This is a genomic window from Pseudomonas kuykendallii (genome assembly GCF_900106975.1).
GTDB lineage: Bacteria > Pseudomonadota > Gammaproteobacteria > Pseudomonadales > Pseudomonadaceae > Pseudomonas_O > Pseudomonas_O kuykendallii.
In genome coordinates, this window is sequence record NZ_FNNU01000005.1 from 55,186 (window position 1) to 170,528 (window position 115,343).

Annotated in this window: 82 protein-coding genes, 4 tRNA genes and 2 pseudogenes (2 of these 88 only partly in view); 44 read left to right on the forward strand and 44 right to left on the reverse strand. The window is 64.3% G+C overall.

Annotated features, from left to right (window positions below; genetic code table 11):
* Positions 1–345: the 5' portion of a helix-turn-helix transcriptional regulator gene (locus BLV15_RS16265; RefSeq protein ID WP_090230552.1), read on the reverse strand. 522 nt of this gene lie to the left of the window's left edge; the window shows 345 of its 867 coding nt (coding positions 1–345); its start codon is at positions 343–345; its stop codon lies beyond the left edge, outside the window.
* A 123-nt stretch (positions 346–468) separates the two neighbouring features.
* Between BLV15_RS16265 and BLV15_RS16270 the strand changes: the two genes are divergently transcribed.
* Positions 469–2,037: a DNA recombination protein RmuC gene (locus BLV15_RS16270; RefSeq protein WP_090230555.1), complete on the forward strand. Its 1,569-nt coding sequence runs from the start codon at positions 469–471 to the stop codon at positions 2,035–2,037.
* Between the two features lie 88 nt (positions 2,038–2,125).
* Here BLV15_RS16270 and BLV15_RS22570 read toward each other — a convergent pair whose 3' ends face one another.
* From BLV15_RS22570 to BLV15_RS16280, 3 genes and pseudogenes are all read right to left on the reverse strand, one after another.
* A complete protein-coding gene (locus BLV15_RS22570; protein WP_407072468.1) occupies positions 2,126–2,989 on the reverse strand; it encodes a methyl-accepting chemotaxis protein in 864 nt (287 codons plus the stop codon).
* Positions 2,984–3,847: pseudogene (locus BLV15_RS22575) on the reverse strand (MCP four helix bundle domain-containing protein); the annotation flags it as partial. The pseudogene BLV15_RS22575 and the gene BLV15_RS22570, both read right to left, overlap by 6 nt.
* A 119-nt stretch (positions 3,848–3,966) precedes the next feature.
* Entirely contained in the window at positions 3,967–4,245 is a 279-nt protein-coding gene (locus BLV15_RS16280; RefSeq protein ID WP_090230560.1) for a peptidylprolyl isomerase, read from the reverse strand.
* 82 nt (positions 4,246–4,327) lie between these two features.
* On the opposite strand from BLV15_RS16280, the gene BLV15_RS16285 reads away from it, so the two are divergent.
* The 7 genes from BLV15_RS16285 (at position 4,328) to cyoE (ending at position 13,625) form a co-directional block, all read left to right on the forward strand.
* Positions 4,328–5,527 carry a PilT/PilU family type 4a pilus ATPase gene (locus tag BLV15_RS16285; RefSeq protein ID WP_175534386.1) on the forward strand — a complete coding sequence of 400 codons (1,200 nt, stop codon included), beginning with the start codon at positions 4,328–4,330 and terminating at the stop codon, positions 5,525–5,527.
* Positions 5,528–5,607: 80 nt separating this feature from the next.
* Positions 5,608–8,217 carry a DNA ligase D gene (ligD, locus tag BLV15_RS16290; RefSeq protein ID WP_090230563.1) on the forward strand — a complete coding sequence of 870 codons (2,610 nt, stop codon included), beginning with the start codon at positions 5,608–5,610 and terminating at the stop codon, positions 8,215–8,217.
* 598 nt (positions 8,218–8,815) lie between these two features.
* Positions 8,816–9,772: a ubiquinol oxidase subunit II gene (gene cyoA, locus BLV15_RS16295; RefSeq protein WP_090230565.1), complete on the forward strand. Its 957-nt coding sequence runs from the start codon at positions 8,816–8,818 to the stop codon at positions 9,770–9,772.
* 7 nt (positions 9,773–9,779) lie between these two features.
* Complete coding sequence (cyoB, locus tag BLV15_RS16300; RefSeq protein ID WP_090230568.1) at positions 9,780–11,753, forward strand: cytochrome o ubiquinol oxidase subunit I; 1,974 nt, start codon at positions 9,780–9,782, stop codon at positions 11,751–11,753.
* Positions 11,754–11,757: 4 nt separating this feature from the next.
* The gene (gene cyoC / locus BLV15_RS16305) at positions 11,758–12,399 is read left to right on the forward strand and encodes a cytochrome o ubiquinol oxidase subunit III (protein ID WP_090230571.1); all 642 of its coding nucleotides are present in this window, start codon (positions 11,758–11,760) and stop codon (positions 12,397–12,399) included.
* Complete coding sequence (cyoD, locus tag BLV15_RS16310) at positions 12,399–12,725, forward strand: cytochrome o ubiquinol oxidase subunit IV (protein WP_090230574.1); 327 nt, start codon at positions 12,399–12,401, stop codon at positions 12,723–12,725. The genes cyoC and cyoD overlap by 1 nt, the downstream gene beginning before the upstream one ends.
* 12 nt (positions 12,726–12,737) lie before the next feature.
* Positions 12,738–13,625, forward strand: a complete 888-nt coding sequence (gene cyoE / locus BLV15_RS16315; RefSeq protein ID WP_090230576.1) for a heme o synthase — start codon at positions 12,738–12,740, stop codon at positions 13,623–13,625.
* 218 nt (positions 13,626–13,843) lie between these two features.
* Here cyoE and BLV15_RS16320 read toward each other — a convergent pair whose 3' ends face one another.
* The 4 genes from BLV15_RS16320 to BLV15_RS16335 form a co-directional block, all read right to left on the reverse strand.
* Entirely contained in the window at positions 13,844–15,796 is a 1,953-nt protein-coding gene (locus BLV15_RS16320; protein ID WP_090230579.1) for an acetoacetate--CoA ligase, read from the reverse strand.
* Positions 15,797–15,873: 77 nt separating this feature from the next.
* Positions 15,874–16,644 (reverse strand): 3-hydroxybutyrate dehydrogenase, encoded by a 771-nt coding sequence (locus BLV15_RS16325; RefSeq protein ID WP_090230582.1) that lies wholly within the window; start codon positions 16,642–16,644, stop codon positions 15,874–15,876.
* Between the two features lie 30 nt (positions 16,645–16,674).
* Positions 16,675–18,066 carry a GntP family permease gene (locus BLV15_RS16330; RefSeq protein ID WP_090230584.1) on the reverse strand — a complete coding sequence of 464 codons (1,392 nt, stop codon included), beginning with the start codon at positions 18,064–18,066 and terminating at the stop codon, positions 16,675–16,677.
* 246 nt (positions 18,067–18,312) lie between these two features.
* A complete protein-coding gene (locus BLV15_RS16335; protein ID WP_090230587.1) occupies positions 18,313–19,773 on the reverse strand; it encodes a sigma-54 interaction domain-containing protein in 1,461 nt (486 codons plus the stop codon).
* Between the two features lie 104 nt (positions 19,774–19,877).
* Between BLV15_RS16335 and BLV15_RS16340 the strand changes: the two genes are divergently transcribed.
* Complete coding sequence (locus tag BLV15_RS16340) at positions 19,878–20,303, forward strand: DUF192 domain-containing protein (RefSeq protein WP_090230590.1); 426 nt, start codon at positions 19,878–19,880, stop codon at positions 20,301–20,303.
* Between the two features lies 1 nt (position 20,304).
* Here BLV15_RS16340 and BLV15_RS16345 read toward each other — a convergent pair whose 3' ends face one another.
* The 7 genes from BLV15_RS16345 to BLV15_RS16375 form a co-directional block, all read right to left on the reverse strand.
* A complete protein-coding gene (locus BLV15_RS16345; RefSeq protein ID WP_090230592.1) occupies positions 20,305–21,201 on the reverse strand; it encodes a hydroxymethylglutaryl-CoA lyase in 897 nt (298 codons plus the stop codon).
* Between the two features lie 156 nt (positions 21,202–21,357).
* Positions 21,358–23,298 carry an acetyl/propionyl/methylcrotonyl-CoA carboxylase subunit alpha gene (locus BLV15_RS16350; protein ID WP_090230595.1) on the reverse strand — a complete coding sequence of 647 codons (1,941 nt, stop codon included), beginning with the start codon at positions 23,296–23,298 and terminating at the stop codon, positions 21,358–21,360.
* Positions 23,295–24,095, reverse strand: a complete 801-nt coding sequence (locus BLV15_RS16355; protein WP_090230597.1) for a gamma-carboxygeranoyl-CoA hydratase — start codon at positions 24,093–24,095, stop codon at positions 23,295–23,297. The genes BLV15_RS16350 and BLV15_RS16355 overlap by 4 nt, the downstream gene beginning before the upstream one ends.
* A gap of 126 nt (positions 24,096–24,221) precedes the next feature.
* Complete coding sequence (locus BLV15_RS16360) at positions 24,222–25,829, reverse strand: carboxyl transferase domain-containing protein (protein ID WP_090230602.1); 1,608 nt, start codon at positions 25,827–25,829, stop codon at positions 24,222–24,224.
* A gap of 70 nt (positions 25,830–25,899) precedes the next feature.
* The gene (locus tag BLV15_RS16365) at positions 25,900–27,063 is read right to left on the reverse strand and encodes an isovaleryl-CoA dehydrogenase (protein ID WP_090231070.1); all 1,164 of its coding nucleotides are present in this window, start codon (positions 27,061–27,063) and stop codon (positions 25,900–25,902) included.
* A 49-nt stretch (positions 27,064–27,112) separates the two neighbouring features.
* The gene (locus tag BLV15_RS16370) at positions 27,113–27,490 is read right to left on the reverse strand and encodes a MerR family transcriptional regulator (protein WP_090230605.1); all 378 of its coding nucleotides are present in this window, start codon (positions 27,488–27,490) and stop codon (positions 27,113–27,115) included.
* 248 nt (positions 27,491–27,738) lie between these two features.
* Positions 27,739–28,674, reverse strand: a complete 936-nt coding sequence (locus BLV15_RS16375; protein WP_090230607.1) for a LysR family transcriptional regulator — start codon at positions 28,672–28,674, stop codon at positions 27,739–27,741.
* Positions 28,675–28,823: 149 nt separating this feature from the next.
* On the opposite strand from BLV15_RS16375, the gene BLV15_RS16380 reads away from it, so the two are divergent.
* The gene (locus BLV15_RS16380) at positions 28,824–30,053 is read left to right on the forward strand and encodes an acyl-CoA dehydrogenase (RefSeq protein WP_090230610.1); all 1,230 of its coding nucleotides are present in this window, start codon (positions 28,824–28,826) and stop codon (positions 30,051–30,053) included.
* Between the two features lie 47 nt (positions 30,054–30,100).
* Here the strand turns inward: BLV15_RS16380 and BLV15_RS16385 are convergent, their stop codons facing one another.
* Together BLV15_RS16385 and alaC are read right to left on the reverse strand one after the other, a co-directional pair.
* Positions 30,101–30,544, reverse strand: a complete 444-nt coding sequence (locus BLV15_RS16385) for a thioesterase family protein (protein ID WP_090230612.1) — start codon at positions 30,542–30,544, stop codon at positions 30,101–30,103.
* Between the two features lie 67 nt (positions 30,545–30,611).
* Positions 30,612–31,844: an alanine transaminase gene (alaC, locus tag BLV15_RS16390; protein WP_090230614.1), complete on the reverse strand. Its 1,233-nt coding sequence runs from the start codon at positions 31,842–31,844 to the stop codon at positions 30,612–30,614.
* 224 nt (positions 31,845–32,068) lie between these two features.
* Between alaC and ampC the strand changes: the two genes are divergently transcribed.
* A complete protein-coding gene (gene ampC, locus BLV15_RS16395) occupies positions 32,069–33,232 on the forward strand; it encodes a class C beta-lactamase (protein WP_090230617.1) in 1,164 nt (387 codons plus the stop codon).
* A gap of 231 nt (positions 33,233–33,463) precedes the next feature.
* Here ampC and BLV15_RS16400 read toward each other — a convergent pair whose 3' ends face one another.
* Positions 33,464–33,673: a YgdI/YgdR family lipoprotein gene (locus tag BLV15_RS16400; protein ID WP_090230619.1), complete on the reverse strand. Its 210-nt coding sequence runs from the start codon at positions 33,671–33,673 to the stop codon at positions 33,464–33,466.
* 133 nt (positions 33,674–33,806) lie between these two features.
* Positions 33,807–36,407, reverse strand: a complete 2,601-nt coding sequence (gene acnB / locus BLV15_RS16405; RefSeq protein WP_090230621.1) for a bifunctional aconitate hydratase 2/2-methylisocitrate dehydratase — start codon at positions 36,405–36,407, stop codon at positions 33,807–33,809.
* 401 nt (positions 36,408–36,808) lie between these two features.
* Between acnB and BLV15_RS16410 the strand changes: the two genes are divergently transcribed.
* Positions 36,809–37,288, forward strand: a complete 480-nt coding sequence (locus tag BLV15_RS16410; RefSeq protein WP_090231071.1) for a DUF1289 domain-containing protein — start codon at positions 36,809–36,811, stop codon at positions 37,286–37,288.
* Positions 37,289–37,343: 55 nt separating this feature from the next.
* Here the strand turns inward: BLV15_RS16410 and BLV15_RS16415 are convergent, their stop codons facing one another.
* Positions 37,344–38,207, reverse strand: a complete 864-nt coding sequence (locus tag BLV15_RS16415; protein ID WP_090230624.1) for a universal stress protein — start codon at positions 38,205–38,207, stop codon at positions 37,344–37,346.
* A gap of 210 nt (positions 38,208–38,417) precedes the next feature.
* Between BLV15_RS16415 and BLV15_RS16420 the strand changes: the two genes are divergently transcribed.
* Positions 38,418–39,017 carry a MiaE family protein gene (locus tag BLV15_RS16420; RefSeq protein WP_090230628.1) on the forward strand — a complete coding sequence of 200 codons (600 nt, stop codon included), beginning with the start codon at positions 38,418–38,420 and terminating at the stop codon, positions 39,015–39,017.
* A gap of 24 nt (positions 39,018–39,041) precedes the next feature.
* On the opposite strand, the gene BLV15_RS16425 is transcribed toward BLV15_RS16420, so the two are convergent.
* From BLV15_RS16425 to nirB, 6 genes are all read right to left on the reverse strand, one after another.
* Complete coding sequence (locus BLV15_RS16425; RefSeq protein ID WP_245728213.1) at positions 39,042–40,322, reverse strand: nitrate regulatory protein; 1,281 nt, start codon at positions 40,320–40,322, stop codon at positions 39,042–39,044.
* A gap of 12 nt (positions 40,323–40,334) precedes the next feature.
* A complete protein-coding gene (gene cobA, locus BLV15_RS16430) occupies positions 40,335–41,099 on the reverse strand; it encodes a uroporphyrinogen-III C-methyltransferase (RefSeq protein ID WP_090230629.1) in 765 nt (254 codons plus the stop codon).
* 34 nt (positions 41,100–41,133) lie between these two features.
* Positions 41,134–42,798 (reverse strand): bifunctional protein-serine/threonine kinase/phosphatase, encoded by a 1,665-nt coding sequence (locus BLV15_RS16435; protein WP_090230632.1) that lies wholly within the window; start codon positions 42,796–42,798, stop codon positions 41,134–41,136.
* Positions 42,799–42,806: 8 nt separating this feature from the next.
* Complete coding sequence (locus BLV15_RS16440; RefSeq protein WP_090230635.1) at positions 42,807–44,018, reverse strand: NarK family nitrate/nitrite MFS transporter; 1,212 nt, start codon at positions 44,016–44,018, stop codon at positions 42,807–42,809.
* A gap of 313 nt (positions 44,019–44,331) precedes the next feature.
* The gene (gene nirD / locus BLV15_RS16445) at positions 44,332–44,706 is read right to left on the reverse strand and encodes a nitrite reductase small subunit NirD (RefSeq protein WP_090230639.1); all 375 of its coding nucleotides are present in this window, start codon (positions 44,704–44,706) and stop codon (positions 44,332–44,334) included.
* The gene (gene nirB / locus BLV15_RS16450; protein ID WP_090230641.1) at positions 44,706–47,264 is read right to left on the reverse strand and encodes a nitrite reductase large subunit NirB; all 2,559 of its coding nucleotides are present in this window, start codon (positions 47,262–47,264) and stop codon (positions 44,706–44,708) included. The genes nirD and nirB overlap by 1 nt, the downstream gene beginning before the upstream one ends.
* 594 nt (positions 47,265–47,858) lie before the next feature.
* Between nirB and BLV15_RS16455 the strand changes: the two genes are divergently transcribed.
* On the forward strand, positions 47,859–51,908 hold the full coding sequence (locus BLV15_RS16455; protein ID WP_090230644.1) for a bifunctional nitrate reductase/sulfite reductase flavoprotein subunit alpha: 4,050 nt from the start codon (positions 47,859–47,861) through the stop codon (positions 51,906–51,908).
* Here the strand turns inward: BLV15_RS16455 and lpxH are convergent, their stop codons facing one another.
* Together lpxH and BLV15_RS16465 are read right to left on the reverse strand one after the other, a co-directional pair.
* Positions 51,909–52,631: a UDP-2,3-diacylglucosamine diphosphatase gene (gene lpxH, locus BLV15_RS16460; RefSeq protein WP_090230647.1), complete on the reverse strand. Its 723-nt coding sequence runs from the start codon at positions 52,629–52,631 to the stop codon at positions 51,909–51,911. It lies immediately after the preceding gene.
* A 4-nt stretch (positions 52,632–52,635) separates the two neighbouring features.
* On the reverse strand, positions 52,636–53,130 hold the full coding sequence (locus BLV15_RS16465) for a peptidylprolyl isomerase (RefSeq protein ID WP_090230649.1): 495 nt from the start codon (positions 53,128–53,130) through the stop codon (positions 52,636–52,638).
* Between the two features lie 246 nt (positions 53,131–53,376).
* Between BLV15_RS16465 and BLV15_RS16470 the strand changes: the two genes are divergently transcribed.
* The 3 genes from BLV15_RS16470 to BLV15_RS16480 all read left to right on the forward strand — a co-directional run bounded on the left by BLV15_RS16470 (position 53,377) and on the right by BLV15_RS16480 (position 58,674).
* Positions 53,377–55,047, forward strand: coding sequence for a glutamine--tRNA ligase/YqeY domain fusion protein (locus tag BLV15_RS16470; protein WP_090230654.1), 1,671 nt, complete (start codon positions 53,377–53,379; stop codon positions 55,045–55,047).
* Between the two features lie 204 nt (positions 55,048–55,251).
* Positions 55,252–56,634 carry a cysteine--tRNA ligase gene (gene cysS, locus BLV15_RS16475; RefSeq protein WP_090230656.1) on the forward strand — a complete coding sequence of 461 codons (1,383 nt, stop codon included), beginning with the start codon at positions 55,252–55,254 and terminating at the stop codon, positions 56,632–56,634.
* Positions 56,635–56,769: 135 nt separating this feature from the next.
* Positions 56,770–58,674 carry a DEAD/DEAH box helicase gene (locus BLV15_RS16480; protein WP_090230659.1) on the forward strand — a complete coding sequence of 635 codons (1,905 nt, stop codon included), beginning with the start codon at positions 56,770–56,772 and terminating at the stop codon, positions 58,672–58,674.
* 48 nt (positions 58,675–58,722) lie between these two features.
* On the opposite strand, the gene folD is transcribed toward BLV15_RS16480, so the two are convergent.
* Positions 58,723–59,577 (reverse strand): bifunctional methylenetetrahydrofolate dehydrogenase/methenyltetrahydrofolate cyclohydrolase FolD, encoded by an 855-nt coding sequence (folD, locus tag BLV15_RS16485; RefSeq protein WP_090230662.1) that lies wholly within the window; start codon positions 59,575–59,577, stop codon positions 58,723–58,725.
* A gap of 278 nt (positions 59,578–59,855) precedes the next feature.
* On the opposite strand from folD, the gene BLV15_RS16490 reads away from it, so the two are divergent.
* From BLV15_RS16490 to BLV15_RS16500, 3 genes are all read left to right on the forward strand, one after another.
* Positions 59,856–59,932 (forward strand) — tRNA-Arg (locus tag BLV15_RS16490).
* 33 nt (positions 59,933–59,965) lie between these two features.
* A tRNA-His gene (locus BLV15_RS16495) sits at positions 59,966–60,041 on the forward strand.
* Between the two features lie 51 nt (positions 60,042–60,092).
* Positions 60,093–60,177: transfer RNA gene (locus tag BLV15_RS16500), tRNA-Leu, on the forward strand.
* 278 nt (positions 60,178–60,455) lie between these two features.
* Here BLV15_RS16500 and BLV15_RS16505 read toward each other — a convergent pair.
* From BLV15_RS16505 to BLV15_RS16525, 5 genes and pseudogenes are all read right to left on the reverse strand, one after another.
* Complete coding sequence (locus tag BLV15_RS16505) at positions 60,456–61,247, reverse strand: CatB-related O-acetyltransferase (protein WP_090230664.1); 792 nt, start codon at positions 61,245–61,247, stop codon at positions 60,456–60,458.
* Between the two features lie 241 nt (positions 61,248–61,488).
* Positions 61,489–61,800, reverse strand: a complete 312-nt coding sequence (locus BLV15_RS16510) for a hypothetical protein (RefSeq protein WP_090230666.1) — start codon at positions 61,798–61,800, stop codon at positions 61,489–61,491.
* A 319-nt stretch (positions 61,801–62,119) separates the two neighbouring features.
* A pseudogene (locus tag BLV15_RS22580) lies at positions 62,120–62,303 on the reverse strand (DapH/DapD/GlmU-related protein); the annotation flags it as partial.
* A 365-nt stretch (positions 62,304–62,668) separates the two neighbouring features.
* The gene (gene nhaA, locus BLV15_RS16520; protein WP_090230670.1) at positions 62,669–63,967 is read right to left on the reverse strand and encodes a Na+/H+ antiporter NhaA; all 1,299 of its coding nucleotides are present in this window, start codon (positions 63,965–63,967) and stop codon (positions 62,669–62,671) included.
* Between the two features lie 234 nt (positions 63,968–64,201).
* On the reverse strand, positions 64,202–66,256 hold the full coding sequence (locus BLV15_RS16525; RefSeq protein ID WP_090230673.1) for an ATP-binding protein: 2,055 nt from the start codon (positions 66,254–66,256) through the stop codon (positions 64,202–64,204).
* A gap of 238 nt (positions 66,257–66,494) precedes the next feature.
* On the opposite strand from BLV15_RS16525, the gene tig reads away from it, so the two are divergent.
* The 11 genes from tig to BLV15_RS16580 all read left to right on the forward strand — a co-directional run bounded on the left by tig (position 66,495) and on the right by BLV15_RS16580 (position 78,726).
* Positions 66,495–67,805 carry a trigger factor gene (gene tig, locus BLV15_RS16530; RefSeq protein ID WP_090230676.1) on the forward strand — a complete coding sequence of 437 codons (1,311 nt, stop codon included), beginning with the start codon at positions 66,495–66,497 and terminating at the stop codon, positions 67,803–67,805.
* An 89-nt stretch (positions 67,806–67,894) separates the two neighbouring features.
* Complete coding sequence (gene clpP / locus BLV15_RS16535; protein ID WP_090230678.1) at positions 67,895–68,533, forward strand: ATP-dependent Clp endopeptidase proteolytic subunit ClpP; 639 nt, start codon at positions 67,895–67,897, stop codon at positions 68,531–68,533.
* 108 nt (positions 68,534–68,641) lie between these two features.
* Complete coding sequence (clpX, locus tag BLV15_RS16540) at positions 68,642–69,922, forward strand: ATP-dependent Clp protease ATP-binding subunit ClpX (RefSeq protein ID WP_090230681.1); 1,281 nt, start codon at positions 68,642–68,644, stop codon at positions 69,920–69,922.
* Positions 69,923–70,047: 125 nt separating this feature from the next.
* Complete coding sequence (lon, locus tag BLV15_RS16545; RefSeq protein WP_090230683.1) at positions 70,048–72,444, forward strand: endopeptidase La; 2,397 nt, start codon at positions 70,048–70,050, stop codon at positions 72,442–72,444.
* Between the two features lie 130 nt (positions 72,445–72,574).
* A complete protein-coding gene (locus BLV15_RS16550) occupies positions 72,575–72,847 on the forward strand; it encodes an HU family DNA-binding protein (protein ID WP_090230685.1) in 273 nt (90 codons plus the stop codon).
* A 49-nt stretch (positions 72,848–72,896) separates the two neighbouring features.
* Positions 72,897–72,973: transfer RNA gene (locus tag BLV15_RS16555), tRNA-Asp, on the forward strand.
* A gap of 94 nt (positions 72,974–73,067) precedes the next feature.
* Positions 73,068–74,945, forward strand: coding sequence for a SurA N-terminal domain-containing protein (locus BLV15_RS16560; RefSeq protein ID WP_090230688.1), 1,878 nt, complete (start codon positions 73,068–73,070; stop codon positions 74,943–74,945).
* Between the two features lie 322 nt (positions 74,946–75,267).
* Positions 75,268–75,546 (forward strand): DUF3509 domain-containing protein, encoded by a 279-nt coding sequence (locus tag BLV15_RS16565; RefSeq protein WP_090230690.1) that lies wholly within the window; start codon positions 75,268–75,270, stop codon positions 75,544–75,546.
* 177 nt (positions 75,547–75,723) lie between these two features.
* Positions 75,724–76,563 (forward strand): UTP--glucose-1-phosphate uridylyltransferase GalU, encoded by an 840-nt coding sequence (gene galU / locus BLV15_RS16570; RefSeq protein WP_090230693.1) that lies wholly within the window; start codon positions 75,724–75,726, stop codon positions 76,561–76,563.
* A gap of 168 nt (positions 76,564–76,731) precedes the next feature.
* Entirely contained in the window at positions 76,732–78,087 is a 1,356-nt protein-coding gene (gorA, locus tag BLV15_RS16575) for a glutathione-disulfide reductase (protein ID WP_090230696.1), read from the forward strand.
* Between the two features lie 9 nt (positions 78,088–78,096).
* On the forward strand, positions 78,097–78,726 hold the full coding sequence (locus tag BLV15_RS16580) for a trimeric intracellular cation channel family protein (protein WP_090230698.1): 630 nt from the start codon (positions 78,097–78,099) through the stop codon (positions 78,724–78,726).
* Positions 78,727–78,914: 188 nt separating this feature from the next.
* Here the strand turns inward: BLV15_RS16580 and BLV15_RS16585 are convergent, their stop codons facing one another.
* Both BLV15_RS16585 and BLV15_RS16590 read right to left on the reverse strand, forming a co-directional pair.
* Positions 78,915–79,556 carry a response regulator transcription factor gene (locus tag BLV15_RS16585; RefSeq protein WP_090230700.1) on the reverse strand — a complete coding sequence of 214 codons (642 nt, stop codon included), beginning with the start codon at positions 79,554–79,556 and terminating at the stop codon, positions 78,915–78,917.
* A 39-nt stretch (positions 79,557–79,595) separates the two neighbouring features.
* Complete coding sequence (locus tag BLV15_RS16590) at positions 79,596–81,848, reverse strand: PAS domain-containing sensor histidine kinase (RefSeq protein ID WP_090230703.1); 2,253 nt, start codon at positions 81,846–81,848, stop codon at positions 79,596–79,598.
* Positions 81,849–82,070: 222 nt separating this feature from the next.
* Here BLV15_RS16590 and BLV15_RS16595 point away from each other — a divergent pair, with 222 nt between their 5' ends.
* The 5 genes from BLV15_RS16595 (at position 82,071) to BLV15_RS16615 (ending at position 88,969) form a co-directional block, all read left to right on the forward strand.
* Positions 82,071–83,693, forward strand: a complete 1,623-nt coding sequence (locus BLV15_RS16595; RefSeq protein WP_090230706.1) for an acyl-CoA synthetase — start codon at positions 82,071–82,073, stop codon at positions 83,691–83,693.
* Positions 83,694–83,810: 117 nt separating this feature from the next.
* Complete coding sequence (locus tag BLV15_RS16600; protein ID WP_090230708.1) at positions 83,811–84,137, forward strand: DUF485 domain-containing protein; 327 nt, start codon at positions 83,811–83,813, stop codon at positions 84,135–84,137.
* On the forward strand, positions 84,134–85,795 hold the full coding sequence (locus tag BLV15_RS16605; protein ID WP_407072435.1) for a cation acetate symporter: 1,662 nt from the start codon (positions 84,134–84,136) through the stop codon (positions 85,793–85,795). The genes BLV15_RS16600 and BLV15_RS16605 overlap by 4 nt, the downstream gene beginning before the upstream one ends.
* A 120-nt stretch (positions 85,796–85,915) precedes the next feature.
* Complete coding sequence (locus BLV15_RS16610) at positions 85,916–87,685, forward strand: acyl-CoA dehydrogenase C-terminal domain-containing protein (protein WP_090230711.1); 1,770 nt, start codon at positions 85,916–85,918, stop codon at positions 87,683–87,685.
* A 102-nt stretch (positions 87,686–87,787) separates the two neighbouring features.
* A complete protein-coding gene (locus BLV15_RS16615; protein ID WP_090230714.1) occupies positions 87,788–88,969 on the forward strand; it encodes an acetyl-CoA C-acetyltransferase in 1,182 nt (393 codons plus the stop codon).
* Between the two features lie 95 nt (positions 88,970–89,064).
* Here BLV15_RS16615 and BLV15_RS16620 read toward each other — a convergent pair whose 3' ends face one another.
* The gene (locus tag BLV15_RS16620) at positions 89,065–90,198 is read right to left on the reverse strand and encodes a mechanosensitive ion channel family protein (RefSeq protein WP_090230715.1); all 1,134 of its coding nucleotides are present in this window, start codon (positions 90,196–90,198) and stop codon (positions 89,065–89,067) included.
* 1,033 nt (positions 90,199–91,231) lie between these two features.
* On the opposite strand from BLV15_RS16620, the gene BLV15_RS16625 reads away from it, so the two are divergent.
* Positions 91,232–92,920, forward strand: a complete 1,689-nt coding sequence (locus BLV15_RS16625) for a putative bifunctional diguanylate cyclase/phosphodiesterase (RefSeq protein ID WP_090230718.1) — start codon at positions 91,232–91,234, stop codon at positions 92,918–92,920.
* A 40-nt stretch (positions 92,921–92,960) separates the two neighbouring features.
* Positions 92,961–97,823 (forward strand): PAS domain S-box protein, encoded by a 4,863-nt coding sequence (locus BLV15_RS16630; RefSeq protein ID WP_090230720.1) that lies wholly within the window; start codon positions 92,961–92,963, stop codon positions 97,821–97,823.
* A gap of 17 nt (positions 97,824–97,840) precedes the next feature.
* On the opposite strand, the gene cysW is transcribed toward BLV15_RS16630, so the two are convergent.
* From cysW to BLV15_RS16660, 7 genes are all read right to left on the reverse strand, one after another.
* Positions 97,841–98,671 (reverse strand): sulfate ABC transporter permease subunit CysW, encoded by an 831-nt coding sequence (gene cysW, locus BLV15_RS16635; protein WP_090230723.1) that lies wholly within the window; start codon positions 98,669–98,671, stop codon positions 97,841–97,843.
* The gene (gene cysT, locus BLV15_RS16640) at positions 98,668–99,477 is read right to left on the reverse strand and encodes a sulfate ABC transporter permease subunit CysT (RefSeq protein WP_090230725.1); all 810 of its coding nucleotides are present in this window, start codon (positions 99,475–99,477) and stop codon (positions 98,668–98,670) included. The genes cysW and cysT overlap by 4 nt, the downstream gene beginning before the upstream one ends.
* 161 nt (positions 99,478–99,638) lie before the next feature.
* Positions 99,639–100,643: a thiosulfate ABC transporter substrate-binding protein CysP gene (gene cysP / locus BLV15_RS16645; RefSeq protein ID WP_090230728.1), complete on the reverse strand. Its 1,005-nt coding sequence runs from the start codon at positions 100,641–100,643 to the stop codon at positions 99,639–99,641.
* Positions 100,644–100,791: 148 nt separating this feature from the next.
* Complete coding sequence (gene epsC / locus BLV15_RS16650; protein WP_090230731.1) at positions 100,792–101,733, reverse strand: serine O-acetyltransferase EpsC; 942 nt, start codon at positions 101,731–101,733, stop codon at positions 100,792–100,794.
* 60 nt (positions 101,734–101,793) lie between these two features.
* Positions 101,794–101,904 carry a DUF2474 family protein gene (locus BLV15_RS21895; protein WP_139210731.1) on the reverse strand — a complete coding sequence of 37 codons (111 nt, stop codon included), beginning with the start codon at positions 101,902–101,904 and terminating at the stop codon, positions 101,794–101,796.
* A complete protein-coding gene (gene cydB / locus BLV15_RS16655; RefSeq protein ID WP_090230734.1) occupies positions 101,904–102,908 on the reverse strand; it encodes a cytochrome d ubiquinol oxidase subunit II in 1,005 nt (334 codons plus the stop codon). The genes BLV15_RS21895 and cydB overlap by 1 nt, the downstream gene beginning before the upstream one ends.
* Positions 102,898–104,343 (reverse strand): cytochrome ubiquinol oxidase subunit I, encoded by a 1,446-nt coding sequence (locus tag BLV15_RS16660; protein ID WP_090230736.1) that lies wholly within the window; start codon positions 104,341–104,343, stop codon positions 102,898–102,900. Before BLV15_RS16660 ends, cydB begins: the two co-directional genes overlap by 11 nt.
* A 743-nt stretch (positions 104,344–105,086) precedes the next feature.
* Between BLV15_RS16660 and glgA the strand changes: the two genes are divergently transcribed.
* The 6 genes from glgA to glgX all read left to right on the forward strand — a co-directional run.
* Complete coding sequence (glgA, locus tag BLV15_RS16665) at positions 105,087–106,574, forward strand: glycogen synthase GlgA (RefSeq protein ID WP_245728216.1); 1,488 nt, start codon at positions 105,087–105,089, stop codon at positions 106,572–106,574.
* Between the two features lie 93 nt (positions 106,575–106,667).
* Entirely contained in the window at positions 106,668–108,446 is a 1,779-nt protein-coding gene (gene treZ, locus BLV15_RS16670; protein ID WP_090230741.1) for a malto-oligosyltrehalose trehalohydrolase, read from the forward strand.
* Entirely contained in the window at positions 108,443–110,515 is a 2,073-nt protein-coding gene (malQ, locus tag BLV15_RS16675; protein ID WP_090230744.1) for a 4-alpha-glucanotransferase, read from the forward strand. Before treZ ends, malQ begins: the two co-directional genes overlap by 4 nt.
* On the forward strand, positions 110,516–113,320 hold the full coding sequence (locus BLV15_RS16680; protein ID WP_090230747.1) for a malto-oligosyltrehalose synthase: 2,805 nt from the start codon (positions 110,516–110,518) through the stop codon (positions 113,318–113,320).
* A gap of 17 nt (positions 113,321–113,337) precedes the next feature.
* Entirely contained in the window at positions 113,338–113,712 is a 375-nt protein-coding gene (locus BLV15_RS16685; RefSeq protein WP_090230750.1) for a DUF2934 domain-containing protein, read from the forward strand.
* 42 nt (positions 113,713–113,754) lie between these two features.
* Positions 113,755–115,343, forward strand: partial view of a glycogen debranching protein GlgX gene (glgX, locus tag BLV15_RS16690; protein ID WP_090230751.1) — the 5' portion only. Its footprint extends 568 nt past the window's final position; 1,589 of the gene's 2,157 nt are visible here — the first part of the coding sequence; its start codon is at positions 113,755–113,757; its stop codon lies off the right edge, out of view.

Below are 115,343 nucleotides of genomic sequence, written 5' to 3' on the forward strand. Positions count from 1 at the left end.
CAGCACTTCAGTATGGGCGTAGGCGAGGGCCAGGCCCTCGATGTGGGGTGCCCGTTCGCGGTTGCGATCGAGCAGGTGCAGGTAGGCGCTGGCGCTGCCGTCGATGAACAGCGGGGCGAAGCCGGGCGCCGGTTTGTAGCCCTTCAGGCGCTTGTCGTAGACGAGGTTTTCCGGGGCGTGCTCGCCGAGGTAGGCGTTGATGTCCTTCGACGCCTGCTGGCGGCTGATGCCGAAGCTCTGCATCAGATGCCCGGTGGTGAGTCGGCCTTCCCACCAGGCGACGGTTTCGATCAGCCGGTAGCGCTGCGCCAGGTCCCAGCGGACGTGCTCGATGGATCGCTTCATACACCTCCCATCCGTGCGAAAACTTTACACGCTCCCGACCAGCCGATAGACGTGTCGCCTGAAGCTACATATCTTGTCCCGGTCGATCAAGCGGCGTGACCGCCGCAGCGAGGAGAAACAACGATGCAAGCGAACCTGATCTGGGCCTTCGCCGGCGCGGCCGTCCTGTTGATAGCCGGGCTGGCGGTGGCGTTGGCGATCGTCGGCGGACGTCTGCGCGGGCTGACCGCGCAGCTGGCGGAGGGGCGCCGGCAGCTGGATGCGCAACAGAGCATGGATACCCAGCGCATGCTGGAAAGCATGGAGCTGCAATCGGCGGTGCGCGCGGAAAAGGCCCATGTCGAGCAGTTGCAGCGCCAGTTGGCGTTCTCCCGCGAGGAAACCGAGGGACTGCGCAGCCGCCAGTTGCTGGAACAGCGCCGCCAGGAAGAACTCGCCGGCCAGGCGGAAGCGGCCAAGGCGCAGAGCCAGCAGCTCGGCCTGCAGCTCGATGAACTGCGCCAGACCCACGCGCGCCTGGAACTGGCCAACCAGAACCTGCAGGAGCGTTTCGCCACGCTCAGCCGCGAGCACGCCACGCTGGCCTCGACGCTGGAGCAGAAACAGCAGCATTTCAGCGAGCAGCAGCAGTTGCTCAAGGACAGCCGCGAGCAGCTCAAGCTGGAGTTCGAGCAGCTCGCCGGGCAGATCTTCGAGGCCAAGGGCCAGGCCTTCGCCCAGACCAGCCAGCAATCGCTGGATGCGCTGCTCAAGCCGTTCCGCGAGCAGATCGAAGGCTTCCGCGCCAAGGTCGAGGACATCCACCACAAGGACACCCAGCAGCAGGCGACCCTGGCGCAGCAGATCGTTCAGCTCAACGAGCTGAACCGGCAGATCACCCAGGAAGCCCAGGACCTGACGACCGCGTTGAAAGGGCAGAAGAAGACCCAGGGCAACTGGGGCGAGCTGATTCTGGAAAACGTGCTGGAGCGTTCCGGGCTGATCGAGGGGCGCGACTTCAAACGCGAGGCCAGCTTCGCCACCGAGGAGGGCCGCAAGCGCCCGGACGTGCTGGTCTACCTGCCGCAGAACAAGCACCTGATCATCGACGCCAAGGTCTCGCTGAATGCCTACACGCGCTACATCAACGCCGAGGACGAAGCCGAACGGCGCCTCGCGCTGGTCGAGCACGTCGGCGCCATCGGGGCGCGCATCAAGGAACTCGCCGACCGCCACTACTTCAGCCTGCCGGGGCTTAACGCGCCGGAGATGGTGTTCATGTTCATCCCCATCGAATCGGCCTTCGTCGAAGCCTTGAAGGCGGACGAGACGCTGTTCCAGCGCGCCATCGAACGCAACGTGCTGGTGGCCACGCCGACCACGCTGCTGACCAGCCTGAACATCGTCCGTCAGCTGTGGCGTTTCGAGGAACAGAACAAGCACACCGCCGAGCTGGCCGACCGCGCGGGCAAGGTCTACGACAAGCTGCGCACCTTCCTCGGCAGCATGGACACGGTGGGCAGCAGCCTGGAAAAGGCCCAGGACGCCTATCGGCGCGCCTGCGATCAGTTGATCAGCGGCAAGGGCAACCTGGTCAAGCAGGTCAACGACTTCCGACAGCTGGGTGTGGCGGTGAAGGGCGAGATGGCCGAAGCCTGGGTGGATCGAGCGGAACTCGAGCTGGGGCTGATCGATGGGGAACGCATCGAGTAAGGCGAGCGTCTGGCAGGGCCGGTGCGCGCGGCGCACCCTACGGGCATCGTGCTTTTTGTAGGGTGCGCCGCGCGCACGGGGGCGCAGCTTAGACGCGGAAGCGCGTCACCAGGCCGTTCAGGTCGATGGCCAGGCGCGAGAGCTCCTGGCTGGCGGCATTGGTCTGGTTGGCGCCGGCAGAGGTCTGCACGGCCAGGTCGCGGATGTTCACCAGGTTGCGGTCGACTTCACGGGCCACCTGGGCCTGTTCCTCCGAGGCGCTGGCGATCACCAGGTTGCGCTCGGTGATGTGGCTGATGGCTTCGGTGATCTGCTGCAGCGCAGCACCGGCGGCGCGGGCCAGCTCCAGGGTGGAGTGGGCGCGTTCGTTGCTGGTCTGCATCGAGCTCATGGCCTGATCGGTACCCTGCTGGATACCGTTGATCATCTGCTCGATTTCCTGGGTCGACTGCTGGGTGCGATGCGCCAGGGCACGTACCTCGTCGGCGACCACCGCGAAGCCGCGTCCTGCATCGCCGGCGCGGGCCGCTTCGATGGCGGCGTTGAGGGCCAGCAGGTTGGTCTGCTCGGCGATCGAGCGGATCACGTCGAGCACAGTGCTGATGTGGCGGACCTTATCCGCCAGTTGCTCGACCTGCTGCGCGGTGCCGGTGACGTCCTCGGCCAGATGGCTGATCGAGTCGACGGTCTTGTTCACCTGCTCCTGGCCCATGCGGGCGGTGCGGTCGGAGTCGCGCGAGGCTTCCGAGGTGGCCACGGCGTTGCGCGCCACCTCGTCCACGGCGGTGGTCATCTCGTTGACCGCGGTTGCGGCCTGCTCGATCTCCTGGTTCTGCTGATGCAGGCCCTTGCTCGAATCCTCCGTGACCGCGTTCAGCTCCTCGGCGGCCGAGGCCAGCTGGGTGGAGGAGTCGGCGATGCCCTGGATGGTGCGCTTGAGGCTTTCCTGCATGCTGTTCAGCGAGCCGAGCAACTGGGCAGGCTCGTCGCCGCCACCGACCGCGATGGTGTGGGTCAGGTCGCCCGATGCCACAGTCTCGGCGACTTTCACCGCCTGATTGAGCGGCGTGACGATGCTGCGCGTCAGCAGCATGGCGAGTAGGCCGGTCAGCCCCGCGGCGACCAGCATGAACACGATCACGCCGGTGATCGCATTGTTGAATTCCTGCTCGGCCCGGGCTGCGGCTGCATTGCCATCGGCCTGGTTTATCTCGATCAGCTTCTCGAACTCGGCGCCGAGATTGTCGGAGAGGGTTTTGTAGTCCGCCATCAGCAGGGCGCGCATGTCGTCGATGCGATCCTGGCCGGAAAGCTGGACGAGTTGCTGGTTGATTCGCGCGTACTCTGCCAGGGCGGTTTTCACGGATTGGTACTGGGCGCGCTCGGTATCACTGGAAATCAACGCCTCGTACTGATTTTGGGCATCCTTGAGCTGGCCCAGGAGCACGTTGAGACGTTCGATCGTGTTGCTCAGTGCCGCGGCTTCGCGATCGACCACGATCCGGTAGGAGGTGATGCGGACGCGCAACATCTTCTCGTTGAGAACGCCTAGCGCGCGGAAGCTGGGCAGGCTGTTCTCCACCACGTTCACGGTCGCCGCGCGGATGATGCGCATCTCGTACAGGGAGAAGAGGCCAAGGAGCACGACCAGCAGTGCGACCATGGAAAAACTGAGTATTGCCCTCGGTGCGATCTTGAGACGCCGAAGAAACATGGGGAGAACCTCAAAGTACTGAGCCGTTTGTTTTTTTGATGCACCGTTTGGCGCAGGCATCGACAAATCGTTTATCGGCATGCGGCGCAGGAGCATGAGCCCATTTTTGGCGGGTTTTGTTTTTTTCGAGGGCGCGAGCGGGGCGTTTTTCAGCGCTTTTCGGCGGGCGCCAAGCGAAGCGCTCTAGGACGCTGGTTGGCGGTGAAACGCGTGTTTCACTCGCGGTAGAAGACCTGCACCAGGTGATAGCCGAATTGCGACTTCACCGGGCCGTGAACGGTGCGCAGCGGCTTCTTGAAGATCACCTGGTCGATGCTGCGCACCATTTGCCCCGGGCGTACTTCGCCGAGGTCTCCGCCGCGCTTGCCGGACGGGCAGATCGAGTGCTTGCGCGCCAGCACGTCGAAGGCTTCGCCGCCGTCCAGGCGCTTCTTCAGTTGCGCGGCTTCGGCCTCGGTCTTGACCAGGATATGGCGGGCCATGGCTTTTGGCATGAAGGACTCCTGCGATAGATTGACGGCAATTGTGCCCGAGCGTCCGGGCTTCATACAGCCGAACAGCCGCGGAGCGAGCCCAATGGATATCCAATCGATGCTGAGAATCCTCGCCGTACAGGATGGCTCGGACCTCTACCTCTCCACCGGCGCGCCGCCCTGCGCCAAGTTCAACGGCGCGCTCAAGCCGCTGTCGGCCGAGCCGTTGCGCGCGGGCGAGGTGGCGGCCATCGCTGCGTCGGTGATGGATGCCGAACAGCGTGCCGAGTTCGAGCGCGAGCTGGAGATGAACCTGGCGATCTCGCTGCCGCAGATCGGCCGGTTCCGCATCAACATCTTCCGCCAGCGCAACGAGGTGTCCATCGTCGCGCGCAACATCAAGCTGGACATCCCCAAGTTCGAGGACCTCAAGCTGCCTGAAGTGCTGCTCAAGGTGGTGATGGAAAAGCGCGGCCTGGTGCTCTTCGTCGGCGGCACCGGCTCGGGCAAGTCGACCTCGCTGGCGGCGCTGATCGATTACCGCAACCGCAACAGCGGCGGGCACATCATCACCATCGAGGACCCGGTGGAGTACGTGCACCGGCACAAGAAATCGATCATCAACCAGCGCGAGGTCGGCGTGGACACGCGCAGCTTCCATGCCGCGCTGAAGAACACCCTGCGCCAGGCGCCGGACGTGATCCTGATCGGCGAGATCCGCGACCGCGAGACCATGGAGCACGCGCTGGCCTTCGCCGACACCGGGCACCTGGCGATCTCCACGCTGCACGCCAACAACGCCAACCAGGCGCTGGATCGGATCATCAATTTCTTCCCGGAAGAGCGCCGCCCGCAGTTGCTCAACGACCTGGGCAACAACCTCAAGGCCTTCGTTTCCCAGCGCCTGGTCAAGACCCGCGAAGGCAAGCGCCGCGCCGCGGTGGAAGTGCTGCTGGGCACGGCGACCGTGAGCGACATGATCAAGCGCAGCGATTTCAGCTCGATCAAGGAAATCATGGAGAAATCCAGAACCCTCGGCATGCAGACCTTCGACCAGGCGCTGTTCGATCTGGTGGTGGAGGGCGCGATCGACGAGGACGAGGCGGTGAAGAACGCCGACTCGGCGAACAACCTGCGGCTGAAACTGAAGCTGCAAGTGGAGGGCGGCGCGCCGGCGCCCGCTCCGGTCGCCGCGCCGCCCCGACCCGCGCCCGTGCAGAATCCGGGGGACGCCGCGGCCTGGGGCCTGGAACTGAAACTGGAAGACATCGAGCCGGACGAACCGGACGACGCCAAACCCTGAGTGCTCCGTCCAGCGGCCTGGGCGAACCCGCGCCGTGCGGGTGCTTCTAACCTGAAGCACCCGACGACGAGGCTCCGACCATGGCGAAGGCACTGGACGAGTACAACAGCAAGCGCAATTTCTCCGCTACCCCCGAGCCTGCCGGCACTCCGACGCGCAAACGCAAGAAGGCCGCCGACGCGCATGCGCTGCAGTTCTGCATCCAGAAGCACGACGCCAGCCACCTGCATTACGACTTCCGCCTGGAACTCGACGGCACCCTGAAAAGCTGGGCGGTGCCGAAGGGGCCGAGCCTGGACCCCAAGGTCAAGCGCCTTGCTGTGCACGTCGAGGACCACCCCATCAGTTACGCGTCCTTCGAGGGGCAGATTCCCGAGGGGCATTACGGCGCGGGCGAGGTGATCGTCTGGGATCGCGGCGTGTGGAGCCCGATCGGCGATCCGCAGGCGAGCCTCGAAAAAGGCCGGCTGAAATTCGAGCTGCAGGGCGAGAAGCTCGCCGGCGTCTGGAACCTGGTGCGCACGCACATGCCCGGTAAGCGCGAGCAGTGGTTCCTGATCAAATCCAGCGACGAGGCCGCGCGCGCCGAAAAGGACTACGACATCCTCGTCGAGCAGCCGGACAGCGTGCTCAGCGAGCGCACCCTGATTCCCCGGCAGCGCGGCGCGAAGGCGAAGGCCAAGGGCGAGGAGCCGGCACGCGCCGCCAAGACGCCGCCCCGGCGGCGGACCCGGAAAGCCGCCGGTGCCACGCTCCACGGCGCCAAGGCCGCGGCGATTCCCGAGCGCATCGCGCCGCAGCTGGCGACGCTGGTGGAGGCGGCGCCGGAGGGGGACTGGCACTACGAGATCAAGTTCGATGGTTACCGGATCATGGCGCGCATCGAGGGGGACGACGTGCGCCTGTTCACCCGCAATGGCCACGACTGGACGGCGAAGATGCCGCATCAGGCGAAGGCGCTGGCCAAGCTCGGGGTGGAGTCGGCCTGGCTGGATGGCGAAGTAGTAGTGCCGGACGAGGAGGGCATCCCGGACTTCCAGGCGCTGCAAAACGCCTTCGACGCCGGCGCCAGCAAGCAGATCGTCTACTACCTGTTCGACGTGCCCTACCTGAACGGCATGGACCTGCGCGAGGTGCCGCTGGAGGAGCGCCGCGCCGCGCTGGCCACCCTGCTGGAGAAACAGGACGGCGCGCTGCGTTTTTCCGCGGACCTGCAGGAAGACCCGGACCACATGCTGGCCAGCGCCTGCCAGATGAAGCTCGAGGGACTCATCGGCAAGCGCGCCGGCAGCCCCTACGTGTCACGCCGCAGCAGCAGCTGGATCAAGATCAAGTGCAAGAATCGCCAGGAGTTCGTGATCGTCGGCTACAGCGACCCCAAGGGCTCGCGCAGTGCGTTCGGCGCGCTGTTGCTGGGGCTGCACGACGCCGACAGTGGCGAGCTGCGCTACGCCGGCAAGGTTGGAACCGGCTTCAACGAAGCCAGCCTGCGCGCCATCCATGCGCGACTCGAACCGCTGGAGATCGCCGAACCGGCCGTCGTCAATCCGCCCACCGGCGCCGACGCGCGGGGCGCGCACTGGCTGAAACCCGAGCTGATGTGCGAAGTGGCATTCGCCGAGATGACCCGCGACGGGGTGATCCGCCATTCGGTGTTCCATGGCCTGCGCGACGACAAACCGGCCGAGGCGATCGTCCACGAGAAGGCCAAACCGGTGAAAAAGGCGGCGGCCGACAAGACTGGCAAGAGCGCCGGCAAGACTGAGGCGAAGACCCGCACGAAGCCCGACGCGAAGGCCAAGGGCAAGGACGATCCGGGGCAGATCAAGATCACCCACCCGGAGCGGATCATCGACAAGAGCATCGGTGCCACCAAGATGGAGCTGGCGCAGTACTACGGGCGTGTCGCGCCCTGGATGCTGCGCGACCTGGCGGAGCGGCCGGTGGCGCTGGTGCGTGCGCCGGAAGGCATCGATGGCGAACTGTTCTTCCAGAAACATTCCACCAAGCTGAGCCTGCCCCACGTCACCCAGTTCGACGACCCCGCCGACACACAGCCGCTGTTGCTGCTGGACAGCGCCCTCGGGCTGGTCAGCGCCGCGCAGATGGGCATGCTCGAAGTGCACACGTGGAATGCCCGCGCGCCGCACCTGGAAACCCCGGATCGGCTGGTCCTCGACCTAGACCCCGACCCGGCGCTGCCGTGGAAGCGGATGATCGAAGCCACCCAGCTGGTGCAGACGCTGCTCGACGAGCTGGGCCTGGTGTCGTTCCTCAAGACCAGCGGCGGCAAGGGCATGCACGTGGTGGTGCCGCTGAAACGGGGCGAGGGCTGGGACGAGGTGAAGGGGTTCAGTCAGGCGATCGCCAGACACATGGCGAAACTTCTGCCGAAACATTTCTCCGCTGTCAGCGGTCCGAAGAACCGCGTCGGCAAGATCTTCATCGACTACCTGCGCAACGGCCGTGGCGCCACCTCGGTGTCGGCGTACTCGGTTCGCGCGCGTGAAGGGCTTCCCGTTTCGGTTCCCGTCCATCGGCACGAACTGGCCGGGCTCGAGGGGGCGAACCGCTGGAACATCCGCAACCTGTTCGAGCGCCTGGAGGAGTTGGGCGACGACGACCCCTGGGCGGGGATGGACGACGCTGAGCAGGTGATCACCGCAGAAATGCGCGCTCGGCTGAGCTGAGGAGACCGGGTCGCAGCCTATGCGGCCTGGAGTCACAAGGGATTGCATTATCGGGTCGCCGCTGGATAAGACCCTTTATTTGTTGTGGTTATTGCTTTTTTCGCACCATGGAAGTCCTGATTGTTCCACTGGCGCAAAAGAATTTTGCCTTCGATGGGTTGTCTAGGGTCATGGAAATGTTTTGTAATACCGGCCGCTCACTGTACTCCCAGACAAACGAAGCCTTCGAAATCCTCGGAATCTTCAGCAGGCAGGCCCCCGCGTGGTGGCTGGCTATAACAAGGGAAACCCGTGCATTGAGCGCCTGGCGGTGGCGATGTAGGCAACCTTCTCGTCGATCGGGCAGTGAACGTGGTAGCGCTCCGTCGCTTCACGTCGTTGTTTGTACATTCGCGCTGAAATACACGGAACGGATCAGCACCTGGATCGAATTCGATCGGCGATGTTCAGGATGGCTGTCTTCCTGCCCCTGGCTCGCTACGAAACCTTCCATATCCATCCCGTTGCCATGCCCGCCTACTGGTGCACGGTGACAGCGAATCACGGCTGCCTTTCCGGGCGGCGCCGAAAGCTCCTTTTCATCCTTCAAGGCTGCGAGATGATCAAAGAGAAGTACGTTGGATATCTGAAACGGCTGTGGTGGTTGGCCGTTCTGCCACTGAGCGGCTGCAAATGGGCGCTGCTCGATCCCAAGGGCCAGGTCGGTATCGACGCGAAGTCGCTGATCATCACCGCCACGGTGCTGATGCTGATCGTCGTGATCCCGGTGATCGTGCTGACGCTGTACTTCGCCTGGAAGTACCGTGCCACGAACACCGAAGCGGTGTTCATGCCGAAGTGGGCGCACTCCACCTCGATCGAGGTCGTGGTCTGGCTGATCCCCTGCGTGATCATCGTCTTCCTCGGCATCCTGACCTGGAAGACCACGCACCACCTGGACCCCTACCGCCCGCTCGATCACGAGAAGACGCCGATTACCGTCGAGGTCGTCTCGCTGGACTGGAAGTGGCTGTTCATCTACCCGGAACAGAAGATCGCCACGGTCAACGAGCTGGCGTTCCCGGCCAACACCCCGGTCAACTTCAAGATCACTTCCGACACCGTGATGAACTCCTTCTTCATCCCGCAGCTCGGTAGCCAGATCTATTCCATGGCCGGCATGGAAACCAAGCTTCATTTGATCGCCAACGAGCCAGGCAGCTTCGCCGGTATCTCGGCGAACTACAGCGGCGCGGGCTTCACCGGGATGGCCTTCACCGCCATCGCGACGCCCACCGATGCCGACTTCGACGCCTGGGTCGCCAAGGTTCGCGCGTCCTCGAAGATCCTCGATGCCGATAGCTACAAGGCACTGGCCGAACCGAGCCAGAAGCACCCGGTGGAGTATTTTTCCGCTGTACGCCCGAACCTGTTCGCCGCGATCGTGCATCAGTACATGGGGTCGAAGAAGATCCCCGTCTCCGATGAGCCGGCACCGAATGAAGGCATGAAAATGGGCGAGAAGATGGACATGAACCACATGGACATGTCCAGCCACTCGGCCGCTGAGGAGTAATCAACAAATGTTCGGAAAGCTGACCCTCGACGCCATACCCTTCCACGAACCCATCCTGCTGTTCACCTTCGCCGCCGTGGCGCTGGGTGGCCTGGTGGTGGTCGCCGGACTGACCTACTTCCGCAAGTGGGGCTACCTGTGGACCGAGTGGCTGACTTCGGTCGACCACAAGAAGATCGGCGTGATGTACATCACCGTGGCGATCGTCATGCTGCTGCGCGGTTTCGCCGACGCCATCATGATGCGCTCGCAGCAGGCGCTCGCCACCGGCGGCGCCGCCGGCTACCTGCCACCGGAACACTACGACCAGATCTTCACCGCGCACGGCACCATCATGATCATCTTCATGGCCATGCCGTTCATGATCGGTCTGATGAACATCGCCGTGCCGCTGCAGATCGGCGCACGCGACGTGGCGTTCCCGTTCCTGAACTCGCTGAGCTTCTGGCTGTTCGTCAGCGGCGTGATCCTGATCAACCTGTCGCTGTTCGTCGGTGAGTTCGGCCGTACCGGCTGGGTGGCGTATCCGCCGTTGTCCGGGATTGCCTACAGTCCCGGGGTAGGGGTGGACTACTACATCTGGGCGCTGCAGTTATCCGGGATCGGGACAACGCTCACGGGGATCAACTTCCTGGTCACCGTTTTCAAGATGCGCGCCCCCGGCATGAAGCTGATGCAGATGCCGATCTTCACCTGGACCTGCACCTTCGCCAACATCCTGATCGCCGCTTCCTTCCCGATCCTGACTGCCGCGCTGGGCCTGCTGACCCTCGACCGTTACCTCGACTTCCACTTCTTCACCAATGAAGCGGGCGGTAACGCGATGATGTACATCAACCTGTTCTGGGCCTGGGGTCACCCCGAGGTGTACATCCTGGTGCTGCCGGCGTTCGGTGTGTTCTCCGAAGTGATCTCCACCTTCACCGGCAAGCGCCTGTTCGGCTATGCCGCGATGGTCTGGGCCAGCGCCGCGATCACCGTGCTCGGCTTCGTGGTCTGGCTGCACCACTTCTTCACCATGGGTTCGGGGGCCAACGTCAACGCCTTCTTCGGCATCGCGACGATGATCATCTCGATCCCCACGGGCGTGAAGCTGTTCAACTGGCTGTTCACCATGTATCGCGGGCGTCTGCGCTTCACCACGCCGGTCCTCTGGACCATCGGCTTCATGGTGACTTTCAGCATCGGCGGCATGACCGGCGTTCTGCTGGCGGTTCCGGGTGCCGACTTCGTGCTGCACAACAGCCTGTTCCTGATCGCCCACTTCCATAACACCATCATCGGCGGTGCGGTGTTCGGCTACCTGGCCGGCTTCGTCTTCTGGTTCCCGAAAGCCTTCGGCTTCACCCTCAACGAGAAGTGGGGCAAGGCGGCGTTCTGGTTCTGGTGCAGCGGTTTCTACGTGGCCTTCATGCCGCTCTACGTGCTCGGCTTCATGGGCATGACGCGCCGCCTGAACCACACCGACAACCCGGAGTGGACGCCCTGGCTGTACGTGGCTTTCGTCGGCGCGGTGCTGATCCTGTGCGGCATCCTCTGCCAGCTGATCCAGCTCTACGTGAGTATCCGCGACCGCAAGCAGAACCTCGACCTGACTGGCGACCCGTGGAATGGCCACACCCTGGAATGGTCGACCTCGTCGCCGCCGCCGTTCTACAACTTCGCCCAGTTGCCGACGGTGCACGACATCGATTCCTTCACCGACATGAAGGAGAAGGGCATCGCCTACCAGCGCCCCGAGAAGTACACGGCAATCCACATGCCGAAGAACACCTCCGCCGGCGTGTTCATGGGCGGCTTCGCCACCGTCATGGGCTTCGCTCTGATCTGGCACATCTGGTGGCTCGCCGCCGTGGGTCTGCTGGGGCTGTTCGCCAGCCTGCTGTCCCGTGCCTTCGACAACGATGTCGATTACTACGTCCAGCCCGATGAGATCGAGCGCATCGAAACCGCCCATCTCGCCCATATCAAGCAGGCCTGAGCCCATGTCGACCGATGTAATGAACGACCCCCACGATAGCGTCCACAAGCACGAGCATGAGGACGGGCACGACGACCACGGTCACAACGACAGTGGTCCGACCACCGTATTCGGTTTCTGGCTGTACCTGATGACCGACTGCATCCTGTTCGCCAGCGTCTTCGCCACCTATGCGGTGCTGATGACCGCGACGGCAGGATCGGTCAGCGGCAAGGACATCTTCGAACTCGATTACGTGCTGGTCGAAACCTTCGCCCTGCTGTTCTCCAGCATCACCTACGGCTTCGCGATGATCGCGGGGCAGAAGGGCAGCAAGGGCGGTGTGATCAACTGGCTGATCGTCACCTTCATCTTCGGTGCGATCTTTATCGGGATGGAGATCAACGAGTTCCATCACCTGATCGTCGAAGGCTACGGCCCGAGCACCAGCGCCTTCCTCTCCGCGTTCTTCGCGCTGGTCGGGATGCACGGCCTGCACGTCACCGCCGGCCTGATCTGGATGATCATCATGATCCTGCAGGTCTCCAGGCAGGGCCTCACCCCGCAGGTCAACACCCGCCTGACCTGCCTGAGCCTGTTCTGGCACTTCCTGGACATCGTCTGGATCTGCGTGTTTACCGTCGTCTACCTGCTGGGGACCCTGTGATGAGCGAATCTCTGCACACCGAGCACGCCGCCAGCCACGGCAGCGTCAAGTCGTACATGATCGGCTTCCTGCTGTCGGTGGTCCTCACCGTGATTCCGTTCTGGCTGGTGATGGCCCACGTGCTGCCGAAAGGACTGACCCTGGTGACGATCTTCCTCTTCGCCATCGTCCAGGTCCTGGTGCACCTGAAGTACTTCCTGCACCTGGACTTCAGCACCGACGGGCGCTGGAACACGCTGTCGTTCATCTTCACCATGCTGGTCATCGTGATGCTCGTGGGTCTGTCCATCTGGATCATCTTCAGCGCCAACGCGCTGATGATGTAACGAGGGCTACCCGTGAAGTTCAAGCGATACCTGCTGATCACCAAGCCAGGCATCATCTTCGGCAATCTGATCTCGGTGGCCGGGGGATTCTTCCTGGCCTCCAAGGGCAGCATCGACCCGTGGCTGCTGCTGGCCACGGCGCTCGGGCTGTCGCTGGTGATCGCGTCCGGCTGCGTGCTGAACAACTGCATCGATCGCGATATCGACCAGCGCATGGAGCGCACCCGCAACCGCGTCCTGGTCACCGGGGCGATCTCGCTGAAGGCTGCGCTGGCGCATGGCGTGCTGCTCGGCGTGCTGGGGTTCGGCACGCTGTTCCTGTGGACCAACACCCTGGCGCTGGCTTTCGCCGCCATCGGCTTCTTCATCTACGTGGTGCTCTACAGCCTCTGGCTCAAGCGCGCGTCGGTGTATGGCACGCTGGTCGGCAGCCTTTCGGGGGCGGTGCCGCCGGTGGTGGGCTATTGCGCGGTGAGCAACAGCTTCGACGCCGGTGCGGCGATCCTGCTGCTGATCTTCAGCCTCTGGCAGATGCCGCACTCGTATGCCATCGCGATCTTCCGCCTCAACGACTACCGCGCCGCCAACATTCCGGTTCTTCCGGTGGCGCGCGGCATCGAGGCGACCAAGCGGCACATCGTGCTGTATATCCTGGCCTTCGCCGCGGCGGCGCTGATGCTCACCGTCGCCGGTTTCGCCGGCTACGGCTACCTGGTGATGGCGCTGTTGGTGAGTGCCTACTGGCTGTTCATCGCGGTGTCCGGTTACGGCGCAGTGGATGATCGGCTGTGGGCGCGCAAGCTGTTCGCCTTCTCTATCGTGGCGATCAGCACCCTGAGCGTGATGATGTCGATCGACTTCAGGGGACTGCCGGAGCATCTGCTCGCAGCGGCCTTCTGACGCTGATCGTAACGATGCGACCTAGGGTGCGCTGCGCGCACCGGCCGGGCGCTCTGGTTCCCCAGGTGCGCATGGCGCACCCTGGCGAAACGTCCTCGTCATCCGTGGCTGAAACGAAAAAGGCGACCCTCGGGTCGCCTTTTTCATGCCCTACGCGAGCAAGTAGGGTGCGCCGCGCGCACCGGAGCGCGACACGTCCAGCCAATTGATTGAGTCGTTCACTGCAACTCGGCCAGTTCGCGGAACTGCTCCAGCGCCTCGGGGTTGGCCAGGGCATCGGTGTTCTTCACCGGGCGGCCGTGCACGACGTTGCGCACCGCCAGCTCGACGATCTTGCCGCTGATGGTGCGTGGAATGTCGCCGACCGCAATGATCTTCGCCGGCACGTGGCGCGGCGTGGTGTTGGCGCGGATGGTGGTGCAGATGCGCTCGCGCAGGGCGTCGTCCAGGGCAACGCCCTCGCGCAGGCGGACGAACAGCACCACGCGCACGTCGCCCTGCCATTCCTGGCCGATGGCGATGGACTCCAGGACCTCGTCGATCTTCTCCACCTGGCGATAGATTTCCGCGGTGCCGATGCGCACGCCGCCGGGGTTGAGCACGGCGTCGGAGCGGCCATGGATGACCATCCCACCGTGCGCGGTTTCCTCGGCGTAATCGCCATGCGCCCAGATGCCGGGAAAGGTTTCGAAGTAGGCGGTGCGGAATTTCTCGCCGTCGGCGTCGTTCCAGAAGCCCACGGGCATCGCCGGGAAGTGCCGGGTGCAGACCAGTTCGCCTTTCTCGCCCTGCGCGGCGGCGCCGTCGTCGTTCCACACTTCCACGGCCATGCCCAGACCCTTGCATTGCAGTTCGCCGCGCCAGACCGGCATCACCGGGCAACCGAGGGCGAAGCAGGAAACGATGTCGGTGCCGCCGGAGATCGATGACAGGCACAGGTCGGCTTTGATCTCGCGGTAGACGTAGTCGAAGCTCTCATGGGCCAGCGGCGAGCCCGTGGAGAGGATCGCCTTCAGGCGCTCCAGGCGATGCGTCTCGCGCGGTTTGACGCCTGCCTTCTCCAGCGCGGCGATGTACTTGGCGCTGGTGCCGAAGAGGCTGATGTTCTCGGCGTCGATCAGGTCCATCAGGCGCTCGGCGCCGGGGTGGAAGGGCGAGCCGTCGTACAGCACCAGGGTTGCGCCCAGCGCCAGCCCGGAAGCCAGCCAGTTCCACATCATCCAGCCGCAGGTGGTGTAGTAGAACAAGGTGTCGTCGGCACCCAGGTCGGTGTGCAGGCCATGTTCCTTCAGATGCTGCAGGAGCACACCGCCGGTGCCGTGGACGATGCACTTCGGCACGCCGGTGGTGCCGCTGGAATAGAGGATGTAGAGCGGCGCATCGAACGCCACCGGGGTGAACTCCGGCTCGCCGCCCGGCTGGTAGAAGTCCGCCCAGAAGCTGATCCGCGCCGGCGATGCGTAGTCCTCCCGGCGTGCCTCGGCGCGGGCGTAGGGCACCACCAGCAGGTGCTGCAGCGTCGGCAGGCTGGCGAGTATCTCGTTCAGCTTGGCGGTCAGGTCGAGATTCTTGCCGGCGTAGCGGTAGCCGGCGCAGGCGATCAGCACCTTGGGTTCGATCTGGCCGAAACGGTCGATCACGCCCTGGGTGCCGAAGTCCGGCGAGCAGGACGACCAGGTGGCGCCGAGGCTGGCGGTGGCGAGCATGCCGACCACCGTCTGCCAGGTGTTCGGCATGAAGGCGGCGACGCGGTCGCCGATGCCGACGCCGGCCTCGCGCAGGCTGCGTTGCAGGCCGGCGACGTGCGCCGCCAGTTGGGCATGGCTGAGCACCTCGCGCGAGCCGTCCTCGCCGATGGCCACCAGCGCCGCGCGATCGTCGCGACGGCGCAGCAGGTGTTCGGCGAAGTTCAGTGTGGCGCCGGGGAACCAGCGCGCATCCGGCATCGCCGGGCCTTCCTCCAGCACGCCACTGGGCTGGGCATGGAAGCGCACCTCGAAGAAATCCACGATCGCCTGCCAGAAGGCCGCGCGCTCGGCGATGCTCCAGGCGTGCAGGGCGGGATAGTCCGCCAGTCGCACGGCGTGGCGCGCTTCCACGTAGCGGCGGAACGCGTCCAGCCGGGTGGCGGCGATGCGCTCGGGGGAAGGTGTCCAAAGCGGATGTTGCATGTGCTGTCCTCGATTCTCTCGTTCTGTTGAGACCCCTCGCGCCGCCCGATGTGCAGCCGAGGGGCTTCGCCTCGGCGCTATTGCGCCAGCCAGCCGCCATCCATGTTCCAGGCGGCGCCGCGTACCTGGGCGGCGGCCTCGCTGCAGAGGAACAGCGCCAGCTCGCCCAGTTGCTCGGGCGTGACGAAGTCCAGCGATGGCTGCTTCTCGGCCAGCAGGGCGTGGCGCGCCCGCGCGACGTCGCCGTCCACCTTGGCGCGCTCGTCGATCTGCGCCTGAACCAGCGGCGTCAGCACCCAGCCGGGGCAGATCGCGTTGCAGGTCACGCCGGTGGTGGCGGTTTCCAGCGCCACCGATTTGCTCAGGCCGACGAGCCCGTGCTTCGCCGCGACGTAGGCGCTCTTGCCGGCCGATGCGGCCAGGCCGTGGGCCGAGGCGATGTTGATGATGCGTCCCCAGTTGCGCTCGCGCATGCCCGGCAGCGCCAGGCGCGTGGTGTGGAAGGCCGAGGACAGGTTGATCGCGATGATCGCGTCCCAGCGCTCCACCGGGAACGCCTCCACCGGCGCCACGTGCTGGATGCCGGCGTTGTTGACCAGGATGTCGACGCCGCCGAACTCCGCTTCGGCGTAGGCGATCATCGCCTCGATCTGTTCGGGACGGGTCATGTCCGCCGGATGATGGCGGACCTCGCCACCCAGCGCGCGTACCTCGGCCAGCGCCGCCTCGCTGTCGCCGAAGCCGTTGAGGACCAGGTTGGCGCCGGCCTTCGCCAGGCACAGGGCGATGCCCAGGCCGATGCCGCTGGTGGAGCCGGTGACCAGTGCGGTCTTGCCGTGCAGAGTCATGTCGAGTCTCCTCATTTCAAGCGGTGCGGGTCAGACGATGCCGGTCGCGTAGAACACGCCGATGACGAAGAACACCGCGAGGGTCTTGATGATGGTGATGCCGAAGATATCCTTGTAGGCCTCGCGGTGGGTCAGGCCGGTGACGGCGAGCAGGGTGATCACCGCGCCGTTGTGCGGCAGCGTGTCCATCCCGCCGCTGGCCATCGAGGCCACGCGGTGCAGCACTTCCAGGGGAATGTTGGCCGCGTTGGCAGCGGCGATGAAGCTGTCGGACATCGCCGCCAGGGCGATGCTCATGCCGCCGGATGCGGAGCCGGTGATGCCGGCCAGCAGGGTCACGGTGACCGCTTCGTTGACCAGTGGGTTGGGGATGCTCTTCAGCGCATCGGCCAGTACCAGGAAACCGGGCAGCGAGGCGATCACCGCGCCGAAACCGTATTCCGAGGCGGTGTTCATCGCCGCCAGCAAGGCGCCGCTGACCGCGGTCTTGCTGCCTTCGGCGAGCTGCTTGCGGATCACCCCGAAGGCGCTCACCAGCACCAGCAGGATGCCCAGCAGCAGGGCCGCTTCCACCGCCCAGATGGCGGTCAGCTTGGCGACTTCGGTCTGCACCGGCGCGGCCATGCCGGCCAGCTTCAGGCTGTGGGTGGTGCCGTACCATTGCGGAATCCAGCGCGTCAGCAGCAGGTTCGCCACGCCCACCAGCAGCAGCGGCGAAAGCGCCAGCAGCGGATGCGGCAGGGCGATGTCTTCCGGCGTTTCCGGCTCGTTGCGCAGTTCGCTGCCGTAGCCTTCGCCGGCGCGCTGCGCCTTGCGCCGCTGGCGCTCGAGATAGAGCATGCCGAGGCCGAAGACGAACAGTGTGCCGATCACCCCAAGCCACGGCGCCGCCCACGAGGTGGTGCCGAAGAAAGTGGTGGGGATGATGTTCTGGATCTGCGGGGTGCCGGGCAGGGCGTCCATGGTGAAGGCGAAGGCACCGAGGGCCACAGTCGCCGGGATCAGCCGCTTGGGAATGTTGCTCTGGCGGAACATCTCGGCGGCGAACGGGTAGACCGCGAACACCACGACGAACAGCGAAACCCCGCCGTAGGTCAGCAGCGCACAGACCAGCACGATCACCAGCATCGCCTGGCGGGTGCCGAACAGGCGGATCGCCGCGGCGACGATGGAGCGCGAGAAGCCGGATATCTCGATCAGCTTGCCGAACACCGCACCGAGCAGGAAAACCGGGAAGTAGAGCTTCACGAAGCCGACCATTTTTTCCATGAACACGCCGGTGAAGGCCGGGGCGACAGCGGAAGGGTCGGTGAGCAGAACGGCGCCGAGGGCGGCGATGGGGGCGAAGAGGATGACGCTGTAGCCGCGATAGGCGGCGAGCATCAGCAGCGCGAGGGCTGCGAGCGCGATGATCACACTCATGGAGTGTCTCCTGGGCACCGCAGCGACGGCCCGGAAGGGACGAACGACTGCAGGGTTAATTGTTTTTGTTTTCGCCACGGTGCGAGCCGCGACGTGCACACGAGTTATAGCGAAAACCGTGCCTACTAGCGTAAGTCACTGAAATATAAGAAATTGTCAACGACAGAGCGAGCTGGATAGGCTTTATCCGTCTCCATACGGAGACAAGTGGCAGCGGAAAAGGTGCGGGTGCGACCGTTTGACGCGCTAAGACGCGCTGTCCACGTTTGTGGATTCGTCCACGAATGGAGACGAAATGCCCAGAGCGATGATCTTCTTGTACAGCGTCGAGCGTCCGAGACCGAGACTGCGCGCGGCCTCCACGACGTTGCCGGCGTGCGTGGCGAGGCTGTTCTCGATCAGCTGCTTCTCGAAGGCGTCGCGGGCGGCGTAGAAGTCCTGGCTGACCGGGGTGGGAGCCGGCGCGGCCTGGCCGGCGGGCAGTGGCGCGAGCACGCCGATGGCCTGTTGCAGCGTCGCCGCGTCCAGGGTTGCGGATTCACAGTGCAGCACCGCACGCTCCAGTACGTTGCGCAGTTCGCGGATGTTGCCCGGCCAGCCGTGGCGGGCGAGCAGGGCGAGGGCGTCGCTGCCGAGTTCGCGGGGCGCGCTGTCGCCGCTCTGCAGTTCTTCGAGAATCGCCTCGCACAACGCCGGCAGGTCCTCCAGACGCTCGCGCAGCGGCGGCACCAGGATCGGCAGCACGTTGAGGCGGTAATACAGGTCGGCGCGGAAATCACCCCGGCTTACGGCGTCCTGCAGGTCGGTGGAGGTCGCCGCGATCACCCGGACGTCGCTGCGCAGCATCTCGTTGGAGCCGACCGGCTCGAATTCCTTTTCCTGCAGCACGCGCAGCAGCTTGCTCTGCAACGACAGCGGCATGTCGCCGATCTCGTCGAGAAACAGCGTGCCGCCCTCGGCCACCTGCAGCTTGCCCAGGCGGCCCTTGCGCTCGGCGCCGGTGAAGGCGCCGGGCGCGGTGCCGAAGAACTCCGCTTCGAGAAGACTTTCCGGAATCGCCGCGCTGTTCACGCTGACGAAGGGTTTGTGCGCGCGCACCGAGGTGGCATGAATGGCATGGGCGAGCAGTTCCTTGCCGGTGCCGGTTTCGCCGAGCAGCAATACCGGCGAATCGGTACTGGCGCTGCGCCGGGCGGTGCGCTTGACCGCGAGGCTCGCCGGGCTGGTGCCGATGAAGTGCGAGAAGCTGTACTTGGCGCGGCGCGTCTGCAGCAGCGAGCGGGTCGAGGCGAGCTCCTTCTGCAGGCTCTGGTAACGGGTCAGCAGCGGCGACAGGTTGCGCAGCTCGTCGAACAGCGCGAAGCCGATGGCTCCGATGATCAGGCCGCCCTGGTCATGGATCGGCAGGCGCATCACCACGAGCTGATCCTTCGGCGTATCCAGCAGGTCGAGCAGGATCGGCTGGCCGGTCTGCACCACGTCGCGCATCAGGCTGGCGGGAATCACGCTCTCGCAGGGCTTGCCGATGGCGGCCTCGGCGTTCGGCAGGCCGAAACGTCGCGCGTAGCGCTCGTTCATCCAGACGATGCGGGCCTCGCGGTCCACGATCACCGTGCCCTCGCTGGATTCCTCGACGATCTCGAACAGCGAGCGGATCGCCATCTGGCGTACCCGCTGGTAATCCTTGAGGGCTTCGTCGTCGATCATTGCTGCTCGGTTCTCTGGTCGGTGGAGGCCCGCGTCCGCACGGCTCAGGCGGAGACGGGCTGTCGCGCTATCATACCCAGCGCCCGGTGCGGACAGGAGGAAGCATGTACCGAAAAACCATCACGCTGGCGACGCTGCTGCTGTCCGCCGGGTTGGCCGCGGAGCCGTTGCCGCGCACGCTCATGCAGCTGAACGGGCATGCGCTGAGCGTCGAGGTGGCGAGCTCCCGCGAGCAGCGCCAGGCTGGCCTGATGGGCCGCGAGCGCCTGGCGAAGGATGAGGGCATGCTGTTCGTCTTCGACGAGCTCACCCGGCACTGTTTCTGGATGCGCGATACGCCGCTGGCGCTGTCGGCGGCCTTCCTCGACGAACAGGGGCGGGTGCTGAACATCGTCGACATGCAGCCATTCGACGACACCGAGCATTGCTCCGCGCAGGACGCGCTCTACGGCCTGGAAATGCGCCAGGGCTGGTTCGCCGAGCACGGTGTCGTTCCCGGACAGCAGCTCCGGCAACTGCCGCAGGAATGACTCAGGCGCGCCGCGCCCGGGCCACGCGGGAACCGTTTTCGCGGCCGAGCACCGCGCAGATGCGCTCGCCGGCGGCGATCAGCCGGTCGGCATCGACGCCGGTGACGATGCCCAGGCCATCGAGCAGGTAGAGCAGGTCTTCGGTGGCCACGTTGCCGGTGGCACCTTTCGCATAGGGACAGCCGCCCAGCCCGGCCACCGAGGCATCGAACACCGCGATACCTTCCAGCAGGCTGGCGTAGACGTTCGCCAGCGCCTGTCCGTAGGTGTCGTGGAAATGCCCGGCCAGGCGCTCGCGCGGCACGGCGCGGCCGACCACCTCAAACAGATGACGCGTCGCGCCGGGCGTGCCGGTGCCGATGGTGTCGCCGAGCGAGACCTCATAACAGCCCATCGCATCGAGTTCGCGCGCCACGACGGCGACGCGCTCCGCCGCGACCGCGCCTTCGTATGGACAGCCCAGCACGCAGGACACATAGCCGCGCACGCGAACCCCGGCCGTCGTCGCGGCTTCCAGCAACGGTATGAAGCGCTGCAGGCTTTCGTCGATGGAGCAGTTGATGTTGCGCTGCGAGAAGCTCTCCGACGCCGCGGCGAATACCGCGACTTCCTCGACCCTGGACTCCAGCGCGGCTTCGAGGCCCTTCAGGTTCGGCGTCAGCGCCGCGTAGGTGACGCCGGCCTTGCGCTGGATGCCGGCGAACACCTCGGTGGAGCCCGCCATCTGCGGCACCCACTTGGGCGAAACGAAGCTGCCCACCTCGACATGGCTGAGCCCGGCGGCAGTCAGATCGTCGACCAGGCGAACCTTGTCGGCCACGCTGATTGGCTTTTTCTCGTTCTGCAGTCCGTCGCGCGGGCCGACTTCGACCAGCCGTACGTGGGTGGGCAAGTTCATGGCAATCTCCAGATAACGATCGTTTGCTCGGGAACCCCGCAAACGCAATTCTGCGGTCCGTGGTCGTAGGGTGCGCTGTGCGCACCACCTGTGGCGAGGTTTTCCCTGGTGCGCACAGCGCACCCCACGACGCGAGGCGCCCTCGACAAGCCTGGCCTACGAAAGCTCCACCAGCACTGCACCCTCTCCGACCATGTCTCCCTCGCCGCAATACAGCGCCTTCACCGTACCGGCCTGCGGCGCGCGGATGCTGTGTTCCATCTTCATCGCTTCGAGCACCACCAGCGCCGTGCCGGCTGCCACCGACTGACCGGGCTCCACCAGCACGCGGACGATGCTGCCGTTCATGGGCGCGCTCAGCCCGCCGTGGTGCGCGTGCTCGCGCTCGACGGCGGCGATGGGATCGACCCGCTCGATGGCGTGCAGCTCGCCCTCCCATTTCACATACAGCCTGTCGTCGCGCCGGAAGCTATGCGGGCGCGGGTGCGCATTCGTCGAGGCCTGCCTTACCCGACGTCGCTCGGCGCCGCAAGCCAGGTGCACGGTGGTGTGCGCGGGCAGGACACTGCGCCATCCGGTCCGGGCACTCCAGGGCGAGTGAGGGTCGTCGCTGCGCAGGTACGGGCTTTCGCTTTCCATGAAGGCGTCGGCGGCCGCTTGCCAGAAGGCGTCGGACAGCTCGCCGGGTGCCGGCAGCAGGTCGGCCTGATGACGTTCGATGAAGCCGGTATCCAGCTCCGCAGCGGCGAAGGACGGGTGCGCGAGAATGCGCCGAAGGAACGCCAGGTTGGTCTTCACCCCGGCTACGGCGGTTTCGTCGAGCATCGCCAGCAGGCGCTGGCGAGCCTCTTCGCGACTCTCGCCCCAGGCGATCAGCTTGCCCAGCATCGGGTCGTAGAACGGCGACACCTCGTCGCCTTCGCGGACGCCGCTGTCGACCCGGCGTCCCGGTCCGGCGGCAGGCTCGTGGTACAGCGTGAGCGCGCCGCTGGCCGGGAGGAATTCATTCTGCGGGTCTTCGGCGTAAAGGCGCACCTCGATGGCGTGACCGCGCAACGGCACCTGGGCTTGAGTGATCGGCAACGGCTCGCCGCGCGCCACGCGGATCTGCCAGGCAACCAGATCGAGGCCGGTGATGGCCTCGGTGACCGGGTGCTCGACCTGCAGGCGGGTGTTCATTTCCATGAAGAAGAACTGTCCGCGGGCATCCAGCAGAAACTCCACGGTGCCGGCGCCCACGTAGCCGATGGCCTGCGCGGCCTTCACCGCGGCTTCGCCCATGGCCCGGCGCAGTTCCAGCGACAGCCCCGGCGCCGGCGCTTCCTCCACGACCTTCTGGTGGCGGCGCTGGATCGAACAGTCGCGCTCGTTGAGGTACAGGCAGTTGCCGTGCGCATCGGCGAACACCTGGATTTCCACGTGGCGTGGCTGGAGCAGGTATTTCTCGACCAGCATGCGCGAATCGCCGAACGCCGATTGCGCCTCGCGCTGGGCGGACTGTAGGGCTTCGGCAAGGTCCGCCTCGCGTTCGACCACCTTCATGCCCTTGCCACCACCACCGGCGGCGGCCTTGAGCAACACTGGGTAGCCGATGCGCGCGGCGGCATCGCGGAACGTCTGCGCGTCCTGCGCCTCGCCGTGGTAGCCGGGCACCAGTGGCACGCCGGCAGCCTCCATCAGCGCCTTGGCGGCCGACTTGCTGCCCATGGCGTCGATGGCGCTGGCCGGCGGGCCGAGAAACACCAGGCCGGCAGCCTCGACGGCGCGGGCGAAGCCGGCGTTCTCGGAAAGAAAGCCGTAGCCCGGATGGATCGCCTGGGCGCCGCTGGCCTGGGCGGCGGCAATGATCCTGTCGATCAGCAGGTAGCTGTCCGCCGGCTTGGCGCCGCCGAGATCGACGGCTACGTCCGCCTCGCGCGCATGCCGCGCGTTTCGATCGATGGCACTGTGCACGGCCACGGTGGTCAGGCCGAGGGCTTTCGCGGTGCGCATCACCCGGCAGGCGATCTCGCCGCGATTGGCGACGAGGAGGGTGGTGATGGGCGTCGTGCCTTGCGTCCCGGAGAGGGCCGGGCTCAGCTCGTCGTGTGCGTTCATTCCGGCTGCTCCTGCCAGGCGGGCGTGCGTTTTTCCAGGAAGGCATTGAGGCCTTCCTGGCCCTCGGCGCTGACGCGAATCCGCGCGATGGCGCTTTCGGTGAACTGGCGCAGCGCCGGGCCGAGCACGCCGCTGCCGGCTTCGCGCAGCAGCGCCTTGCTGGCGCGCATCGCCTGCGGGCCGTTGAGCAGCAGCGTGGCGATCCATTCCTCGATGCGCGACTCCAGTTTCTCCGCCGGGTAGCACTCGGCCAGCAGGCCCAGCTCGCGGGCACGCGGGCCGTCGAAGCGCTCGGCGGTCAGCGCGTAGCGGCGCGCGGCGCGCTCGCCGATGGCCTGCACGACGAAGGGGCTGATCACCGCGGGCGCCAGGCCGATGCGCACCTCGGACAGGCTGAACTGCGCATCGAGCGCGCCGATGGCCATGTCGCAGCAACTGACCAGGCCCACGGCGCCGCCGAATGCCGCGCCCTGGACCACGGCCAGGGTCGGGACGGGCAGGTCATGCAGGCGGTACATCAGCTCCGCCAGCTCCTGTGAATCGGCCAGGTTGGCGGCGTAGTCGAGCGTCGCCGCGTGCTGCATCCAGGCCAGATCGGCGCCGGCGGAGAAGTGGTGACCATGGCCGCGCAGCAGGAGAAAGCGCAGACGCTCGTCGGCGCGCACGGCCGCGAGGGCCAGGGTCAGCTCTCGGATCATCTCGGCATTGAAGGCGTTGTGCTTATGCGGACGGTTCAGCCACAGGGTGGCGAAGCCGCGCGGGTCGGTTTGGAGCTGGACGGTGGTGAAGTCGGTCATGGTCAGTTCCGGAATCTGCTTTTGCTCCCTCTCCCATTCATGGGAGAGGGCTGGGGAGAGGGCGCTTCGAGCGTTTAACCCTCTCCCCCGGCCCCTCTCCCGCAAGCGGGAGAGGGGAGTGGGTCATCACATGCGAAACACGCCAAAGCGGCTCGGCTCGATGGGCGCATTGAGGCTGGCGGAGATGGCCAGGGCCAATACCTCGCGGGTTTGTGCCGGGTCGATGACGCCGTCGTCCCACAGCCGCGCGCTGGAGTAGTAGGCGTGGGCCTGGCGTTCGTACTGCTCGACGATGGGCTGTTTGAGACGCTGCTCGTCGTCGGCGGAAAACGCCTGGCCGCTGCGTTCGCTCTGTTCGCGCTTGACCTGTACCAGCACCCCGGCGGCCTGCTCGGCGCCCATCACGCCGATCCGCGCGTTGGGCCACATCCACAGGAAGCGCGGGTCGTAGGCGCGGCCGCACATGCCGTAGTTACCGGCGCCGAAGCTGCCGCCGATGATCACGGTGAACTTGGGCACCTTGGCGCAGGCCACGGCGGTGACCAGCTTGGCGCCGTGCTTGGCGATGCCGCCGGCCTCGTATTTCTGCCCGACCATGAAGCCGGTGATGTTCTGCAGGAACAGCAGCGGAATGCCGCGCTGGCAGGCCAGTTCGATGAAGTGCGCACCTTTCTGCGCCGATTCGGCGAAGAGGATGCCGTTGTTCGCCAGGATCGCCACGGGGTAGCCGTGCAGGTGGGCGAACCCGCAGACCAGCGTGGCGCCGAACAGCGCCTTGAACTCGTCGAAGGCCGAGTCGTCCACCAGGCGCGCGATCACCTCGCGCACGTCGAACGGCTGCTTGGCGTCGGCCGGAATCACCCCGTATAGCTCCTCGGCGGCATAGCGCGGGGCGAGCGGTGCACGGCTGTTTATCTCTCCCTGCTTGCGCCAGTTGAGGTTGGCGACGCAGCGCCGGGCCAGGGCCAGCGCGTGCTCGTCGTTCTCGGCGTAATGGTCGGCGACCCCGGAGGTCTTGCAGTGCACGTCGGCGCCGCCGAGTTCCTCGGCGCTGACCACCTCGCCGGTGGCGGCCTTCACCAGCGGCGGCCCGGCGAGGAATATCGTCGCCTGGTTGCGCACCATGATGGCTTCGTCGGCCATGGCCGGCACGTAGGCGCCGCCGGCGGTGCAGGAGCCCATGACCACGGCGATCTGCGGGATGCCCTGGGCGCTCATGTTGGCCTGGTTGAAGAAGATCCGGCCGAAGTGCTCGCGGTCGGGAAACACCTCGTCCTGGCGCGGCAGGTTGGCGCCGCCGGAGTCCACCAGGTAGATGCACGGCAGGCGGTTCTGCTGGGCGATGGCTTGCGCGCGCAGGTGCTTCTTCACGGTCAACGGGTAGTAGCTACCGCCTTTCACCGTCGCGTCGTTGGCGATGATCATGCATTCCACGCCCTCGACACGGCCGATGCCTGCGACCACGCCGGCGGCCGGAACGTCCTCGCCGTAGACCTCGTGGGCAGCCAGTTGGCCGATCTCGAGGAACGGCGAACCGAGATCGAGCAACTGGTCGATGCGTTCGCGCGGGAGCAGCTTGCCACGCGCGGTGTGGCGTTCCTGGGCGTTGGCGCCGCCGCCTTCATGGACCCGGGCGAGCAGGGCGCGCAGCGCGTTGACCTGCTCCAGCAGCGCGGCGCTGTTGGCGGCGAACTCGGGCGAACGCGGATTGGTGCGGGTGTGCAGGATGGTCATCTGTGCTTCCTGTAGGGTGCGCCGTGCGCACCATGGCAGTGTGTGCGGTGCGCGCGGCGCACCCTACGGGTCACTTGGTCTCGTTGAACAGCTCGCGGCCGATCAGCATGCGGCGGATCTCGCTGGTGCCGGCGCCGATCTCGTAGAGCTTGGCGTCGCGCAGCAGCCGGCCGGTGGGGAATTCGTTGATGTAGCCGTTGCCGCCGAGGATCTGGATCGCATCCAGGGCCATCTGCGTGGCGCGCTCGGCGGTGTAGAGGATCACCCCGGCGGCGTCCTTGCGCGTGGTCTCGCCGCGGTCGCAGGCCTGGGCCACGGCGTAGAGGTAGGCGCGGCTGGCGTTTAGCTGGGTGTACATGTCGGCGACCTTGCCCTGGATCAGCTGGAACTCGCCGATGCTCTGGCCGAACTGCTTGCGGTCGTGGATGTACGGCACGATCACGTCCATGCATGCCTGCATGATCCCGGTCGGCCCGCCGGAGAGCACCACGCGCTCGTAGTCGAGGCCGCTCATCAGCACGCGCACGCCGCCGTTGAGCTGGCCGAGCACGTTCTCTTCCGGCACTTCGACGTCGTCGAAGAACAGCTCGCAGGTGTTGGAGCCGCGCATGCCGAGCTTGTCGAACTTCGCGCCGCGGGAAAAACCCTTCCAGTCGCGCTCGACGATGAAGGCGCTGATGCCGTGCGGGCCTTTCTCCAGGTCGGTCTTGGCGTAGATCACGTAGGTGTTGGCATCCGGGCCGTTGGTGATCCAGGTCTTGCTGCCGTTGAGCACGTAGCGGTCGCCGCGCTTGTCGGCGCGCAGTTTCATGCTGACCACGTCGGAACCGGCGTTCGGTTCGCTCATCGCCAGGGCGCCGACGTGCTCACCGCTGACCAGTTTCGGCAGGTAGCGGGCCTTTTGCTCGGCCGTGCCGTTGCGCTTGATCTGGTTGACGCACAGGTTGGAGTGGGCGCCGTAGGAGAGGGCGACCGAGGCCGAGCCGCGGCTGATCTCTTCCATGGCGATCACGTGGGCCAGGTAACCCAGATCCGAGCCGCCGTATTCCTCGTCCACGGTGATGCCGAGCAGGCCCATGTCGCCGAGCTTGCGCCACATATCCAGGGGGAACTGGTTGCTGATGTCGACCTCGGCGGCGCGCGGTGCCAGTTCGCTGGCGACGAATGCCCGAGTCTGCTCGCGGAGCATGTCGAGGGTTTCGCCCAGGGCGAAGTTGAGGCTGGGGTAGCTCATGGTGATCACCTGTTTCTTGTTGTTGTGGTGAGTCGTGCAGCGATCGGCGTCAGGCGCTGGTGGCGGCTATCGCCGCCCGGCAGCGCTCCTCGGCGGTGTCCAGTTCCAGTTTCATCTGTTCGATGTCGAGCAACTGCTGGTCGAGTTGAGCCCGGCGCTCCTCGATCTTGCGCATGAAGGTCTCCAACTGAACGCGATTGCCCTCGGCCGGATCGTAGAGCTCGATCAGTTCCTTGCATTCGGCCAGGGAAAAGCCGATGCGCTTGCCGCGCAGGATCAGCTTGAGAGTCACCTTGTCGCGGCTGCCGTAGACACGCTCCTGGCCGCGGCGCTCGGGCGAGAGCATGCCCTGCTCCTCATAGAAGCGGATCGCGCGGGGAGTGATGTCCAGCTCACGGGCGAGATCGGAGATGGAATAGCGGCTCATCGAGGTGACCTTCACATTTGCTTGACGTTAACGTAAAGCAAGGTTGACGTTAACGTCAACACGGATTGGCGTCTATCGATTGACCGGGGATGCGGGGAGTGAAGGCGGAGAGATTTGTGTCGAGGGCCTGGGTTCGGCAAGTGAGCTTTTCGCTCAACGAGCTCGAAGGCGAAGCGCAGGCCGCCGAAAGCTAGAATCTACTTTAGCTTTTAAGCGGCCATATAAATCAGTGAGTTAAAGAGAAAACCTCATGTGGTAACTCCGGAGACGGCCTTCTGCTCGCTTGCCGAGACCTTCTGCGCGATCTCGATCAGTTGCTCGCGCATCCAGCGGTTGGCCGGGTCCTGGTCGGTGCTCTCGTGCCAGTAGAGATGGCTTTCGACGTTGGGCACGTCGTTCACCGGGAGATCGACGTAATGCAGGTCGTGCCGCTTAGCGAAGCGCTCGGGGACGGTCATCGCCATATCGGTCTGTTGCAAAACGGTGGATGCCATCAGGTAATGCTGCGAGCGCAACACCACTCGGCGCTGGATGCCCATCTTGCCCAGCGACAGGTCGACGTAGCCGAGACCGCTGCGCCGACTGGAGATGTGGATGTGGCTGAGCGACAGATAGTCTTCGAGGCTGATCTTCTCCTTCGCGAGCGGATGGCCGCGGCGCAGGGCGCAGACGTAGCGGTCGTCGAGCAGCTTGACGTGGCGTACCTGAGGGTCGGTGTTAAGTGGCGCATCGACGGCGAAATCCAGGCGCCCGGCAGCCAGCTCCTTGGTCATTTCGCGTCGCCGCGACAGCATGCTCTCGATGCACACCTGCGGTGCCAGGCGGCGCAGGCGCTGGAACAGCGGCGGCAGCAGCACGGCCTCGGTGAGGTCGGTCATGCTGACGCGGTAGGTCTTGTTCGCCTGCTGCGGGTTGAAGATGCGGCTTTCCTGCACCGATACCCGCAGCAACTGCAACGCATTGCGCACCGGCCCAATGATGTTCTGCGCCATCGGCGTCGGCACCATGCCCTGCGCAGTGCGGACGAACAGCGGGTCATTGAAGGTTTCGCGCAGGCGGGCGAGGGCGTTGGACACAGCAGGCTGGGTGATGCCGACGATCTGTCCGGCGCGGGTCAGGTTGGCCTCGCTGTAGATGGCGTCGAACACGATGAAGAGGTTGAGGTCGACCTTGCTGAGGTTCATTGTCACGCGTCCTTTTGTCTTTGTTATGGGTCGATCATATATAAGTTATGAATGTTAATACACGACAAAAATAGCTTAGATTAATCCAAATTGCTGCTCTAGCATCTTCTCCATCACTTAACGAAAACCGCCCTAGAAGGTTTGCCGCGATGGATTTCTCCTACTCTCCCAAGGTTCAGGAACTGCGCGAACGCGTCACCGCGTTCATGGAAGCCCATGTGTACCCCGCCGAGTCGGTCTTCGATCGGCAGGTTGCGGAAGGTGACCGCTGGCTGCCCACCGCGATCATGGAGGAACTCAAGGCGAAGGCGCGCGCCGAAGGGCTGTGGAACCTGTTCCTGCCGGAATCCGAGTACGGCGCCGGACTGACCAACACGGAATACGCGCCGCTGGCGGAAATCATGGGCCGCTCGCTGATAGGCCCCGAGCCGTTCAACTGCTCGGCGCCGGACACCGGCAACATGGAAACCCTGGTGCGCTACGCCAACGAAGCGCAGAAGCAGCAATGGCTGGAGCCGCTGCTGAAGGGCGAAATCCGCTCCGCCTTCGCCATGACCGAGCCGGGCGTAGCGTCCTCCGATGCCACCAACATGCAGGCGAACGCCGCGCGCGACGGTGACGAATGGGTGATCAACGGACGCAAGTGGTGGACCTCCGGTGCCTGCGATCCGCGCTGCAAGATCCTGATCTTCATGGGCCTGACCAATCCGGATGCGCCGCGTCACCAGCAGCACTCGATGATCCTGGTGCCACGCGACACGCCTGGCGTGACCGTCCTTCGCCCGCTCACGGTGTACGGCTACGACGACGCCCCGCATGGCCATGCCGAAGTGCTGTTCGAGAACGTCCGGGTTCCCTACGAGAACGTGCTGCTGGGCGAGGGGCGCGGTTTCGAGATCGCCCAGGGACGCCTCGGGCCTGGCCGTATCCATCACTGCATGCGCTCGATCGGCATGGCCGAACGGGCACTGGAGCTGATGTGCAAGCGCGCCGCCAGCCGCACCGCGTTCGGCAAGCCGCTGGCCCGTCTGGGCGGCAACATCGACCACATCGCCAATTCCCGCATCGAGATCAACCAGGCCCGCCTGCTGACCCTCAACGCCGCCTATATGATGGACACCGTGGGCAACAAGGTGGCGCAGAGCGAGATCGCGCAGATCAAGGTGGTCGCGCCGAACGTCGCGCTGAACGTCATCGACCGCGCGATCCAGATCCACGGCGGCGCCGGCGTATCCAACGACACTCCGCTGGCGTACTTCTGGGCGATGCAGCGCACCCTGCGCCTGGCCGACGGCCCGGACGAAGTGCACCGCATGGCGGTCGGCAAGTTCGAGATCGGCAAGTACGTGCCGCGGGAGATGCTGCGTTCGGGGCGTTGATTCCGAAACGAAAAAAGCCCGCGAAAGCGGGCTTTTTTCGTTTCGCCTCAGTCCAGCCAGTTCACCCTGGGGAACAGCGCGCGGAAGGCTCCCGGCATCGCCACCACGCGCGACTGCCGATAGTCGAAGAACACGAAGCCGGACTTGGCCATGGCGATCAGCCGGCCATCGGCGGGGCGCGTGATGCGGAAGGTGATGTCGCCGCCGTAGCGGTTGAAATCCATCACGCCCACCTCGAACAGCAACTGATCGCGGGCATGAGCCTCGGCCCTGTAGGTGGTGGCGAGGTCGGTAACGATGATGCCGCTGCCATCGGCGCGCGATTCGCCGATGCCGTACTCGAACAGGAAGCGCGCGCGGGCCTCGGAAATCATCGAGATCATCGAGTCGTTGCCCAGGTGGTTGGCGCCGTTGATGTCGGTGATGCGCACGGTCAGCTGGGTGCTGAAGCAGTATTGGTCTTCCGGGAAATCGAGAATCAGGCGGGCCATGTTGCAACTCTTTGGGGCGGGACGGTAGCGAAAACCCGGCCTCGGGCGAGGCCGGGAGCTGACGGCTTCAGCTTTCGGAGGTATGCGATTTGGCCGAGCCGATCAGGCCATCGGCGCGGAACATGTGCTTGATACCGCGCACCGCCTGGCGGATCCGGTCTTGGTTCTCGATCAGGGCGAAGCGCACGTGATCGTCACCGTAGTCGCCAAAGCCGACGCCGGGCGACACGCAGACCTTGGCATCGGTGAGCAGCTTCTTGGCGAATTCCAGCGAGCCGAGCGCCGCGTAGGCGTCGGGAATCTTCGCCCAGACGTACATCGACGCCTTGGGGTTCTCGACCATCCAGCCGGCCTCGTGCAGGCCCTTGACCAGCACGTTGCGACGCTGGCGGTACTGCTCGGCGATATCGCGCACGCACTGCTGGTCGCCTTCAAGAGCGGCGATCGCGGCGACCTGCAGCGGGGTGAAGGTGCCGTAGTCGTGATAGCTCTTGATCCGCGCCAGTGCGTTCACCAACTGCTTGTTGCCGACCATGAAGCCGATTCGCCAGCCGGCCATGTTGTAGCTCTTGGACAGGGTGAAGAACTCCACCGCGATGTCCTTGGCACCGGGCACCTGCATGATCGAGGGCGCCTTCCAGCCGTCGTAGACGATGTCGGCGTAGGCCAGGTCGTGCACCACCAGCACGTCGTACTGCTTGGCCAGCGCGACCACGCGCTCGAAGAAATCCAGCTCGACGCACTGCGCGGTCGGGTTGGAGGGGAAACCGAGGATCATCATCTTCGGCTTGGGGATCGACTCGCGGATCGCCCGTTCCAGTTCGGTGAAGAAGTCGATGCCCGGCACCAGCGGCACGGAACGCACCTGGGCGCCGGCGATCACCGCGCCGTAGATGTGGATCGGGTAGCTGGGGTTGGGCACCAGCACCGTATCGCCATGGTCCAGTGTGGCGAGCATCAGGTGCGCCAGGCCTTCCTTGGAACCGATGGTGACGATAGCCTCGTCTTCCGGATCGATGTCCACCTGATAGCGATCGGCATACCAGCGCGAGATCGCCCGGCGCAGACGCGGAATACCACGCGAGGTGGAATAGCCATGGGTGTCTTCGCGCTGGGCGACGCTGCAGAGCTTCTCGACGATATGCGGCGGGGTCGGCCCATCGGGGTTGCCCATCGACAGGTCGATGATGTCCTCGCCACGACGGCGTGCGGCCATCTTCAGCTCGGCGGTGATGTTGAAAACGTAGGGGGGGAGACGATCGATACGCGCGAAGCGGCGCGCGGTGCGGACTTCAGTCATGCTTGCCTCGAAAACGTGAGCGCCCGGAACCGTCCGAGCGACGTCGGCCACTGCGGTGGCCAGGCCGGACAATAAGGCCCGGCGCAGGCTTTGTCGAGCGCCTCGATGCGCGCGGCATAGCGGTTGCTGGCTGCCACGAACGATAGGCTTTCCGGCGACTCGAACGGCAACGATCATTTGGGCGCCCAGATGGTGCCGCTCTGCACAACGAGAGAGAACCTTCGATGACTCGTCGCTCCATCGCCCTGGGCCTGTTTACTGCCAGCCTTTCCGTGACGCTGCCGGCGGCGGCCATGTCCGAACAGCAGTTCCAGGCCGAGGCCGACACGCTCTTCGCGCCGCTGATGGCGCAGTACGACGTACCCGGCCTGGCGGTCGGTGTGACCTGGCAGGGCAAGCACTATGTGTTCACCAGGGGGCTGGCGAACCGCGAAGCGAAGACAGCGGTGTCCCGCCAGACGCTGTTCGAGCTGGGCTCGCTGAGCAAGACCTTCAACGTCACCCTGGCGGCGCTGGCCCAGGAACGCGCGCTGTTGTCGCTCGATGACCGGGTTGGTGAGCATCTGAAGCCGCTCGAAGGCAGTCCGGCCGGGGCGCTGAGCCTGATGGACCTGGCCACGCACCAGAGCAATGGCATGCCCCTGCAGGTGCCGGATCAGGTCAAGGATGACAACGGCGTGATGAACTGGCTGCGACAGTGGGAACCCACGCCGGGCGCCGGTCACGAGCGCTCCTACTCCAACCTCAGCATCGGCCTGCTGGGGCGTATTTCCGCCCAGGCGTTCGGCCAGCCCTACGCCCAGGCGCTGCATGATCAGGTGCTCGCACCGCTGGCGCTGAATCACAGCTACGTCCAGGTGCCGGCCGCTCGGATGCCGGATTACGCCTACGGCTACGCGCGGCAGGACAACAAGGCCATTCGCGTGAGCCCGGGTGTCCTCGATGCCGAGGCCTACGGCGTGAAATCCAACGTCGACGACATGCTGCGTTTCATCGATATCAACCTGGGCGGGGCAAGCGTGCCGGCGCCGCTGGCGGCGGCCATCGAGACGACCCATCAGGGCGTGACGCGTACCCAGAGCTTCACCCAGGCGATGGTCTGGGAGCGCTACCCCTGGCCGCTTTCCCGCGAGCGACTGCTGGCCGGCAACGCGCCGTCCATGGCCGTGGAAGCTCAGCCCGCGACTCGACTGCCGGAGCGGGAAACCCGCGAGCAGGGCGTGCTGTTCGGCAAGACCGGCTCGACCAATGGCTTTGGCGGCTACGCGGCCTTCGTGCCGGACGAGCGCATCGGCGTGGTGATGCTGGCCAACCGCAACGTACCCCTCGAGGCTCGTGTAAAGGCCTCCTATGCGCTGTTGCAGCAGGTGCTGAAGGCGGAGCGCTAAGCGCCAGGCATTCTTCGGGCCCAGGAGCATGCCAAAGCCCCAGTACGCGTAGCGCCTTTTTCACGGCGCGGGTTTCCGGCGCCGATCAATCCGTCCCGATCAACATTCCGACCCCGTTCGGCCAGCGCCATCCGCTCGGCAACTGCGTCGGCAGGCAGCGCGGCGCTTCGCTTCAAATCTTCGATGGCATAAAAAAGCCCCGCCGGGGCGGGGCTTCGGTTGGCTTGGAACTCAGCGTTCCATGACCTGCTTGACCTGCGATTGCGGGATCTGCTGCTTGCGACCGTCGCTGTCCTCGAATTCCAGCAGGCCGGTGTCTTCATCCAGCTCCGGCTTGCTGTCGCTGCTGAGCATCTGCCCGTCGTTGGTGGCGATGATGTAGTCGTGCGCGCAACCGGCCAGACCGAGTACGCAGAAGACGGCAAAAATCCACTGTTTCATGCTGTAGCTCCTTACGGGATCGTGATTCGCCAAAGGCGTTCTCTGGCTCTGACAAGCCTGAGCAACGGATGCTCCCCAAGAAAAGAAAAAGCCCCGCACTGGGCGGGGCTCCTTCCTTGCTGCTGCGTCGCTATCAGGCCTGAACGACCGGGATATTGGCGCTGGCAGCCGCTTCCTTGTACTCGGCGATCTGGTCGAAGGACAGGTAGCGGTAGACGTCGGCAGCCATGCTGTCGATGTTCGCCGCGTAGCCCATGTACTCCTCGACCGTCGGCAGCTTGCCGAGGATCGACGCGACCGCTGCCAGTTCGGCGGAGGCCAGGTACACGTTGGCACCGTCGCCCAGGCGGTTCGGGAAGTTACGCGTGGAGGTGGAAACCACAGTGGAGTTCGACGCCACGCGTGCCTGGTTGCCCATGCACAGCGAGCAGCCGGGCATTTCCATGCGTGCGCCGGCCTTGCCGTAGATGCCGTAGTAGCCTTCCTCGGTCAGCTGGTGCTGGTCCATCTTGGTCGGCGGCGACAGCCACAGGCGGGTCGGAATCGAGCCCTTGACCTTGTCCAGCAGTTTCCCGGCGGCGCGGAAGTGACCGATGTTGGTCATGCACGAACCGATGAACACTTCGTCGATCTTCTCACCAGCGACGGTGGACAGCAGGCGGGCATCATCCGGGTCGTTCGGCGCGCAGAGCACCGGCTCCTTGACTTCCGCCAGATCGATTTCGATGACTTCGGCGTACTCGGCGTCGGCATCGGCTTCCATCAGCTTCGGATCGGCCAACCAGGCTTCCATCGCCTTGGCGCGGCGTTCCAGGGTGCGGGCGTCGCCGTAACCTTCACCGATCATCCAGCGCAGCAGGGTGATGTTGGAGTTCAGGTATTCGGCGATGGCGCCTTCCGGCAGCTTGATGGTGCAACCGGCCGCCGAGCGCTCGGCCGAGGCGTCGGACAGCTCGAACGCCTGCTCGACGGTCAGCTCGTTGAGGCCTTCGATCTCGAGGATGCGGCCGGAGAAGATGTTCTTCTTGCCTTTCTTCTCGACGGTCAGCAGGCCTTTCTGGATCGCGTAGTAGGGAATCGCGTGAACCAGGTCGCGCAGGGTGATGCCAGGCTGCATCTTGCCCTTGAAGCGCACCAGCACGGATTCCGGCATGTCCAGCGGCATGACGCCAGTGGCGGCGGCGAACGCCACCAGGCCGGAACCGGCCGGGAAGGAGATGCCGATCGGGAAGCGGGTGTGCGAGTCGCCACCGGTGCCGACGGTGTCGGGCAGCAGCATGCGGTTCAGCCAGCTGTGGATGATGCCGTCACCCGGACGCAGCGACACGCCGCCACGGTTGCGGATGAAGTCCGGCAGCGTGTGGTGGGTGGTGACGTCGATCGGCTTCGGATAGGCCGCGGTGTGGCAGAAGGACTGCATCACCAGGTCGGCGGAGAAGCCCAGGCAGGCCAGGTCCTTCAGTTCGTCACGGGTCATCGGGCCGGTGGTGTCCTGCGAGCCGACGGTGGTCATCTTCGGTTCGCAGTAGGTGCCGGGGCGCACGCCCTCGACGCCGCACGCCTTGCCGACCATCTTCTGCGCCAGGGTGAAGCCCTTGGTGCTGGCAGCGGGCTGGTCGGGCTTCTTGAACAGGTCGGCGGCGGGCAGGCCCAGCTCGGCGCGGGCCTTGTCGGTCAGGCCACGGCCGACGATCAGCGGGATACGGCCGCCAGCGCGAACTTCGTCGAGCAGCACCGGGGTCTTCAGTTCGAAGGTGGTGATGACTTCGTCGGTGCCGTGCTTGCAGACCTTGCCGGCATGCGGATAGACGTCGATCACGTCGCCCATGTTGATGTTCGACACGTCGAACTCGATCGGCAGGGCGCCGGCGTCTTCCATGGTGTTGTAGAAGATCGGCGCGATCTTCGAGCCGAAGCAGAAACCGCCCGCGCGCTTGTTCGGCACGTAGGGGATATCGTCGCCGAAGAACCACAGCACCGAGTTGGTGGCGGATTTGCGCGAGGAACCGGTACCGACCACGTCACCGACGTAGGCGACCGGGAAGCCCTTGGCACGGATTTCTTCGATCTGCTTCAGCGGGCCGATGGAGCCGGGCTGGTCGGGGAAGATGCCGTCGCGGGCCATCTTCAGCATGGCCAGGGCGTGCAGCGGGATGTCCGGGCGCGACCAGGCGTCAGGCGCCGGCGACAGGTCATCGGTGTTGGTTTCGCCGGTGACCTTGAACACGGTCAGGCTGTATTTCTCGGCGATCGCCGGCTTCTTGGTGAACCACTCGCCGTCGGCCCAGGATTGCAGCACTTCCTTGGCGGCGGCGTTGCCGCTCTTGGCCTTCTCGGCCACGTCGTGGAAGGCGTCGAACATCAGCAGGGTGTGCTTCAACTGTTCGGCGGCGGTGGCTGCCAGTTCGGCGTCGTCGAGCATCTCGACCATGGTGACGATGTTGTAGCCGCCCTGCATGGTGCCGAGCAGTTCGATCGCGCGCTTCTTGTCGATCAGCGGGGAAGTGGCTTCGCCCTTGGCCAGCGCGGAAAGGAAACCGGCCTTGACGTAGGCGGCTTCGTCGACGCCCGGCGGTACGCGGTTGGTGAGCAGATCGAGGAGGAATTCTTCTTCGCCAGCGGGCGGGTTCTTCAACAGCTCGACCAGGCCTGCGGTCTGCTCGGCGTTCAGCGGCTGGGGCACGATACCCTGGGCGGCACGCTCTTGTACGTGTTTGCGGTAGGCTTCAAGCACAGTTTTACCCTCATCAGTGGTCCCGGAGGACACATAGTGGAAACCGACTTACGCATGCGCTTCTCCGCTTCTTGGGCGGGTCGGCCAGGGTCCGTCGGTTTCCATCCAGAAGCTGTTTTCAAAGTTTTACGCCGCAGGATCGGGCTTGATGAGGGCTGGCGCATTGCAGGTCGAGCGGGTCGACATGCCTGCGCCAACGAATCGTCCTGACGGGAGTTACTGTGCTCGTGACGCTTTGAAAACAGCTTCGAACGGACATTGGCGCCGAAAACGGCGGAGCTCATCCTACCGGAAAACGGGTGCGAAGTTAAGCCGCGGACCGGCAGTCGGACGGGGTGACCGGTGTTAGACAAAGGGCTAAGATGCCGGCCTGTTTCGCCGCCCGCCTTTCGTTGTTCGCCATGTCCAATCAGCGCATCAAGACGCCCTGCGTCGGTCTCTGCTCCACCGTCTACGGCGATCTGGTCTGCCGAGGCTGCAAGCGCTTCCACCATGAAGTGGTCAACTGGAACGCCTATAACGAGGACGAGCGCCGCGCGGTGTGGGCGCGTCTCGAGGTGCTTCTCGATCAGGTCATGCAGGCCAAGCTGGAGGTGTTCGATACCTCGCGCCTGCGCCAGCAGCTCGAGCAGCGGCAGATCCGCTTCGTCCCCGAACAGTCGGCGTACTGCTGGGCCTACCAACTGATCGCCCGTGGCGCGCGGGTGATCAGCCAGCTGGATGCCTATGGCGTGGTGCTGATGCCGGAGTTTCGCGGCTGGACGCTGCCTGACCTGCGCGACGCCATCGACCGCGAGTTCTTCATCCTGTCCGAGGCGCACTACGAGCGCTACATCGCGCCGAAATTCCTCCGCGAAGGCGTCGAGCAGCGCTTTCCCTGACGCGACGCTGCGCAACGAAAAAGCCGCCCGTAGGCGGCTTTTTCATGGGCGTCGTTCAGCGCTGGGCGACCAGTTCCTCAAGGTGGTCAATGATGTCGTCCGGCTTCAACACCAGCACATCGCTGTCCAGCGAATCCAGCACCACTTCGGCGGTATTGCCGATCAGCGCGCCGGAAAATCCGCTGCGCCCCACCGTGCCGAGCACCGTGACGGCGGCGTGCAACTGGTCCGCCACCTGGGGAATCACCACGTCGGCCGGGCCTTCGCAGACGTGCAGGCGTTCCGCCGGTACGTCGTACTCCGTCTGGAACACCGCGCACGCCTCCCGGTAGCGCGCCTCGATGGTCTCGCTGAGCTGGAAGGTCGGATCGGCAGAAGCAAGCATCGCCGCCGGGTGGGCGCTGACGACGTGCAGCGAGGCATTGGCCAGTTCGGCGATGTCGTAGGCATGACTGACGATGCTGGCGTGCAGCGTGCGGTGCTCGCTGTCCGAGTTGCCGACATCGACGGCAGCGAGCACCTTGCCGCCGGTCCAGAGCCTGTCGGTTTTCACCATCAGCACCGGGGCAGGGCAGTAACGCAGCAGTTTCCAGTCATCCGGAGTCAGCAGCAGGCGCTTGAGGGCGTTTTCCGCCACGTGCTGCTTGATCACCAGCCCGCAGCCTTCGGCCTGCTGGGCGTTGATCACCGTCTGGTGAGGAGTGTCCTGCCAGGCTTGCTGCGCGCTGGCGCTGTAGCCGTCCCGCTCCAGTTCGCTGACCAGCTCGTTGAGGTAGGTGGCGTGCTGGCGCTTGTTGTCGCAGACCAGCAGATGCAGGTGCGACTGGGTTACGCCGGCGATGAGGCGGGCGCGCTTGAGTGCCAGGTCATCGGTCTGATCGGGCTGTATGACCACCAGAATGCTGCGGATGGCGTGCATGGTGCTGTCCCTCGTGCCTGTTTCGACCCGAATGACTGTAGACGCTGGGTCCGGCGCCGCGCTTGATGCATATCAAACGCGCCAGGCTGGCCGTGCGACGGCGCATTCGTATAATGCTGCGCTTCGCGATATCGACCCGAGCCGCCATGCCTTTCCAAACCGTCTCCCCGCGTTCCGCCGTTCGCCTTCTGCTTCATGGGGAGCGTGCGCATGCTGCCTGAGATCGGTGAATTCCTCGGTTGCAGCACGCCGGACGCCTGGATCGCCGCCGCGTTGCAGCAGCAGGACGTGATGCTGCTGGATCACAAGAACTGCGAGTTCAAGGCCGCGTCCACGGCGCTCAGCCTGATCGCCCGCTACAACGCGCATGTCGACCTGATCAACTATATGTCCCGCCTGGCCCGCGAGGAGCTGGTGCACCACGAGCAGGTCCTGCGCCTGCTGAAGAAGCGCAGAATCGGCCTGCGCCCGGTTTCCGCCAGCCGCTATGCCTCTGGTCTGCGCGCCACGGTGCGCAGCCATGAGCCGCAGAAGCTGGTGGACACGCTGGTGGTGGGCGCCTTCATCGAGGCGCGCAGCTGCGAGCGCTTTGCCGCGCTGGTGCCGCATCTGGACGAGGAACTGGGCAAGTTCTACTACGGGCTGCTGAAGTCCGAGGGCCGGCATTTCCAGAACTACCTGCGTTTCGCCTACCAGTACGGCGATGCCGCGGATGTCGAGCAGACGATCGAGCGGGTGAGGGCGGTGGAAGCCGAGCTGATCCAGAGCCCGGACAGCGAGTTCCGCTTCCACAGCGGCGTGCCGGCCTGATCGATCAGGCGTTCGCCAACCCGTTCAACCGCGTGCCGAACTGGCAGCTTCCTTGCGCAGGTGGGTCATCACCTGATCCGCGATATCGGCCAGGCGTTTGCCGCTGTCCATCGCCGTGCGCAGCAGCTGCTCGTGGGCGGCCTGCTCGCTCAGTTGATAGCGCTTCATCAGCAGGTTTTTCGCCTGATCGACGCGTTTACGCTCGCTGAGGGTGCTGCGCGCGTCCTTCAATTCCTCGCCCAGTGCTTGCAGGCGCTGCGTCTGTTCGTGAACCAGGTCGAGGATCGAGCGGTTCAGCTGGCTGCCGATACCGTCCTGCGGCGAGCCGTCGAGCGCGGTGCCCTGGACGTTGAACAGCACCGGCTGGGTGTTCGCGGCATTCCCGACCAGGCGCTTGAGCAATGCGCGGTGGTTGTCGAGATCGGCGCCGGCATCGGCGATGCTCTGCCGGCAGCGTTGCAGCAGGTCCCGAGCCAGCAGGTTCTCGACCTGTTTCATCGCATCGATGCGGCGGGTGCAGACGTCGAACCACAGCTCACCGAGATCGGCGTCCACCGTCGCGTTCTTCGCCGTGCGTTGCGCGACCCCGCGCAGCGATCGCAATTGGGCCTCCATGTCGCCCGCCAGGAGATCCTCCCAGACCGCCAGCGCGGACGAGTTGGCGTACTCGCGGAAGATGTCGAAGCAGCGCTGCTGCCCTTCGAGCAGGTGGCGCATTCGTTCATGCTGCGCGTCGTCGAGGTAGCCGGCGGCGAACCCGGCGACGCCGGTCGCGCGCTCCTGGCCGGCGAGCTCCTTGCCCTGCATGAAGTTGAACATCGCCACCAGGGCGCGGGTGAGCTCGGGGTCGAGGGCGGTGTCGGCGGCCTCGAAGACCACGGCGAGCAGGCCACCGATCAGGCGGGTGAAGCCCGTCATCGCTTCGCTGGAGGTCACCCGCTGTTCGCGGACGCGGCGGCGCAGGCGCGGCAGGTCGTCGAGGCTGTAGAGGACGAAGGCGATCCGGTTGAGCAGCCGCGCCTTGTCCGTCGAGCCGCCGAGGTCGAGCTGCTCCAGGCAGTCGCGCAGCTGCTTCTCGCTGTGCCGGGACTCGTCGCTGAGGCGGTCGAGGGTGGTCAGCAGGCGCTCCTGAACGTTGCCCAGGTACATGTTCGAGTAGCCGCGCTCCTTCTGCAGGGCATGCACCAGCTGGCTGATCAGCGTTACCAGTTCGCAGGTGACGGCCAGGCTTTCCAGGCTCTGCAGTTCGCAGCGGCGGGCGGCGAGCATGAAGCGCAGGGCGGCGGGCATGCTGTCGTCGGTCATGGTCTTGCTCCTTCAAAGGATCGCGGCCGCTCCATGGTCGCGCATGGATGCACCGGCGAGCTGATGCACGTGGTATGCCGCCACTTCGCCGATCACCAGCACGGCAGGGCTTTGCAGGGCGAAGTCCGCGGCGTCCCGTTGCATGCGCGAGAGCGTGGAGCGGCACTCGCGCTGGCCCGGCAGCGAGGCCTGCTCGATCATCGCCACCGGGGTGTCGGCCGGGAGGCCTCCGGCCAGAAGATGATTGCGGGTTTCGCCCAGCTTGGCCACGCCCATGTAGACCACCAGCGTCGTGCCGCTGCGCGCCAGGGCCGACCAGTCGGGGCTGGCGCCGTCCTCGGTATGCGCCGTGACCAGGGTGACTCCGCGAGCCACGCCGCGCAGGGTAAGCGGGATGCCGCACTGGGTGGCGGCGGCCAGCCCGGCGGTGATGCCGTTGACGATTTCGCAGGCGACGCCGTGCCCGGCCAGCCATGCCGCTTCTTCGCCGCCACGGCCGAAGATGCACGGGTCGCCGCCCTTCAGGCGTGCCACGCAGCGGCCCTGGCGGGCGTAGCGCAGCATCAGGCGCTGGATGAATGCCTGCGGGGTGGAGCGGCAGCCGCCGCGCTTGCCGACGCGCAGGACGCGCGCCTGCGGACAGTGCGCGAGGACCTGCGGATTGACCAGGTCGTCGAGCAGCACCACCTCGGCCTCGCCCAGGGCACGCACGGCCTTGAGGGTGAGGAGTTCCGGATCGCCGGGGCCGGCGCCGATCAGCCAGACTTTCGCGTTCATTCGATTTACCTCGTCAGGTGGTTGGCGGTCGGTCTCAGTGCCGATAGAGCCAGGTGAGGATCAGTACCAGGTTGAGCAACAACGACAGCCCGGCGATCGCCCGCCAGGTTTTCAGGGGTTCGCGCTGCAACAGCGGGCGCGCGAGGGTGGGCGGCTGGCGTTCGCCCTGTTCCAGCTGCAGCAGGGCTTCTTCGGCGGTTTCGAAACGGTCGGCCGGATCGCTGGCCAGGCAACGCGCCAGCCAGGCGTCGAGCCAGGCCGGCAGTTCCGGCCGGCGTCGGGCCGCACTCGCCGGCGGCGAATGGAAGCGTGGAACCTGGAACGCCTCGACCTCGCCGTAGGGAAATTGCCCGGTGAGCAGCCGATGCAGGGTGACGCCGACGGCGAACAGGTCCTGGCGCGGCTCAGGCTCGGCGCCGTGATAGCACTCCGGGGCGATGTAGCTGGGGGTGCCCGGCAGGCCGTAGGCACCGTCGCGCGACAGTCCGGGGCAATAGGCCAGGCCGAAATCCAGCAGGCGCAGCTCGCCGTCCACACCACGGTGCAGGTTCTCCGGCTTGATGTCGCGGTGCAGGATGTTGCGCCGGTGCAACTGGCCGACCGCGCGTAGCAGGCGCGTCGCGCAATCCAGCCATTCGCCCAGCGGCAAGGGGCCGTCCGCCTCGAGCTGCTCGGCGAGGCTGCGACCGGCGTACTCGCGCTGCACGTAGTACAGGTGGCGACGCTGGGGCAGCGGATGGATTTCGACGAAGGCGCGGCCCGGCACGCGGCGCTGCAACCATTCCTCCATCATCAGTGCCTGTGCGGCCGATCCATCCTCGGCCAACGCGGCGGGCAGCGTCTTCAGCAGCCAGTGCCGGCCCTGCTCGTCGGCCACGCGATAGCGCCGCGACTGCTGCGATTCACTGAGCAGCGCCAGCATCTGCCAGCCCTCGAAACGCTGGCCCGGCTTGAGCACCGGCGCCGGTGGCCAACTGGCGGCCTGGTCCTGCCAGTCGCTTTCCGGCAGCGCTTCCACGCGGATCAGCAGCGCGCTGGCATTGTCCTGGCTGCCGGCGCAGTGCGCGGCATGCACCAGCGCCTGCGCGGCGGAGCGAGGGTCGTCGGTGGCCTGCAGCACGCTGCGCACGCCCGCGTCGCCCAGCGTGCTCCACACGCCGTCGCTGAGCAGCAGGAGGGTGTCGCCGACGTTCAGTTCGCCCTCGCTGAAGTCGGCCACCAGGTGACTTTCCAGGCCCAGGGCACGGGTCAGCACATGCTGCATGCCTGGCTGCTGCCAGACATGGTCCTGGCTCAGCCGGCGCAGTTCGGCGTCGCGCCAGCGGTAGGCCCGGCAATCGCCGACATGCGCGAGGGTGAAGCGCCGCCCGCGCAGCACCAGCGCCGACAGGGTGGTCAGCAGCGGCTGGCCGTTGCCGGCGGTCTGCAGCCAGCGGTTCTGCGCCTGCAGCAGTTTTTCCAGGCTCTGCGCCACGCTCCAGGTTTCCGGCGTGGCGTAGTAGTCCTGCGCCAGCGCCTGAACGCTGGTTTGCGCCGCCAGGCGGCCATCGGCGCAGTAGCTCACGCCGTCGGCCAGGGCGAACAGGCAGCCTTTGCTGCCGGCCAGCGAGGGCTCCGGGAGCACGCTGCGCAACGCGTCCTGGTTCTCCTCGCGCGGGCCGGTGGCGCTGGCTTCGCCGATGACGAGCTTGAGCGACATGCGCGGGCTCAGACGCGTGCTGCGGTGGAGGCCGCGGAGCCCCAGGTGGTGCGCCAGCGACGCTTGACGCCGCACAGGCCGAACCAGGCAACTACCGCCAGGCTGGCGAACAGCCACAGGCCGAGCTGGTAATCGCCGGTCGCCTGCTTCACCGCACCGAGGCCGGACACCAGCAGGAAGCCGCCGATGCCGCCGGCCATCCCGATCAATCCGGTCATCACACCGATCTCGCGATGAAAGCGCTGCGGCACCAGCTGGAACACCGCGCCGTTGCCCGCACCAAGGCTGAGCAGCGCGACCACGAACAGGCTCAGTGCCACCAGCGAACTGGAAATGTGGAAGCCGACGGCGGCGATGCAGATGGCGGCGAGGGTGTACATCGCCAGCAGGCTGCGGATGCCGCCGATACGGTCGGCCAGCGCGCCACCCAGTGGGCGGAACAGGCTGCCGCCGAACACGCAGGCGGCGGTGTAATAACCGGCCGTCACCGGGTCGAGGCCATACTGGTCGTGGAAGTAGCCGGGCAGGGCGCTGGCCAGGCCGAGGAAGCCGCCGAAGGTCACGCTGTAGAAGAACATGAACCACCAGCTGTCCTTGTCGCCGAGGGCGCGGGCATAGTCGGCCATCCGCTTCGGTGCCGGTCGCCGGGGGGCATTACGGGCGCAGAGCACGAACAGCGCGAGGGTGATCACCAGCGGAATCAGGGCAAAGCCGAACACGTCGTTCCAGCCGAACATCTTCGCCAGCGCCGGCGCGAACAGCGCGGCGAACACCGTGCCGGAGTTGCCGGCACCGGCGATGCCCATCGCCTTGCCCTGGTGCTGCGGTGGATACCACTGCGACGCCAGCGGCAGCGCGACGGCGAAGGAGGCGCCGGCAAAGCCGAGGAACAGCCCGAGCAGCAGCGTTTGCTCGTAACTGTGCACACCCGCCAGCCAGGCCACCGCCAGCGCGGCGATGACCACGCACTGGCCGAAGATGCCGGCGGTCTTGGGCGACGTCCGATCGGCGAACAAGCCGAGGATCAGGCGGAACACCGCCCCGGCGAGAATCGGCGTGGCGACCATCATCGAGCGCTGCTGGGTGGTCAGTTGCAGGTCGGTGGCGATCTGCACGGCCATCGGCCCGAGCAGATACCAGACCATGAAGCTCAGGTCGAAATACAGAAAGGCCGCGAACAGCGTCGGCGTGTGGCCGGCTTTCAGGAAACTGGAGTTCATCGTGAATCCCCTCATCTTTTTCAGGCGCAAAAAAAAACGCCAGAGCATCGTCCCGTTTACGGGGTGGATGCCCTGACGCCTTTGTCAGGAGGTGGATGACCATGGGGATCATCCGCGTTTTGGTAAATGCAAGGAGCAGGCCATTGGATGGCATTCGAGCGCCGGAAAACGTATTTGCGGCGCAGTGGCCCTAATCTGCAGGTATCCAGGCGCAGACCGCGCCCCGTGGGGCCGCAATGCACTTCTTCGCGTTGGATTTCCTGCTGCCAAGTAGTGCGCTCGACATCGTTTTGGTGCGCTTTTCGCGCAGCGATTACACGCTGTCGAAAACCTCCACCCTGTCGCCGCGCAAGCGCACTGGCCAGGCCCGCAGGCGTTGGTCTGGATACTCCACGCAACTGCCGTCTTCCAGGCGGAAGTGCTGCTTGTACAGCGGCGAGGCGATGACCAGTTCGCCGCCGAGCTGGCCGACGATGCCGCGGCCGATCACGTTGGCCGATGATTTCGGGTCGCGGTTGTCGAGGGCATAGAGCGGCCGGTCGGCCTGCTGCGGCAGGTAGAACAGCGCGATCTGCCGACCCTCGAGCAGCACCACCACGCCGGACTCGGCGACCAGGTCGCGCTCGCCGCAGACCTCGCGCCAGTGGTTGTCGCCCATCGCCGCGGGCGTTTCTCTCGAGGTGTTCATCAGACGCTCTCCACGGTCAGGGGAATCAGTTCGGGTTCGTTGGCGTTTGCCGGGCGGCGCTGGCCGCGCTCCTTGACGAAGCGGATGTCGGGGTCGCCGCCGCGGTCGTTGACGAAGGTGCGGAAGCGCTTGAGCTTGTCCGGGTCGGCGAGGGCGTTCGCCCATTCGCATTCGTAACGGTCCACCACCAGTTGCATCTGCGCCTCCAGTTCGCCGGCCAGGCTCAGGCTGTCGTCGATGACCACGGCCTTGAGGTAGTCGAGCCCGCCCTCCAGCGATTCGCGCCAGACCGAGGTGCGCTGCAGCTTGTCGGCGGTGCGGATGTAGAACATCAGCAGGCGGTCGATGGTGCGGATCAGGGTTTCGTCGTCGAGGTCGGTGGCGAACAACTCGGCATGTCGCGGACGCATGCCGCCGTTGCCGCAGACGTAAAGGTTCCAGCCGTGTTCGGTGGCGATCACGCCGATGTCCTTGCTCTGCGCCTCGGCGCACTCTCGGGTGCAACCGGACACCGCGAACTTGAGCTTGTGCGGCGAACGCAGGCCCTTGTAGCGGTGCTCGATGCGCAGCGCCATCTTCACGCTGTCCTGCACGCCGTAGCGGCACCAGGTGCTGCCGACGCAGGACTTCACCGTGCGTGTGGATTTGCCGTAGGCGTGGCCGGTCTCGAAGCCGGCGACGATCAGTTCGCCCCAGATGTCCGGCAGTTCATGCAGCTGCGCGCCGAACAGGTCGATACGCTGGCCGCCGGTGATCTTGGTGTAGAGGTCGTATTTCTTCGCCACCGCGCCGATGGCGATCAGCCCGTCCGGGGTGATCTCGCCGCCGGGAATGCGCGGCACCACCGAATAGGTGCCGTTCTTCTGCATGTTGGCCATGAAGGTGTCGTTGGTGTCCTGCAACGGCACCAACGAAGGCTCCATGATCGGCCGATTCCAGCAGGATGCGAGGATCGAGCCCACCACCGGCTTGCAGATGTCGCAGCCGACTTCGCCCTTGCCGTGGCGGGCGAGCAGGGTGTCGAAACTTTCGATGCCTTCCACGCGGACGATGCCGTAGAGCTCCTGGCGGGTGAAGGCGAAATGCTCGCAGAGGCTCTTGTCGACGGCGACGCCACGGGCGCTCAGTTCGTGCTCGAAGACCTGCTTGAGCAGGGCGCTGCAGCCGCCGCAGCCGGTGCCGGCCCTGGTCGCGGCCTTGAGTTCGCCGAGGTCGGTGATGCCGGCGTCGACCTGGCAGCACACCGCGCCCTTGCTGACGTTGTGGCAGGAGCAAATGGTCGCTGTCGCGGGGAGCGCGTCGACGCCCAGTGCCGGCGCGGACTCGCCGCGCGGCAGGATCAGGCTGGCCGGGTCGGCGGGCAGGGCGATGCCGTTCTGCGCGTATTGCAGGAGGGTGTCGTAGTAGCTGTTGTCGCCGACCAGCACCGCGCCGAGTACCTGCTTGCCGTCGGCGGAAACCACCAGGCGGCGGTAGCTGGCGGTGGCTTCGTCGATGTAGCGGTAGCTGCGCGAGCCGGCGCTGGCGCCATGGGCGTCGCCAATGGAGCCGACGTCCACGCCGAGCAGCTTGAGCTTGGTCGACATGTCGGCGCCGAGGAATGGCTCGCACGGCTGTCCGCAGAGTTCGGCGGCGGCCTTGCGCGCCATCCGGTAGCCCGGCGCGACCAGGCCGAAGACGCTGCCGTTCCAGGCGGCGCATTCGCCGATGGCGTAGATATCGGCGTCGCTGCTGCGGCAGTGCTCGTCGACGGCGATGCCGCCGCGCGGTCCGAGTTCCAGCCCGCACTGGCGGGCGAGGGCGTCCTGCGGGCGGATACCGGCGGAGAACACGATCAGATCGGTTTCCAGGAACTCGCCCTCTGCGAAGTTCATCCGGTAGCGGTACTGCTCGCCGGCGCTGATCGACTGGGTAGCGCGCGACAGGTGCACGCCGACGCCCAGTGCCTCGATGCGTGCCTTCAGCGCCGCGCCGCCGTGGTCGTCCAGTTGCACCGGCATCAGGCGCGGGGCGAACTCCACGACATGCGCTTCCAGGCCGAGGGATTTCAGCGCGTTGGCCGCTTCCAGGCCGAGCAGGCCACCGCCAACCACCACGCCACGGCGCGCCTGGCTGGCGGCGGCACGAATGGTGTCAAGGTCGTCGAGGGTGCGGTAGACCAGGCGTGAATTGCCCTCGGCGCCCTCGATGGGCGGCACGAACGGGTAGGAGCCGGTGGCCAGCACCAGCTTGTCGTAGGGGAAGCAGCCGTTGGCGGTGATCACTTCGTGGCGCTGGCGGTCGATCTCCAGCACCGGCGTGCCCAGATGCAGCGTCAGGCCCGGCTGCTGGTAGAACGCCGCGTCGCCCATGGCCAGCGACTCGGCATCGCGTCCGCCAAAGTATTCGGACAGGTGCACACGATCGTAGGCGCGCTGGCCTTCCTCGCCGAACACATGGATGCGGTAGCGCTGCTGGGCACCCATGGCGACCAGTTGCTCGACGCAGTGGTGGCCGACCATGCCGTTGCCGATCACTATCAGCGTCTGCACAGAATTGAAGGAGGTGGCTGAGTTCATGGGTTACCCCGACCGATACGGTTTTCTGGAGGCAAAAAAAAGCGCCCGGGACCTTTCGGTCCGCGGGCGCCTTTGCCTGTTCTTCACATGAATTGTGGTGCCGTTCGCCAGGCTGCCTGGCGGAGCGTTGCGGTCTTCGACGGCACGCTGCGGCGAATGGACCGATGCAGCGGCCATGCCAGAACGGTCTCCGTGCCCGTATTCCTCGCGGCGGAAAAACCGCCAGGCCAGGAACGACGCTCCTTTGCGTCCGCTCGGACGGCCTTGCCAGCGGCCTTCCAACGGGACGCACCCGGTTGGTGAATCTGCCCCAATGACGAGCCGCGCCGTCGACCGTGCCTCCTTGTGGGGCCGCGGCGCGGTGCGCAGAGCGATCGCCGAAGTGCCTGCCAGCGGGCGCTGAACTCAATGAAACCGCCGTCTGCGAGCGCATCGTCGACCCGATGGCAAACCTGGCGTGTGCCTTGCACCGTCCTCGCTGCGCGTGATCAAAAACGATTGCGCACCCTTACGACAAAGGCGCCGTGCCGCTCCCGTTGAAAACGGAAGAGCGATACGGCGCCTTTTTTTGTTTCTGTGATTCGAGGTCCGGGTATGGCGAGCAACACGGTCAGGAGTGTGTGTCCTTATTGCGGCGTGGGCTGCGGCATCCTCATGGAGGTGGAGGACAACCGCGTACTCAAGGTCAGCGGTGACAGGCAGCATCCGAGCAATTTCGGCCGTCTGTGCACCAAGGGCACCACCTGCGCGCAGCCGATCACCGCGCCCGGCCGCCTGCAGCATGCCTACCTGCGCAGCGAGCGCACGCAGCAGCCGGCGCAGGTTGGCCTGGAGGAGGCCATCCAGGCAGCCGCGTCGCGCCTGCGCGGCATTCTCGATACCCATGGCCCCGACGCGCTGGCGCTGTATGTCTCCGGGCAGATGTCGCTGGAGGCGCAGTACCTGGCCAACAAGCTGGCCAAAGGCTTCTGGCGGACCAACAACATCGAGTCCAACTCGCGGCTGTGCATGGCCAGCGCCGGCAGCGGCTACAAGCTGTCGCTGGGTTCGGATGCGCCGCCCGGTTCCTACGAGGATTTCGAGCACGCCGACCTGTTCTTCGCGATCGGCGCGAACATGGCCGACTGCCATCCGATCCTGTTCCTGCGCCTGCTCGACAGGCGCAAGGCCGGGGCCCGGCTGATCGTCGTCGATCCGCGGCGCAGCGCCACGGCGGACAAGGCCGATCTGTTCCTGCAGATCCGCCCCGGCACCGACCTGGCATTGCTCAATGGCCTGCTTCACCTGCTGTGGAAGAACGGCCAGTGCGATGAAGCCTTCATCGCCGCGTTCACCGAGGGCTGGGAGGCGCTGCCGGCGTTTCTCGAACACTACACGCCGGCACGCGTCGCCACGCTGACAGGCCTGGCCGAAGCGGACATCCGCCAGGCGGCGCAGTGGATTGGCGAAGCCGGCGAATGGATGAGCCTGTGGACCATGGGCCTGAACCAGAGCACCCGCGGCACCTGGCACACCAATGCGCTGTGCAACCTGCACCTGGCCACCGGCGCCCTCTGCCGGCCGGGCAGCGGGCCGTTCTCCCTCACCGGGCAACCCAATGCCATGGGCGGACGCGAGATGGGCTACATGGGCCCCGGCCTGCCGGGGCAGCGCTCGGTGCTGGTCGAGGAAGACCGCGCGTTCGTCGAGGACGCCTGGGGCGTGCCGCGCGGGACCCTGCGCAGCGAGGTCGGCGGCGGCACCGTGGCGCTGTTCGAGGACATGCGTGCCGGCAAGGTGAAGGCCTGCTGGATCATCTGCACCAACCCGGTGGCCAGCGTCGCCAACCGCGAGGCGGTGATCGCGGGGTTGCAGGCCGCCGAACTGGTGATCGCCCAGGACGCCTTTCTCGACGGCGAAACCAACCGCTACGCCGACATCCTCCTGCCCGGCGCGCTCTGGGCCGAGGCCGACGGCGTGATGATCAACTCCGAACGCAGCCTCAGCCTGGCGCCAAGGGCCGTCGAGCCCCCCGGCGAAGCCATCGCCGACTGGCAGCTGATCGCCCGCGTGGCCTGCGCCATGGGCTACGCCGAGGCGTTCAGCTACGCCTCCGCCAGCGAGGTGTTCGAGGAGATCAGGCGCTTCCACAATCCGGCGACCGGCTACGACATTCGCGGCGTCAGCCACGCCAGCCTGGGCCAGGCGCCGCAGCAATGGCCCTGTCCGCCGGGAGGCGGCCACGAACGTCACCCGCGGCGCTACCTGAACGACGGCATCAGCCAGCGCCTGCACCGGCGCGAGGACGGCAGCCTGCCGCGGCTGGCGTTCGCCACACCGAGCGGCAAGGCGCGGTTCTTCGCAAGGCCGTACATGAGCCCGGCGGAAATGCCCGACAACGCCTTTCCCTTCGTGCTCAACACCGGGCGCGTGCAGCACCAGTGGCACACTCTGACCAAGACCGGCAAGGTCGCCACCTTGAACAAGCTCAACCCCGGCCCGTTCGTGGAAGTCCACCCCGAGGACGCTGAGCGGCTGGGCGTGGCCGTTGGCGATCGCTTGCAGATCCGCTCACGGCGCGGCGACGCAATGCTGCCCGTGGTGGTCAGCGAGCGCGTGCTGCCCGGCAACTGCTTCGCGCCGTTCCACTGGAACGACGCGCAGAGCGAGGGGCTGGCAATCAATGCCGTGACCAGCAGCGCCGTCGACCCGATTTCCTTGCAGCCCGAATTCAAGTTCAGCGCCGTGGCGCTGAGCAAGGTCGAGCTGATCGAACACCGATTTCTCGACACGCCGACGAACCAGAGCGAGGTGACGGCGCCGGTGGAAGCCTTCGCCGCGCGGCTCGGCGACGCCAACTATGCGCCGCCGGAGCTGACTGACAGCGAGCGGATTTACCTGTCCGGCTTCATCAGCGGCCTGCGTTCCGCCGAGGGCGTCGGCGTGCCGAGCCTGCCGGCCCAGGCGCCGTTGGCGGTCGATACGCGCCTATGGCTGGACGGCATGCTCGCCGGCCTGTTCAGTCGCAATCAGCTGGTACCCGCCGCGCAGGCTCCGGCGCTGCCGCAGGTCACGCTGCTCTGGGCCTCGCAGACCGGCAACGTGGAAACGCTGGCCGAACGCTTCGCGCAGCGGCTGGGCGAGGCCGGGCTGGGCGTCGCATCGCACTGCATGAGTGACTTCCCGGCCCAGCGACTGGCGGAAACCAGCACGGTGCTGATGCTCAGCAGCACCTTCGGCGACGGCGATGCCCCGGACAACGGGCAGCGCTTCTGGGAAGGCCTGCGCGCCGCATCGGCGAGCCTGGAAAACCTGCGGTATGCGGTGCTGGCGCTGGGCGACTCCAGCTACGAACGGTTCTGCCAGCACGGCAGGAACCTCGACCGCCGTCTGGCCGAACTCGGCGCTACGCCGCTGCGCGCCTGCCTGACCTGCGACAGCGATTTCGATGAGCCCGCCGGCGCCTGGCTGGAAGAACTGCTGCCCATGCTTCACGGCGGCACGGCGGCGAGGCCTTCGGCTGGCGGCGCCTCCATTGTCGCCAGGGCCGAACCGACAGAGGTGGTCAGCAAGGAGCGCCCGCTGGGTGCCGAGCTGCTGGTCAACCTGAAGCTCAACGGCGAAGGCTCCGGCAAGGAAACCCGCCTGTTCGCGCTCGGTCTCGGCGAGTCGGGGCTGAGTTACCAGGCCGGCGATGCGCTCGGCGTATGGCCGAAGAATTGCCCGGCGCTGGTCGAGGAAGTGCTCGCTCTGGCGAAGCTGGACGGCGAGCAACTCGTGAATATCGCGCGGGTCGGCGATTTGCCGCTGCGCGAGGCGCTGAGCAGCCATTTCGAGATCGCCCGGCCGAGCCAGGAAGCCCTGGCGCTGATCGCCGAGCGCAGCCGCAGCGACGAACTGAAGGCGCTGCTGGGCGAACGCCGGGCCGAACTGGGCGGCTGGCTGTGGAGCCGGCAACTGGCCGACGTGCTGCAGGCGTTTCCCGCCCGCTATGCCGCCGAGGAGTTGCTCGGCAGCTTGAAACGGTTGCAGCCGCGGCTGTACTCCATCGCCTCCAGCCCCAAGGCGCACCCCGACGAAGTCCACCTGACCGTATCGACCGTGCGCTACGGCAAGCGCAAGGGCGTGGCGTCGACCTTCCTCGCCGACCGCGCGCAGGGCGGCGAAGTCCCGGTGTTCGTGCAGCGCTCGAAGCATTTCCGGCCGCCGGTCGATGGCGATGCGCCTATGGTGATGATCGGCCCCGGCACGGGCGTGGCGCCGTTCCGCGCCTTTCTACAGGAGCGGCGGATGCGTGGCGATCGGGGGCGCAACTGGCTGTTCTTCGGTGAACAGCACGAAGCGTCGGACTTCTACTACCGCGACGAACTGCAGGAGATGCAGCGCGATGGTCTGCTCACGCGCCTGAGCCTGGCGTTTTCCCGCGATCAGGCGCGGAAGATCTACGTGCAGGAGCGCATCCGCGAGAACGGCGCGGAGCTGTGGCGCTGGCTGGAGGAGGGCGCGAGCCTGTACCTGTGTGGCGATGCGAGCCGCATGGCCAAAGATGTCGACGGGGTGTTGCGCGAGGTCGTCCGCGATCACGGCGGATTGGACGAAGAACGTGCCGCGGAATTCATCCGCGGCCTGGCGGAGCAGAAGCGCTACCTGCGCGATGTCTACTGATCAGCCTAGCGGGAAGGCGTCGAGGCGATAGCCTTCGACGTCGATCTGCAGCGCCCAGCCCTGGGCATCCCAGTCGCCGAGCACGATACGTTCGGCCGGCTGGCCGTCGACCTGCAGTGGATGCCGTGCGGGGCGATGGGTGTGGCCGTGGATCAGCCGCTTCACGCCATGTTCGTGCATCAGCCGGAGCACCTCATCCGGGGTGACGTCGACGATATCCGCGGCTTTCTGCCGGGTCTGCATGCGGCTTTCCTTGCGCAGCTTGCGACCGAGCCTGTGCCGGGTGGCCAGCGGCAGGTTGCGCAGGATGAACAGCACCAGCGGGTTGCGCAGCCAGCGGCGCAGGCGCATGTAGGCGATGTCGCGGGTGCACAGGCTGTCGCCGTGCATCAGCAGCACGCGCTCGCCCTGCAGCTCGACGACGCTCGGATCGGCTAGCAAGGTGCAGCCGGCTTCGCGACAGAACGCCTTGCCGATCATGAAATCGCGATTGCCGTGCATCAGGTAGATATGTGTGCCGCCGTCGCTCAACTGGCGCAGGGCTTCGGCGATCCGGTGCTGGAAGGGCGTCATGGCGTCGTCGCCGATCCAAGCTTCGAAGAAGTCGCCGAGGATGTACAGCGCATCGGCGTGTGCGGCGCGATCCTGCAGGAAAAACAGAAACGCCCGGGTGATGTCCGGGCGTTGTTCTTCGAGGTGCAGATCGGAAATCAGCAGGATCAAGGGATCACTCGACGATTTCGGCTTTCTCGATGATCACGTCGTCCACCGGTACGTCCTGGTGACCGGACTTCATGGTGGTGGACACGCCCTTGATCTTCTCGACCACGTCCATGCCTTCGGCGACTTCGCCGAACACCGCGTAACCCCAGCCCTGCACGGTCGGCGCGCTGTGGTCGAGGAAGGTGTTGTCGGCAACGTTGATGAAGAATTGCGCGGAGGCCGAGTGCGGCTCCATGGTGCGTGCCATGGCCACGGTGCCGGTCTTGTTGGAGAGACCGTTGTTGGCTTCGTTCTTGATGGTGGCGCGGGTGGCCTTCTGCTTCATGCCCGGCTCGAAACCGCCACCCTGGATCATGAAGTTGCCGATGACACGGTGGAACACGGTGTTGTCGTAGTGACCGGCCTTCACGTATTCCTTGAAGTTGGCCACGGTTTCCGGGGCCTTGTCTTCGAACAGGTTCAGGGTGATGACGCCGTGGTTGGTGTGCAACTTGATCATGGGAATTCACTCTTGTCTGGCAAAGGGCGGGTCGTCGAATCCGGGTGGGCCGAAGGCGGAGCGGGGCGGCAGCGGCCCTTCGATCCACTATCAACGAGCACGTCCGCTTTGCGGCTGTCAGGGGGTTGACGGGTTCGCTATCATACGGGCTTTGATTTGGCCGGCCTACCCTGCGCGGCGCACCCGAAGAGGCCGTTGCCGTTCCATCGCGATGAAACGTCAACGGACCATAAGATCAAGGACCCTATGAGCAAGCCAGAGACTCCCACCGCCAGCAACTTTCTCCGCCCGATTGTTCAGGCCGACCTCGACGCCGGCAAGCACGCGAAGATCATCACGCGCTTTCCCCCGGAGCCCAACGGTTACCTGCACATCGGCCACGCCAAGTCGATCTGCCTGAACTTCGGTCTGGCCAAGGAGTTCGGCGGCGACTGCCACCTGCGTTTCGATGACACCAACCCGGCCAAGGAAGACCAGGAATACATCGACGCCATCGAAAGCGACGTGAAGTGGCTGGGCTTCGACTGGTCCGGCGAGGTGCGCTACGCCTCCAACTATTTCGAGCAGTTGCACGCCTGGGCGATCCAGCTGATCGAGGCCGGCAAGGCCTACGTCGACGACCTGTCTCCGGAGGAAGCGCGCGAGTACCGCGGCACGCTGACCGAAGCGGGTCGCAACAGTCCGTTCCGCGACCGCTCGGTGGCCGAGAACCTGGACCTGTTCGCGCGCATGAAGGCCGGCGAATTCCCCGATGGCGCACGTGCGCTGCGGGCGAAGATCGACATGGCCTCGCCGAACATGAACCTGCGCGACCCGATCCTCTACCGTATCCGCCATGCGCATCATCACCAGACCGGTGACAAGTGGTGCATCTACCCAAGCTACGACTTCACCCATGGTCAGTCGGATGCCATCGAGGGCGTGACCCACTCGATCTGCACCCTGGAATTCGAAGATCACCGTCCGCTGTACGAGTGGTTCCTGGCCAACCTGCCGGTGCCCGCACAGCCGCGCCAGTACGAGTTCGCCCGGCTCAACCTGAACTACACCATCACCAGCAAGCGCAAGCTCAAGCAACTGGTGGACGAGAAGCACGTCCAGGGCTGGGACGACCCGCGCATGTCGACGCTCTCGGGTTTCCGCCGCCGTGGCTACACGCCGGCCTCGATCCGCAACTTCTGCGACATGATCGGCGTCAACCGCGCCGGCGGCGTGGTCGACATCGGTATGCTCGAGTTCGCCATCCGCGAGGACCTGGACGCCAACGCCGCGCGCGCCATGTGCGTGCTCAAACCGCTCAAGGTGGTGATCACCAACTATCCCGAAGGCCAGGTGGAGAACCTCGAGCTGGCGCGCCATCCGAAGCGGGACATGGGCGTGCGCGTCCTGCCGTTCGGCCGCGAGATCTACATCGACGCCAGCGACTTCGAGGAAGTCCCGCCGGCCGGCTACAAGCGCCTGATCCCCGGTGGCGAAGTGCGCCTGCGCGGCAGCTACGTGATTCGCGCCGATGAGGCGATCAAGGATGCCGACGGCAACATCGTCGAGCTGCGCTGCTCCTACGACGAGAACACCCTGGGCAAGAACCCCGAGGGTCGCAAGGTCAAGGGCGTGATCCACTGGGTGCCCGCCGCCGAGAGCGTCGAGTGCGAAGTGCGCCTGTACGACCGTCTGTTCCGCTCCGCCAACCCGGAGAAGGCCGAGGAGGGCGCGAGCTTCCTCGACAACATCAACCCGGAGTCGCTGGTGGTGCTCACCGGTTGTCGCGCCGAGCCGTCGCTGGCCCGGGCCGAGCCGGAAGAGCGCTTCCAGTTCGAGCGCGAAGGCTACTTCTGCGCCGACCTCAAGGACTCGCGCCCCGGCCAGCCGGTGTTCAACCGTACCGTGACGCTGCGCGATTCCTGGGGCCAGGGCTGAGAGCCCGCTTACGATCTGCTGCGCGTTGGCCATCCCGCGTTGGAAATCCCTTCGGACTGCTCATTTACAGCTTGTAAACTCCGCGTCCTCAGGTATTTCCGCCTTGGCTGGCTCTAGCTCGCGAGATCGTAAACTGGCTCTTTAACGTCACGATATCGTCGAAACGGGCCACGCGATGTGGCCCGTTTTTTCAGGACATGGACCATGCTTTCGATCTACAACACGCTGAGCAAGACCAAGGAACCCTTCAAGCCGCTGCTGGGCAACCAGGTGCGCATGTACGTCTGCGGGATGACCGTGTACGACTTCTGCCACATCGGCCACGCCCGTGTGATGGTGGCCTTCGACGTGATCGCCCGCTGGCTGCGCCATTCCGGCTACGAGCTGAACTACGTGCGCAACATCACCGACATCGACGACAAGATCATCCGTCGTGCGCAGGAGAACGGCGAATCCTTCGAGGCGCTGACCGAGCGCATGATCGCCGCGATGCACGAGGACGAGGCCCGCCTGGCGGTGCTGCGTCCCGATCAGGAGCCCCGTGCCACCGGCCACATCGCCGGAATGCACGCGATGATCCAGACCCTGATCGACAAGGGTTTCGCCTACGCGCCGGGCAACGGCGACGTCTATTACCGGGTCGGCAAGTTCGTCGGCTACGGCAAACTGTCGCGCAAGAAGATCGAGGACCTGCGCATCGGCGCGCGTATCGAGGTCGACGAGTCCAAGCAGGACCCGCTGGATTTCGTCCTCTGGAAAGGCGCCAAGCCGGGCGAGCCGAGCTGGGAATCGCCGTGGGGCGCCGGTCGGCCCGGCTGGCATATCGAGTGCTCGGTGATGTCGACCTGCTGCCTGGGCGAGACCTTCGACATCCACGGTGGCGGTCCGGACCTGGTGTTCCCGCACCACGAGAACGAGATCGCGCAGAGCGAGGCGGCCACCGGCAAGCTCTACGCGGCGTCCTGGATGCACGCCGGCGCGGTGCGCGTGGACGGCGAGAAGATGTCCAAGTCCCTGGGCAACTTCTTCACCATCCGCGAGGTGCTGGAGAAGTACCACCCGGAGGTGGTGCGCTACCTGCTGGTTTCCAGCCATTACCGCAGTCCGATCAACTATTCCGAAGACAGCCTGAAGGAAGCCAAGGGCGCGCTGGAACGCTTCTACCATGCGTTCAAGGGCCTGCCGGATGCACAGGCGGCCGGCGGCGAGGCATTCGTCGAGCGTTTCGCCACGGCGATGAACGACGATTTCAACTCGCCGGAAGCCTGCGCGGTGCTGTTCGACATGGTGCGCGAGGTCAACCGCCTGCGTGACACCGACCTGCCGGCCGCCGCCGGGCTGGCCGTGCGGCTGAAAGAGCTGGCGAAGGTGCTGGGTGTATTGCAGTTGGAGGCGGACGCCTTCCTGCAGGCCGGCGCCGAGGGCAAGGTCGATGCCGCCGAGGTCGAGGCGCTGATCGCCGCGCGTCTGCGCGCGCGTGCCGACAAGGACTGGGCCGAATCAGACCGCATCCGCGACCAGCTCGGCGCCATGGGTGTGGTCCTGGAAGACGGCAAGGGCGGCACCACCTGGCGTCTGGCGGAATAACCGAAGCCACCTCGGAAAGGGCCGCTCAGCGGCCTTTTTCATTTTCGATGGTGCCATCCCGGCCGATGGCCCTTTCGACTCGAGCAACGGCTTACCCTTGGCCGCTATGCCACACGAAGCGGTTGGAACTACCGAATGCTGTCTGCCGTGAAACGCTACAAACTGCTGCTTTCCAGCGCGCTGGCGCGCTACTTCCCCCGTACCACCGCCTACCTCAATGCCGGGCCTGTCGCTGCTCCGGTGGCGCAAAAGCGTGCCGCGCGAAAGAGCGGCGCAACGACCAGGAAGCGCAGTGCCGGCAAGACCGCGGGCGGCAAACCCGCGTCCGCCGGGCTCTATTCCGCCAGCCCGATGCCCCTGGAGGCCGCTCAGGTCGCCGCGATGCGGGAACGGGTGAGCCAGGCCGTCAGCGTCGGTGTGATCAGCGCGCCGTCGGACGAGCAGTGGGCGATGATCCTCTCCCGTGGGGCCGCGACGCGTGTGTTCGCCGGCGCCGGCTCGGGAAAATCCACGACGCTGGTGCTGCGCGTGGTGTTCATGCTTTGCCACCTGCGCATCGACCCGGGCAGCCTCACGGTGATTTCCTTCACCAGCGCGTCCTGCGCGCAACTGCGCGAGCAACTCGGCCGCGTGCTGGCGTTCTGGGAGTTTCCCTTCGACGCCGCCCAGGCGCGCCAGTGCGTGCGGACCTTTCATTCGGCAATGGGCATGCTGGCGCGCGAACACCTGGGTGCGCCCCGCTGGTTCGAACAGTTGGCCGAGCGCAGCGCCGATGCCGAGCCGGACAACCCGCTGACCGCCTCGCGCCTGAAACCTGCGCAGACCGCCTTGCTCCGGCAGGCCTACCAGCGCTGCTACACCGAGCAGGCCGCTTTCCGTGGCGCTGTGCATCGGCTCCTGGGCATGTCTGACCCCGGGCCTGGCGAACCCATGAAGGCACCTATGGACGCCTATCAACTGCCCGGCGAGTTCTCCGCCGCGCCGCTGTTCGAGGTGTTCTACCAGCAGGCCGGCTTCATCCAGAGCATTGGCATCCGTATCGACCGTCTGGAGCCGAAGGCGCTGCCGTGCTCGGCCGCAGAGCGGCTGTTCATCGAAGCGCTGGTGATGTTCTGGCGAGCCTTCGAAGGCGAGTTGAGCGAACGTGGGCTGATGACCTTCGATGGCGCCTTCCAGGCGCTCACGGACAGGTTGCCGAAGCTTCCTTCCGGCGGGGCGCTCGAGCCTCTGCGGCATCTGCTGATCGACGAATTCCAGGATATTTCGCCGCAGATCGTGCAGTGGCTACAGGCGGTACATCGGCGCCTGGCGGGCGAAGGCGGCGCCGTCAGCCTGATGGCGATCGGCGACGACTGGCAGTCCATCTACGGCTGGCGCGGCAGTTCCCCGGAGCTGTTCATGGACTTCGATCGCCACTTCCCCAGCCGCGGGCGCTCGCGCAAGAGCACGCTGTTGCTGCTGGAAACCAACTACCGCTCCATCGAACCGGTGATCCGCGATGGCGAGGCGGTGCTCGCCGGGGTCGAGGTGAAGCAGGCCAAGCTCAGTCGCGCCTTCAGGCACGAGCAGCCGGGCGATCACGGCGTGCGGCTGGAGAGCGGCTTCGATATCAGGCGACACCTGCCACGGCTGATCAGGGAGATCACGGCCCAGTGCGAGCACGCCCTAGGCCGAGTCGGTGCGGAGCGCAACGCCGTGCTGGTTCTCGGTCGGCGCAACGAGCCGCTGCGGGCGATCCAGGCCGAGCTGGACGAACGACTGCCGGTGAAGACCTACACCATTCATCGCGCCAAGGGGCTGCAGGCCGAAGTGGCGATCATCCTCGACGACGGCGCCAGCGTCCCGGCGCACCCGCTGCGTAATGCGCTGTATCGGCACTCCGGCTTCTTCCGCAACAGCTACGACCAGGCGATGCAGGATGAGAGCCTGCGCCTGGCCTACGTGGCGATAACCCGTGGCGTCAGCCGGGTGATCTGGTTCACCGACAAGCCCAGGGGCGCGGCGCGGTTGCTGGAGCAGCGAACGGCTGGCCGGAAATGACGAAGGGCACCCAAGGGTGCCCTTCGTTCCGTTGCGGCGTTGCAATCCTCAGGCGTGCAGGTGCTCGGCGGCGTACAGGGTGTTCTCCAGCAGGCAGGCGCGGGTCATCGGGCCGACGCCGCCGGGAACCGGGGTGATCCAGCTGGCACGTTGCAGCGCCGGTTGGTACTCCACGTCGCCGACCAGCTTGCCGTCTTCCTGGCGGTTGATGCCGACGTCGACGACGATCGCGCCCGGCTTGATCCACTCGCCCTTGACCAGCCCCGGCTTGCCGACCGCTACCACCAGCAGATCGGCATTGGCGACGTGCGCCGCCAGGTCCTTGGTGAAGCGATGGGTGACGGTGACAGTGCAGCCGGCCAGCAGCAACTCCAGCGCCATCGGCCGGCCAACGATGTTGGACGCGCCTACCACCACGGCGTTGAGCCCGTAGAGATCGACGCCGGTGCTGGCGAGGAGGGTGATGATGCCTTTCGGCGTGCACGGGCGAAGCATCGGCATGCGCTGCGCCAGGCGGCCGATGTTGTACGGGTGGAAGCCATCGACGTCCTTGTCCGGGCTGATGCGTTCGAGCAGCAGCGATGCGTCCAGGTGTGCCGGCAACGGCAATTGCACGAGGATGCCGTCGATCTCCGGGTTCTCGTTGAGGCTGTCGATCAGGCCCAGCAGTTCTTCCTGGCTGGTTTCGGCGGGCAGGTCGTAGGCGCGGGAGTCGAAGCCGACCTCCTCGCAGTCCTTGCGCTTGTGCGAAACGTAGACCTGGGACGCCGGGTCGCTACCCACCAGAATCACCGCCAGTCCAGGTGCACGAAGACCCTGAAGACGCCGCTCGGCAACACGTTGGGCGATCTGCAGGCGGAGGCTGGCGGCGATCGCTTTGCCGTCGATCAGTTGTGCAGTCATTGCGCTTGGTTAACCATCGGGAAGGATTGAAAAAGGACGCGCATTCTCGCATGGCGTCGCGGGCGGGCAAAGTCGGCTGATTGGCGTTTCCCCGTAAGCTCTTTAAATACCTGAATATTTTTTCAATCCGAGTGTTGACGTGGTGCAGGCCTCTCTATAAGATTCGCCCCGCTTGTCGAGCACAGCCAGCCGCTGGGTAAGATGGAAAAAGGGTAGAATTCGACCCTTGAGACCAACGCTTTTAAGTCCGCGCTTCGCTTTCGAATGCAGATGATTAAGCGCCCGTAGCTCAGTTGGATAGAGCATCCGCCTTCTAAGCGGATGGTCGCAGGTTCGAGTCCTGCCGGGTGCGCCATTTGGCCGCTCAGGCACAGGCAAACGTAATATGGTGGGCGTAGCTCAGTTGGTAGAGCACAGGATTGTGGCTCCTGGTGTCGTGGGTTCGATTCCCATCGTCCACCCCATATTCGAGAAAACGCCAGGTCCAGTACCTGGCGTTTTCGTTTCAGCGTCATGCGGACGTGGTGGAATTGGTAGACACACCAGATTTAGGTTCTGGCGCCGCAAGGTGTGAGAGTTCGAGTCTCTCCGTCCGCACCATGTAACCCGCTGTTTTCCAATGAGAAAAGTTCTAGCTCGGTCTTTAATGGGGGCGATTTGGGAACACTTGGGAATGGGCACAAAAAAGGCAGCTCCGAAATGGGCTGCCTTTTTTCGTTGTTCAGGATGGGTTTGGCGTTTTGATGTGCGCGTTACGGTCGCCCCGCTTGATCGGCTGCCAGGCGACAAGGATCTGCGTACCCGTACTTCCGGCTTTAGGTGCTCCCTGGCTAAATGTGCAGGTGCAACATTGCAGGTACAGCGTATCCAGCGACAAGCTATTGGTTTGCCAGTCTGTAAAACTCCTTCGAGAGATTTATTTTCTTGAATTCATGCTTGGTTATTTCCTGCGTGGAAATCTTCTTCTCCAGCGTGACGATAAAGTCTTCCACCCCATCCACTTCGCCAGTTGGTAGATCGGTATATTTATAATCCCACCAGGAGAGGGCCAGCAGTCTATCTACGATCTCGCTAGGGAAGCGATAGCGGATGACCTTGGCCGGGACGCCGGCTACGATCGCGTAGGGTGGAACATCCTTTGTCACCACGGCGTTACTCGCGATAATGGCGCCGTGCCCTATTGTGATACCGCCCTTCAATACAACGTCTCCTCCAATCCACACGTCATGACCTACCTTGGGTGAGGGTGCAAACATCCCTTCGAAGGGGGTTATTTCATAGTTTCCTGCATAACCGTCCAGTGATTTTTCTGCGAAAACCTTGATGTACGTAACTGGGCTGGTGGTGAAACGATCTATCGGATGCTGGGACCCCATAATCGTAATGCCGGATGCGAGGCTGCAATATCGTCCAATCTGCATGTCGGCAGGGAGCTTGCTATTGGCGTAGGAGTGCGCACCTATCGTGCAAAAGCTGCGGTTGGGCATCGACGAGTTGTTTTCAGTGGTCACTTCGCAAGTGATTTTGATTTTTTGCCCTTTTTCCAGCAGCCACCAATTTCTTGCACGGTAGACGCCTGTAACTTTTTGCGCATGGTTGAGGTAAATGCGTTCGGCGATACAAAAGGCTTCGTGCTGCTTCGTCCATCTAAAACTGAATGGGTACTCCATTACTACCGTTCTCGCTCATTCGATTTATTCGAGTTATTCGATTGTATTCATGCTGATACAAAAGGCCAGTGCTACCAGGCGCCGAATGTCCGATAAACAGAGAGAGGTCTTCACAGAAGTGAGAGGCCGAGTTTGGAAGTAATGGATACGAGCGAATGCTCTATAAGGCGAGTAGCAACGACAAAGGCGGCATCGCATGCGCCGCCTTTGCCCGCCAAGGCATACAAAACAAGAGTTCGAGCTACTTCTTCACGATCGCCCTTTGTCCGGCGCTCGTGGCTGGGGCTTCGATGATCATTTTGTAGATGGAGTCCGCCTGACGCTGAATCGAGCAGTCGGAGTTTTCGTCGCCCGATATCGCGCGCGCCTTGCCTGGCTCGCATGCCTGATAGTTGGTAGGGGCCGTTACGGAACTCGAACTTGCCCACGCCTGGAGCGCGGCTTCGCGCGAACCGTCAGCGGTTGTTCTGGCCATGAAGGTGTAGCCGCCCACGGCAAGGGCGATCATCAGAAATGTCAGGTTTATCTTGAAGAATACGGTCTTGATGTCCAATTGCTTCTCCTGTCAGCGCCTAGGGCGTTTCGTTAAAAGGCAATTGCAGGTGCCGCGCAGCAGTGCGCAGCGAATGTCTGGACCTCGTTTAGCACCGCGCGTTCCGTGCCTACGCCGAGATCCGACGGAATGAGTCGTTGTGCGTACTGACGCTAACGAGCCAGCTCTGGTGACGTTTGCCGCGAGGAGTCGATCTCGTTCTGGGTGCGCGCTCCCGACAGTCCCGCAACAAGGGCCTGGACATCCGATCCACGAATCAATGCAGCCTTTTCCTTCAGGACTTCCGCAGGCAGGTGCCACCACTGAAGCGCCTCGAGGCGCTCGATGTCCTCGGGTTCGAAGCGGTATTTGATGACTTTGGCCGGGACGCCGCCAACGATCGCGTAGGGCGGAACGTCCTTGGTCACTACCGCGCCAGCGGCAATGATGGCGCCGTCGCCAATCTTGACGCCGTCGAAGACCACCACGTTGGCGCCGATCCACACGTCATGGCCGACATAGGTCCGCTTGAGTTCCTCGAAGTAATCCTTGTCGGAAAAACTCACGCCGCATTGCTTGAGGGTCGAATAGAACACCGGATGGGTGCTCAGCATGTCGACCGGGTGCGAGCCCAGGCCGCCCAGTCGCGTGCCGGGGCCAATGCTGCAAAAGGAGCCGATATCGATGTTCACGGCCTTGCAGCCCGCCAGATAGGTGTAGCGCCCGATGGTGGCGTCGTAAACGGTCGAGCCGCCCCACAGGCTGATGTATTCGCCGAACACGACATCGCTGGTAGCGAAGGAGCTGATGCTGGCGGAAAACCCTTTCACGGTGCGCGCCAGTTTTCGTTTACGAAAAATCCACTTCACCCAATCCAGTGCATTCATTCCTACGCTCCTTTCGCGTGTTCGGGGTTTGCAGCCACTCTGTTGCGTCTGGCGTAGAGGAGTCCCCAACTGAGACCGATCACGGCGGCGACCACCGAGGCGAGTAGCACGCCGAGTTTGGCCGCGTTCAGCAGGTTTTCATTATCGAACGCCAGGTTGGCGATGAAGATTGACATAGTGAAGCCAATCCCTGCGAGCAAACCGACGACACACACGCCTGGCCAGGTGACGTGCGGTGGAAGGCGGCACCACCCCAGGCGGACGACCAATACACTGGCGGCGATCACGCCAATTGGCTTGCCCACCACCAGGGCGAGGAAAACGCCGAGCAGGACCGTTTGCGAGCCATCGAGGTCGAGATTGACGCCGCCCAGCGTCACGCCGGCGTTTGCCAGTGCGAACAGCGGCATCACGCCGAACGCGACCCAGGGGTGCAGGGCGTTCTGTACGCGCGAAACCGGAGGCATCAGCTCCCGCTGCGCGCGCTTGAGGTGCTTGAGCCGGGGTGCCAGGGCCTCGGGCTGAGGCTTGGCGGCGTTCGCGTGTTTGCGCAGATCGCCGACAACTTCCACCACGGAGTCGATCGGGCGTTCCCGGCCGCGGCGCGGCAATACCGGTGTCATCAGGCCTAGGACGACGCCTGCCAGCGTGGGATGGGCGCCGGTCTGCAGCAGCCCGGTCCACAGCACGACGCCGGGAACGACGTAGGCGAAGGCGTTGCTGATGCCCATTCGCTGAAGGCCCAGGACCATCAGCACGCCGACCGCGGCGATCAGCAGGCCGGTGTAATCGAGTCCGGCGCCATAAAAGGCGGCGATGATCAGCACCGCCACGATGTCATCGATGATCGCCAGTGCGAGCAGCAGTACGCGAACGTTGCTGGGGATCGCTCGGCCCAGCAATGCCAATACCCCCACGGCGAACGCGATGTCGGTGGCGGTGGGCACCGCCCAGCCTTTTACGTGCACGGGGTCGGAGTTGAGGCACGCGTAGATGATCGCCGGGACGGTCACGCCACCGAGTGCTGCGGCGAGGGGCAGCGATGCGAGGCGGACGCTGGCGAGCGCGCCTTCGTGTATCTCGCGGCGGATCTCTACCCCGACCACCAGGAAGAACACCGTCATGAGCCCATCGTTGATCCAGAAGTGCAGCGAATGCGAGATCGAGTAGCTGCCCGCGCTAATCGATACCGGCGTGTGCCAAAGGGCGTGGTAGCTGTCCGAAGCAGGGCTGTTCGCCCAGATCAGCGCCAGCGCGGCCGCGGTGAGAAGCACGATTCCGCTGACGGCTTCGACGTGCATGAATCGTTCGATGGCGGAAAAGGCGCGTTCGGCGAGAAGTTGCGCGCGGGGGAGGGGCGAGGGGGAAGAATGGGATTTCACGGGCGAGCGCTCTCCGCGTGGCGGCCCGACCAGCGCTGATTGACCTGCACCGCGCGGAGCACGCGGTAACACCCTAGGCCAATCATACACAGGTCGGCGACGCGAAAAAGCGCTTGAATCGAGGCGCAGCCGAGAGCGTCAACTTAAGGGGGCTTAGTGGGAGGGCTCTTTGAGGAAGTGGCTGATCCGCTCGACGAAGGCGTCCATGGCGAACGGCTTGGTCAGCACTTGCATGCCCGGGTCCAGTTGTCCGCTACCAATGACGGCATTTTCGGCGTAGCCGGTGATAAACAGGACCTTGAGATCGGGCCGTTGCTGGCGTGCGGCATCGGCTACCTGCCGGCCATTCAGGCCGCCGGGAAGCCCTACATCGGTGATGAGCAGATCGATGGGCGCTCCGCTCTGGATCACCGCCAGCCCGGATGGCCCGTCTTCAGCTTCCAGTACGCAGTAACCCTGTTCCTGCAGAATCTCGACGATCAGCATCCGCAGGATCGGCTCATCGTCGATCACCAGGATGGCTTCGCTTTGCCGGGCCTGCGGGGGCTTGGCGTAGGCGGGCTCTTCGATGGTTTCAGGTTGGCCGTGGTGGCGCGGGAGATAAAGGCACAGGGTGGTGCCTTGGCCGGGTTCCGAAACGATCCTCACCTGTCCACCGGATTGACGGGCGAAGCCATAAACCATCGAAAGCCCGAGGCCGGTTCCCTGGCCGGTCGGCTTGGTCGTGAAGAACGGATCGAAGGCGCGCTCGATAACCTCCGCCGGCATCCCGCTGCCGGTGTCGATCACGCAAAGCGACACGTACTCGCCTGGAGCCAGGCCGCGCTCGCCCGCCTCGCCGAGGTCCAGTGAATGGTTGTTCGTCTCGATGGTCAGCGTGCCGCCATCCGGCATCGCGTCACGCGCGTTGATGCAGAAGTTGAGCAGCGAGTTTTCGAGCTGATTGGTGTCGGCGAATGCGGTCCAGAGGGCCTCGTTGCTGACCACTTCGACCTGGATTTTCGGCCCCATGGTGCGCCGGATCAGCTCTTCCATTCCGCTGACCAGGCGGTTGATGTCGGTCGGCCTGGGGTCCAGCGTCTGTCGCCGGGAAAACGCCAGCAGGCGATGGGTGAGGGCGGCGGCACGCTGCGTGGCGTTCTTTCCAGCGGCTATGTAGCGCCCGAGTTCGTCGATACGGCCTTGGTGGACGCGGGTTTCGAGCATCTCCAGGCTGCCGGCGATTCCGCCGAGCAGGTTGTTGAAGTCATGCGCCAGCCCACCCGTGAGTTGCCCCACGGCTTCCATCTTCTGGCTATGGCGGAGCAGTTCCTCGGTGTGCTGGAGCGCCTGCGCCTGTAGCTTTTCCGCAGTGAAGTCGCGGCCGACCGCATTGATCAGCCCGTCGCCGGGAACAGCCGTCCAGTTGATCCAGCGATAGCTGCCATCGCGATGGCGCAGGCGGCTCTCGAACCGTTTCATCGGCGTGCCCTCGCGCAGCGCTGCCACCGCGTTCTTCCAGTCGCCCAGATCGTCCCCGTGCACCAGGTCGAGCAGGTAATTGCCTACCAGCTGTTTCTCCTCCCAGCCGAGAACGCTGCTCCAGGCGGGGTTAATCGAGGCGATGATGCCGTCGAGGCGCGCCACTAGGATCAGGTCCGTGGACAGCTGCCAGAGACGGTTGCGATCGGCGGTACGCAAGGCGATCTCGCTTTCCAGCGACGCGGCCAGGGAGTGCAGATCGCGCTCGACGACGAAGCGTTGGGTGGTTTCCACCACGGTATCGATAACGCCGACGATGGCGCCATGCTCGTCATGTACGGGGCTGTAGCAGAAGGTGAAGTAGGCGTGTTCGAGGTAGCCGTGCCGGTGGATTGGTGTCGGGTAGTCCTCGATATAGGTCGCTTCGCCGCAGAGCGCTCGTTCTATGATCGGGCCGAGCGTGTCCCAGGCTTCGCTCCATATCTCGGCAAATGAGCGCCCCAAGGGTTGCGGCTTGTCACCCAGGATCGGGCGGAACGCGTCGTTGTAGATGGCCGTGAAGGACTTGCCCCAGAGAAGGCACTTGGGGAACTTGGAGTTCAGCACCGTTTGCACGGTCACCCGCAGTGCGGCGGACCATTCGCCGATCGGACCCAGCGGCGTAGCGGCCCAATCGTGCGCACGCACCTCGTCGCCCATTTGCCCGCCGTCTTGGAGAAAGCAATGCTGGGAAGTGTGGTCTGGCATCGTGATGTTCCGTCAGGAGCGAGCGAGGTAGCGAAGCGCTGAGCTGGCCCTATGATATGTCGTCGCCGCGCCGCTGTGGTGACTGCGGCGCATCGCAGCGAAAAATCCGCTGCGGCAGTTCGTAATAGATGTGTCGTGAAATGCGGACGGGTGACTTCTGCCCTTCGAGCCACTAGAATGCATGACCTTGATTCTGGGGTCGGAATGCCCGGCCATGTCTGTGCAACGAGGAATATCCATGCAAGTTTCTGTTGAAAGCACCTCCGCTCTGGAGCGCCGCATGACCATTGGCGTGCCTGCCGAGCGCATCGAGACCGAAGTCAACAAGCGTCTGCAGCAGACTGCCAGTCGTGCCAAGGTCGCCGGCTTCCGTCCCGGCAAGGTGCCGATGAGCGTCATCCGTCAGCGCTACGAATCAGCTGCACGGCAGGAAGCGCTGGGCGACCTGATCCAGTCGACTTTCTATGAAGCCATCGTCGAGCAGAAGCTGAACCCTGCCGGTGCGCCGGCCGTAGAGCCTAAAGTGTTCGAGAAGGGCAAGGATCTCGAGTACGTCGCCACCTTCGAAATCTTCCCGGAATTCCAGGTCGCCAGCTTCGATAACGTCGAAATCGAGCGCCTGCAAGCCGACGTGGCCGACAGCGATGTCGACAACATGCTGGACATCCTGCGCAAGCAGAATACCAGCTTCGAGAACGTCGACCGCGCCGCTGAAAATGGCGATCAGCTGAACATCGACTTCGTTGGCAAGCTGGACGGCGAAGCCTTCGCTGGCGGCTCGGCAAAGGGCACCGCGCTGGTTCTCGGCTCCGGCCGTATGATTCCGGGTTTCGAAGACGCTCTGGTTGGCGTGAAGGCCGGTGAAGAGCGCGTCATCACCCCGACCTTCCCGGCGGATTACCAGAACCTTGATCTTGCCGGCAAAACCGCCGAGTTCACCGTAACCGTAAACAGCGTCGCTGCGCCGAAGCTGCCTGAGCTGAACGATGCTTTCTTCGCCCTGTTCGGTATCAAGGAAGGCGGTCTGGAAGGCTTCCGTACCGAAGTTCGCAAGAACATGGAGCGTGAGCTGCGTCAGGCGATCAAGTCCAAGGTCAAGAATCAGGTCATGGAAGCGCTGCTCGCCAGCAATCCGGTCGAAGTGCCGAAAGCGCTGGTCAGCAATGAAATCGATCGTCTGCGTGCGCAGGCCGTGCAGCAGTTCGGCAGCAACATCAAGGCCGATCAACTGCCTGCGGAGCTCTTCGAAGAGCAAGCCAAGCGTCGCGTCCTGCTGGGTCTGGTCGTTGCCGAGGTGGTCAAGCAGTTCGAGCTAAAGCCGGACGAAGCACGTGTTCGCGAGATGATCCAGGAGATGGCATCCGCCTATCAGGAGCCGGAGCAGGTCGTGTCCTGGTACTACAAGAACGACCAGCAACTGGGTGAAGTCCGCTCGGTTGTGCTGGAAGAGCAAGTTGTAGATACTGTCCTGCAGAAGGCCAAGGTGACCGACAAGCAGGTCTCCTACGAAGAAGCTGTCAAGCCGGCGGAAGCACCGCAGGCCGCCTGATTCTCTCTTTCGTTCGAGTACACCATAAGCCAGCCGTCGAGCTGGCTTATGCGTTTTTGGATCTGACCCATTAGGAGCGATCGCAGGACATGTCCCGTAATCCATTCATGCAAATGCCTGAAATCCAAGCAGCCGGCGGCCTGGTGCCGATGGTCGTCGAACAGTCCGCTCGCGGCGAGCGCGCCTATGACATCTATTCTCGCCTTCTCAAGGAACGCATCATCTTCCTGGTAGGGCCTGTGGAAGACTATATGGCCAACCTGGTAGCCGCTCAGCTTCTGTTCCTCGAAGCGGAAAACCCGGACAAGGATATCCACCTGTACATCAACTCGCCGGGTGGCTCGGTCACTGCCGGTATGTCGATCTACGACACCATGCAGTTCATCAAGCCCGACGTCTCCACCATCTGCATCGGCCAGGCCTGCAGCATGGGGGCGTTCCTGCTCGCGGGCGGTGCCAAGGGCAAACGCTCCTGCCTGCCGAACTCGCGGATGATGATCCACCAGCCGCTGGGTGGTTTTCAGGGGCAGGCGTCGGACATCGACATCCATGCCAAGGAAATCCTCTCGATTCGCGCGCGCCTGAATGAATTGCTGGCGTTTCACACCGGCCAGGACATCGAAACCATCGAGCGTGACACCAACCGCGACAACTTTATGAACGCTGAACGTGCCGCCGAATACGGCCTGGTGGATCAGGTTCTCGTCCAGCGCCAGATGGCGAGCTAAACGGCGCCGTCCGATACGGCCGGACAATGTCTGGCCGTTCGCGGGCTTGAAAATGCCCGCAATTGCCTTCATCTTGTGTTTCAAGCCTACCCGGATTGGATTGATCGAATGACTGACACCCGCAATGGCGAGGACAACGGCAAACTGCTTTATTGCTCCTTCTGCGGCAAAAGCCAGCACGAAGTGCGCAAACTTATTGCCGGCCCCTCCGTGTTTATCTGCGACGAGTGCGTCGACCTGTGCAACGACATCATCCGCGAGGAGGTGCAGGAAGCACAGGCTGAAAGTAGTTCGCACAAGCTGCCGGCACCCAAGGAAATCAGCGGAATCCTGGATCAGTACGTGATCGGTCAGGAGCGCGCCAAGAAGGTTCTCGCCGTAGCGGTTTACAACCACTACAAGCGCTTGAATCAGCGCGAAAAGAAAGACGATGTCGAACTCGGCAAGAGCAATATCCTGCTCATCGGGCCTACCGGCTCGGGTAAGACCCTGCTCGCCGAAACGCTCGCTCGGTTGCTCAACGTTCCGTTCACCATCGCTGATGCTACGACCCTTACAGAGGCCGGCTACGTTGGCGAGGACGTAGAGAACATCATTCAGAAGCTGCTGCAGAAATGCGATTACGATGTCGAAAAGGCCCAGATGGGTATCGTCTACATCGATGAAATCGACAAGATTTCGCGCAAGTCTGATAACCCGTCGATTACCCGGGACGTGTCGGGCGAGGGTGTGCAGCAGGCGCTCCTCAAGCTGATCGAAGGAACCGTGGCTTCCGTGCCTCCTCAGGGTGGTCGCAAGCATCCGCAGCAGGAGTTTCTGCAGGTCGATACGCGTAACATCCTGTTCATCTGCGGTGGAGCGTTCTCTGGTTTGGAGAAGGTCATCCACAACCGTTCAACCCGGGGCGGCATCGGCTTCAATGCCGAAGTTCGCAGCAAGGAGCTGGGCAAGCAGGTCGGCGAAGCGCTGCGTGGCGTCGAGCCCGATGATCTGGTGAAGTTCGGCTTGATTCCTGAGTTCGTGGGTCGTCTGCCGGTTATCGCAACGCTCGATGAGCTGGATGAGGCCGCGCTGGTTCAGATCCTCACCGAACCCAAGAACGCCCTGACGAAGCAGTACGGCAAGCTATTCGAAATGGAAGGCGTGGACCTGGAATTCCGTCAGGACGCGCTGAAGGCCGTTGCTCACCGCGCGCTCGAGCGCAAAACAGGCGCTCGTGGATTGCGTTCCATCCTTGAGGGCGTGTTGCTCGATACCATGTACGAGATTCCGTCCCAGAGCGATGTCAGCAAGGTGGTCATCGACGAGAGTGTCATCGAGGGTACCTCCAAGCCGTTGCTCATCTATGAAAGCAGCGAGCCGCCAGCCAAGGCGGCGCCTGAGGCGTAACGAACGAAGGGGCCGATGGCCCCTTTGCTTTTTTCTACTGGCTTGTTTTTTCATGCCCCTAGCCCCATCTTAAGTTTCAAGGGCTACTCATTTTATGGCCGCATGGCCGCCGTAGAGCGAAAATCATGAAGAAAACCATCGATTTGCCACTCCTGCCGCTGCGCGATGTCGTGGTTTATCCGCACATGGTGATTCCGCTGTTCGTAGGGCGCGATAAATCCATCGAGGCCCTGGAATCGGCGATGACAGGGGACAAGCAGATACTCCTGTTGGCACAAAAGAACCCGGCCGACGACGACCCTCGCGAAGATGCTCTGTACCGCGTTGGGACAGTCGCTACGGTCCTGCAGCTGCTGAAACTGCCGGACGGCACCGTCAAGGTCTTGGTCGAGGGCGAGCAGCGCGGCGTAATCGAACGATTCCATGAAGTAGATGACCACTATCGTGCCGATGTGGCGCTGATCGAAGAGCAGGAAGCGCCTGATCGTGAAGCGGAAGTGTTCACCCGCAGTTTGCTGAGTCAGTTCGAGCAGTACGTTCAATTGGGCAAGAAAGTGCCCGCAGAAGTGCTTTCATCGCTCAACAGCATCGATGAGCCAAGCCGCCTGGTCGACACCATGGCCGCGCATATGGCGTTGAAAATCGAACAGAAGCAGGAAATCCTCGAGATCACCGATCTCGCTCCGCGGATCGAGCATGTGTTGGCCCTGCTGGATGCAGAAATCGACCTGCTGCAGGTCGAGAAGCGCATTCGTGGGCGTGTGAAGAAACAGATGGAGCGCAGTCAGCGCGAGTACTACCTGAACGAGCAGATGAAGGCCATTCAGAAGGAGCTCGGCGATATCGATGAAGGCCACAACGAAGTCGACGACCTGAAGAAGCGCATCGACGCTGCCGGGTTGCCAAAGGACGCGTTGGCCAAGGCCCAGGCAGAGCTGAACAAGCTCAAGCAAATGTCGCCTATGTCCGCCGAGGCGACGGTGGTGCGCTCGTACATCGACTGGCTGGTCAACGTGCCGTGGAAAGCTGAGAGCAAGGTTCGCCTGGATCTAAGCAAAGCCGAGGATATCCTCGACGCCGATCATTACGGCCTCGACGAAGTGAAAGAGCGTATCCTCGAGTACCTCGCGGTACAGAAGCGCGTGAAGAAGCTCAAAGGCCCCGTGCTTTGCCTGGTAGGACCTCCGGGCGTCGGCAAGACGTCCCTGGCTGAGTCCATCGCCCGCGCGACCAACCGCAAATTCGTTCGGATGGCGCTCGGCGGCGTACGCGACGAAGCAGAGATTCGCGGCCACCGGCGCACCTATATTGGATCGATGCCAGGGCGCCTGATTCAGAAAATGACCAAGGTGGGTGTCCGCAACCCGCTGTTCTTGCTCGACGAGATCGACAAGATGGGCAGCGATATGCGCGGCGATCCCGCTTCAGCACTGCTCGAGGTGCTGGATCCCGAACAGAACCACAACTTCAACGACCATTATCTGGAAGTCGACTACGACCTTTCCGACGTGATGTTCCTGTGTACCGCCAACTCGATGAACATCCCCGCGCCGTTGCTGGACCGCATGGAAGTAATTCGTCTGCCGGGTTACACCGAAGATGAGAAGATCAACATCGCTCAGAAGTACCTCGCGCCGAAGCAGGTTCAGGCCAATGGCTTGAAGAAGACCGAGGTGGAGTTCGATGAGGCCGCCCTGCGCGACATCATTCGTTATTACACGCGCGAAGCGGGGGTGCGTAGCCTGGAGCGGCAGATTGCCAAGATTTGCCGGAAGGTGGTCAAGGAGCACGCGACAGAGAAGCGCTTCAAGGTTGCAATTGACGCGGAATCTCTGGAGCATTTCCTGGGCGTCCGCAAGTTCCGCTACGGTCTGGCCGAGCAGCAGGATCAGATCGGTCAGGTGACCGGGCTGGCGTGGACGCAGGTAGGCGGGGAGTTGCTGACCATCGAGTCCGCCGTCGTTCCCGGCAAAGGTCAGCTCATCAAGACGGGCTCGCTGGGTGACGTCATGTTGGAGTCGATCACCGCCGCCCTGACGGTCGTTCGTAGCCGCGCGAAGAGCCTTGGTATCGCGCCCGACTTCCATGAAAAGCGCGATGTGCACATCCACATGCCCGAAGGTGCGACGCCGAAGGATGGTCCGAGTGCCGGTGTCGGCATGTGCACGGCGTTGGTTTCGGCGCTGACGCAGATCCCGGTCAGGGCGGATGTTGCCATGACGGGTGAAATCACCCTCCGAGGACAAGTGCTCGCAATCGGCGGGCTGAAGGAAAAGCTCCTCGCCGCTCATCGCGGTGGAATCAAGACCGTCATCATCCCCGAAGAGAACGTTCGCGATTTGAAGGAAATTCCGGAGAACATTAAGCGAGACCTGCAGATTAAACCGGTCAAATGGATTGACGAGGTCCTGCAAATTGCGCTGCAATACGCGCCGGAGCCCTTGCCCGATGCGGCTCCCGAGCTGGTAGCGAAGGATGACAAGCGGGAGACTGATCCCAAGGAGAGAATCAGTACTCACTAGCTGGACGCGTCCTTGACACTATTTTCTGGCCCTTGATATAAAGCGGCTCTTGTGTCGGCAGGCCCTCCAGCATCCGCTTCGCAAACACCTAATTACAGAAAACATACTCAATAGAAATAAGGGGACTTAAGTGAACAAGTCGGAACTGATCGATGCCATCGCCGCATCTGCTGATATCCCGAAAGCTGTCGCTGGCCGTGCGCTTGACGCGGTTATCGAATCCGTCACTGGCGCTCTGAAGGCTGGTGACTCCGTGGTACTGGTAGGCTTTGGTACCTTCGCAGTGAAAGAGCGCGCCGCTCGCACTGGCCGTAACCCGCAGACTGGCAACCCGATCAAAATCGACGCTGCCAAGATCCCTGGCTTCAAAGCAGGTAAAGCTCTGAAAGACGCTGTCAACTAAGCGTCTTCGGGCTTTGCCCTTCGGATCGGCATTGGCCTGATCCGGCTGCGGAGCGGTAGTTCAGTCGGTTAGAATACCGGCCTGTCACGCCGGGGGTCGCGGGTTCGAGTCCCGTCCGCTCCGCCATTTACGAGAAGGCGCATCCTCGGATGCGCCTTTCTTCTATCCGGATTCTACCCACGCTGCGCGGCCGTTTTTGTTATGGCTGTCTGGGGGACGCATGCTGCAGAACATCAGGGACAATTCACAAGGCTGGATTGCCAAGACCATCATCGGCGCCATCATCCTGCTCATGGCATTGACAGGTTTCGATGCCATTTTCAGAGCGACCGATCACAAGCAGGACGCTGCCAAAGTCAATGGCGATGAGATCGCCATTGCTGAATTGAATCAGGCCGTAGAAATGCAGCGCCGCCAATTGCTTCAGCAATTGGGCAAGGATTTCGATGCTTCCCAACTCGATGACAAACTTCTAAGAGATTCTGCTCTCAAGTCCTTGATCGAGCGGAAATTGGTGCTGCAGGGCGCCAAGGATGCAGGTTTTGCCTTTTCACAGCCTGCAATCGACCAGTTGATCCTGCGTACCCCCGAATTCCAGAGCGAAGGCCAGTTCAGTAGCGAGCGTTTCGACCAGGTCATTCGGCAAATGGGCTACAGCCGTCTGCAGTTCCGTCAGATGCTCGAGCAAGAGATGCTCATCGGGCAACTGCGTGCAGGTATTGCCGGTAGCGGTTTCGTCACTGATCCCGAGGTGAGCGCATTCGCTCGCCTCGAGAAGCAGACACGGGATTTCGCGACGCTGACCCTGCCGGCGGACGGTAGCGGTGTAACCGTCAGCCAGGATGAGGCGAAGGCTTACTACGACGCGCATGCCGCTCAGTTCATGAGTCCCGAGCAGGTCGTTCTTGAGTACGTGGAGCTGAAGAAGGAGGCATTCTTCGCTCAAGCACAAGTCAAGGATGAGGATCTGCAAGCGCTCTACCAGAAGGAAATCGGTAGCCTGGCCGAGCAGCGCGAGGCCGGCCACATCCTCATCGAGGTAAATGACAAGCAGACCGAGGCGCAGGCAAAAGCCAAGATCGACGAAATCAAGGCTCGCATCGACGGCGGCGCCGACTTCGCAGCGCAGGCCAAGCAGTTTTCCGAAGACCCGGGCTCGGCCGCTGCTGGCGGCAATCTCGGGTTCGCAGGTCCCGGTGTCTACGACCCTGCATTCGAGAAAGCGCTGTATTCGCTCAAGAAAGGCCAGGTTTCCGAACCGGTTCGCACGGACTTCGGATGGCATCTGATCAAGCTTCTCGACGTCCAGGCTCCCGAAGTCCCCAGCTTCGCCAGCCTCAAGAGCAAGCTGGAACATGATCTGAAATCCCAGGAAGTCGAGCAGCGTTTTGTCGATGTGAGCAAGCAGCTTGAGGACGCGTCGTTCGAAGCGTCGGATCTCGCCCAGCCTGCGCAGGAACTCGGCCTGAAAGTGCAGACCAGCGCTCCGTTCGGGCGCGAGGGTGGCGAAGGTCTGACGGCCAATCGGCAAGTGCTGCAGGCGGCGTTTAGCCCAGAGGTTCTTGAAGACGGTGCGAACAGCGGCGTGATCGAGCTCGATCCCGAAACCAGCGTAGTGATCCGCGTGAAAGAACACCGGATGCCCGAACAGCTCGCCCTGGAGCAGGTTTCGTCTTCCATTCGCGAACAGCTGTTGAAAGAGCGCGCTACCGAGGCGGCGAAAACCAAGGGTGAAGAGATGCTCGCCAGTCTGCGCGACGGCAAGACCTCGGTGCAGCAAGCGGGCGCGGCCGGTACCTGGCAGCCCGTAGAAGCCGCTACACGAAACCAGGAAGGTGTCGAAGCAGCGGTGCTCCAGGCGGTCTTCCGTATGCCGAAGCCTGCCGCTGGCACCGATAAACCCGCTTACACCGGTGTGGTGCTGTCGAACGGCAGCTACGTACTGGTGAAACTCAGCGGTGTGAGCGAGCCGGAGCAGGCGCTTTCGAGCGAAGAGAAGGCGTCCTATAGCCGATTCCTCGCCTCACGAAGCGGACAGCAGGATTTCGCCGCGTATCGCAAGAAGCTGGAAGCCGAGGCGAAGATCGAACGCTTCTGATCTCCGATCGAATGTTGAAGCAGCGATAGATGCCCGCCTCGAAAGAGGCGGGCATTTTTCATTTCGAGTCGAGTAACGGGCGCGTTTTCGAACTTGGGTGTTTTTTCCCGGTCGGAAAGCTGGACGACGGCTGAGCGCATGCGCAGCTACTTCGAACCATCCTGCAATTTGCAAGTCATAGAGCACAGGGTCATGCAATTTGCACGAGATCACCTACATCATTTTGCTCTAACTTATTGTTTTTATAGATTTTTTATTTCAAGCTCGGTTGGCATGAAGACTGCTCTCTAACGGCGACAAATGATCGCCTCAAGGACGTCCCATGCATCAAGCTCTGGAAACAATCGCCGCTTCCTTTCCTGGTTACCAAACATCCGCTACGGCTCGTCCTGATGGCGGTTATCTCCTGGCGTTGCGCGGCAAGGATGGTTCCGAGATCAAGCGTGTCGTCAGTGCCGCTCAGATTACGACCCATGCTCGCATCGAATGTCTGATCAGTACGATGCGCAGAGATATGGCGCTGCAGTTTGGTGAGGTTCCGCCGGTCGAGTCGCTACGGCGTCTGCGCGAGGCAGGTTTGCCCACCTATCACCATGCGTAATACGAACGTCATGGAAGCCTAGGAAGTTTGATTGCAGGAAAGATGCAGACGTTCACGGACGGCCTCAGGATGAGGCGAATGATGGAAGACATGGAAAATCCAGTCAGCCGTTGTAAGCCCGGAACGGCCTGATAGACTGGCCTCCGCACTTTTTCGTAATGCCCTTAAAGGACTCTCATGATCAAGAAATGCCTGTTTCCCGCTGCTGGTTATGGAACCCGTTTTCTCCCCGCTACCAAGGCCATGCCCAAGGAAATGCTGCCGGTGGTGAACAAGCCCTTGATCCAGTACGGCGTTGAGGAAGCGCTGGATGCAGGGCTTACGCAAATTGCTATTGTGACGGGACGCGGCAAGCGTTCGCTGGAAGACCACTTCGACATCAGCTACGAGCTGGAACACCAGATTCGCAACACCGACAAGGAAAAATACCTGGTCGGTATCCGTCGCCTGATCGATGAGTGCAATTTCTCCTACACCCGTCAAGTCGAGATGAAGGGCCTAGGTCACGCCATTCTCTGCGGCCGCCCGCTGATTGGCGACGAACCTTTCGCCGTGGTTCTGGCCGACGACCTCTGCTTCAACCTCGAGGGCGACGGCGTTCTGAAGCAGATGGTCAAGCTGTACAACCAGTTCCGCTGCTCGATCATCGCGATCCAGGAAGTGCCTCCGGAAGAAACGTCCAAGTATGGCGTGATCGCCGGCGAGCTGATCCGTGACGACATCTACCGCGTCAACAACATGGTCGAGAAGCCCAAGCCGGAAGATGCGCCTTCCAACCTGGCCATCATCGGTCGCTACATCCTGACGCCGGACATCTTCAAGCTCATCGAAGATACCGAGCCGGGCAAGGGCGGCGAGATCCAGATCACCGACGCGCTTCTCAAGCAAGCTCAGGACGGTTGCGTGCTGGCGTACAAGTTCAAAGGCAAGCGCTTCGACTGTGGTAGTGCCGAGGGTTACATCGACGCCACCAACTTCTGCTTCGAGAACCTCTACAAAACCGGTATGGCGTACTGACACGCTCTTACGCTGCGTTAGAAAAGCCGCCTCCGGGCGGCTTTTTCATGGACGCTGATCGGCATGCTTGCGGCGATAATGTGCGAGCAGCAGGAGAGGGCAGTGGTGGACCTTTGCCGCCCGAAGGCACGCGCTAGGTTATGCTTCGCGCATTACGAGGAGAATCACATGGCCTACGACTTCGACTTCTTTGTCATCGGCGCCGGATCCGGCGGCGTTCGCGCGGCGCGTTTCGCTGCGGGGTTTGGTGCGCGAGTCGCGATCGCCGAGAGTCGATACCTGGGCGGAACCTGCGTGAACGTCGGCTGCGTACCGAAGAAGCTGCTGGCCTACAGTGCTCACTTCGAAGAGGAGTTTCACCAGGCCAACGGCTTCGGCTGGTCGCACGGTGAAACGGACTTCGACTGGAAGAAGCTCATCGCTAACAAGGATCGTGAAATCCTTCGCCTGAACAACATCTACCAGAAGCTGCTGGATGATTCAGGGGCCACGCTCTTCGAGGGGCACGCGCGCCTCGTCGATGCGCATACCGTCGATCTCGACGGGAGACGTTACACCGCCGAAACCATCCTGATCGCCACGGGAGGCTGGCCGGTCATTCCCGATGTGCCTGGGCGTGAGCATGCGATCAGTTCGAACGAAGCGTTTTATCTTCCCGAGTTGCCCAAGCGCATGCTGGTGATCGGCGGCGGATACATCGCGGTGGAGTTCGCGTCGATCTTCAACGGTCTCGGGTGCAAGACCTCGCTGCTTTATAGAGGCGATCTGTTCCTGCGCGGCTTTGACGGCTCGCTCCGTCAGCATCTGCGCGATGAGATGCTGAAGAAAGGCCTGGACCTGCAGTTCAACACCGACATCGCCCGCATCGACAAACAGGCCGATGGCAGCCTGCTGGCGACGCTCAGGGATGGCCGTACCCTCGAAACCGATTGCGTGTTCTATGCCACCGGACGGCGGCCGATGCTGGATGACCTGGGGCTCGAGAACACGGCGGTCGAGCTGAATGAAAAGGGCTTCATCAAGGTCAACGAGGAATACCGCACCAACGAGCCTTCGATTCTCGCCATTGGCGATGTGATCGGTCGCGTGCAACTCACGCCGGTGGCGATCGCTGAAGGCATGGCGGTGGCGCGGCGCCTGTTTCGGCCGGAAGAGTATCGCCCCGTGGATTACTCGCAGATTCCTACCGCGGTCTTCAGCCTGCCGAACATCGGTACTGTCGGCATGACGGAAGAAGACGCGCGCATGACGCACGATGTCCGCATCTACGAGGCGCGTTTCCGCCCCATGAAGTTGAGCCTCACCGACAGCCAGGAACGCACGTTGATGAAGCTGGTAGTGGATGCGGAAACCCACCGCGTTCTGGGTTGCCACATGATCGGGCCGGAAGCAGGGGAGATCGTCCAGGGGCTGGCAGTGGCTCTGAAAGCGGGCGCGACCAAACAGCATTTCGACGAAACCATCGGCATTCACCCAACCGCGGCGGAAGAGTTCGTCACCATGCGCACGCCGGTGAGAACCTGAGCCCGGACCATGCCGTCATTCTTCTATCTGTCGGATCTGTTCGGCGTCGCCGTATTCGCCATCACGGGAGCGCTGATGGCCGGACGAAAGTCCATGGACCTGTTCGGCGTACTGGTGATCGCCATCATCACCGCAGTGGGCGGCGGCACGCTGCGGGACATGATTCTGGGTAACCATCCCGTCAGCTGGGTACGCGATGACACCTACATACTCGTCGCGTCGCTGGCCGCGATCTGCACGGTGGTGTGGGTCCAGCTGACCCGTCCGATCCATGAAAACGGCTTGCTGATTGCCGATGCCTTCGGGCTGGCGGTCTTCACGGTCATCGGCACCGAGGTGGCATTGGCTCATGAAACGTCCGCGAGCACGGCGGTGATCATGGGCGTGATGACCGGCGTTGCCGGCGGTGTGATGCGCGATGTGCTGTGTAACGAGATTCCGCTGATTTTTCAGAAGGAGATCTACGCAACCGCGTGCAGCGTTGGATCGCTGACGTTTCTCGGCTTGCGCGCGATGGAGATGCCGCACTGGCTGGATACCGGGATAGCGATGGGAGTGGTGCTGGCGATACGTCTGGCGGCCATTCGTTGGCATCTGTCGTTGCCGAGTTTTCATTTGCTGGATCGACACATTCCATAGCAGAGCGGTAGAGGCGTTTTTGCGGGCATCTCTTAATCCATAATTTAACATAATATACATTATGGGAAATTGCGGATTCTGCCACTGAGGCACCTGGACCCGTTAACGGCTGCCCGACGCTGTTCGTCATCCAATAGTACTTCAGCGACTCTCGCCGAGTCGCTCTAGCGCCAGACGTGATGACTGCATCAGCCTTGTCTCAACCGCAGCGGATCCACCAGTCCCGCGACGATCGCCATTCCAACCAGATCAGCAAGACGCTCCGCCTGCATGCGTTTCATCACGCGGGAACGATAAAGATCGACGGTCTTCACGCTGATGTTCAACTGCTCGGCGATTTCGCGGTTGGTGTAGCCCTTGACCAGAGGCAGCACCACATCGCGCTCCCTTGGCGTCAGCCTGGCCAGGCGCTCCTGGACGTCCTCCTGATCACTGCTGCCCGAGGTTTGCCGTTCCGAGCGGCTCAGTGCCACTTGCACACTGTCGAGTAGAAGCTGCTCGTTGTACGGCTTTTCGATGAAATCCCGCGCGCCTGCCTTGAATGCGCGCACCACGATGGGCACATCGGCGTGGCCGCTGACGAAGATGATGGGCAACTCCAGGCCCCGCGCACGCATTTCTTCCTGCACGTTCAAACCACCCATGCCAGGCATGCGCACGTCCAGGAGCACGCAGGCGTTAAGCGTCGCATCGCAGGCGGCGAGGAAATCGCGGCCACTGGTGAACGGAATGGCACGCAGCCCGACGGACTCGAACAGCCAGACCGTCGAGTCGAGCATGCCCTGATCGTCGTCCACCACATAAACCACTTGCTGGGTGGCAGTCGTCATTGAATCGTTCCTCTTGTTGTTATCGCCATCGCATGCGCCTCACGGTAACGGCAGCCTGCAGCGCATCAGCAAGCCGCCAGTCGCCGCGCGTTGCCCCTCCAGGGCGCCGCCAAAGCCCTCGATTATGCTGCGACTCATCGACAGCCCGAGCCCGAGTCCGTCCGGTTTGCTGGTGTAGAACGGGGTGAACACCCGCTCCAGTTCCGAGTCGTCGAGCCCAGGTCCTTCGTCAAGAACATCCACTTCCAGTCCGGAACCGGTCGTCAGTCGAGCCGACAGGACAATGCGTGACGCCTCTCCTGGCTGGGCCTCGCGGTTGGCGTCGATGGCATTGCGCAGGAGGTTGATCAGCACCTGCTCGAGCAATACGCGGTCGGCATACACCGGCGGCAGATTGTCCGGCAGGCGCTCCTCGATCACCACCTGCCAGGCGTTCGCCTCCCAGGCGCACAGGCGGACGGCCTCGCGTGTCACTTCGCAAAGGTCCAGCGCCTGCATGCGCCGCTGCCCCTTGCGCAGGAAGCCGCGCAACCGTTTGATGACTTCGGAGGCATGATTGGCGTGCTCGGTGATGCGTTCCAGCCCCTGCGAAACGCGCACGATTGCCTGCGGATTCTCCTCGAGCGATTGCAGGTAGCGCTGGCTGGCGCTGGCGTAGTTGACCACGGCGGCCAAGGGCTGGTTTATCTCGTGGGCGATACCGGAGGCGAGTTCGCCCAGGGTGACCAGCCGCGCCGTGTGTGCCAGCTCGTCTTGGTGGCGACGCTGCTGTGCCTCACGCAGCTCGCGCTCGGTCATGTCGCGAGCCACTAGCGAGTAATAGCGCTCTCCGCCCGCGGCCCGATGCGCCAGCAATACGAGAGAGACGGGTACTGACGCCCCTCCCAGCGGCGGATGCAAGCGTGAGTCAGCGCTCCACACACCCGCCCGCCCCGCTCTCTCGCGGCCCGTCTGCAAGCGGTTCAGGTCATCGGCGGCAAACAGCATCGACAGCGCCGGCATGGGCTGCCCCTCCTCCAGCTTCAACAACTTGCGGGCGGCGGGGTTGAGGTAGGTGATCCGCTCGTCTGCGTCGATGAACAGCACGGGGTCCGTGTTGGCCTCCACTACCTCCGCCAGCCGCCGCTTGTTCTCCTCGGCCTGGACGCGTGCGGTGATATCCCGCGATACGCTGACCACCTCGACCACAGCGCCCGTATACGTCTCGCGGATAGCGCGGCTGGCTGTCTCGAACCAAAGGTAATGGCCATCGCGATGGCGTATGCGGTACGTCATCGTGTGGTAGCCATCGGTCTCCAGCGCATCCCTCGCCCGCTGAATCAGCGACGCAAGATCCTGCGCGTGGAACAGGCCTTGGGCGAGCTGGCCGCGCAGGGTTTCGGGCCAGTAGCCCAGCAACGTCCATGATGCGGGCGAAGCATCCAGAAAGCGGCCATCCGGGGTGTGCCGGGAGATCAGGTCCGTGGTGTTCTCCGTGATCAGCCGGTACAAACGACGTGCCTTCGTCGCCTCGCGCTCGGCGAGCACCTGTTCGGTGGCCTCCCGGCAGCGAGCCAGGACACGCGACGCCTGCGGATCGGGAATGAAGGTCCAAATCAGAATGCGCCCATCGCACTCGGCTTCCACGTGCTCGATGGCGCGGCCCTGTTCGAGACACGCGCGCACCAGCGAAGCGTGGTTGACCGGCAGGAAGCGCACGACCGAGCCGGGAGGCTGATCGGCCAGCAGCGCCAGCAGCGCGGCATTCAACTCCAGAGGACCGCCGGCAGCGTCCAGCAGCAGGGTCGGCTGAGGGTCGTAACCGAGCAATGGCGAGGCGCGCATCAGGTCGCCGGAGATCGCCAGCAGCGTCGAGAGCAATTCATGCACCCAGCCGAGCCAATCCAGGCTGACGCCTTCCCGCACTTCCACCAGGAGCAGCCCAGGTCGACCCGGCTCCAGCGCAAGATCGAAGACCTGTCCGTGGCTGATCGCGGCCCTGCGCAACCTCCCGGAAAACCAGCAATCCAGCCCGCGAACCTGCTCCAGGTCCAGGCGGCCATGGTCTTCCAGGCTGACAAGAAGCGCCTGATCGCTGGCCAGCAAGGGGTCACCCTGCCCTGGGGGCAGATGCTGGCCGCTGCCTTCATGGCCATAGATGCCGACGCTCTCCAGCCAGCTCAGGTAGTAGGCTTGTCGCACCTCGGGGCAGCCGCGCAGGGCCCGACACACGGCGTCAGCGCGGGCCGAGAGCGGAACGCCTTCGCGCTGCAGGCGCAGCCATGTGTGCAGGCGGACCGGGTTCTGGCTCATCGGAATTCCCATAAGAAAACGGCGACAGCATATCTCCATACGACCAACTTCCGCCGAACGACCAATTGGATAATCTGCTTTATATAGTAAAATTACTATACGACGCAGGTAGTAGTTCCATATCCAGTGTGGGTCGTATATAAAATCACCGCATGATCTGCCGCCCGAACAGAACAGGCGAGCAGGCACCTAGAGCTAACAATCAGCCACCGGATGCCCAGCATGTCGATCTTCGAACAGGGTCTTGCCCCTGCAGCCGTGAACCATATCGCCCTCTCGCCGCTCAGCTTCATCGAGCGCACCGCCAGCGTCTATCCAACCTACCCGGCCGTCATCCATGGATCGATCCGTCGTACATGGGCGGAGACCTATGCACGCTGCCGGCGTCTGGCCTCCGCGCTGGCCGGGCGCGGCATCGGCAAGGACGACACCGTGGCGGTGATGCTGCCCAACATCCCGCAGATGCTCGAGGTGCACTTCGGCGTGCCCATGATCGGCGCGGTGCTCAATCCCCTCAACGTGCGCCTGGATGCCGAAGCCATCGCCTTCATGCTGCAGCATGGCGAAGCCAAAGTGGTCATCGCCGACCGTGAGTTCTTCGATGTGATCCATTCGGCCATCGGCATGCTCGATCACCCGCCGCTGGTGATTGATGTCGATGATCCGGAGTACGGCGAAGGTCAGCCGGTGAGCAACCTGGACTACGAAGCCTTTCTTGCCGAGGGTGATCCCGAGTTCGCCTGGCAGTGGCCGGACGATGAATGGCAGGCGATCAGCCTCAACTACACCTCCGGCACCACCGGTAATCCCAAGGGTGTGGTCTACCACCATCGAGGCGCGTACCTGAATGCCCTGGGCAACCAGATGACCTGGGCGATGGGCAATCATCCGGTCTACCTGTGGACGTTGCCGATGTTCCACTGCAATGGCTGGTGCTACCCCTGGACCGTCACGGCCCTCGCTGGGGTACACGTGTTCCTGCGCCGGGTCGACCCGCAGAAGATACTTACCCTGATCCGCGACGAGCAGGTCACGCACATGTGCGGGGCGCCCATCGTGCTGAATGCCCTGGTCAACATGCCGGCCGAAGCCAAGGCCGCCATCGATCACCCCGTCGAGGCGATGGTCGCCGGCGCCGCGCCGCCAGCGAAAGTGATCGGCGCCGTCGAAGAGATGGGCATCCGCGTCACCCACGTCTACGGGCTGACCGAGGTCTACGGCCCGGTGACCCTGTGCGCATGGCACGCCGAGTGGGACGCACTGCCGCTGGACCAGCGCGCGGAGATCAAGGCCCGCCAGGGCGTGCGCTACCCTACGCTCGAAGGCGTCATGGTCGGCGACCCGAAAACCCTTGAACCCACGCCGCGCGATGGCCAGACCATCGGCGAGGTCTTCATGCGCGGCAACACCGTGATGAAGGGCTACCTGAAGAACCCCAGCGCCACGGCGGAAGCCTTCGAGGGGGGCTGGTTCCACACCGGCGACCTCGCGGTATGCCATCCGGATGGCTATGTGGAGATCAAGGATCGCCTCAAGGACATCATCATCTCCGGGGGCGAAAACATCTCTACCATTGAGCTCGAAGGGGTCCTCTACCGTCATCCCGCCGTCCTGGAAGCCGCCGTGGTGGCGCGTCCGGACGAGAAATGGGGAGAAACGCCGTGTGCGTTCATCACCCTCAAGGCGGACCACCAGGCCGTTCGCGACAGCGACATCATCGGGTTCTGCCGGGATCACCTTGCCAGCTTCAAGGTGCCGCGCACGGTGGTGTTCATCAACCTGCCGAAGACGTCGACCGGGAAGATCCAGAAGTACCTCCTGCGCGACATGGCCAAGGCGCTGTAGCCGAAACACATCCTCCAGGCGACACAAGGCGACGGCCCTCGGCCCGTCGCTAAGGTGCCCTGCACCCCGAAAACGGGGGGCGGGCCTCGGCAACAACAAAAACAAGGAGCCACACCGATGACCCATGCTGAGTTGTCCCACGCGCAGCGCTGCGACCGCATCCGAGCCAACCCGAAGTTCCAGCGCCTGGTGCGCAGCCGCTCGCGCCTGGCGTGGTCGCTTAGCGCAGCCGTACTGGGCACCTACTACCTGTTCATGCTGGTCGTGGCTTTCCAGCCCGCGCTGCTGCACGCGCCTCTGGGCGAAGGCCGTCAACTGACGGTGGGCATCCCGGTGGCGGCAGCGGTCATCGTGCTATCCTGGCTTTGCACCGGCTGGTACGTGTACCGCGCCAACACGCGCTTCGACGCCCTTGGCGCCGATCTGCTGGCGGAGCTGAAATGATGCGCCTGCGCACTCTCGGCACCGCGTGCCTGGCCTTGGCCCCGCTTGGGGTTCTGGCCGCCCCTTTCGTGGCGGAGAAGCAGCCCGTCAACCTGCACGCCATCGCCATGTTCTTCGTCTTCGTGATGGGGACGCTGGCGATCACCTGGTGGGCCGCCCGGCAGACCAAATCCACCTCCGACTTCTACACCGCCGGCGGCGGCATCAGCGGTTTTCAGAACGGTCTGGCGATCGCCGGCGACTACATGTCGGCCGCCACGCTGCTGGGGCTGTCCAGCCTGGTCTTCGCCAAGGGTTACGACGGCTTCGTCTATACGGTGGCGTTCTTCGTCGGCTGGCCGATCATCACCTTCCTGATGGCGGAGCGCCTGCGCAACCTCGGGCGCTATACCTTCGCCGACATCGTGTCCTACCGCCTGGATCAGACGCAGATCCGCACGTTCGCCGCCTTCGGTTCGCTGACCGTGGTGTGCTGCTATCTGGTCGTCCAGATGGTCGGCGCGGGCCAGTTGATCAAGCTGCTGTTCGGCCTCGACTACACCACGGCCGTGATAGTGGTGGGTGTCCTGATGCTGGTCTACGTGATCTTCGGCGGCATGATCGCCACCACCTGGGTACAGATCATCAAGGCCGTCCTGCTGCTCGCCGGCGGCACGACCCTCGCCCTGCTCGCCCTGGCCGAATTCGGCTTCAGCCTGGAGACCCTGGCGAGCCGCGCTGTCGCGAGCCATGCCATCGGCTGGAGCATCATGGGGCCGGGCTCGATGCTGGCCGACCCGATCAATGCGGCATCGCTGTCGCTTGGCCTGGTTTTCGGCATCGCCGGTCTTCCACACATCCTGATGCGCTTCTTCACCGTGCCCAACGCCCGGGAAGCCCGCAAGTCGGTGTTCTATGCCACCGGCTTCATCGGCTTCTTCTTCCTGGTGGTCATGGTGCTGGGCTACAGCGCCATCGTCATCGTCGGTACCGACCCGCAGTTCTTCGTCGATGGCAACGTCAAAGGCGCGCTGATCGGCGGCGGCAATATGGTGGCGATGCACCTGGCCAAGGCGGTAGGCGGCAACCTGTTCCTCGGCTTCCTGTCGGCCGTCGCGTTCGCCACCATCCTGGCCGTGGTTTCCGGCCTGGCACTGGCCGGCGCTTCGGCCATCTCCCACGACCTCTACGCCACGGTGCTGAAGAAAGGCACCGCCAGCCAGAAGGAGGAGATGCGCGTCACCCGCATCGCTACCGTCGGGCTGGGCCTCGTCGCCATTGGCCTGGGCATCCTTTTCGAGAAACAGAACGTCGCCTTCCTGGTGGGGCTGACGTTCGGCATCGCCGCCTCGACCAACTTCCCCGTGCTGATCATGGCCATGTACTGGCGGAACCTGACCACCCGCGGCGCCCTTGCCGGTGGTTTCGCAGGCCTCGCCACGGCGCTGGTACTGGTGATCCTGTCGCCCGCCGTCTGGGTTTCCGTGCTGGGACACGCGCAAGCCATTTATCCCTACGACCACCCGGCTCTGTTCTCCATGCCGTTGGCCTTCCTGGTCATCGTGGTGGTCTCGCGCCTGGATCGAAGCGCACGCGCAGAACGCGAGCGGGCGGCCTTCGACGACCAGTTCGTCAGGGCTCAAACCGGGCTGGGCGCCGCTGCCGCGTCCAGTCATTGAACTCAAGGTCTCCAGTCGACGGTGGCGCGGTCTGCCGTCGACCCTAAAGGCCGCTGCTCGCGGTGGTCTCTTTTTATTCTTACGCGCCGGCCCTGCACGGCGCTCCGAACGAGGTGATCGATGCCTGAATACAACGCTCCCCTGCGCGACCTGCGCTTCGTCCTCCATGAGGTGTTCGATGCGCCGGGTCTCTGGGCTCGCCTGCCGGCGCTGGCGGAAACGGTGGACGCCGCAACCGCCGATGCGATCCTGGAGGAAGCGGCAAAGGTCACGGGTGGGCTGATCGCCCCGCTCAACCGCAGCGGCGACGAGGAAGGAGCGCAGTGGGCAAACGGCGCGGTCAGCACGCCACGGGGATTCAGGCAGGCATACGCCACTTACATCGAAGGCGGCTGGGTAGGCCTGTCCGGCAACCCGCAGTACGGCGGAATGGGCATGCCCAAGATGCTCGCGGTGCAGTTCGAGGAAATGCTCTATGCCGCAGGCTCCAGTTTCGCCCTGTATTCCGCGCTGAGCTCCGGCGCCTGCCTGGCGATTGACGCCCACGCCAGCGAAACGCTGAAACGCACCTACCTCCCCCCGATGTACGAAGGCCGCTGGGCGGGGTCCATGTGCCTCACGGAGGCTCACGCCGGCACCGACCTGGGCATCATCCGCACCCGCGCCGAGCCACGGGCCGACGGTAGCTACGCGATCAGCGGAAGCAAGATATTCATCACCGGCGGCGAGCAGGACCTGACCGAGAACATCATCCACCTGGTGCTGGCCAAGCTGCCGGATGCGCCGGCCGGGCCCAAGGGGATTTCGCTGTTCCTGGTGCCCAAGATAAAGGTCGGCGCCGACGGTTCGCTGGGCGAGCGCAACGCGGTGAGCTGCGGTTCCATCGAGCACAAGATGGGCATCAAGGCGTCGGCCACCTGCGTGATGAATTTCGATGGCGCCGAAGGCTACCTGATCGGCGAAGAGAACAAGGGCCTGGCGGCGATGTTCACCATGATGAACTACGAGCGCCTGTCCATCGGCATCCAGGGCATCGGCTGTGCCGAGGCGTCCTACCAGAACGCCGTCGCCTACGCCCGCGAGCGCATCCAGAGCCGTGCACCGGGCGGTCCGCAGGCCAGGGACAAGGCCGCCGACCCGATCATCGTGCACCCGGACGTGCGCCGCATGCTGCTGACCATGAAAGCCATGACCGAGGGGGGGCGCGCTTTCGCCAGCTACGTCGGCCAGCAGCTCGACCTGAGCAAGTTCAGCGAAGACCCCGCCGAGAAGCAGGCTGCCGAGAATCTGGTCGCCCTCCTCACCCCGATAGCCAAGGCCTTCTTCACCGATACCGGTCTGGAAAGCACGGTGCACGGCCAGCAGGTGTTCGGTGGCCACGGCTACATCCGCGAATGGGGCCAGGAGCAACTGGTGCGCGACGTTCGCATCGCGCAGATCTACGAAGGCACCAACGGCATCCAGGCTCTGGACCTGCTCGGACGCAAGGTGGTGGCCAACGGTGGCGCCGCCCTGCGCCAGTTCACCGGCGAGATCCGTGCGTTCGCCGCGGCGGACGTACCTCATCGCGAAGCGCTGCTGGACGCCGTGCAGCGTCTGGAGAGCACCACCGACTGGCTGTTGCAGCGGGCCAGCGAGAACCCCAACGAAGTCGGCGCCGCCTCCGTGGAGTTCCTGCACCTGTTTGGCTATGTCGCCTACGCCTGGCTCTGGTCGCGCATGGCTCGGGTGGCGGCGAGCAAGCGCGCCGAGGACGAGGCGTTCTACGACGCCAAGCAGGCTACCGCGGACTTCTACTTCCGCCGCCTGCTACCGCGCATTCTCGGCCTGGAGGCGAGCATCCGCGCCGGCAGCGATCCGTTGTTCGGCCTGGCGGCGGAGCAGTTCTGAACGCCGGTCCCTAATGAACGGGCGACACGCGGACCGCCTCCGGTGGCCGCTTTTTCTTTCGCGATCCCGTCCCCTCGGACGGATCGCAACACGGGAGTTTCCATGCGTGATGTTGTGATCGTTGCCGCCACTCGCACGGCCATTGGTGCGTTCCAGGGAAGCCTGAGCACGGTTTCCGCCGTTGAACTCGGCGCCACGGTGGTCCGCCATCTGCTTTCGCAAACCGCCCTGGACGGTGCCCTGGTCGACGAGGTGATTCTCGGCCACGTACTCAGCGCCGGTGCCGGGCAGAACACCGCGCGGCAGACCGCGCTCAAGGCCGGCCTGCCGCATACCGTGCCGGCGATGACCCTGAACAAGGTCTGCGGCTCTGGCCTGAAAGCGGTGCAACTCGGCTACCAGGCCATTGCCTGCGGCGATGCCGAGGTGATCATCGCCGGCGGGCAGGAGAACATGAGCCTGGCGCCCTACGTCATCCCCCAGGCCCGGACCGGATTGCGCATGGGCCACAAGGCGGTCATCGATACGATGATCCAGGATGGCCTGTGGGACGCCTTCAACGACTACCACATGGGGATGACCGCCGAGAACCTCGCCGAACAGTACGGTATCGGCCGTGATGAGCAGGACGCCTTCGCCGCGACCTCGCAGCAGCGCGCCAGCGCCGCCATCGAAGGAGGCCGCTTCGAGGCGGAAATCGTTCCGGTGCGGGTGCCGCAGTCCAAAGGCGAGCCGATCCTGTTCGCCCGTGACGAGCAGGTGCGCACCGGCACGACGCTGGCCGGGCTAGGCAAATTGTCGGCGGTGTTCAAGGCCGATGGCACGGTCACGGCGGGTAATGCCTCCGCCCTGAACGACGGCGCCGCCGCCGTGCTGTTGATGAGCGCGGAAAAGGCCGCGGCCCTGAACCTGCCGGTGATGGCGCGCATCGTCGCGGCCGCCGGCGCGGGTGTCGATCCGGCGATCATGGGCATCGGCCCGGTGTTCGCCATCTGCAAGGTGCTGGAGAAGGCCGACTGGCAGATGGAGGACGTTGATCTCATAGAGGCCAACGAAGCCTTCGCCGCCCAGGCCCTCGCCGTCGGCCGCGAGCTGCACTGGGACAGCGCCAAGGTGAATGTAAACGGCGGCGCCATCGCGCTGGGCCATCCCATCGGCGCTTCCGGCTGCCGCATTCTCGTCACTCTGCTGCACGAAATGCAGCGTCGTGACGTCCGCAGGGGGCTGGCCACGCTCTGTATCGGCGGCGGCCAGGGCATCGCCCTCGCCGTGCAATGCGATTGAAAGGCTGCATCGACGGGCGCTTGATGTCGCTCGCGAGGACCAGGCCAGGTGTCAGCAGGGTGCCGTTTCCGGTGAAACCGCCCTGCCCGTTCGCCTCAGTGGGACGATGAAACGCCCAGCGCCTCGGGTGAGCCCGCTTTCTGCTTGGCGCCTGGCTCGGCGACGCCCACCTTCACTTCCGGCAGGCAGCCACCGACGAACTCGACGCGCCGCACCGGGAAGGCGAACTCCACCTGCATGTCCCGGAGGCCCTGCAGCAGCGCCAGGTTTATCTCCTGCTGGATGTCCATGTACTGGTTGTAGTCGGAAGACTGCACGATGTAGACGACCTCGAAGGTCAGCTTGCTCTCCTCGAACGCGAGGAAATGCGCCCGGTCGAAGCGCGCTTTTTCCAGTCCGTCGATGATGCGTTTCACCAGCGCACTCACTTCCCGGACTTTTTCTGCCGGCGTGGCGTAGCTGATCCCGAAGCTGAATACGATGCGTCGGGTATCCATGCGCTTGTAGTTGTGAAGCGTCTGCCGGAGCAGATCGGCGTTGGCACAGACGACCTGCTCGCCGCTCAGGCTGCGGATACGCGTAGTCTTCAGGCCGATATGCTCGATGGAGCCGGCGACATCGCCGAAGACGACGAAATCGCCGATCTCGAAGGGTTTGTCGATGCCGATGGAGAGCGACGCGAAAAGGTCGCCCAGCATCGTCTGCACGGCCAGCGCGATGGCGATGCCGCCGACCCCGAGGCTGGCGACCAGCGCGGTGATATCGACGCCGAGGTTGGCCAGGATCGACAGCAGCATGACCGACCAGACCACCACCAGGATCATGATCGAGAGGATGGTCATGGTCACCGGGTTGTGCCGGCCTGCGCGGTCGCTGACCAGGTCGCGCGACCAGAGCCGCACGCCGACGTCCACCCACAGCGCGGTTTGCAGCGCCAGCACCACGAACCAGCTATGCGAGAGCGCCGACTGCCAGTTGCTCGGCAGCTCTATGAGTTTGAGTGCGAGGAGAAAGGAGAACGCGAAAAGCAGGAACCGGCTGGTCCGGGCGGCGATTTGCCAGCCAAAGCGGTAGATGGGTTTTCCCTGGGTTTCCGCCAGGCCCCGCAGGCGCTTCTCGATGATCCCGAAGAGCGTACGCAAGACCAGATAGCAGATCAGCGTTCCCGCGGTCACGATGCCGACGCTGATCCACAGCGCGGTGTTCAGCCACATGCTCAAATCGAACATCTTTCCTCCCGTTCTTCAGCCCTGGCCAGCGCTCGAGCGGCGCGCCTGGGCAAATGGAAAAGTCCGCCTGGGCGGACAATTGCGTCATTCAAAGGTGATGTGCAGCGGCGTCGGTCCGGCGCCAGTAGCGCCATGGCACTCGCCGGACGTATCAGGTGCGCCGCGTCCGGCGGTATCAGGCGGTCATCGGCCTGCTCGGGGAGCGCTTCGGTGCGGCGGTAAGGGGAGATTCGCTCGTGTCGACAGCGCCATGCGGCCGATGAGGGAACTCGGGGTATGCGTACTGGACGGTGGCGTTCTGCATGCGGTAGGTGTCGTCGCCGGGCATGTAGGTCTCCGTTGTTTGTAACGTCTCGGGCCTCGGGCCCGTCATGAAGGGAGTCCCCTGTCGGAGTCGAAGTTCAACTGAATTCCCGATAGGTCGTCGCCCCGGACGTGCGCGGGGAAACTCATGCAGAAGACCCCCAGGATTTGCTCTGGAACTTGGCTAACCACGAAAGGCGATAGAGCGCGTCGGTATTCTTCCCTTGAACGTTCGAAACGCTAACGAAGTTGGACATCCCTTGCACGGCTTAACTTGTTTGGCGCATCGGATGGATATCGTTCCTGTTTAACGTCGTATACACGAGTTTCAATTGCTCACTGTCCTGGCTCTATAAGCGCGACGCCTGTTCCAGGCGCCGCCCTCCCGTTTCAGGGCGTTCAGGGCCTTGAAGCTCAGGCCCATGGAGTAGTTGAGAAAGTTCGAAAAGGTTCAAAAAACACGGCGCGTTTGCCGCGAAAGAAGAAAGAACTCTGCGCTGCATCAGGGACTGGTCATTAATTAAAGGGCGAAGCCAGATGACGCCAGAACCTCTGATGCACGGCCCGATCACATATAAACCACACCGGTAAATCATTCCGTCGTTCATGCCGCCACGAGCGTCGCTGGGACCGCAGGTCATCGGCGGTTTGAAAATCTCCCGTGACGACCTTTAGCGCTGGGCTAGCCTGTTGAGTATATGTGCCGCCGCAGGTGGCCACAGGAGAAACAATGTTCAGCCAGGAACCGGTAATACTCATCGTCGACGATGCAGCCAGCGGCGTTCGGGTGCTTAGCGAAACGGTTCGTGGATTAGGCCAGGTCTACTTTGCAACCGACGGCCCGGGCGCGCTCAACACAGCGCGCCAGTGCCGTCCGGATCTGGTGCTGCTGGATATCGAGATGCCGGATATGGATGGCTACGAGGTCTGCGCGGCACTGAAGTCCGACCCGGAAATCTGCGATGCCTCGGTCATCTTCGTCACCTCCCATGCCCAGGTCGAGAACGAGCTGCGCGCGCTGCGCTGCGGCGGGGTCGATTTCCTCCACAAGCCGCTCAACGTACTGGTGGCCAGGGCGCGGATCAGGGCGCACCTGACGCTCCGCAACGAAGCCAAGCGCCTGGCCAACCACGACGCGCTGACCAACCTTCCCAACCGCCTGCTGCTTCAGGACCGTGCCAATCAGGCCCTACGTCAGGCCATCGGCACTAAGGGCCGCGTGGGCATGCTGTTGCTCGACCTGGACAACTTCAAATCGATAAACGATTCGGTGAGCCATGCGGTGGGCGATGCGGTGCTGCTGGAGGTTGGTCGTCGGCTGGTCAAGGCCGGCCGGGTGACGGATACCATCAGCCGTAACGGCGGCGACGAGTTCATTATCCTGATGCCGGATATCCGTAGCCTGGAAACCGTCGGAAGCTTCGCCGCCCGGCTGCTCAGCGAGATGACCGTTCCTTTCGAGACCCCCTCCGGTCGCTATACCCTCACGGCCAGCATCGGCATCAGCCTGTTTCCCGACGACAGCGCCGACATGGACTCCCTCTATCGCCATGCCGAGGCCGCCATGTACCAGGCCAAGCGCGACGGGCGTAATCGCTACGGGTTCTTCTCGTCACGCATCGAGGACAGCATCCGCGCGCGCCATCGGCTCGACCAGCACATGCGCAGCGCGCTCGAGCAAGGCGTCTTCGAGGTGTTCTACCAGGCGAAGGTCAATGTGCTGCAACGCGACATCGTCGGGGTCGAGGCCCTGATCCGCTGGCGCGACGCGGACGGCAAACGGGTGCAGCCGTCGGACTTCATTCCCCTCGCCGAGGAAACCGGGCTGATCATTCCCATCGGCCGCTACGTGCTCCTGCAGGCCTGCAAGGATGCGCGTGTCTGGCGCGAGCGGGGCCATGAGATTTGCGTCAGCGTGAACATCTCGGCGGTCCAGTTCAAGGAAGACGACTTCCTCGAGACGGTGAAGAACGTACTGGAAATTACCGGTGCCGAGGCGCGGATGCTTGAGCTCGAGATTACCGAGGGCGTGCTCGCCCGCGACGTCGACAAGTCCCGGAAGACCCTGGCCGCGCTCAAGGAGCTGGGTATTCGCGTCGCGATCGACGACTTCGGTATCGGCTACTCCAGCCTCGCCTACCTCAAGCAGTTTCCCATCGACGTGCTGAAGATCGACCGTAGCTTCGTTCAGGACATGCTCACCGAAAAACTCGACTCGGCGATCATCGACGCCATCATCAAGCTGGGACAGGTACTGAACTTGGAGCTGGTCGCCGAAGGCGTCGAGCTTCCCGAGCAGGCGGCGGCGCTGCGCGACAAGGGATGCCTGGTGATGCAGGGCTATCTCTACTCGCGCCCTGCCCCTTTCGCGCAGATGAGCGAGATGCTGGAGAACGGGCCGGACATCGGCGAACTGTAGCGGCGGCTGGCGCCCATTGGGCTTATCCAGGAAGGGTGACGTGATCGACAAGAGCAAGTTCTTCCCGTTCTACCGCAGCGCGACCGTGACCCTCGTCGTGTGTCTGCTGGTGACCGCGGCGGCCGCATGGTGGACCGCGAAGGGCAATGACCAGCAGGCGAGCCGCGCGGTCACTGCCCAGGCGGACCAGTGGAGCAGAGAGGTGCTGGAACGTATCCGCCTGTATCAGTATGGCCTGCGGGGCGTGCGCGGGGCGGTGCTCACCGCCGGCGAGAACGGCATGACCCGGACGCTGTTCCGCAATTACAGCCTTACCCGCGACCTTCCCTACGAATTTCCCGGCGCTAGGGGCTTCGGCTTCATCCGCCGGGTCAGCGAGCAGGATGAGCCCGCGTTCCTGGCGAAAGCCCGAGCCGACGGCCCTGCGGACTTCTCGATCCACTCGTTCGCCTCCCACTCCGGTGAGCGCTTCGTCATCCAGTACATCGAGCCCACCCGGCGCCAAGCCAATGTCGTCGGCTTGGATATCGCTTCGGAAAGCAATCGTCGCGAGGCGGCGCTCGACGCGATGCGCTCGGGCGAGGTACGCCTGACCGCGCCCATCACGCTCGCCCAAGAAACCGGAAAGCCGCTGCAGTCGGTGCTGATGCTGCTGCCGATCTACCGCAGCGGCGTCACCCCGGACAGCCAGGCCGAACGCGAGGCACAGGCCTTCGGCTGGAGCTATGCCCCGCTGCTGATCGAGGACGTGCTCAAAGGGTTGGCCGTTGAGAGCGAGGCATTGCACTTAAGCCTGCGGGACGTCACGCCTGGTGGCGACGGCGTGTCCTTTTACTCAAGCGCCCGCCACCCGAGCGCGGAACCTGAGCTCTTCACCCAACGATTCGAGCGCGAGATGTTCGGTCGACGCTGGCAGTTCGAGCTCAGCGCTCATCCGCGGTTCGTGGCGAATCTCAACCTGCCCTCGGTATCGCTGATCCTGCTGCTGGGTTCGCTGGCGAGCCTGATCCTCGCTGCACTCGCCGGTGCGTTCAGTGTCAGCCGCCAACAACAACAGCGGATCGCCCATACCCAGGCGCAACTGGCGGCGATCGTCGAGAGTTCGGCCGACGGCATCATCGGCAAGACCCTCGATGGCGTGGTGACAAGCTGGAACAAGGGCGCGGAGCAGTTGTTCGGCTATAGCGCAAAGCAGGCGCTGGGCAAGCGGCTGGCGGACCTGGTGGTGCCGCCCGAGCTGGCGCAGGAGGAGGCCGGCATCCTTGCCCGCGTTCGGCGAGGCGAACGAGTTCCGCATTTCGATACCCGGCGCTTGCGCAGCGATGGCAGCACCTTTGACGTATCGATCACTGTTTCGCCGATTCGCAACACCGAGGGAATCGTGGTGGGTGCCTCCAAGACCGTGCGCGACATCTCTGAGCAGAAGGCCTTCGCCGCGCGCATCCTCGAACTCAACCTCGGCCTCGAGGACCAGGTGGCCCGGCGCACGGCCGAGCTTGAGCAGCTCAACGTGCTGCTGGAGAGCGTGCTCAACGCGGCCACAGAAGTCTCGATCATCGCCACCGACCTGGACGGCATCATCCGCATCTTCAACCGTGGCGCCGAACGCCTGCTTGGCTACGCCGCCGACGAGGTCGTCGGCAAGAACACCCCGCTCCCCTTCCATATGCCGGCGGAGCTGCACGCGCGCGCTGCCGAGTTGAGCGTTCAGCTGGGCGAACGGGTCGAGGGCATGCAGACCTTCACCCGGATGCCCGATGCCGGCGGCGCGGAAATGCGCGAATGGACCTACGTGCGCAAGGACGGCTCGCTTTTCCCGGTGACGCTGGTGGTTACCGCGATGCGTTCGCCCGGCGGAAAACCCAGCGGATACCTGGGCATCGCCCTCGACGTCACCCAGCGCAAGGCCGCGGAGCGGGACCGAGAAGTCAGCCTGGAGATGACCCGGGCGATCCTCAATACCGCGGTGAACCCGATCATCAGCATCGATGCCATGGGCACGGTGGTGTCGTTCAACCCCGCCGGCGAGCGGGTGTTCGGCTACAGCGAGGCGGAAATGCTAGGACGCAGCGTCCGGCGCCTGGTGCCGGAGTCGCAACGGGCCGCTGCCCAGGTCTTCCTCGAGCAGTTGGAGCATCAGGAACTGCCCGGTGCGATCAGGAACCGCGACATGTCCGGGTTGCGCAAGGACGGTTCGGAGTTCCCGCTGCAACTGTCGATCGGCTCGGTACAGATGGCCGAGCGCCGGCTGTTCGTCTGCATCATCACCGACACCACCCAGCTGAGGATGCAGCAGAACGAGCTTATGGCCGCTCGCGACCAACTGCTGCTGGCCGCCGAGGCGGCGGAACTGGGCATCTTCGCCTGGGATTTGCAGAGCGACCGGCTGCAGTGGAACGAGCGGATGCTGCAGATTTACGGGCTGCCGCTCGAACTCCGTGACGAGCTGACGTATTCGCACTGGCGCGAACGTGTGCACCCGGACGACCGGGATACCGCGGAAGCCGGTCTCAAGGCGCTGATCGAGCATGACGAGGCGTTCAACGCGGTATTTCGTGCGGTACTGCCGGATGGGCAGATCCGTTACGTCCAGGCTGCCGCCCGGGTCGAGCGCGCCGCGGACGGCAGCCCGATCCACATGACCGGCATCAACCGCGACATCACCGCTCAGCGTGAACTGGAGTCGAGCCTGCTGTACGCCAAGGACCTGGCGGACTCGGCGAACGCCGCCAAGTCCTCGTTCCTGGCGAACATGAGCCATGAGATCCGCACACCGATGAACGCGGTGCTGGGGATGCTGCAGCTGGTCCAGCGCACCGAACTGCGACCGCGCCAGCTCGATTACGTGGTGAAGGCGGAAAGCGCCGCCCGCTCGCTGCTCGGCCTGCTCAACGACATCCTCGATTACTCCAAGATCGAGGCCGGCAGGATGACGCTCGAGCAGGCGCCGTTCGAGCTGGAAGCCTTTCTTCAGGACCTCGCCATCGTGCTGGCCGGCAACCTCGGCGAGAAGGACGTCGAGGTGCTGTACGACGTCGACCCGCAATTGCCCGGCGTGCTGATCGGCGATGGCTTCAGGCTGCAGCAGATCCTCATCAACCTCGCCGGTAACGCGCTGAAATTCACCCTGCAGGGGCATGTGGTCGTCGCCATGCAGCTTCTTCAGCGCCACGACGCCCTGGTGCTGGTGCGGATTTCGGTGTCAGACAGCGGGATCGGCATCAGCAACGAGCAGCAGCAGCGAATCTTCGAGGGATTCAGCCAGGCGGAGGCCTCCACCACGCGCCGTTTCGGCGGCACCGGGCTCGGCCTGGTGATCTGCAAGCGCCTGGTGAGCCTGATGGGCGGCGAGTTGCTGGTGCGCAGCGAACTTGGTGTGGGCAGTACCTTCTGGTTCGATGTGGCCCTGGAGGTGCAGAAGCCCAATACGCTGCGCGCCGATTGTGCGTTGACCGATCGCCCGCTGCGCCTCCTGGTCGCCGACGACAACGCCATTGCCGCCGAAGTGCTGGTGCGCATGGTGAATGCGCTGGGCTGGCGCGCAGACAGCGTCGGCGGTGGCGATGCGGCGATCGCCCGGGTCAACCAGGCGCTGGCGGAAGGCGAGCGCTACGACGTGGTACTGATGGACTGGCGCATGCCCGACCGCGACGGACTGAGCGCGGCGCGCCTGATCAGCCGTCAACAGGGTGATGTCAGCCCGCCGATGGTGATCATGGTCACCGCGCACGGCCGCGAGGAACTGGTGGACGCCCAGCAGGAAGGCAGTCCTGCCTTCGTCGACTTCCTGACCAAACCGGTCACTCCGTTACAACTGGCTGCCAGCATCGAGCGGGCGCTCCACGGCATCCCGACGCCGAACGACTCCGGCAAGAACGCCCCGCGTACGCAGCGCCTGGCCGGCATGCGCTTGCTGGTGGTCGAGGACAACGTGCTCAATCGACAGGTAGCCAGCGAGTTGCTGAGCGCGGAAGGCGCGCAGCTTGAGCTGGCGGAAGGCGGTCTGTCCGGGGTCGACAGGGTCATGCGCCGCGCGCCCTTCGACGCGGTGCTGATGGACGTGCAGATGCCCGACATCGATGGCCTGGAAGCGACCCGGCGGATTCGCCTGGACCCGCGCTGGGCGACGTTGCCAATCATCGCGATGACCGCCAATGCGTCCGATGAGGACCGCCGGGCCTGTCTGGCTGCGGGGATGACCGAGCATGTCGGGAAGCCGATCGACCTTGAGCAACTGGTCGCCACCCTGCTCGGCTCCGCCCGGACGAAACACCGGCCCGTGGTGGCGACGGTCGTCGAGGACGGATCGCTCATCGAGGCGAGTGCGTCGATCAGCGCGCGCTTTGGCGGCAATCAGGCGCTGATCCGCCGGGTGCTCGTCGACTTCGAAGGAGATATGGCCAGACAACTTCCGTTGCTCGCCGCCGCCATCGAGGCGGACGACAGCAGGGCCGCCAGTACGGTGCTGCACGCCATCAAGGGCAGCGCCGGCACGGTTGGCGCCCTTGCATTGGCTGGCCGGGTCAGCGGACTGGAGATCGAGCTGGTTCACCGCGGCGCGCGCCTGACCGAGCTTGTCGATGCGGCCTGCCTGGCCGAGCTGGAGCGGAGCGTGCAGCTCAGCCTAGAACGGCTGCGCGCGGTCTTCGGCGAGGAACCCGATGACTTGGTCGAGCCGCAGATGCGCGAGGCGTTGCCCGACGATGAGTGGCGCGAAAGGCTGAGCGCGCTGTTGGCGCTGGTGGATAGCGCCAACCTGCGCGCCATCGATGAGGCCAGGGCGCTCCAGCCCCAGGTGCCGGGCGCCTATCGGGAGGCGTTCGCCGAGGCGGCGGCGCAGCTGACCCGCTATGCGTTCAAGGCGGCCGCGGCCCGGCTCCGCAGTCTGTTCCCGGAGGAATGACCGCCCGCGGTGGTCGCCTAGGCCGTTGCGGCGCGCGCCAGGTTTTCCCGCTGGCGCCATTCCATGTAGGTCTTCAGCAGCAGCGTGATCAGTGCCATGCAGGCCAGCAGAGCGGCGGCGGTGAAGGCCGCGGCGGTCTTGTAGTCGTTGTTCAACTGCTCGACCAGCAGCGACAGCGTCAGCGTCTGGTTGATGATGGTGCCCGACACTACCGAAACCGCGCCGAACTCACCGACCGCTCGGGCGTTGGTGACCACCACGCCATACAGCAGCGCCCATTTGATCTTCGGCAGCGTGATGTGGCGGAAGATCTGCCAGCCATTGGCACCCAGGCACAGCGCGGCGGACTCCTCGTCGCTGCCCTGCGCCTGCATCACCGGGATAAGGATGCGCGCGACATAGGGCGAGGTGACGAATACCGTGACCATGAGGATGCCCGGCCAGGCGAACATCAGCTGGATGCCCTGGGCGGAAATCCACTGTCCGAGGCTGCTCTCGACGCCGTAGACCACCAGGTAGCAGAGCCCCGCCACCACCGGCGAGACGGCGAAGGGAATGTCCACCAGGGTCGACAGCAGCTTGCGACCGCGGAAGTCGTAATGGGTCAGGCACCAGGCCAGCATGATGCCGAAGAGCATGTTGATCGGCACCGTGAGCACGGTGACGAACAGCGTCAGGCCGATGGCGTGGAGCATGAAGTCCTGCGAGAGGTTCTCCACCAGCAGGCCCCAGCCGCCGCTCAGCGCCTTGCCGAAGATCAGCGCCAGCGGAACGATGAGGATCAGCCCGACCAGCGTCAGGCCGAGGGCGATGAGCAGCCATTGATGCCAGTGCGTGGGCTTTTTCATGAGGTCTTGCGCTGCCAGCGAAGCAGGCGCCCTTGTAAGAGCTGAAGAACGAACAGCAGCGCCAGCGACGCCAGCAGGATCACGGAGGCGATGGCCGCCGCGGCCGGATAGTTGAACTCCTGCAGGCGGACAAAAATCATCAGCGAGGACACCTCGGTTTTGAACGGGATGTTCCCGGCGATCATGATCACCGCGCCGAACTCGCCGAGGCTGCGGATGAATGCCTGCGACGAACCCGTCACCAGGGCCGGCACCAGGGTCGGGAACACCACGTAGCAGAAGGTCTGCAGCTTGCTCGCGCCGAGCGTGCGCGCGGCTTCCTCGTATTCGTTGCCCAGGTCCTGCAGCACCGGCTGCACGGTGCGCACCACGAACGGCAGGCTGGTGAAGGTCATCGCCACCACGATGCCGGGATAGGCATAGGACACCTTGAGCCCCAGCGGCGCGAGCCACTGGCCGAGCCAGCCGCCGGGCACCAGCAGCGTCGCCAGGGTCAGCCCGGCGACCGAGGTGGGCAAGGCGAATGGCAGATCGACCAGGGCGTCGACCAGGCGCCGGCCGGGGAACTCGTAGCGGGTGATGATCCAGGCCAGCAGCAGGCCAATCAGCGTCGCCGCGAGGGTCGAATAGAACGCGCCGCTGAGCGTCACCCGGTAGCTGCCGAGTACGCGGCGATCGGTGATCGCCTGCCAGTACTGCGCCCAGGACATGTCGCTGACGTACACCAGCAAGGCGGAAATCGGGAAGAGGATGACCAGCGACAGGTAGAAGGCACTGAAGCCGAAGCTGGGTGCGAATCCGGGCATGGTCGGGGATTGGAAAAAGAACAGCGCAGTCTTTCTAGTCACAGGAGCCTGCCGGCGGAACGGCGTTTGAGTCGACGGATCTGGCGAACGATAGGGGCGCGTCGCGAAGGCGACGGCGCTCCGGTGCAGGCGCGCCACGAGCGTGGCGCGCAACGGTCGGTTTACTCGGCCAGGAGCTGGTCGAGGATAGCATTGCCGGCGAAGTGATTGTTCTGGATGTCGGTCCAGGAGCCCAGCACCTTGGTCGGATCGATCAGCTCGACCTTGGCGAATTGCCCCTCGGTCGCCTTGACCACCGACGGCTCGTGCACGCGCAGGTGGTAGGAGGCGATCAGCGTCTGCACCTCCTTGCTGTACTCGAAGTTGAGGTACTCGGTCGCCTGCTTGCGGGTGCCTTTCTGGTCGACCACCTTGTCCACCACGGCGACCGGGAATTCGGCCAGGACGCTGACCGGCGGGATCACGACCTCGAAACCTTCGGCCTTGAATTCGTCACCCTTGGCGATGTTCACCACTTCCGACTCGAAGGTCAGCAGCACATCGCCCTGCCCGTTCTGCGCGAATGCCACGGTGGCGCCACGGCCGCCGGTAGGGAAACTTTCGACGTTGTGCAGCAGCTTGCCGACGAACTGCCGGGTCTTGGCATCGTCACCCTTGAACTTCTCGTTGGCGTAGAGCCAGGCGCCCAGGTAGGTGTAGCGCGCGTTGCCGGACGTCTTCGGGTTGGGGAACACCAGTTTCACATCGTCACGAACCAGGTCGTCCCAGGTCTTGATGTTCTTCGGATTGCCCTTGCGCACGAGGAAACCGATGGTGCTGTAGTACGGCGAGCTGTTGTTGGGGAATTTCGACGCCCAGTCCTTGCTCACCAGCCCGCGTTCGGCGAGGACGTTCACGTCGGAGACCTGGTTGAAGGTCACGGTGTCGACCTTCTTGCCCTGGATGATGTCCTGAGCCTGCCGGGAAGTGCCGGCGAAGGATTGATCGATCTTCAGGTCTTCGCCGGTCTGCTCTTTCCAGTGCTTGATGAACAGCGGGTTTATTTCGGTGAAGAGTTCGCGTGCCACGTCGTAGGACGCGTTCAGCAACGGCGGGCTGTCGGCGAGCGCGACGGCGCTGCCGAAAGTGGTCGTCAGGGCAGTCGCCAACAAGAGTTTCTTCAACATGATGCTTCCTTTCCTCGCACGTTTAGCCCGCCGTGGCGGATCGAGTTCTAGTTCGCCAGCGCGGATGACGCTGGCGTGCTTATTCTTTTTAAAGATTTTATCGACAAATGCTAATACTAAAAAAGAATTAGCTTGGACATAAAGTCCTTCAGCAATCGCCGCCTACCTGGCTCTGCAGGTTCGCCTGGGTGACGTTGCTGTCCGCCGGCACGCTGCGGGTCAGCCAGACGTTGCCGCCGATGGTCGAGCCCTGGCCGATGGTGATGCGCCCGAGGATGGTCGCGCCCGCGTAGATCACCACATCGTCTTCGACGATCGGGTGGCGCGGCTGGCCCTTCTGCAGGTTGCCGGATTCGTCGGCGGGGAAGCGCTTGGCGCCCAGCGTGACGGCCTGATAGATGCGTACCCGCTGGCCGATGATCGCGGTTTCGCCAATCACCACACCCGTTCCGTGATCGATGAAGAAACTCGGGCCGATCTGCGCGCCTGGGTGGATGTCGATGCCGGTCAGCGAATGGGCAATCTCCGCGACTATCCGCGCCAGCAGGGTAAGCCCGGCCTTGTAGAGGTGATGCGCGAGACGGTGGTGGATGATCGCGAGGATGCCGGGATAGCAGACCAGCACTTCGTCGACGCTGCGCGCCGCCGGGTCGCCCTGGTAGGCGGCCAGCACGTCGGTGTCGAGCAGGCGCCGCAGCGCTGGCAATGCGGCGGCGAACTCGCGCACCAGTTCGACCGCGCGGGCGCTTTCGTTGATCGCTTCGTGTCCCTGCTGGCGGGCCTGGTAGCGCAGCTCGCGTTGCACTTCCAGGCGCAGCGCGTTGAGCGCGACGTCCAGGGTGTGGCCGACGTAAAAATCCTCGCTCTCTTCGCGCAGATCGGTCGGCCCGAGGCGCATCGGGAACAGCGCTCCGCTGATCGCCTCGATGACCTGGGCGACCCGCTCGCGGGACGGCAATTCGCGGCATTGCTTGTCGTTGGCTCGGCCGTGGCTGCTGCGCCAGTCGATGCGCGCGCTGCGCAGCTCGCCGACGATGCGCTCGAGTTCCCAATGCAGGGGCCGCGAAGCGTTGGAAGAATCCTGGTTCATCGCATGTCGTTCCAGTCAATCGGAACGCCGATGTTAACCCCAACGCCCGCCGCTTGGCTCTCAGTCGATGCCCATCGCCAGCCGAATGCCGTAGGCCAGCAGCGTCACCGCCAGCACGCCGGCGCACCACAGGCCGACGAACCAGGCCAGTCGCTTCAGGCGTCCGGGCATCAGTGATAGCCCTCGCCGACGTTGATCTTCCCGCGGAAGACCCAGTAGCTGTAGAAGGTGTAGGCGAGGATCACCGGGACCAGGGTCAACACCCCGACCAGAGTGAACGACTGGCTTTTGGGCGGTGCCGCCGCCTGCCAGATGGAGATGTCCGGCGGCACGATGTTCGGCCACAGGCTGATGGCCAGCCCCGTGTAGGCCAGGAAGATCAGCGCCAGGGTCAGCACGAACGGCTGGATCTCCCGGTGCCGGATTACCGCCCGGACCAGCGCGAACACGGTGAGCGCCACCAGCAGCGGCACCGGCAGGAAGTAGAACAGGTTGGGCAAGGTGAACCAGCGCTCGGCGATGGCGTCGTGCGCCAGCGGCGTCCACAGGCTGACGATGGCGATGGTCGCCAGCAGCACCAGGGTCAGCGGAGTCATCAGGCGGAACATCCGTTGCTGCAACTCACCGCTGGTCTTCATGATCAGCCAGCCGCAACCGAGCATCGCGTAGCCGACCACCAGGGCCAGCCCGGTGAACACCGGGAACGGCGCCAGCCAGTCCAGCGGCCCGCCCGCGAAGCTGCGCCCCTCGACCGGAATGCCGTCGATGAAGGCACCCAGCACCACGCCCTGGCTGAAGGTCGCCAGCACCGAACCGCCGATGAAAGCCTTGTCCCACCAGTGCTTGCTGCGCTTGGCCTTGAAGCGGAACTCGAAGGCCACGCCGCGGAAGATCAGCGCCACCAGCATGAGTATCAACGGCAGATAGAGCGCGGTCAGCACCACCGAATAGGCCAGCGGAAAGGCGGCGAACAGCCCTGCCCCGCCGAGCACCAGCCAGGTTTCGTTGCCGTCCCAGATCGGCGCGACGGTGTTCATCATCACGTCGCGGTTCTCTTCCTCGCGAATGAACGGGAAAAGGATGCCGATGCCCAGGTCGAAGCCGTCCATGACCACGTACATGAAGATGCCGAAGGCGATGATGCCGGCCCATACCAGTGGAAGATCAAAGCTCATCGCGGTCTCCTTTGCCTGACTGGCGTTCGTCGCCGTCGATGTCCGGTTCTGCGCCGGACAGCGGCCGCATCGGCTGTCGCGAGTGACCGGGACCTGCGTCTTCCATGGGCGGCGCGTCGCCCAGCAGCTTCGGTCCCTTGCGCATCAGGCGCAGCAGGTAGGTGATGCCGACGCCGAAGACCAGGAAGTAGACGACGAAGAACAGGCTCATGCTGACGCCCATCTCCTTGGCGCCGTGTCCGGACACCGCATCGCTGGTGCGCAGCAGGCCGTAGATCACCCACGGCTGACGACCGACTTCGGTGGTTATCCAGCCGGCGAGGATGGCGATGGTCCCGGCCGGGCCCAGCAACAGCACGAAGCGGTGGAACCAGGGCGACTCGTACAGTCGCCCGCGTAACCTCAGGTAGGCGCTCCAGAAGCCGGCGAGGATCATCAGCAGGCCCAGCCCGACCATGACGCGGAAGCTCCAGAACACGATCAGCGAATTCGGCCGGTCTTCCTTCGGCCAGGCCTTCAGTCCCTTGATTTCGCCGTCCCAGTCGTGGGCGAGGATCAGGCTACCGAGACGCGGAACGCCGAGCGCGAAATGCGTGGTTTCGGCTTCCATGTCGGGAATGCCGAACAGCAGCAGGGGAATTCCGCGCTCGGTTTCCCAGTGGCCCTCGATGGCGGCGATCTTCGCCGGCTGGTGCTTGAGCGTATTCAGGCCATGGAAGTCCCCTACCACGGCCTGCACAGGCGCCACGATCAGTGCCATCCACATGGCCATCGAGAACATCCGCCGGATACCGGGTTCGCGATTGCCCTTGAGCAGGTGCCAGGCGCCGGTGGCACCGACGATGAAGGCGGTGGCAATGAACGCCGCTATCGCCATGTGCGCCAGGCGATAGGAAAAGGACGGGTTGAAGACGATCTGCCACCAGTCCGCCGGCTCGAAGATGCCGTCGACGATCGCGTAGCCCTGCGGCGTATGCATCCAGCTGTTGGACGAGAGAATCCAGAAGGTCGAGATCAGCGTGCCGATGGCCACCATCAAGGTGGCGAAGAAGTGCAGTCCGCGACCGACCTTGTTCCAGCCGAACAGCATGATGCCGAGGAAGCCGGCCTCGAGGAAAAACGCGGTGAGCACCTCGTAGGTGAGCAACGGGCCCATGATGCTGCCGGCCTTCTCCGAGAGTCCCGCCCAGTTGGTGCCGAACTGGTAGCTCATGACCACGCCGGAGACCACGCCCATGGCGAAGGTAACCGCGAATATCTGTAACCAGAACCGGTAAAGCTGTCGGTAGCTTTCGTCGCGGGTACGCAGCCACAGGCCTTCGAGCACCGCCAGGTAGCTGGCCAGGCCGATGCTGAACGCCGGGAAGATGATGTGGAAGGAGATGGTGAAAGCGAACTGGATGCGGGCCAGTTCCAGAGCGTCCAGGCCGAACATGGCAATCCTCTCGGGCACGGTAGGCAGGGTCGCCTGCAACGGAACATGGCGGTATCTGTCGTACCGCTGGACGGAGCGCCTCGAGGGCGATCGATGCAGGCCCAGTTGTGACGGGGCAAGTCGCGCTTTAGTTTGCTCTCGAGGGCAGTATTAACTGCGTCGGTTCGTCGCAGAGCATTAAAGACCATGCGCAAAGGGTTGTAACGGGCGTTCTACAACGCATGTAGCCGCCTTGGAGCAGTCCGCCGGGCAACCCATATCGAGCTCCGATCCCGGCGAACCAGCCGACCGGTGGTAGGAGGCCGAAGGGATATGTCCTGATTTTAAAAAATCACCTTTGAATTCAGTTAATTAACGTTTTCATTCGAATGTTTTTCTTGCGCTAAGCCTGGGGTTTTAGCGAGGCCATTTCGGATTGGTTCGCAAGCGACTCTTTATCCTGCGAAATTGATGCTCCAGCTCAGAACTAAAGATTGCCGTCCGGGGTCAGGATAACTAGGCCGTGCAACGCACCGATAACAGCGGGCGTCACGGTCAATTCTGCTTTTCGCAGTCCATTCTAATAATGTTGCCGAACCCGGATCTGCTGCGATTCTTGCATCGCTGCGATGAAGGTTGCGCGTTTCGTAGTTGGGGAATGCGACCCTGCCAGGTCGCTGCTGGATTTCATCGGAGGGCTACATATGGGTGACGCGGCATTGAAAACGGTGTTTGGAAGCGCGGCCAGGACGGCCAGTGTGCCTATGGTCATCCGGCCGACACTTGAGGTCCGTAGCATTCAGGACAGCAAGAAGAAAGTGCTCTTCGTTACTTCGGAACTCGCCGACCTCGTCAAGACGGGTGGCCTGGGCGATGTTTCCGCCGCTCTACCTCGGGCTTTGTCGAACCTTCACGATGTTCGCGTTCTGATTCCGGGCTACCCCCAAGTGATCAACAGCGGCCATACCATTCGGGTGATCGGCGAAGTCAGCGGGCATGCCGCCCTGCCGCCGAGCAAGATCGGCCGGATCGATCTGGACGACGGCCTGATCATCTACGTATTGCTCTGCCCGGAGCTGTACGACCGCGACGGCAGCCCCTATGGCGACAACAACGGCCGCGACTGGCCGGACAACCACATCCGCTTCGCCCGCCTGGGCCTGGCCGCCGCAGAGTTTGCCGCTGGTGCAGCAGGTATTCGCTGGTGCCCCGATCTGGTGCATGCCAATGACTGGCCCGCCGGACTGGCGCCGGCCTACATGCACTGGCGTGGCCAGAAGACCCCCAGCGTCTTCACCATCCATAACCTCGCGTACCAAGGGACACTGCCGTTCGAGTGCAGCCCGGAGCTGGACATCCCCGCCTCGGCGTGCACCCCGGAACGCATGGAATTCCACGGTCGCCTGTCCATGCTCAAGGCCGGCATCGCTTACGCCAGCCACGTGACGACGGTCAGCGCCACCTACGCCGAGGAAATCACCACTCCAGAATTCGGTTGCGGGCTCGAAGGCTTCCTCGCCAGCACTGCGCGTTCCGGCCGCCTCAGCGGCATCATCAATGGCATCGACGAGAGCTGGGAGCCGGAAACCGATCCGCACCTGGTTCAGCGCTTCGCCATCCACGATTGGGAAGGCAAGGCGGTCAACGCGCAGCACGTTCGCGACCTGTTCGGTCTGCAGCCCTCCTCCGGCCCGTTGTTCGCGGTGGTTTCGCGCCTGGTCTATCAGAAAGGTCTCGACCTCACCCTGAAAGTCGCCCACGACATCGTCGCCGCCGGTGGCCAGATCGCCATCATTGGCCGCGGCGAGCCGCACATCGAGAACGCCATGCGCGATTTGGGTCGGCGTTATCCAGGACAGATCGGCGTGCACATCGGTTTCAACGAGACCGACGCCCGCCGCATGTTCGCCGGTAGTGACTTCCTGCTGATGCCCTCTCGCTACGAGCCCTGCGGCCTCAGCCAGATGTATGCGCAACGCTTCGGTTCGCTGCCGGTCGCGCGGCGCACCGGCGGACTCGCCGACAGCATCGAGGACGGCGTCACCGGTTTCCTGTTCAACGAATCGACCATCCATAGCTATCAGGAGGCAGTACAGCGCGCGCTGCATGTCTTCGCCCAACCCGGGCTGCTCAATGCCATGCGCTGTCGCGCCATGGCATCCCCGTTCTACTGGCATCAGTCGATCGCTCCTTACGCCCACCTCTACGAACAGTTGTTGGAAGGTCGTAGCGAGGCCGCAGCGGTCAACTGAAACCACCATCTCCGGCACTCCGGTAGCTACCTGTGGATGCGTCGACACGCTGAAGCCGGTGGCTACCGCCATCGCCGGTAAGGCGAAAATGCAATGGCTCCCGAAGTGATCGACAGCGGGCGGCACGGCGCCGTGTTGCTCGAACAAGGCAAAACCCGCTTTTCCCTCTGGGCACCGGACGCCCGCAGCGTGGCCGTCGAACTGGACGGCGGACATCGTCATCCGCTGGAGAAATCCGCCGATGGCTGGTTCCTCGCCGAGCTTCCGGTAAGTGCCGGTACGCGCTACCAGTACCGCATTGATGACGACCTGCTGGTGCCCGATCCCGCGTCGCGGGCGCAATCGGGTGACGTCCATTCGCCGAGCGTGGTGGTCGACCCGCAGGCCTATGCCTGGCAATCCACCGACTGGCTGGGTCGCCCCTGGCGCGAGACGGTGCTCTACGAACTCCATGTGGGACTGCTGGGCGGTTACGCCGGCGTCGAGAAGCACCTGCCGCGTCTGGTCGAGCTGGGCGTCACCGCGATCGAGCTGATGCCGCTCAACGAGTTTCCCGGCGCACGCAACTGGGGCTATGACGGCGTCCTGCCCTACGCACCCGAGGCCTCCTACGGTACGCCGGACGAGCTCAAGCACCTGATCGACACGGCCCACGGGCTCGGCCTGATGGTCTTTCTCGATGTCGTCTACAACCACTTCGGCCCGGACGGCAACTACCTCGGCGCCTACGCCAAGGACTTCTTCAACCACGACCTGCATACGCCATGGGGCGACGCCATCGACTTCCGCCGCCGCGAGGTGCGCGACTTCTTCATCGACAACGCGCTGATGTGGGTGAACGACTACCGCTTCGACGGCCTGCGCCTGGACGCCGTGCATGCGATCTCCGAGCGTGACTTCCTCGTCGAGCTGGCCGAGCGCGTGCGCGCCTCGCTGCAACCCGGCCGCCATGTGCACCTGGTGCTGGAAAACGAGAACAACGCCTCCAGCTTGCTGGAGAACGCTTTCGAGGCGCAGTGGAACGACGACGGGCACAACGTCCTGCACGTGCTGCTCACCGGCGAGCACCAGGGTTACTACGCCGACTACGCCAGCGACGCCACCGCCAAGCTGGCCCGCTGCCTCGGCCAGGGCTTCATCTACCAGGGCAACGCCAACCGTCACGGCAAGTCGCGCGGCGAGCCCAGCGGCCACCTGTCGCCAACGGCCTTCGTGCTGTTCCTGCAGAACCACGACCAGACCGGCAACCGTGCCTTCGGCGACCGTCTGGTCGGCCTGGTGGAAGAACCTCGTGCACTGCGCGCAGCGACCGCTGTGCTGCTGCTTTCGCCGATGATCCCGATGCTGTTCATGGGCGAGGAATGGGGCGCGAAGCAGCCCTTCCTGTTCTTCACCGATCATCACGGAGAACTGGCCGAGGCGGTGCGTGAAGGACGCCGGGGCGAGTTTTCCGAGTTCGCGGAGTTCAACGACGAACGCAAGCGCGCGCTGATTCCCGATCCCAACGCCGAAAGCACCTTCGAGGCGTCCCGTCCCGATTTCGACGCAGTCGGGGAACCCGAGCACGCCGAGTGGCATGCGCTGTACAAGTCGTTGCTCGCGCTGCGCCATGCGCAGATCGTCCCTAACCTGGCGCAGGCGAAGATGCTCGGTGCCGAGGTGGTCGGCGACAAGGCCGTGGTCGCGCGCTGGCAGCTGGGTGAGCGGGTGCTGCGCATCGAGCTCAACCTGGGCGCCGAGGCGCTGTCGCTGGCGGATTCCAGCGCCGCTTTCGAGCCGATCCACGAGAGCATCGATAGCGCATTCGACGCACGCGCGAAGGGACAACTGCAAGGTCTCGCGGCCTTGGTCTTCTGGGAGAACCGAACATGAGTGCCCTGCTTCACAAACTCGCCCGCGCCGCCGGCGTGGCGATCGACTGGGTGGATGCCGACGGCCGTGCGCAGACCGTGACCGACGAGGTCCTGCGTTCGGTGCTGGGCGGGCTCGAGTTGCCCGCCGAGGACGACGAGCAGGTGCTCGACAGCCTCGAAAAGCTCCGCCGCATCCTCGGCTCGGGCAACCTGCCGCCGCTGCTCACCGTCGATCGAGGCCAGTGGCTCGACCTGTCCCACTACTTTTCGCCCAACGCTTTGTGCGAGGTCGAGCTGGAGAATGGCGGGCGCCTCGCCCTGCACCTGAGCGACCACGGCTGGCTGCCGGCGCTGGACGAAATCGGCTATCACACGCTGCGTTTCGCCGGTGAACAGTGCGTGCTGGCCGTGGCGCCGCAGCGCTGCTTCAACATGAGCGATGCCACGGGAAGTCGTCATCCGCGTGCCTGGGGCATCGGCGTGCAGCTGTATTCCCTGCGCCGCGCCGGCGACGGCGGAATTGGCGATACCCAAGCGCTGGAAGTCCTCGCCCGCTCGGCTGCCGCGCATGGCGCCGATGCGTTGGGCATCAGCCCGGTGCACGCCATGTTCAGCGCCGACAGCAACCGCTACAGCCCCTATTCGCCGTCGAGTCGCCTGTTCAACAACGTGCTCTACAGCGCGCCGGGCAGCATCCTCGGCGAGCGAGCGGTACGCCAGGCGATGGAGTCGGCCGGGCTGGAAGCGGAGATGCAGCGCCTCGAACAGCTCGAGTTGATCGACTGGCCCGCCGCTGCCGCCGCCAAGCAGCGCCTGTTGTGGGCGCTCTACGAGGATTTCCGCACCGGCGGCAATCCCCTGGCGGAAGACTTCGCCAGCTTCCGCCGGCATGCCGGCGAGGCGCTGGAGAACCACTGCCGCTTCGAGGCGCTGCACGCCTTCCACATCCGCGAAGGCGACATCTGGGACTGGCGTCACTGGCCGCAGGAGTACCGCAACCCGCACAGCGCCGCTGTCATCGACTTCGCCCGCGAGCACGCCGAGGAAATCAGCTATCACGCGTTCTGCCAGTGGCTGATCGACCGCGGCCTGGACCGCACGCAGACCGCCGCGCGCTCCGCCGGCATGCACATCGGCCTGATCAGCGACCTCGCCGTCGGCGCGGATGGCGGCGGCAGCCAGGCCTGGAGCCGGCAGGCGCAACTGCTGCCGCAGCTCACCGTCGGCGCGCCGCCGGACATCCTCAACCGCTCCGGGCAGAGCTGGGGCATCTCCGCCTTCTCGCCCTGGGGGCTGAAGGCGCACGGATTCTCCGCCTTCATCGAGATGCTGCGGGCGAACCTCGCCCACGCCGGCGGCATGCGCATCGACCATGTCATGGGGTTGCATCGCCTGTGGGTCATGCCCGCCGGCGCCAGCTCCGATCAGGGCGCCTATCTGCATTATCCGGAAGAGGACCTGCTGCGCCTGCTGGCCCTGGAATCGGTGCGCCACCATGCCATCGTCCTCGGTGAAGACCTAGGGACCGTGCCCGAAGGCCTGCGCGAGCGCCTGGCCGCGCGCGGCATCCTCGGCATGCGCGTGCTGCTGTTCGAGCAGGACCACGCCCAGCGTTTCTTCGCCCCGCAGGAATGGCCGGAGACCTCCATCGCCACCACCAGCACCCACGACCTGCCGCCGATCCCGGCGTGGTGGAAAGGCGGCGACATCGAATGGCGCGCCCGCATCGAAGGGCTCGCCGAGGAAAAGCTCGACGAACAGCGGCGCGCCCGCGAGCGTGAGCGCGAGGGGTTGCGCGCCGCCCTCGCGCGCGCCTGCGATCTGCCCGCCGACGTCACCGCGCAGTCCCCCGCGCTGGGTGACGCCGCGGCCGCCTTCATCGGCCTGACGCCCGCGCCGCTGGCGTTGCTGCCGATGGAGGACGTGCTCGGCCTGGAAGAACAACCCAACCTCCCCGGCACCATCGACGAACACCCGAACTGGCGACGCCGCTGGGAAGGCGACTGCGCCGACCTGCTCGACGCCCCGCTACCCCGCCAGCGCCTGCTGGTTCTCGACAAGGCCCGCCACCAAACGGAGCAAAACTAGATGAAGCCACTCAGCGCCACGCTGCGCTTGCAGTTCCATAAAGGCTTCACGTTGGACGATGCCGTCCCGCTGGTCGACTACTTCGCCAGCCTCGGCATCAGCCACCTTTATGCCTCGCCCCTGCTTACAGCCCGCCCCGGTTCGATGCACGGCTACGACGTCGTCGACCCCACCGCGATCAACCCGGAACTCGGCGGCGAAGCCGCGCTGCATCGCCTGGTCGCGGCGCTGCGCGAGCGCGGCATGGGGCTGATCCTCGACATCGTGTCCAACCACATGGCCGTGGGCGGATCGAACAATCCCTGGTGGCTCGACGTGCTCGAGTGGGGCACGCGCAGCCCCTACGCGCAGTTCTTCGACATCCAGTGGAATTCGCCCGACCCCTTGCTGGAAGGACAATTGCTGGTGCCCTTCCTGCGCTCCGACTACGGCGAGGTGCTGCAGGCCGGCGAGATCGTCGTGCGGTTCGACGCCGCCAGCGGCGCGTTCTACGCGGAGCACTACGAGCACCGCTTCCCGATCAGCCCGCCCAGCTACGTCGAGCTGCTCAGCGGCAGCGGTAACCCCGAGTTGATCGCCCTCGGCGAACGCTTCGCCACCCTGCGCGAGCAGGAAAATCCCTACCAGTGCGCCAAGGAACTGCGCGCCGAGCTGGCCGAGGCCGCGAGCCGGGGCGATGCCGCCGAGGATATCCAGCGCATGCTGGCGCGCTTCGACGCCACCCAGCCAGAAGGCTTCCAGCGCCTGCATGCGCTGCTCGAACGCCAGCACTACCGCCTGGCGAGCTGGCGCACGGCTGGCGACGACATCAACTGGCGGCGCTTCTTCGACATCAACGAGCTGGGCGGCCTGCGCGTCGAGCGGCCGGTGGTATTCGAGGAAACCCACGCGAAAATCTTCGAGCTCGTCGCCAACGGGCAGATCGACGGCCTGCGCATCGACCACGTCGACGGCCTGGCCAACCCGCGCGGCTACTGTCGCCAGCTGCGCCGGCGTGTCGAACGGCTGATCGCCGGGCGCTCGTCAGCGACCGCCCTGGAGCACTTCCCTATCTACGTCGAGAAAATCCTCGGCCCCGAGGAGCAGCTGCAACGCGACTGGGGCGTGGACGGCACCACCGGCTACGAATTCATGAACCAGGTGTCGCTGCTGCAGCACGACCCGGCGGGCGAGGCGGTGCTCGGCGAACTGTGGAGCCGGGTCAGCGAGCGCACGGCGGATTTCATGGAGGAAGTGCGCGCCGCCAAGCAACTGGTGGTCACCGGTTCCCTGGCCGGCGACTACGAGACGGTCGCGCAGCTGCTGCTGCAGGTCGCCCGTGGCGACCTGATGACCCGCGACCTCACGCTCGGCGCGATCCGCCGCGCGCTGCTCGAACTGATCGTGCATTTCCCGGTATACCGCACCTACATCGGCGCCACCGGCCGCCGCGAGTCGGACGAGCCGTTCTTCCAGCAGGCGCTGGAAGGCGCGCGCACCACCCTCGGTGAGGCCGACTGGCCGCTGCTCGCGCACCTGGAGCGCTGGCTCGGCGGCGAACCGCTGCGCGATGTGCCGCCGGGGCCGATCCGGGCCGCCCGCAAGCAGGCGTGCGTGCGTTTCCAACAGCTCACCTCGCCGGCGGCGGCCAAGGCGGTGGAGGACACCGCCTGCTACCGCAGCGCCGTGCTGCTCTCGCGCAACGACGTCGGCTTCGACCCGCAGCTGTTCAGCGCCCCGCCGCAGGCCTTCCACGCCGCCGCGCTGGAGCGTGCCGAGGCGTTTCCGCGCAACCTGCTGACCACCGCTACCCACGACCACAAACGGGGCGAGGACACCCGGGCGCGGATCACCGTGCTCAGCGAGCGTGCGTCCTGGTTCGCCGAGCAGGTGGACCGCTGGCTGGAAATGGCCGCACCGCTGCGCGCGGACCTCGCCGATGGCGTCGCACCGTCGCCCGGTGACGAGCTGATGCTGATGCAGATCCTGCTCGGCAGCTGGCCGCTGGACCTCGATCCCGACGACGCCGCCGGCATGCAGGAGTACGCAGGGCGGATCGGCCAGTGGCAGGAGAAGGCCGTCCGCGAAGCCAAGCTGCGCAGCACCTGGAGCGCGCCCAACGAGGCGTACGAAAGCGCCTGCCGCGCCTATTTGGAGCGTCTGTTGCAGCAGGACGAAGGCGCGCAGCTGCGTCGCGAGATCGCCGCGGCCGCGATGAGAATCGCCCCGGCCGGCGCGCTCAACGGTCTGGTCCAGACCTTGCTGCGGATGACCGCGCCCGGCGTGCCCGACCTGTACCAAGGCGCCGAGTTCTGGGACTTCAGCCTGGTCGACCCGGACAACCGCCGTCCGGTCGACTTCGCCGCCCGCCGCGAGGCGCTCGCCGCCGAGCGGGATCTCGCTGAGCGGAGTCCCGCCGAACTGATCGCCAGCTGGCGTGACGGACGTATCAAACAGTGGCTGATCGCCCAGACGTTGCAGCTGCGTGCGGAGCTGCCGGAACTGTTCACGGCAGGTGATTACCTGCCGCTGGAAGTGCATGGCGAACAGGCGGAGCGCGTTCTCGCGTTCGCCCGCCGCCATGAAGGGAGGAGCGTCGTGGTCATAGTGCCGCGGCTGACGTTCACGCTGCTCGGAGGTAGTGATAATCCGGCCATCGCGCCCGATAGCTGGGGCGATACCTACGTGCAACTGCCTGAAAGTCTGGCGAATCAGGGGCTGAGGGGACTTTTTGGCGGTGGCGCAGTCACACACAACGAGCAGGTGCGGCTTGCCGAGGTCCTGGCTACGTTTCCGCTAGGCATTTTGCGATCTGAACCAACGTAAAACATGGAGACTTCAACATGAGTGCTAAAGACGAGCGTATACGCGAATTCGCCTACCAGATCTGGGAGTCCGAAGGCCGCCCAGACGGTCAGGAGCAGCGGCACTGGGAGATGGCCCGCAAGCTGGCCGCCGCCGAGGCGCTGCCCGCGAGCAAGGCCAAGGCTCCGGCCAAGCCGCGCAAGGCAAGCAAGCCCAAGGCGGCACCGGAACCCGCAGCCGCCGCACCCGCTGCCAGCGCCAGCGCCAGCGACAAGCCTGCCCTGGTGAAGAAGCCGCGCAAACCGGCCGAACCCAAGTCGAGCGCGCCGAAGGAGGCCAAACCGGCTGCGCCGAAGTCCGCCGCTTCCAAACCCGCCAAGCCGGCTGCCAAGCCAACCGCCCCGAAAGCCTGAACGTCCCTTGCAGTGCGCTTGCCATTGCGCATAGGAGAAAGCATGAGTACTGAGCGTAAAGCCGCTGCATCCGTGACCAGCCCCTCGCGAATACGCGAGGGGCTGCCCCATCCTCTCGGCGCGACCTGGGATGGATTGGGCGTTAATTTCGCGATCTTTTCCGCACACGCCACCAAGGTGGAACTCTGTCTGTTCGACGAAACGGGCGAAGTGGAACTCGAACGCATCGAACTGCCCGAGTACACCGACGAGATCTGGCACGGCTACCTGCCCGACGCCCATCCCGGACTGATCTACGGCTACCGCGTTCACGGGCCCTACGAGCCGAGCGAGGGCCACCGTTTCAACCCCAACAAATTGCTCATCGACCCCTACGCCAAGCAGCTCATCGGCGAGCTGAAATGGTCGGAGTCGCTGTTCGGCTACACCATCGGCCACAAGGACGGAGACCTTAGCTTCGACGAGCGCGACAGCGCGCCCTTCGTGCCGAAGTGCAAGGTGGTCGACCCCGCCTTCACCTGGGGCGACGACCGTCCGGTGCGTGTGCCGTGGGACCGCACGATCATCTACGAAACCCACGTTCGGGGGTTCACCAAGCGCCATCCGGATGTTCCGGAACACCTCCAGGGCACCTTCGCCGGGCTGATGCACGAGTCCGTCATCAAGTACATCCGCAAGCTCGGCGTGTCCTCGGTGGAACTGCTGCCGATCCATGGCTTCGTCCAGGACCAGCATCTGCTGGAAAAGGGCATGTCCAACTACTGGGGCTACAACAGCATCGCGTTCTTCGCACCGCATGCGAAGTACCTGGCGGGCAGCAGCATCAGCGAGTTCAAGCAGATGGTCGCGCACCTCCACGATGCCGGCCTCGAGGTGATCCTCGACGTGGTCTACAACCACACCGCCGAGGGCAACGAGCTCGGCCCGACGCTGTCGATGCGCGGCATCGACAACGCCAGCTACTACCGCCTGATGCCCGACGACAAGCGCTACTACATCAACGATTCGGGCACCGGCAACACCCTTGACCTCTCGCACCCCTGCGTGCTGCAGATGGTCACCGACTCCCTGCGCTACTGGGCCGGCGAGATGCACGTGGACGGTTTCCGCTTCGACCTGGCGACCATTCTGGGTCGCGAGCACGACGGCTTCGACGAGCGCCACGGCTTCCTGGTCGCCTGTCGCCAGGACCCGCTGCTGAGCCAGACCAAGCTGATCGCCGAGCCCTGGGACTGCGGTCCTGGCGGCTATCAGGTGGGTGGATTTCCGCCGGGCTGGATGGAGTGGAACGACCGCTTCCGCGACACCGTGCGCTCGTTCTGGAAAGGCGACGAGGGCAAGCTGTCCGAGTTCGCCAAGCGCATCACCGCCTCGGGCGACATGTACAACCAGCGTGGTCGCCGGCCATTCGCCTCGGTCAACTTCATCACCGCCCACGATGGCTTCACGCTGCACGACCTGGTGTCGTACAACGACAAGCACAACGAGGACAACGACGAGAACAACCAGGACGGCAGCAACAACAACCTGTCCTGGAACCACGGCGTCGAAGGCCCCACCGACGATCCGGAAATCCGCGCGCTGCGCCTGCGCCAGATGCGCAACTTCATGGCCACCCTACTGTTCTCGCA

Bases quoted from the DNA above. Each gene is read 5' to 3' on its own strand.
- BLV15_RS16270 (WP_090230555.1), top strand. From the start codon at position 469: ATGCAAGCGAACCTGATCTGGGCCTTCGCCGGCGCGGCCGTCCTGTTG.
- BLV15_RS22570 (WP_407072468.1), bottom strand. From the start codon at position 2,989: ATGCAGGAAAGCCTCAAGCGCACCATCCAGGGCATCGCCGACTCCTCC.
- BLV15_RS16280 (WP_090230560.1), bottom strand. From the start codon at position 4,245: ATGCCAAAAGCCATGGCCCGCCATATCCTGGTCAAGACCGAGGCCGAA.
- BLV15_RS16285 (WP_175534386.1), top strand. From the start codon at position 4,328: ATGGATATCCAATCGATGCTGAGAATCCTCGCCGTACAGGATGGCTCG.
- ligD (WP_090230563.1), top strand. From the start codon at position 5,608: ATGGCGAAGGCACTGGACGAGTACAACAGCAAGCGCAATTTCTCCGCT.
- cyoA (WP_090230565.1), top strand. From the start codon at position 8,816: ATGATCAAAGAGAAGTACGTTGGATATCTGAAACGGCTGTGGTGGTTG.
- cyoB (WP_090230568.1), top strand. From the start codon at position 9,780: ATGTTCGGAAAGCTGACCCTCGACGCCATACCCTTCCACGAACCCATC.
- cyoC (WP_090230571.1), top strand. From the start codon at position 11,758: ATGTCGACCGATGTAATGAACGACCCCCACGATAGCGTCCACAAGCAC.
- cyoD (WP_090230574.1), top strand. From the start codon at position 12,399: ATGAGCGAATCTCTGCACACCGAGCACGCCGCCAGCCACGGCAGCGTC.
- BLV15_RS16320 (WP_090230579.1), bottom strand. From the start codon at position 15,796: ATGCAACATCCGCTTTGGACACCTTCCCCCGAGCGCATCGCCGCCACC.
- BLV15_RS16325 (WP_090230582.1), bottom strand. From the start codon at position 16,644: ATGACTCTGCACGGCAAGACCGCACTGGTCACCGGCTCCACCAGCGGC.
- BLV15_RS16330 (WP_090230584.1), bottom strand. From the start codon at position 18,066: ATGAGTGTGATCATCGCGCTCGCAGCCCTCGCGCTGCTGATGCTCGCC.
- BLV15_RS16335 (WP_090230587.1), bottom strand. From the start codon at position 19,773: ATGATCGACGACGAAGCCCTCAAGGATTACCAGCGGGTACGCCAGATG.
- BLV15_RS16340 (WP_090230590.1), top strand. From the start codon at position 19,878: ATGTACCGAAAAACCATCACGCTGGCGACGCTGCTGCTGTCCGCCGGG.
- BLV15_RS16345 (WP_090230592.1), bottom strand. From the start codon at position 21,201: ATGAACTTGCCCACCCACGTACGGCTGGTCGAAGTCGGCCCGCGCGAC.
- BLV15_RS16350 (WP_090230595.1), bottom strand. From the start codon at position 23,298: ATGAACGCACACGACGAGCTGAGCCCGGCCCTCTCCGGGACGCAAGGC.
- BLV15_RS16355 (WP_090230597.1), bottom strand. From the start codon at position 24,095: ATGACCGACTTCACCACCGTCCAGCTCCAAACCGACCCGCGCGGCTTC.
- BLV15_RS16360 (WP_090230602.1), bottom strand. From the start codon at position 25,829: ATGACCATCCTGCACACCCGCACCAATCCGCGTTCGCCCGAGTTCGCC.
- BLV15_RS16365 (WP_090231070.1), bottom strand. From the start codon at position 27,063: ATGAGCTACCCCAGCCTCAACTTCGCCCTGGGCGAAACCCTCGACATG.
- BLV15_RS16370 (WP_090230605.1), bottom strand. From the start codon at position 27,490: ATGAGCCGCTATTCCATCTCCGATCTCGCCCGTGAGCTGGACATCACT.
- BLV15_RS16375 (WP_090230607.1), bottom strand. From the start codon at position 28,674: ATGAACCTCAGCAAGGTCGACCTCAACCTCTTCATCGTGTTCGACGCC.
- BLV15_RS16380 (WP_090230610.1), top strand. From the start codon at position 28,824: ATGGATTTCTCCTACTCTCCCAAGGTTCAGGAACTGCGCGAACGCGTC.
- BLV15_RS16385 (WP_090230612.1), bottom strand. From the start codon at position 30,544: ATGGCCCGCCTGATTCTCGATTTCCCGGAAGACCAATACTGCTTCAGC.
- alaC (WP_090230614.1), bottom strand. From the start codon at position 31,844: ATGACTGAAGTCCGCACCGCGCGCCGCTTCGCGCGTATCGATCGTCTC.
- ampC (WP_090230617.1), top strand. From the start codon at position 32,069: ATGACTCGTCGCTCCATCGCCCTGGGCCTGTTTACTGCCAGCCTTTCC.
- BLV15_RS16400 (WP_090230619.1), bottom strand. From the start codon at position 33,673: ATGAAACAGTGGATTTTTGCCGTCTTCTGCGTACTCGGTCTGGCCGGT.
- BLV15_RS16410 (WP_090231071.1), top strand. From the start codon at position 36,809: ATGTCCAATCAGCGCATCAAGACGCCCTGCGTCGGTCTCTGCTCCACC.
- BLV15_RS16415 (WP_090230624.1), bottom strand. From the start codon at position 38,207: ATGCACGCCATCCGCAGCATTCTGGTGGTCATACAGCCCGATCAGACC.
- BLV15_RS16420 (WP_090230628.1), top strand. From the start codon at position 38,418: ATGCTGCCTGAGATCGGTGAATTCCTCGGTTGCAGCACGCCGGACGCC.
- BLV15_RS16425 (WP_245728213.1), bottom strand. From the start codon at position 40,322: ATGACCGACGACAGCATGCCCGCCGCCCTGCGCTTCATGCTCGCCGCC.
- cobA (WP_090230629.1), bottom strand. From the start codon at position 41,099: ATGAACGCGAAAGTCTGGCTGATCGGCGCCGGCCCCGGCGATCCGGAA.
- BLV15_RS16435 (WP_090230632.1), bottom strand. From the start codon at position 42,798: ATGTCGCTCAAGCTCGTCATCGGCGAAGCCAGCGCCACCGGCCCGCGC.
- BLV15_RS16440 (WP_090230635.1), bottom strand. From the start codon at position 44,018: ATGAACTCCAGTTTCCTGAAAGCCGGCCACACGCCGACGCTGTTCGCG.
- nirD (WP_090230639.1), bottom strand. From the start codon at position 44,706: ATGAACACCTCGAGAGAAACGCCCGCGGCGATGGGCGACAACCACTGG.
- nirB (WP_090230641.1), bottom strand. From the start codon at position 47,264: ATGAACTCAGCCACCTCCTTCAATTCTGTGCAGACGCTGATAGTGATC.
- BLV15_RS16455 (WP_090230644.1), top strand. From the start codon at position 47,859: ATGGCGAGCAACACGGTCAGGAGTGTGTGTCCTTATTGCGGCGTGGGC.
- BLV15_RS16465 (WP_090230649.1), bottom strand. From the start codon at position 53,130: ATGATCAAGTTGCACACCAACCACGGCGTCATCACCCTGAACCTGTTC.
- BLV15_RS16470 (WP_090230654.1), top strand. From the start codon at position 53,377: ATGAGCAAGCCAGAGACTCCCACCGCCAGCAACTTTCTCCGCCCGATT.
- cysS (WP_090230656.1), top strand. From the start codon at position 55,252: ATGCTTTCGATCTACAACACGCTGAGCAAGACCAAGGAACCCTTCAAG.
- BLV15_RS16480 (WP_090230659.1), top strand. From the start codon at position 56,770: ATGCTGTCTGCCGTGAAACGCTACAAACTGCTGCTTTCCAGCGCGCTG.
- folD (WP_090230662.1), bottom strand. From the start codon at position 59,577: ATGACTGCACAACTGATCGACGGCAAAGCGATCGCCGCCAGCCTCCGC.
- BLV15_RS16505 (WP_090230664.1), bottom strand. From the start codon at position 61,247: ATGGAGTACCCATTCAGTTTTAGATGGACGAAGCAGCACGAAGCCTTT.
- nhaA (WP_090230670.1), bottom strand. From the start codon at position 63,967: ATGCACGTCGAAGCCGTCAGCGGAATCGTGCTTCTCACCGCGGCCGCG.
- BLV15_RS16525 (WP_090230673.1), bottom strand. From the start codon at position 66,256: ATGCCAGACCACACTTCCCAGCATTGCTTTCTCCAAGACGGCGGGCAA.
- tig (WP_090230676.1), top strand. From the start codon at position 66,495: ATGCAAGTTTCTGTTGAAAGCACCTCCGCTCTGGAGCGCCGCATGACC.
- clpP (WP_090230678.1), top strand. From the start codon at position 67,895: ATGTCCCGTAATCCATTCATGCAAATGCCTGAAATCCAAGCAGCCGGC.
- clpX (WP_090230681.1), top strand. From the start codon at position 68,642: ATGACTGACACCCGCAATGGCGAGGACAACGGCAAACTGCTTTATTGC.
- lon (WP_090230683.1), top strand. From the start codon at position 70,048: ATGAAGAAAACCATCGATTTGCCACTCCTGCCGCTGCGCGATGTCGTG.
- BLV15_RS16560 (WP_090230688.1), top strand. From the start codon at position 73,068: ATGCTGCAGAACATCAGGGACAATTCACAAGGCTGGATTGCCAAGACC.
- BLV15_RS16565 (WP_090230690.1), top strand. From the start codon at position 75,268: ATGCATCAAGCTCTGGAAACAATCGCCGCTTCCTTTCCTGGTTACCAA.
- galU (WP_090230693.1), top strand. From the start codon at position 75,724: ATGATCAAGAAATGCCTGTTTCCCGCTGCTGGTTATGGAACCCGTTTT.
- gorA (WP_090230696.1), top strand. From the start codon at position 76,732: ATGGCCTACGACTTCGACTTCTTTGTCATCGGCGCCGGATCCGGCGGC.
- BLV15_RS16580 (WP_090230698.1), top strand. From the start codon at position 78,097: ATGCCGTCATTCTTCTATCTGTCGGATCTGTTCGGCGTCGCCGTATTC.
- BLV15_RS16585 (WP_090230700.1), bottom strand. From the start codon at position 79,556: ATGACGACTGCCACCCAGCAAGTGGTTTATGTGGTGGACGACGATCAG.
- BLV15_RS16590 (WP_090230703.1), bottom strand. From the start codon at position 81,848: ATGAGCCAGAACCCGGTCCGCCTGCACACATGGCTGCGCCTGCAGCGC.
- BLV15_RS16595 (WP_090230706.1), top strand. From the start codon at position 82,071: ATGTCGATCTTCGAACAGGGTCTTGCCCCTGCAGCCGTGAACCATATC.
- BLV15_RS16600 (WP_090230708.1), top strand. From the start codon at position 83,811: ATGACCCATGCTGAGTTGTCCCACGCGCAGCGCTGCGACCGCATCCGA.
- BLV15_RS16605 (WP_407072435.1), top strand. From the start codon at position 84,134: ATGATGCGCCTGCGCACTCTCGGCACCGCGTGCCTGGCCTTGGCCCCG.
- BLV15_RS16610 (WP_090230711.1), top strand. From the start codon at position 85,916: ATGCCTGAATACAACGCTCCCCTGCGCGACCTGCGCTTCGTCCTCCAT.
- BLV15_RS16615 (WP_090230714.1), top strand. From the start codon at position 87,788: ATGCGTGATGTTGTGATCGTTGCCGCCACTCGCACGGCCATTGGTGCG.
- BLV15_RS16620 (WP_090230715.1), bottom strand. From the start codon at position 90,198: ATGTTCGATTTGAGCATGTGGCTGAACACCGCGCTGTGGATCAGCGTC.
- BLV15_RS16625 (WP_090230718.1), top strand. From the start codon at position 91,232: ATGTTCAGCCAGGAACCGGTAATACTCATCGTCGACGATGCAGCCAGC.
- cysW (WP_090230723.1), bottom strand. From the start codon at position 98,671: ATGAAAAAGCCCACGCACTGGCATCAATGGCTGCTCATCGCCCTCGGC.
- cysT (WP_090230725.1), bottom strand. From the start codon at position 99,477: ATGCCCGGATTCGCACCCAGCTTCGGCTTCAGTGCCTTCTACCTGTCG.
- cysP (WP_090230728.1), bottom strand. From the start codon at position 100,643: ATGTTGAAGAAACTCTTGTTGGCGACTGCCCTGACGACCACTTTCGGC.
- epsC (WP_090230731.1), bottom strand. From the start codon at position 101,733: ATGAACCAGGATTCTTCCAACGCTTCGCGGCCCCTGCATTGGGAACTC.
- BLV15_RS21895 (WP_139210731.1), bottom strand. From the start codon at position 101,904: ATGCCCGGACGCCTGAAGCGACTGGCCTGGTTCGTCGGCCTGTGGTGC.
- cydB (WP_090230734.1), bottom strand. From the start codon at position 102,908: ATGAGCTTTGATCTTCCACTGGTATGGGCCGGCATCATCGCCTTCGGC.
- BLV15_RS16660 (WP_090230736.1), bottom strand. From the start codon at position 104,343: ATGTTCGGCCTGGACGCTCTGGAACTGGCCCGCATCCAGTTCGCTTTC.
- glgA (WP_245728216.1), top strand. From the start codon at position 105,087: ATGGTCATCCGGCCGACACTTGAGGTCCGTAGCATTCAGGACAGCAAG.
- treZ (WP_090230741.1), top strand. From the start codon at position 106,668: ATGGCTCCCGAAGTGATCGACAGCGGGCGGCACGGCGCCGTGTTGCTC.
- malQ (WP_090230744.1), top strand. From the start codon at position 108,443: ATGAGTGCCCTGCTTCACAAACTCGCCCGCGCCGCCGGCGTGGCGATC.
- BLV15_RS16680 (WP_090230747.1), top strand. From the start codon at position 110,516: ATGAAGCCACTCAGCGCCACGCTGCGCTTGCAGTTCCATAAAGGCTTC.
- BLV15_RS16685 (WP_090230750.1), top strand. From the start codon at position 113,338: ATGAGTGCTAAAGACGAGCGTATACGCGAATTCGCCTACCAGATCTGG.